The 114,049-nt window shown below is 57.4% G+C and carries 108 protein-coding genes, 1 tRNA gene and 1 riboswitch (2 of these 110 running past the window's edge); of the genes, 51 read left to right on the forward strand and 58 right to left on the reverse strand.

What is annotated here, in order from left to right; translation table 11 throughout:
• The 3 genes from preA to ACR0AU_RS04825 form a co-directional block, all read right to left on the reverse strand.
• Positions 1-1,224, reverse strand: the 5' portion of a protein-coding gene (gene preA / locus ACR0AU_RS04815; RefSeq protein ID WP_170731922.1) for an NAD-dependent dihydropyrimidine dehydrogenase subunit PreA. 81 nt of this gene lie to the left of the window's left edge; the window shows 1,224 of its 1,305 coding nt (coding positions 1-1,224); it begins with the start codon at positions 1,222-1,224; its stop codon lies off the left edge, out of view.
• A 45-nt stretch (positions 1,225-1,269) separates the two neighbouring features.
• Complete coding sequence (locus tag ACR0AU_RS04820; protein WP_480795344.1) at positions 1,270-2,604, reverse strand: NAD(P)-dependent oxidoreductase; 1,335 nt, start codon at positions 2,602-2,604, stop codon at positions 1,270-1,272.
• A gap of 159 nt (positions 2,605-2,763) precedes the next feature.
• A complete protein-coding gene (locus ACR0AU_RS04825; RefSeq protein WP_480795345.1) occupies positions 2,764-3,396 on the reverse strand; it encodes a cupin domain-containing protein in 633 nt (210 codons plus the stop codon).
• Positions 3,397-3,548: 152 nt separating this feature from the next.
• Here ACR0AU_RS04825 and ACR0AU_RS04830 point away from each other — a divergent pair, with 152 nt between their 5' ends.
• The 3 genes from ACR0AU_RS04830 to ACR0AU_RS04840 all read left to right on the forward strand — a co-directional run bounded on the left by ACR0AU_RS04830 (position 3,549) and on the right by ACR0AU_RS04840 (position 6,624).
• A complete protein-coding gene (locus ACR0AU_RS04830) occupies positions 3,549-4,544 on the forward strand; it encodes a hypothetical protein (RefSeq protein ID WP_480795346.1) in 996 nt (331 codons plus the stop codon).
• A 72-nt stretch (positions 4,545-4,616) separates the two neighbouring features.
• Complete coding sequence (locus ACR0AU_RS04835; RefSeq protein ID WP_170731916.1) at positions 4,617-5,909, forward strand: O-acetylhomoserine aminocarboxypropyltransferase/cysteine synthase family protein; 1,293 nt, start codon at positions 4,617-4,619, stop codon at positions 5,907-5,909.
• A 4-nt stretch (positions 5,910-5,913) separates the two neighbouring features.
• On the forward strand, positions 5,914-6,624 hold the full coding sequence (locus ACR0AU_RS04840; RefSeq protein ID WP_170731914.1) for a GNAT family N-acetyltransferase: 711 nt from the start codon (positions 5,914-5,916) through the stop codon (positions 6,622-6,624).
• A 1-nt stretch (position 6,625) separates the two neighbouring features.
• Here ACR0AU_RS04840 and ACR0AU_RS04845 read toward each other — a convergent pair whose 3' ends face one another.
• Positions 6,626-7,321: an SIMPL domain-containing protein gene (locus ACR0AU_RS04845; RefSeq protein ID WP_170731912.1), complete on the reverse strand. Its 696-nt coding sequence runs from the start codon at positions 7,319-7,321 to the stop codon at positions 6,626-6,628.
• Positions 7,322-7,485: 164 nt separating this feature from the next.
• Here ACR0AU_RS04845 and ACR0AU_RS04850 point away from each other — a divergent pair, with 164 nt between their 5' ends.
• The gene (locus ACR0AU_RS04850; protein ID WP_480795347.1) at positions 7,486-9,372 is read left to right on the forward strand and encodes a hypothetical protein; all 1,887 of its coding nucleotides are present in this window, start codon (positions 7,486-7,488) and stop codon (positions 9,370-9,372) included.
• Between the two features lie 56 nt (positions 9,373-9,428).
• Here ACR0AU_RS04850 and hppD read toward each other — a convergent pair whose 3' ends face one another.
• On the reverse strand, positions 9,429-10,526 hold the full coding sequence (gene hppD / locus ACR0AU_RS04855) for a 4-hydroxyphenylpyruvate dioxygenase (protein ID WP_170731908.1): 1,098 nt from the start codon (positions 10,524-10,526) through the stop codon (positions 9,429-9,431).
• Between the two features lie 147 nt (positions 10,527-10,673).
• Between hppD and ACR0AU_RS04860 the strand changes: the two genes are divergently transcribed.
• Positions 10,674-11,129, forward strand: coding sequence for an Lrp/AsnC family transcriptional regulator (locus tag ACR0AU_RS04860; protein ID WP_170405101.1), 456 nt, complete (start codon positions 10,674-10,676; stop codon positions 11,127-11,129).
• Positions 11,130-11,149: 20 nt separating this feature from the next.
• Positions 11,150-13,033 carry a monovalent cation:proton antiporter-2 (CPA2) family protein gene (locus ACR0AU_RS04865; protein WP_170393396.1) on the forward strand — a complete coding sequence of 628 codons (1,884 nt, stop codon included), beginning with the start codon at positions 11,150-11,152 and terminating at the stop codon, positions 13,031-13,033.
• Positions 13,034-13,155: 122 nt separating this feature from the next.
• Here the strand turns inward: ACR0AU_RS04865 and cobT are convergent, their stop codons facing one another.
• Positions 13,156-14,166 (reverse strand): nicotinate-nucleotide--dimethylbenzimidazole phosphoribosyltransferase, encoded by a 1,011-nt coding sequence (cobT, locus tag ACR0AU_RS04870; protein ID WP_170731907.1) that lies wholly within the window; start codon positions 14,164-14,166, stop codon positions 13,156-13,158.
• 79 nt (positions 14,167-14,245) lie between these two features.
• Here cobT and cobS point away from each other — a divergent pair, with 79 nt between their 5' ends.
• A complete protein-coding gene (gene cobS, locus ACR0AU_RS04875) occupies positions 14,246-15,010 on the forward strand; it encodes an adenosylcobinamide-GDP ribazoletransferase (protein WP_480771369.1) in 765 nt (254 codons plus the stop codon).
• Here the strand turns inward: cobS and ACR0AU_RS04880 are convergent.
• The 6 genes from ACR0AU_RS04880 to ACR0AU_RS04905 form a co-directional block, all read right to left on the reverse strand.
• Positions 15,007-15,768, reverse strand: coding sequence for an ion channel (locus tag ACR0AU_RS04880; protein ID WP_480795401.1), 762 nt, complete (start codon positions 15,766-15,768; stop codon positions 15,007-15,009). The two genes, cobS and ACR0AU_RS04880, sit on opposite strands and share 4 nt — an antisense overlap.
• A 124-nt stretch (positions 15,769-15,892) precedes the next feature.
• Entirely contained in the window at positions 15,893-16,402 is a 510-nt protein-coding gene (locus ACR0AU_RS04885; protein ID WP_010439402.1) for a CarD family transcriptional regulator, read from the reverse strand.
• A 284-nt stretch (positions 16,403-16,686) separates the two neighbouring features.
• Positions 16,687-17,025 carry a ferredoxin FdxA gene (fdxA, locus tag ACR0AU_RS04890; protein ID WP_010439399.1) on the reverse strand — a complete coding sequence of 113 codons (339 nt, stop codon included), beginning with the start codon at positions 17,023-17,025 and terminating at the stop codon, positions 16,687-16,689.
• 65 nt (positions 17,026-17,090) lie between these two features.
• A complete protein-coding gene (locus ACR0AU_RS04895; protein ID WP_170393403.1) occupies positions 17,091-17,456 on the reverse strand; it encodes an RNA-binding S4 domain-containing protein in 366 nt (121 codons plus the stop codon).
• Between the two features lie 6 nt (positions 17,457-17,462).
• Positions 17,463-20,279: a helicase-related protein gene (locus tag ACR0AU_RS04900; RefSeq protein WP_480795348.1), complete on the reverse strand. Its 2,817-nt coding sequence runs from the start codon at positions 20,277-20,279 to the stop codon at positions 17,463-17,465.
• A 23-nt stretch (positions 20,280-20,302) separates the two neighbouring features.
• Positions 20,303-20,911 (reverse strand): tetratricopeptide repeat protein, encoded by a 609-nt coding sequence (locus ACR0AU_RS04905; RefSeq protein ID WP_170405089.1) that lies wholly within the window; start codon positions 20,909-20,911, stop codon positions 20,303-20,305.
• A 30-nt stretch (positions 20,912-20,941) separates the two neighbouring features.
• Between ACR0AU_RS04905 and ACR0AU_RS04910 the strand changes: the two genes are divergently transcribed.
• The 3 genes from ACR0AU_RS04910 to ACR0AU_RS04920 all read left to right on the forward strand — a co-directional run bounded on the left by ACR0AU_RS04910 (position 20,942) and on the right by ACR0AU_RS04920 (position 24,103).
• Positions 20,942-21,232 (forward strand): SCP2 sterol-binding domain-containing protein, encoded by a 291-nt coding sequence (locus tag ACR0AU_RS04910; RefSeq protein WP_170393409.1) that lies wholly within the window; start codon positions 20,942-20,944, stop codon positions 21,230-21,232.
• Positions 21,232-22,203: an alpha/beta fold hydrolase gene (locus tag ACR0AU_RS04915; RefSeq protein WP_480795349.1), complete on the forward strand. Its 972-nt coding sequence runs from the start codon at positions 21,232-21,234 to the stop codon at positions 22,201-22,203. Before ACR0AU_RS04910 ends, ACR0AU_RS04915 begins: the two co-directional genes overlap by 1 nt.
• Before the next feature lie 79 nt (positions 22,204-22,282).
• On the forward strand, positions 22,283-24,103 hold the full coding sequence (locus ACR0AU_RS04920) for a M3 family oligoendopeptidase (RefSeq protein WP_480795350.1): 1,821 nt from the start codon (positions 22,283-22,285) through the stop codon (positions 24,101-24,103).
• Positions 24,104-24,130: 27 nt separating this feature from the next.
• Here the strand turns inward: ACR0AU_RS04920 and ACR0AU_RS04925 are convergent, their stop codons facing one another.
• Genes ACR0AU_RS04925 through ACR0AU_RS04935 form a run of 3 tightly spaced genes read right to left on the reverse strand, consistent with a single transcriptional unit; the run spans position 24,131 to position 26,340 of the window.
• Positions 24,131-25,024: a DMT family transporter gene (locus tag ACR0AU_RS04925; RefSeq protein WP_170393415.1), complete on the reverse strand. Its 894-nt coding sequence runs from the start codon at positions 25,022-25,024 to the stop codon at positions 24,131-24,133.
• 15 nt (positions 25,025-25,039) lie between these two features.
• Positions 25,040-25,309 carry a DksA/TraR family C4-type zinc finger protein gene (locus ACR0AU_RS04930; RefSeq protein ID WP_170393417.1) on the reverse strand — a complete coding sequence of 90 codons (270 nt, stop codon included), beginning with the start codon at positions 25,307-25,309 and terminating at the stop codon, positions 25,040-25,042.
• Between the two features lie 56 nt (positions 25,310-25,365).
• Positions 25,366-26,340: a Gfo/Idh/MocA family protein gene (locus ACR0AU_RS04935; protein ID WP_170731899.1), complete on the reverse strand. Its 975-nt coding sequence runs from the start codon at positions 26,338-26,340 to the stop codon at positions 25,366-25,368.
• Between the two features lie 339 nt (positions 26,341-26,679).
• On the opposite strand from ACR0AU_RS04935, the gene ACR0AU_RS04940 reads away from it, so the two are divergent.
• A complete protein-coding gene (locus ACR0AU_RS04940; RefSeq protein ID WP_480795351.1) occupies positions 26,680-27,747 on the forward strand; it encodes a fasciclin domain-containing protein in 1,068 nt (355 codons plus the stop codon).
• 47 nt (positions 27,748-27,794) lie between these two features.
• Here ACR0AU_RS04940 and rpoH read toward each other — a convergent pair whose 3' ends face one another.
• Positions 27,795-28,691, reverse strand: a complete 897-nt coding sequence (gene rpoH, locus ACR0AU_RS04945) for an RNA polymerase sigma factor RpoH (RefSeq protein ID WP_170393423.1) — start codon at positions 28,689-28,691, stop codon at positions 27,795-27,797.
• A 147-nt stretch (positions 28,692-28,838) separates the two neighbouring features.
• Positions 28,839-29,873, reverse strand: coding sequence for an RluA family pseudouridine synthase (locus tag ACR0AU_RS04950; protein WP_170801181.1), 1,035 nt, complete (start codon positions 29,871-29,873; stop codon positions 28,839-28,841).
• On the opposite strand from ACR0AU_RS04950, the gene ACR0AU_RS04955 reads away from it, so the two are divergent.
• Complete coding sequence (locus tag ACR0AU_RS04955; protein ID WP_170563212.1) at positions 29,872-30,174, forward strand: DUF6476 family protein; 303 nt, start codon at positions 29,872-29,874, stop codon at positions 30,172-30,174. The two genes, ACR0AU_RS04950 and ACR0AU_RS04955, sit on opposite strands and share 2 nt — an antisense overlap.
• A 2-nt stretch (positions 30,175-30,176) precedes the next feature.
• On the opposite strand, the gene ACR0AU_RS04960 is transcribed toward ACR0AU_RS04955, so the two are convergent.
• The 5 genes from ACR0AU_RS04960 to ACR0AU_RS04980 form a co-directional block, all read right to left on the reverse strand.
• Positions 30,177-32,177, reverse strand: coding sequence for a tetratricopeptide repeat protein (locus tag ACR0AU_RS04960; protein WP_480795352.1), 2,001 nt, complete (start codon positions 32,175-32,177; stop codon positions 30,177-30,179).
• A gap of 155 nt (positions 32,178-32,332) precedes the next feature.
• On the reverse strand, positions 32,333-33,466 hold the full coding sequence (nagA, locus tag ACR0AU_RS04965; protein WP_170510523.1) for an N-acetylglucosamine-6-phosphate deacetylase: 1,134 nt from the start codon (positions 33,464-33,466) through the stop codon (positions 32,333-32,335).
• On the reverse strand, positions 33,463-34,491 hold the full coding sequence (locus ACR0AU_RS04970; protein WP_170510526.1) for an SIS domain-containing protein: 1,029 nt from the start codon (positions 34,489-34,491) through the stop codon (positions 33,463-33,465). The genes nagA and ACR0AU_RS04970 overlap by 4 nt, the downstream gene beginning before the upstream one ends.
• 12 nt (positions 34,492-34,503) lie before the next feature.
• Positions 34,504-35,259, reverse strand: coding sequence for a GntR family transcriptional regulator (locus ACR0AU_RS04975; protein ID WP_170731895.1), 756 nt, complete (start codon positions 35,257-35,259; stop codon positions 34,504-34,506).
• Positions 35,246-36,133, reverse strand: a complete 888-nt coding sequence (locus tag ACR0AU_RS04980) for a BadF/BadG/BcrA/BcrD ATPase family protein (protein ID WP_170731894.1) — start codon at positions 36,131-36,133, stop codon at positions 35,246-35,248. Before ACR0AU_RS04980 ends, ACR0AU_RS04975 begins: the two co-directional genes overlap by 14 nt.
• A 159-nt stretch (positions 36,134-36,292) precedes the next feature.
• Here ACR0AU_RS04980 and ACR0AU_RS04985 point away from each other — a divergent pair, with 159 nt between their 5' ends.
• The 6 genes from ACR0AU_RS04985 (at position 36,293) to ACR0AU_RS05010 (ending at position 42,317) form a co-directional block, all read left to right on the forward strand.
• On the forward strand, positions 36,293-37,216 hold the full coding sequence (locus tag ACR0AU_RS04985; RefSeq protein WP_170662210.1) for an N-acetylmuramic acid 6-phosphate etherase: 924 nt from the start codon (positions 36,293-36,295) through the stop codon (positions 37,214-37,216).
• Entirely contained in the window at positions 37,213-38,463 is a 1,251-nt protein-coding gene (locus ACR0AU_RS04990; RefSeq protein WP_170393441.1) for an ABC transporter substrate-binding protein, read from the forward strand. The genes ACR0AU_RS04985 and ACR0AU_RS04990 overlap by 4 nt, the downstream gene beginning before the upstream one ends.
• 66 nt (positions 38,464-38,529) lie before the next feature.
• Complete coding sequence (locus ACR0AU_RS04995) at positions 38,530-39,444, forward strand: carbohydrate ABC transporter permease (RefSeq protein ID WP_170421115.1); 915 nt, start codon at positions 38,530-38,532, stop codon at positions 39,442-39,444.
• 10 nt (positions 39,445-39,454) lie between these two features.
• Positions 39,455-40,294, forward strand: a complete 840-nt coding sequence (locus ACR0AU_RS05000; protein ID WP_170393445.1) for a carbohydrate ABC transporter permease — start codon at positions 39,455-39,457, stop codon at positions 40,292-40,294.
• Positions 40,291-41,325: a Gfo/Idh/MocA family protein gene (locus tag ACR0AU_RS05005; protein WP_170510539.1), complete on the forward strand. Its 1,035-nt coding sequence runs from the start codon at positions 40,291-40,293 to the stop codon at positions 41,323-41,325. The genes ACR0AU_RS05000 and ACR0AU_RS05005 overlap by 4 nt, the downstream gene beginning before the upstream one ends.
• Positions 41,322-42,317, forward strand: coding sequence for an ABC transporter ATP-binding protein (locus tag ACR0AU_RS05010; protein ID WP_480795353.1), 996 nt, complete (start codon positions 41,322-41,324; stop codon positions 42,315-42,317). The genes ACR0AU_RS05005 and ACR0AU_RS05010 overlap by 4 nt, the downstream gene beginning before the upstream one ends.
• Before the next feature lie 361 nt (positions 42,318-42,678).
• On the opposite strand, the gene ACR0AU_RS05015 is transcribed toward ACR0AU_RS05010, so the two are convergent.
• Positions 42,679-43,890, reverse strand: a complete 1,212-nt coding sequence (locus tag ACR0AU_RS05015) for an adenylate/guanylate cyclase domain-containing protein (protein WP_480795354.1) — start codon at positions 43,888-43,890, stop codon at positions 42,679-42,681.
• Positions 43,891-43,902: 12 nt separating this feature from the next.
• Positions 43,903-45,063 carry an alginate lyase family protein gene (locus tag ACR0AU_RS05020; protein ID WP_480795355.1) on the reverse strand — a complete coding sequence of 387 codons (1,161 nt, stop codon included), beginning with the start codon at positions 45,061-45,063 and terminating at the stop codon, positions 43,903-43,905.
• Between the two features lie 621 nt (positions 45,064-45,684).
• On the opposite strand from ACR0AU_RS05020, the gene ACR0AU_RS05025 reads away from it, so the two are divergent.
• The 4 genes from ACR0AU_RS05025 (at position 45,685) to ACR0AU_RS05040 (ending at position 50,906) form a co-directional block, all read left to right on the forward strand.
• Positions 45,685-46,236: a recombinase family protein gene (locus tag ACR0AU_RS05025; protein WP_480795356.1), complete on the forward strand. Its 552-nt coding sequence runs from the start codon at positions 45,685-45,687 to the stop codon at positions 46,234-46,236.
• Positions 46,237-46,984: 748 nt separating this feature from the next.
• Entirely contained in the window at positions 46,985-47,764 is a 780-nt protein-coding gene (locus ACR0AU_RS05030) for a hypothetical protein (protein ID WP_480795357.1), read from the forward strand.
• A gap of 138 nt (positions 47,765-47,902) precedes the next feature.
• Positions 47,903-48,787, forward strand: a complete 885-nt coding sequence (locus tag ACR0AU_RS05035; RefSeq protein ID WP_480795358.1) for a hypothetical protein — start codon at positions 47,903-47,905, stop codon at positions 48,785-48,787.
• A 628-nt stretch (positions 48,788-49,415) separates the two neighbouring features.
• On the forward strand, positions 49,416-50,906 hold the full coding sequence (locus ACR0AU_RS05040; protein WP_480795359.1) for a reverse transcriptase domain-containing protein: 1,491 nt from the start codon (positions 49,416-49,418) through the stop codon (positions 50,904-50,906).
• Positions 50,907-51,043: 137 nt separating this feature from the next.
• On the opposite strand, the gene ACR0AU_RS05045 is transcribed toward ACR0AU_RS05040, so the two are convergent.
• Together ACR0AU_RS05045 and ACR0AU_RS05050 are read right to left on the reverse strand one after the other, a co-directional pair.
• Entirely contained in the window at positions 51,044-52,366 is a 1,323-nt protein-coding gene (locus ACR0AU_RS05045) for a tyrosine-type recombinase/integrase (RefSeq protein ID WP_480795360.1), read from the reverse strand.
• 112 nt (positions 52,367-52,478) lie between these two features.
• A tRNA-Leu gene (locus ACR0AU_RS05050) sits at positions 52,479-52,565 on the reverse strand.
• A 129-nt stretch (positions 52,566-52,694) separates the two neighbouring features.
• Between ACR0AU_RS05050 and ACR0AU_RS05055 the strand changes: the two genes are divergently transcribed.
• Positions 52,695-53,354 (forward strand): DsbA family oxidoreductase, encoded by a 660-nt coding sequence (locus ACR0AU_RS05055; protein ID WP_480795361.1) that lies wholly within the window; start codon positions 52,695-52,697, stop codon positions 53,352-53,354.
• 39 nt (positions 53,355-53,393) lie between these two features.
• Positions 53,394-54,050, forward strand: coding sequence for a lipoyl(octanoyl) transferase LipB (gene lipB / locus ACR0AU_RS05060; RefSeq protein ID WP_170595979.1), 657 nt, complete (start codon positions 53,394-53,396; stop codon positions 54,048-54,050).
• Positions 54,051-54,364: 314 nt separating this feature from the next.
• On the opposite strand, the gene ACR0AU_RS05065 is transcribed toward lipB, so the two are convergent.
• Positions 54,365-55,300 (reverse strand): cation diffusion facilitator family transporter, encoded by a 936-nt coding sequence (locus ACR0AU_RS05065; protein ID WP_170393456.1) that lies wholly within the window; start codon positions 55,298-55,300, stop codon positions 54,365-54,367.
• A 486-nt stretch (positions 55,301-55,786) separates the two neighbouring features.
• On the reverse strand, positions 55,787-56,206 hold the full coding sequence (locus ACR0AU_RS05070; protein WP_170510549.1) for an HIT family protein: 420 nt from the start codon (positions 56,204-56,206) through the stop codon (positions 55,787-55,789).
• A gap of 278 nt (positions 56,207-56,484) precedes the next feature.
• Between ACR0AU_RS05070 and ctaD the strand changes: the two genes are divergently transcribed.
• The 5 genes from ctaD to ACR0AU_RS05095 all read left to right on the forward strand — a co-directional run bounded on the left by ctaD (position 56,485) and on the right by ACR0AU_RS05095 (position 60,550).
• Complete coding sequence (gene ctaD, locus ACR0AU_RS05075; RefSeq protein ID WP_170393460.1) at positions 56,485-58,143, forward strand: cytochrome c oxidase subunit I; 1,659 nt, start codon at positions 56,485-56,487, stop codon at positions 58,141-58,143.
• 162 nt (positions 58,144-58,305) lie between these two features.
• The gene (locus ACR0AU_RS05080) at positions 58,306-59,064 is read left to right on the forward strand and encodes a bestrophin family protein (protein WP_480795362.1); all 759 of its coding nucleotides are present in this window, start codon (positions 58,306-58,308) and stop codon (positions 59,062-59,064) included.
• On the forward strand, positions 59,057-59,335 hold the full coding sequence (locus ACR0AU_RS05085; RefSeq protein ID WP_480795363.1) for a hypothetical protein: 279 nt from the start codon (positions 59,057-59,059) through the stop codon (positions 59,333-59,335). Before ACR0AU_RS05080 ends, ACR0AU_RS05085 begins: the two co-directional genes overlap by 8 nt.
• 83 nt (positions 59,336-59,418) lie before the next feature.
• The gene (locus ACR0AU_RS05090; protein WP_480795364.1) at positions 59,419-60,018 is read left to right on the forward strand and encodes a DsbA family protein; all 600 of its coding nucleotides are present in this window, start codon (positions 59,419-59,421) and stop codon (positions 60,016-60,018) included.
• Between the two features lie 46 nt (positions 60,019-60,064).
• Positions 60,065-60,550 (forward strand): DUF2244 domain-containing protein, encoded by a 486-nt coding sequence (locus tag ACR0AU_RS05095; RefSeq protein ID WP_170731889.1) that lies wholly within the window; start codon positions 60,065-60,067, stop codon positions 60,548-60,550.
• Here the strand turns inward: ACR0AU_RS05095 and ACR0AU_RS05100 are convergent, their stop codons facing one another.
• On the reverse strand, positions 60,551-61,033 hold the full coding sequence (locus ACR0AU_RS05100; protein WP_170393469.1) for a GatB/YqeY domain-containing protein: 483 nt from the start codon (positions 61,031-61,033) through the stop codon (positions 60,551-60,553).
• A 182-nt stretch (positions 61,034-61,215) separates the two neighbouring features.
• Between ACR0AU_RS05100 and carA the strand changes: the two genes are divergently transcribed.
• Both carA and ACR0AU_RS05110 read left to right on the forward strand, forming a co-directional pair.
• Positions 61,216-62,382, forward strand: a complete 1,167-nt coding sequence (gene carA / locus ACR0AU_RS05105; RefSeq protein WP_170510981.1) for a glutamine-hydrolyzing carbamoyl-phosphate synthase small subunit — start codon at positions 61,216-61,218, stop codon at positions 62,380-62,382.
• 62 nt (positions 62,383-62,444) lie between these two features.
• Entirely contained in the window at positions 62,445-64,373 is a 1,929-nt protein-coding gene (locus tag ACR0AU_RS05110; protein ID WP_480438428.1) for a glycosyltransferase family 2 protein, read from the forward strand.
• Here the strand turns inward: ACR0AU_RS05110 and ACR0AU_RS05115 are convergent.
• The gene (locus ACR0AU_RS05115; protein ID WP_170393473.1) at positions 64,330-64,977 is read right to left on the reverse strand and encodes a GntR family transcriptional regulator; all 648 of its coding nucleotides are present in this window, start codon (positions 64,975-64,977) and stop codon (positions 64,330-64,332) included. The genes ACR0AU_RS05110 and ACR0AU_RS05115 overlap by 44 nt on opposite strands.
• Before the next feature lie 100 nt (positions 64,978-65,077).
• On the opposite strand from ACR0AU_RS05115, the gene ACR0AU_RS05120 reads away from it, so the two are divergent.
• From ACR0AU_RS05120 to ACR0AU_RS05130, 3 genes are all read left to right on the forward strand, one after another.
• Positions 65,078-65,722, forward strand: a complete 645-nt coding sequence (locus ACR0AU_RS05120) for a pyrimidine 5'-nucleotidase (protein WP_170635565.1) — start codon at positions 65,078-65,080, stop codon at positions 65,720-65,722.
• Between the two features lie 87 nt (positions 65,723-65,809).
• On the forward strand, positions 65,810-66,058 hold the full coding sequence (locus ACR0AU_RS05125) for a hypothetical protein (RefSeq protein ID WP_170405023.1): 249 nt from the start codon (positions 65,810-65,812) through the stop codon (positions 66,056-66,058).
• Between the two features lie 72 nt (positions 66,059-66,130).
• On the forward strand, positions 66,131-67,327 hold the full coding sequence (locus tag ACR0AU_RS05130) for a UbiH/UbiF family hydroxylase (RefSeq protein ID WP_170595989.1): 1,197 nt from the start codon (positions 66,131-66,133) through the stop codon (positions 67,325-67,327).
• Between the two features lie 31 nt (positions 67,328-67,358).
• Here the strand turns inward: ACR0AU_RS05130 and ACR0AU_RS05135 are convergent, their stop codons facing one another.
• The gene (locus ACR0AU_RS05135; protein WP_170731887.1) at positions 67,359-68,486 is read right to left on the reverse strand and encodes an aminotransferase class V-fold PLP-dependent enzyme; all 1,128 of its coding nucleotides are present in this window, start codon (positions 68,484-68,486) and stop codon (positions 67,359-67,361) included.
• Positions 68,487-68,718: 232 nt separating this feature from the next.
• Between ACR0AU_RS05135 and ACR0AU_RS05140 the strand changes: the two genes are divergently transcribed.
• A complete protein-coding gene (locus ACR0AU_RS05140) occupies positions 68,719-69,420 on the forward strand; it encodes a GntR family transcriptional regulator (RefSeq protein WP_170393483.1) in 702 nt (233 codons plus the stop codon).
• Here the strand turns inward: ACR0AU_RS05140 and ACR0AU_RS05145 are convergent.
• The gene (locus tag ACR0AU_RS05145; protein WP_170393485.1) at positions 69,417-69,875 is read right to left on the reverse strand and encodes an Lrp/AsnC family transcriptional regulator; all 459 of its coding nucleotides are present in this window, start codon (positions 69,873-69,875) and stop codon (positions 69,417-69,419) included. The two genes, ACR0AU_RS05140 and ACR0AU_RS05145, sit on opposite strands and share 4 nt — an antisense overlap.
• Positions 69,872-70,327: an Lrp/AsnC family transcriptional regulator gene (locus ACR0AU_RS05150; RefSeq protein WP_170393487.1), complete on the reverse strand. Its 456-nt coding sequence runs from the start codon at positions 70,325-70,327 to the stop codon at positions 69,872-69,874. Before ACR0AU_RS05150 ends, ACR0AU_RS05145 begins: the two co-directional genes overlap by 4 nt.
• Positions 70,328-70,458: 131 nt before the next feature.
• On the opposite strand from ACR0AU_RS05150, the gene ilvC reads away from it, so the two are divergent.
• A complete protein-coding gene (gene ilvC / locus ACR0AU_RS05155; protein ID WP_170393489.1) occupies positions 70,459-71,481 on the forward strand; it encodes a ketol-acid reductoisomerase in 1,023 nt (340 codons plus the stop codon).
• Between the two features lie 45 nt (positions 71,482-71,526).
• On the opposite strand, the gene ACR0AU_RS05160 is transcribed toward ilvC, so the two are convergent.
• Together ACR0AU_RS05160 and ACR0AU_RS05165 are read right to left on the reverse strand one after the other, a co-directional pair.
• The gene (locus ACR0AU_RS05160) at positions 71,527-71,982 is read right to left on the reverse strand and encodes an SRPBCC family protein (RefSeq protein ID WP_480795365.1); all 456 of its coding nucleotides are present in this window, start codon (positions 71,980-71,982) and stop codon (positions 71,527-71,529) included.
• A complete protein-coding gene (locus tag ACR0AU_RS05165) occupies positions 71,979-72,287 on the reverse strand; it encodes a metalloregulator ArsR/SmtB family transcription factor (RefSeq protein WP_170731886.1) in 309 nt (102 codons plus the stop codon). Before ACR0AU_RS05165 ends, ACR0AU_RS05160 begins: the two co-directional genes overlap by 4 nt.
• A 78-nt stretch (positions 72,288-72,365) precedes the next feature.
• Here ACR0AU_RS05165 and ACR0AU_RS05170 point away from each other — a divergent pair, with 78 nt between their 5' ends.
• Positions 72,366-73,268 carry a DMT family transporter gene (locus ACR0AU_RS05170; protein ID WP_170405007.1) on the forward strand — a complete coding sequence of 301 codons (903 nt, stop codon included), beginning with the start codon at positions 72,366-72,368 and terminating at the stop codon, positions 73,266-73,268.
• Here ACR0AU_RS05170 and glmM read toward each other — a convergent pair.
• The 9 genes from glmM to ACR0AU_RS05215 form a co-directional block, all read right to left on the reverse strand.
• Positions 73,265-74,608 (reverse strand): phosphoglucosamine mutase, encoded by a 1,344-nt coding sequence (gene glmM, locus ACR0AU_RS05175; RefSeq protein WP_170393497.1) that lies wholly within the window; start codon positions 74,606-74,608, stop codon positions 73,265-73,267. The two genes, ACR0AU_RS05170 and glmM, sit on opposite strands and share 4 nt — an antisense overlap.
• Positions 74,609-74,641: 33 nt before the next feature.
• The gene (folP, locus tag ACR0AU_RS05180) at positions 74,642-75,640 is read right to left on the reverse strand and encodes a dihydropteroate synthase (RefSeq protein WP_480795366.1); all 999 of its coding nucleotides are present in this window, start codon (positions 75,638-75,640) and stop codon (positions 74,642-74,644) included.
• On the reverse strand, positions 75,637-76,557 hold the full coding sequence (locus ACR0AU_RS05185; RefSeq protein ID WP_170393501.1) for a dihydroneopterin aldolase: 921 nt from the start codon (positions 76,555-76,557) through the stop codon (positions 75,637-75,639). Before ACR0AU_RS05185 ends, folP begins: the two co-directional genes overlap by 4 nt.
• Before the next feature lie 105 nt (positions 76,558-76,662).
• Entirely contained in the window at positions 76,663-78,036 is a 1,374-nt protein-coding gene (locus ACR0AU_RS05190; protein WP_170731884.1) for a multicopper oxidase family protein, read from the reverse strand.
• A 73-nt stretch (positions 78,037-78,109) separates the two neighbouring features.
• On the reverse strand, positions 78,110-78,748 hold the full coding sequence (locus tag ACR0AU_RS05195) for a cell wall hydrolase (protein WP_480795367.1): 639 nt from the start codon (positions 78,746-78,748) through the stop codon (positions 78,110-78,112).
• Between the two features lie 186 nt (positions 78,749-78,934).
• Entirely contained in the window at positions 78,935-81,496 is a 2,562-nt protein-coding gene (locus ACR0AU_RS05200; protein ID WP_170393505.1) for a pyruvate, phosphate dikinase, read from the reverse strand.
• Positions 81,497-81,532: 36 nt separating this feature from the next.
• Positions 81,533-83,752 carry a glycine--tRNA ligase subunit beta gene (glyS, locus tag ACR0AU_RS05205; protein WP_170731881.1) on the reverse strand — a complete coding sequence of 740 codons (2,220 nt, stop codon included), beginning with the start codon at positions 83,750-83,752 and terminating at the stop codon, positions 81,533-81,535.
• 9 nt (positions 83,753-83,761) lie between these two features.
• Positions 83,762-84,970, reverse strand: a complete 1,209-nt coding sequence (gltS, locus tag ACR0AU_RS05210; protein ID WP_170732432.1) for a sodium/glutamate symporter — start codon at positions 84,968-84,970, stop codon at positions 83,762-83,764.
• A 5-nt stretch (positions 84,971-84,975) separates the two neighbouring features.
• Entirely contained in the window at positions 84,976-85,497 is a 522-nt protein-coding gene (locus ACR0AU_RS05215; RefSeq protein WP_480795368.1) for a DUF6446 family protein, read from the reverse strand.
• Positions 85,498-85,575: 78 nt separating this feature from the next.
• Between ACR0AU_RS05215 and ACR0AU_RS05220 the strand changes: the two genes are divergently transcribed.
• Positions 85,576-86,208, forward strand: coding sequence for a MarC family protein (locus tag ACR0AU_RS05220; RefSeq protein ID WP_170626061.1), 633 nt, complete (start codon positions 85,576-85,578; stop codon positions 86,206-86,208).
• A gap of 8 nt (positions 86,209-86,216) precedes the next feature.
• Here the strand turns inward: ACR0AU_RS05220 and ACR0AU_RS05225 are convergent, their stop codons facing one another.
• Entirely contained in the window at positions 86,217-87,146 is a 930-nt protein-coding gene (locus ACR0AU_RS05225) for a glycine--tRNA ligase subunit alpha (protein ID WP_170645851.1), read from the reverse strand.
• Positions 87,147-87,351: 205 nt separating this feature from the next.
• On the opposite strand from ACR0AU_RS05225, the gene ACR0AU_RS05230 reads away from it, so the two are divergent.
• Positions 87,352-89,091, forward strand: a complete 1,740-nt coding sequence (locus ACR0AU_RS05230) for a serine protease (protein WP_170817618.1) — start codon at positions 87,352-87,354, stop codon at positions 89,089-89,091.
• 56 nt (positions 89,092-89,147) lie between these two features.
• Here the strand turns inward: ACR0AU_RS05230 and ACR0AU_RS05235 are convergent, their stop codons facing one another.
• From ACR0AU_RS05235 to metZ, 5 genes are all read right to left on the reverse strand, one after another.
• A complete protein-coding gene (locus ACR0AU_RS05235) occupies positions 89,148-90,722 on the reverse strand; it encodes a thiamine pyrophosphate-binding protein (RefSeq protein ID WP_480795369.1) in 1,575 nt (524 codons plus the stop codon).
• Positions 90,722-92,170 (reverse strand): TrkH family potassium uptake protein, encoded by a 1,449-nt coding sequence (locus tag ACR0AU_RS05240; RefSeq protein ID WP_170393516.1) that lies wholly within the window; start codon positions 92,168-92,170, stop codon positions 90,722-90,724. Before ACR0AU_RS05240 ends, ACR0AU_RS05235 begins: the two co-directional genes overlap by 1 nt.
• Positions 92,171-92,221: 51 nt before the next feature.
• Positions 92,222-92,989, reverse strand: coding sequence for a hypothetical protein (locus ACR0AU_RS05245; RefSeq protein WP_170610128.1), 768 nt, complete (start codon positions 92,987-92,989; stop codon positions 92,222-92,224).
• Between the two features lie 281 nt (positions 92,990-93,270).
• A complete protein-coding gene (gene folE2 / locus ACR0AU_RS05250) occupies positions 93,271-94,374 on the reverse strand; it encodes a GTP cyclohydrolase FolE2 (protein WP_170511035.1) in 1,104 nt (367 codons plus the stop codon).
• A gap of 181 nt (positions 94,375-94,555) precedes the next feature.
• Positions 94,556-95,746: an O-succinylhomoserine sulfhydrylase gene (metZ, locus tag ACR0AU_RS05255; protein WP_480795370.1), complete on the reverse strand. Its 1,191-nt coding sequence runs from the start codon at positions 95,744-95,746 to the stop codon at positions 94,556-94,558.
• A 62-nt stretch (positions 95,747-95,808) separates the two neighbouring features.
• Positions 95,809-95,886, reverse strand: a riboswitch (SAM riboswitch).
• 130 nt (positions 95,887-96,016) lie between these two features.
• Between metZ and ACR0AU_RS05260 the strand changes: the two genes are divergently transcribed.
• The 4 genes from ACR0AU_RS05260 to ACR0AU_RS05275 all read left to right on the forward strand — a co-directional run bounded on the left by ACR0AU_RS05260 (position 96,017) and on the right by ACR0AU_RS05275 (position 98,951).
• Positions 96,017-96,706, forward strand: coding sequence for a glutathione S-transferase N-terminal domain-containing protein (locus ACR0AU_RS05260; protein WP_480795371.1), 690 nt, complete (start codon positions 96,017-96,019; stop codon positions 96,704-96,706).
• A gap of 113 nt (positions 96,707-96,819) precedes the next feature.
• Positions 96,820-97,653, forward strand: a complete 834-nt coding sequence (locus ACR0AU_RS05265) for a TPM domain-containing protein (RefSeq protein ID WP_170662179.1) — start codon at positions 96,820-96,822, stop codon at positions 97,651-97,653.
• Between the two features lie 183 nt (positions 97,654-97,836).
• The gene (locus ACR0AU_RS05270; protein WP_170404961.1) at positions 97,837-98,160 is read left to right on the forward strand and encodes a 2Fe-2S iron-sulfur cluster-binding protein; all 324 of its coding nucleotides are present in this window, start codon (positions 97,837-97,839) and stop codon (positions 98,158-98,160) included.
• On the forward strand, positions 98,160-98,951 hold the full coding sequence (locus ACR0AU_RS05275; RefSeq protein ID WP_170731872.1) for an FG-GAP repeat domain-containing protein: 792 nt from the start codon (positions 98,160-98,162) through the stop codon (positions 98,949-98,951). Before ACR0AU_RS05270 ends, ACR0AU_RS05275 begins: the two co-directional genes overlap by 1 nt.
• A gap of 94 nt (positions 98,952-99,045) precedes the next feature.
• On the opposite strand, the gene purD is transcribed toward ACR0AU_RS05275, so the two are convergent.
• Positions 99,046-100,308, reverse strand: a complete 1,263-nt coding sequence (purD, locus tag ACR0AU_RS05280; RefSeq protein ID WP_170776129.1) for a phosphoribosylamine--glycine ligase — start codon at positions 100,306-100,308, stop codon at positions 99,046-99,048.
• A gap of 74 nt (positions 100,309-100,382) precedes the next feature.
• Between purD and xseA the strand changes: the two genes are divergently transcribed.
• Positions 100,383-101,867: an exodeoxyribonuclease VII large subunit gene (gene xseA / locus ACR0AU_RS05285; protein ID WP_170731869.1), complete on the forward strand. Its 1,485-nt coding sequence runs from the start codon at positions 100,383-100,385 to the stop codon at positions 101,865-101,867.
• 3 nt (positions 101,868-101,870) lie between these two features.
• Complete coding sequence (locus tag ACR0AU_RS05290; RefSeq protein WP_480795372.1) at positions 101,871-102,389, forward strand: glutathione S-transferase family protein; 519 nt, start codon at positions 101,871-101,873, stop codon at positions 102,387-102,389.
• Between the two features lie 119 nt (positions 102,390-102,508).
• Here ACR0AU_RS05290 and ACR0AU_RS05295 read toward each other — a convergent pair whose 3' ends face one another.
• A complete protein-coding gene (locus ACR0AU_RS05295) occupies positions 102,509-102,904 on the reverse strand; it encodes a hypothetical protein (protein ID WP_170393540.1) in 396 nt (131 codons plus the stop codon).
• 141 nt (positions 102,905-103,045) lie between these two features.
• On the opposite strand from ACR0AU_RS05295, the gene ACR0AU_RS05300 reads away from it, so the two are divergent.
• The 5 genes from ACR0AU_RS05300 (at position 103,046) to ACR0AU_RS05320 (ending at position 107,273) form a co-directional block, all read left to right on the forward strand.
• Positions 103,046-103,684, forward strand: a complete 639-nt coding sequence (locus tag ACR0AU_RS05300; protein ID WP_170731866.1) for a lysoplasmalogenase — start codon at positions 103,046-103,048, stop codon at positions 103,682-103,684.
• A 58-nt stretch (positions 103,685-103,742) separates the two neighbouring features.
• Positions 103,743-104,882 (forward strand): signal recognition particle-docking protein FtsY, encoded by a 1,140-nt coding sequence (gene ftsY / locus ACR0AU_RS05305; RefSeq protein ID WP_480795373.1) that lies wholly within the window; start codon positions 103,743-103,745, stop codon positions 104,880-104,882.
• An 88-nt stretch (positions 104,883-104,970) separates the two neighbouring features.
• Complete coding sequence (locus ACR0AU_RS05310) at positions 104,971-105,873, forward strand: DMT family transporter (protein ID WP_170393546.1); 903 nt, start codon at positions 104,971-104,973, stop codon at positions 105,871-105,873.
• Between the two features lie 16 nt (positions 105,874-105,889).
• A complete protein-coding gene (locus tag ACR0AU_RS05315; protein WP_170393548.1) occupies positions 105,890-106,495 on the forward strand; it encodes an inner membrane-spanning protein YciB in 606 nt (201 codons plus the stop codon).
• 109 nt (positions 106,496-106,604) lie between these two features.
• Positions 106,605-107,273 carry a Crp/Fnr family transcriptional regulator gene (locus ACR0AU_RS05320; protein WP_170393550.1) on the forward strand — a complete coding sequence of 223 codons (669 nt, stop codon included), beginning with the start codon at positions 106,605-106,607 and terminating at the stop codon, positions 107,271-107,273.
• A gap of 229 nt (positions 107,274-107,502) precedes the next feature.
• Here ACR0AU_RS05320 and ACR0AU_RS05325 read toward each other — a convergent pair whose 3' ends face one another.
• The 6 genes from ACR0AU_RS05325 to rpiA form a co-directional block, all read right to left on the reverse strand.
• Complete coding sequence (locus tag ACR0AU_RS05325; protein ID WP_480795402.1) at positions 107,503-108,945, reverse strand: Do family serine endopeptidase; 1,443 nt, start codon at positions 108,943-108,945, stop codon at positions 107,503-107,505.
• 179 nt (positions 108,946-109,124) lie between these two features.
• On the reverse strand, positions 109,125-109,319 hold the full coding sequence (locus ACR0AU_RS05330) for a DUF2065 domain-containing protein (RefSeq protein WP_170393554.1): 195 nt from the start codon (positions 109,317-109,319) through the stop codon (positions 109,125-109,127).
• Positions 109,319-110,215 carry a protease modulator HflC gene (hflC, locus tag ACR0AU_RS05335; RefSeq protein WP_170393556.1) on the reverse strand — a complete coding sequence of 299 codons (897 nt, stop codon included), beginning with the start codon at positions 110,213-110,215 and terminating at the stop codon, positions 109,319-109,321. The genes ACR0AU_RS05330 and hflC overlap by 1 nt, the downstream gene beginning before the upstream one ends.
• Entirely contained in the window at positions 110,215-111,357 is a 1,143-nt protein-coding gene (gene hflK, locus ACR0AU_RS05340) for an FtsH protease activity modulator HflK (RefSeq protein ID WP_170393723.1), read from the reverse strand. Before hflK ends, hflC begins: the two co-directional genes overlap by 1 nt.
• A gap of 72 nt (positions 111,358-111,429) precedes the next feature.
• Positions 111,430-112,788 carry a glutathione-disulfide reductase gene (gor, locus tag ACR0AU_RS05345; RefSeq protein WP_170393558.1) on the reverse strand — a complete coding sequence of 453 codons (1,359 nt, stop codon included), beginning with the start codon at positions 112,786-112,788 and terminating at the stop codon, positions 111,430-111,432.
• A 129-nt stretch (positions 112,789-112,917) separates the two neighbouring features.
• Positions 112,918-113,703, reverse strand: a complete 786-nt coding sequence (rpiA, locus tag ACR0AU_RS05350; protein WP_480795374.1) for a ribose-5-phosphate isomerase RpiA — start codon at positions 113,701-113,703, stop codon at positions 112,918-112,920.
• A 167-nt stretch (positions 113,704-113,870) separates the two neighbouring features.
• Here rpiA and ACR0AU_RS05355 point away from each other — a divergent pair, with 167 nt between their 5' ends.
• Positions 113,871-114,049, forward strand: the 5' end (the start) of a protein-coding gene (locus tag ACR0AU_RS05355) for a glutathione S-transferase family protein (protein ID WP_480795375.1). 523 nt of this gene lie beyond the right edge of the window; 179 of the gene's 702 nt are visible here — the first part of the coding sequence; it begins with the start codon at positions 113,871-113,873; its stop codon lies off the right edge, out of view.

The following is a 114,049-nucleotide window of genomic DNA, read 5'->3' on the forward strand; positions in this document are numbered from 1 at the left end:
CGGATCAACCGCTCCGGCGGCCATCGGCTCCATGGAAATACACCCCTCTACAGGGCACACATCCACGCAAAGATTGCAGGCCACGCATTCCTCGTCGATAACTTCGAACACCCGATCCTCCGACATCGAAATCGCCTGATGGCTGGTGTCTTCACAGGCTGCAAAACAGCGACCGCATTTGATGCACTGATCCTGATCGATCTTCGCTTTGGCGATGTAGTTGAGGTTCAGATATTGCCAATCCGTCACATTGGGCACTGCGCGTCCGATCACTTCGTCGATATTGGCATAGCCTTTCTCATCCATCCATTCCGACAAGCCAGCCGTCAATTCATCGATGATTTTGAACCCGTAGGTCATCGCTGCAGTGCAGACCTGAACATTGCCGCAACCCAGCGAGATAAACTCTGCTGCATCGCGCCAAGTGGTGACGCCACCGATGCCTGAGATCGGCAGCCCATGCGTGGCTTCGGCCCGCGCAATCTCGGACACCATCGACAACGCGATTGGTTTCACCGCCGGTCCGCAGTAGCCACCATGGCTGCCTTTACCGTCAATCGAGGGTTCGGGGCTGAACGTATCCAGATTGACGCTGGTGATCGAGTTAATCGTATTGATCAGCGATACAGCATCCGCACCGCCATTCTTGGCTGCCGCTGCCGGTTTGCGGATATCCGTAATGTTCGGCGTTAGCTTCACGATAACTGGGCGGTCGTAATACTGTTTGCACCAACGGGTCACCATTTCGATGTATTCCGGCACCTGCCCGACGGCAGACCCCATACCCCGTTCACTCATCCCGTGCGGACAGCCAAAATTCAGCTCGATCCCGTCCGCACCGGTTTCAGCAACACGCGGCAGAATGGCCTTCCAAGCAGCCTCCTCACAGGGCACCATGATCGAGGCGATCAGGGCGCGATCTGGATAATCCGCCTTTACGCGGGCCATTTCCTCAAGGTTCACCTCAAGCGGCCGATCTGTGATCAGTTCGATGTTGTTGAGTCCCAACAACCGGCGGTCCGCGCCATAAATCGCGCCATAGCGTGGGCCGTTCACATTCACGACCGGAGGCCCCTCGGCCCCCAAGGTCTTCCACACTACGCCGCCCCATCCGGCCTCGAAGGCGCGGCGAACATTGTACTCCTTATCCGTCGGTGGCGCGGAGGCCAGCCAATACGGGTTCGGGCTAGATATTCCAAGAAAGTTTGATGTTAAATCAGCCATTTATCCGGCCTCCCTGATGCAGCTCTGCATCTTTGTCTTTGAGTTTCACGCGCTCAGAGCAGCGTGGATATCCATCGCGGCATCGCGACCTTCGGCTACGGCGGTCACGGTCAGGTCTTCGCCTCCTGCCGCACAGTCTCCGCCAGCCCACACACCGGTCATTGAAGTGCGTCCCGCCCCGGTCACGGCAATCTTATTGCCATCCAGCGTTAGGCCTTCCGGCGCACCGTCAAGCGTCTGACCGATGGCCTTAAGAACCTGATCGGCCGGCACACGGACAGATTCACCCGTTCCGGTCAGTCGACCATCATGGCTCGCAGTATACTCCAATTCGATCTCTGCTGCGGCACCATTTCCGTGAATGGCCACCGGCTGAACATTGCAGAGAATCCGAACACCATGCGACGCCGCCAAATCCTGTTCGTACCGGCTGGCACCCATCGCGTCGCGACCTCGGCGATAGGCGATGGTGACGTGCTCAGCGCCTAGCAGTTTCGATTTCACTGCCGCATCTACGGCAGTCATACCACCGCCAATCACAACGACATTGCGACCCACAGGTAGATCAACCAGATCGCTGGCCTGTCGCACATCCGAGATAAAGTCGACCGCCGGGCGCACCCCGTCTTTATCGACCCCATCAGCCCGCAGTGCGTTCACCCCCGCAAGTCCTATTGACAGGAAAACAGCGTCATAGTTCTCCTGCAACCCTTCCAGAGAAATCGTCTCTCCCAGAATCGAACCGGTCTCGATCGCGATCCCGCCTATTTTAAGCAGCCAATCGACCTCGGCCTGTGCAAAATCATTGGTAGATTTATACGCCGCAATCCCGTATTCGTTCAGACCGCCTGGCTTGGGCTTGCCTTCGTGGATCACCACATCGTGCCCCAGCATCGCCAGACGATGCGCACAGGCCAGACCGGCGGGCCCTGCCCCAACTACGGCAATTGTCTTGCCGGTTGATGCGGCGCGCTCGAACGGATGCGCACCCGAGGCCATCACATCATCGGTTGCATAACGCTGCAGGCGTCCGATCTCGACCGGCTTGCCTTCGGCCGTCTCACGCACGCAAGCCTCTTCACACAAAGTTTCGGTCGGACAAACCCGGGCACACATGCCGCCCAGAATGTTCTGCTCCAGAATGGTCTGCCCTGCCGCCTGCGGTTGCCCGGCCTGAATCTGGCGAATGAACAACGGAATATCGATATCCGTCGGACAGGCCGTCACACATGGCGCGTCATAGCAGAAATAGCATCGATCGGCGGCCACGGCGGCCTCGTGCGGGGCCAGTGGCGGATGCAGATCGGTGAAATTCGAGGTCAGCTCATCGCTGGAAAGCCGCCCGGAGACGATCCCGGGTGCCATCTGGCCCTGTGCCATCACTCTACTCCCTGTAGATATGTTTGTTATGGACCCCAGCTTGCCACAATCTGATTTTTTATCAATTGGTAAAATTTGCCAAATGGTCAAAAAATGAAAAATCCGGGCGGAATGGTCCGGATTCAGTCAGAAATTGCCTATTTTGTTGGCAGCGGCGGCTCAGACCATCCCACCCAGGTGGCCGGATTTGATCCAAACACGGGCTCCGCCCTCTCCTGCTACAGCAGCAAAGCGTGATCCAGGCGGCAAGCGCAACCAGTCCCAAGTGCCAAATTCTTCGCCCGCCTCGGCAAAGCCACCTTCGATAACAAAGACCTCAAACCCCTTGTCGGCGTCCAATTCAATATGTTCGCCCGCGCCCCAGGTTTGCACCTGGACATCCTCATGCGCATCCTTGAACAAATCGATATCTCCGCCCCCGTTGATCGAGCGCCGAACCTCGGTGCGGTCATCGGGGTCGAACTGATGCAGTTTGACCAGAATAGTCGCGCCTTCGCTGGCCGAAGGTGTATGGGAGGACGTCGGGGGATTGCGTACATAGCTGCCGACAGGGAAATCTCCGGTTTCATCCTGGAACACTCCGTCCAGCACCAGATATTCCTCACCCCCGTCATGAGTATGCGACGAAAACGCGCTGCCGGGGGCAAAGCGCACGATGGTTGTGGCACGCGCCACTTCCTCGCCAATGCGGTCCAGCATCTTGCGTTCGACGCCAGCAGCCGGTGACGCGACCCATTCGGTCTGATCAAAGTGAACGGCGACCCGCTGTGTGAAATCTGCATGGACCCGCATCTGCAATCCTCATGCGTTGCTATCACATTAGATGGGAGCACGAGCCGGATTTGCAAACCGGTCATGTTTGGGGTTTTGACGCCCTTCACAGCTTGTTGTACTTCCGGTTGAGGCAGCGGCCGAATACCGGCCCGATCAGAAAGCGCAACACGATGCAGGCAAGCCCGGCGACATTCAACATCCTCATCATCGGGCAAAACAACCGGCTGCAATACGAGGCATTGCTTTTCGCCGCCTCGCTGCGCCACAGCTCATCAGGGTTCAAAGGTCGGCTGTTCGTGGGGGTGCCACAGCCCGGCCCTCTTTGGCCTCAGAACCCCAGCATTCAGGATGCCGAAGTTCTTGAAGCCCTGCAGCATCTGGGTGCCGAGATTCTGCCTTTTGAATCTCATGCTTTTGGCTCGAGCTATCCCAATGGCAACAAGATCGAAGCTTTGCTGGCGATGCCAGAGGGTGAGCCCTTTGTCTTTTTCGACTCCGACACTCTGATCACCGGCGAAATTTCCGACGTCCCGTTCGATTTCGAACAGCCCGGCGCCTCACTTCGGGTCGAGGGAACATGGCCCAAACCCACGCTCTACGGCCCAGGATATGAGGGTATCTGGCGCGCACTGTATGACCGGTTCGGGCTGGATTTCGAAAGCTCTCTCGATCCCAGCCAACCCGAGGGTTATTGGCGGCGCTACCTGTATTTTAACGCCGGTTATTTCTTCTACAAATGCCCCTGCCAATTTGGTGAGCGGTTTATGGGCTATGCCCGCACCATTCGCGACGAGGAAATCCCCGAACTGACCGCGCAAGTTTTGAGCCCGTGGCTAGATCAGATCGCCTTGCCGCTGGTCATCCATTCCTTCGGTGGCGGACGGGATGCCCTGCCCGAGGGCCTGCTGGATGGGTCGGTCAGCTGCCACTATCGCCTGTTCCCGATGCTCTACGCCCGCGAAAGCGATCATGTGGTCGAGGTATTGGAAACCGTCGTGGCCCCGAACAAGATCAAAAAAGTGCTCAAAGGCTATGATCCACTGAAGAAGCTGGTGATACAGCGCAAGGGTGCGAAGATCCGGGCATTGTTCGACCGAAACAACCTGCCCGCACGCGAACAGGTCATTCGCAAAACGATCAAGTCCAAGGGGCTTTGGCTGCGGTGACGCGGACATTGTGCCGGGCGAGCCAATGTCCTAGAGATTCAGCAACACACATTCCAACAGGAGATTTCAAAGATGTCTGACGGCCCGACCTACGGTTTTGACACGCTGCAAATTCACGCCGGGGCCCGCCCTGACCCTGCCACCGGGGCGCGCCAGACGCCGATTTATCAGACCACTGCCTATGTGTTCCGCGATGCCGATCACGCCGCCGCGCTATTCAATCTGCAGGAAGTGGGCTTCATCTATTCGCGCCTGACCAACCCCACTGTTGCGGTGTTGCAGGAACGTGTCGCCACGCTGGAGGGCGGTGTTGGCGCGGTTTGCTGTTCTTCTGGCCACGCAGCACAGATCATGGCGCTGTTCCCGCTGATGGGACCGGGCTGCAACGTTATCGCATCGACCCGTCTGTACGGCGGCACGGTCACCCAATTCAGCCAGACGATCAAACGCTTTGGATGGTCGGCCAAGTTCGTCGACACCGACGATCTGGACGCCGTCAAGGACGCTATCGATGAGAACACCCGCGCGGTGTTCTGCGAATCCATCGCCAATCCGGGCGGCTATGTAACTGATATTCGCGCGCTGGCCGATGTGGCCGATGCCGCAGGAGTTCCGCTGATCGTCGATAACACCTCGGCCACGCCTTACCTCTGCCGTCCGATCGAACATGGCGCAACGCTGGTCGTGCATTCGACAACCAAGTATCTGACCGGGAACGGCACCGTCACAGGCGGATGTATCGTTGACTCGGGCAAGTTCGACTGGTCGGCAAATGATAAGTTCCCATCGCTCAGCCAACCTGAACCTGCCTATCACGGCCTGAAATTCCACGAGACCTTCGGCCCGCTCGCCTTTACATTCCACGGCATCGCGATCGGTCTACGCGATCTGGGCATGACGATGAACCCTCAGGCGGCGCACTACACGCTGATGGGGATAGAAACGCTATCGCTACGGATGGAGCGCCATGTCGAAAACGCGCAGAAAATAGCAGCGTGGCTCGAGGCAGACGACCGTGTGGATTACGTGACATATGCTGGCCTGCCATCCTCGCCCTATAGCGACAGGGTAAAAAAGCACTACCCGCGCGGCGCGGGCGCCCTGTTCACCTTTGCGGTCAAGGGCGGCTATGACGCCTGCGTAAAGCTGGTGAACGCGCTTGAGATCTTCAGCCACGTGGCCAACCTTGGCGACGCACGGTCGCTGATCATCCACTCGGCCTCGACCACACACCGTCAGTTGACGCCCGAGCAGCAGGAAGCTGCAGGCGCAGGCCCTGGAGTGGTGCGCGTGTCCATCGGGATCGAGGATGCAGACGATCTGATCGCTGATCTCGATCAGGCTCTGTCCAAAGCCAGCGCCTGATCCGATGACCGGGCACAACACAAATGAACTGGGTCAACCCATCGGCTTGCCGGTCGCGGGCGAGTTTCCTCGCCCCACCCCGCCTTACACACCGATGCAGGGCCGGTTCTGTTCCGTTGTGCCACTGGATGTAAACAGGCACGCGCCCGGCTTGTACCGGGCGTTTGCCAACGATACGGACGGCCACAATTGGACTTATCTGCCCTACGGCCCGTTCGACTCTGAGGCTGATTTCACCGCATGGGCGCAGTCAAACTGCGTGGATGCGGACCCGATGTTTCATACAGTGCTCGACGCGGATGAGGTACCCGTGGGGATGGCCTCATACCTTCGGGTTGAACCAGCAGCGGGTTCAATCGAGGTAGGCCATATCCACTTCTCTCCCCTGCTCCAGCGCAAACCGCAATCGACCGAGGTTATGTATCTGATGATGCGCCGTGTGTTCGATGAGCTTGGTTATCGCCGCTATGAATGGAAATGCGACGCCCTGAACGCGCCATCAAAACGCGCAGCTGAACGTTTGGGTTTCACGTTCGAGGGCGTCTTCCGGCAGGCGACACATTACAAAGGACGCAACCGGGATACGGCGTGGTTTTCGATTATCGACAGCGAGTGGCCGCGCATTCGCGCGGCATTCGAGAACTGGCTTGCGCCGGGGAATTTCGATGCATCGGGCCGGCAGCGCCAACCGCTGCAAGCCCGGGTTGGATCGTAGATTACTCCGCGATTTCGAACTCCATCGCGATATTGACCGAAACGGAAATCTCTCCGCCTGCGACCGGCACGCCACCGGCGTCCGACATAGCCATCTCGCGCATCTGAGCCATCGGGCGAACACCTCCGCCGTGGTCGTTGATCGATAGGACGGGACCCAGCGTAACCCCGGACGCCTGCGCTAGTTGCTGCGCCTTCTCGGTCGCATCTGCCACAGCCTTGGCCCGTGCTTCAGCCTCAAGCGGTTTGGGCTCTTGCACGCCAAAACTCAGACTGCCGAAATCATTGGCACCGTCCTTGATGACCGCATCCATGATCTGGCCCAGATTATCCAGATCCCGCACGCGTACCGAAACGCGGTTGGACGCGGTGAACCCAGTGATCTTGGGTGGCTCATTGCTGGAATTGCTGCGCCCCGACCAGACCGGTGAAAGCGAAAGATCGCGCGTCTGAACATCGCGCGCCTCCAATCCCATTTCGTCCAGTCGTTTGAGGATCTGCGTCACCGCGTCCGAGGTCGCCTGCATCGCTACCGATGCCTGCGCATCCTGATTGGTCACGCCCAGTGTTATCGTTGCCATATCAGGTGCAACCAGAGCCGTACCGGTCCCGCTGACCGAGATGCGACGTTCTTCCGCATGGGCGGGCAGCGTCGCGGTGGCAGCGGCCATGGCGGCCAAAAAAGCAAGTGTCTTCAAGATGATCCCTCCTTGATGCTTGCCCTCAAGATGGGTGGTCAGGCCCGTACACGGCAAGGGGGAAACGTGCCTTTTTCTTTCCCTCGGCGAGTTCCTGCTCTAATCTCGGCGGGCAGACATCTAAGCGTTTGCATAAAAGCCGACAATTATGGTTCATCGCGATTATGAAACCCGCCTTTGCGCTGTCATTTTCTGAAAACGGCATTTCCTTGCATCATCAGTCGGATGGAGACTGGTACTGCATTGGTACCGTTCCGTTAGATGCGTCGGATTTCGCGGACCAGATGCAGGCCCTTCGGGATCAGGGATTCGCGCTGGAAAATGACCTGAGTTGCAAGCTTGTGATTCCATCAGATCAGGTGCGCCGCTTGGTTGTCGACACCGATGGTTTGGACACCGATGCAGCGGCGAAAAAGGTCAAGGATACGTTGGCCGCAGCCACGCCCTATGAGCTATCAGAGCTGGCCTATGTCGCAGGCGACGTGGGGACTGAGACCCCGGTTGCCGCTGTGGCCCAGCAAACGCTGGACGAAGCCAGCGCATTTGCCACCGATCATGGCTTTATCCCCGAGGCATTCTGGGTCAGCGCAACCGGCAACGATGCTCTGGACGCGCCATTTCTGGAACTGCCGATCATTGTGGATGAGGACGCTGTGATTGCGGCCCCCAAACCCGTTGATACGCCGGACATACCGGTTCACGCCATCGCTGAAGATGCAGCCCCCCCTGCATTTGAGCCTGCTACCAAAGCACTGCCCTCGTCTGCCAAGACAGGAACGGATCTGAAACGCTTTGCAATTCCTGCGATCGCAGCGTCGGTTGTGGTTGGAATGTTGCTGGGTGTCTGGTCTTACAACAGCTCTGACCCCGAAATTGTCGAAGTGGCCGAGCCGTTAGAGCCCGAGCTGCAGCCAGAGCCAGAAACTGCAACTGCAGAACCGCAGGCACAACCCGAACCTCAGGAAACCGAGATCGCAAGCCTCCCACAAGAACCTGAAGTGGCAGAGGAAGAACCGGTGCTCACCCCCACGGACGAGGCCATTCTCGAAGCACTGAAGATGGAACCGGAGCCGGTCGAAGACATCGCTGATCTGCCAGAGAGCAGAACCGAGTTTCGAGAGTTTACCGGCACCGCCCCTGTTGAACCTTCAGATCTGGAGCCAGCGCCTGTGGCTGGCGTGGATAATCAATATCTCACATCGGTCGATCGCTCGGACCTGTCGACCGATTCCGTCGCACTACCCGAACTTGCCAGCCTGGACACAGATGCGTCTTTTGAGTCGATCTCTTTGCCAGGCCAAGCGGGGCAGCGGTTCAACCTGGATGAACGCGGACTTGTGACGCCAAGCGCCGAAGGCACACTGAACCCGGCCGGCGTTATGGTTTATCTGGGTCGTCCCGCATCTGTGCCCCCCGACCCCCCAACCAGGTTCGAAACAGAACCCGTTGTCGTAGAAGAGGTCGATGAGAGACTCGCGGCGTTTCGCCCACGGCCACGCCCGGAAAATCTGGTGGATCAATTCGAACGTCAGCAACTTGGCGGTCGATCCCGGCAAGAACTGGCCTCGGTCCGGCCCAAGCTGCGGCCCGAGTCTCTGCAAACCCCTCCGCAGGTCGATGAAACCCCGACTGCGCTGGCTGTTGTACGGGTACCCCGTCCAAAAATCAGGCCTGCCAGCATCACGGCGCGCGCGACACGGCAACCTAGTTCTGGGAGTGCAGCGCTGGCCTCGACCGCAAATGTGGCCAGTAATGCCGATGAAGTTGGTTCGTTCCAGCCCAGAACGGTCAATCCCAAAATCCCGTCTTCCGCTTCAGTTGCGAGACAAGCAACCATCGACAACGCGATTAACCTGCGCAAGTTGAACCTAATCGGCGTGTACGGCACCCCGGCAAACCGCCGTGCTTTGGTCCGCCTGCCCAGCGGACGCTACAAAAAGCTGAAGGTGGGCGATCGCATCGACGGAGGTAATGTCATCGCTATCGGCGACAGCGAGTTGCGCTATCAGAAGCGCGGCAAGAACATCACGCTCAAGATGCCGCGCGGGTAAAGAAAAAGCGCCATGTCGGTCAGACACGGCGCTCGGTTGATTTCATTGATTCATGTTTAGGCTGCCGAGATTTCACCCGACTCGATCTGCTCACGTTCGATCGATTCAAACAGGGCCTTGAAGTTGCCTTCACCAAACCCGTCATCCCCTTTACGCTGAATGAACTCAAAGAAGATCGGGCCAATAACTGTTTTCGAAAAGATCTGCAGCAGAATCTTGGTCTCACCGCCATCAACAACGCCTTCGCCGTCGATCAGAATGCCGTGCTTCATCATCCGATGCTTGGGCTCTTCATGGCCGGACACACGGTCGTAAGACATGTCATAATAGGCCTCGTTCGGACCGGGCATGAACTTCAGACCCTTCTCGGCAATGGCATCGGTCGAGGCGTAGATGTCGTCGCTGCCCACCGCGATATGCTGGATGCCTTCGCCGTTGTACTTCTTCAGGTAGGAGACGATCTGTCCGGTCTCTCCACGATCTTCATTGATCGGAATGCGGATGCGACCACAAGGTGAAGTCAGCGCGCGACTGTAAAGCCCGGTGAACTTACCTTGAATGTCGAAAAAGCGGATTTCACGGAAGTTGAACAGGTCGCCATAGAATTTGAACCACTTGTCCATGTTGCCCTTGAACACGTTGTGGGTCAGGTGATCGAGATAGTAGAACCCATCGCCGCGCGGTTTTGACTGCTCCAGCCATTCAAATTCCTCGTTGTAGGGCGAGGTGTCATAATACTGATCGATGAAGTAGATCAGCGAACCACCAATGCCCTTGATCGCCGGAACGTTCATGGTCTTGTCTGCGCCATCATAGGGCTCAGCCCCTTTGGCGATCGCGTGCTCATAAGCCTTCTGAGCATCAACAACGCGCCAGCCCATGGCAGGGGCGCAGGGGCCGTGCTCGGCCACGAATTTGGCTGCAAAACTATCAGGATCCGCGTTCAGGATGTAGGTTACATCACCCTGTTGCCAAAGCTCGACCTTGGGGGTGTTGCGGTGATAACCGACATAGTCGAAGCCCATTCGCGCAAACAGGTCTCGCAGCTCTTGCGGCTCGGGGTGTGCGAATTCAACAAACTCAAACCCGTCGGTACCGGCTGGGTTTTCTTCGCTGATGACAGATTTCGGGGCGTTATGCGGGAAAGGACCCATGGCGCGTCTCCTCGGAAAACAGGAATTTCTTTGCTGATTCAAAAATACGCCTTAATGAGTGCTGTTTCTGCGCATTGTTTTCGTATAAACTAAGCTTAGATGCGTACTTTCCGCATATTGATTGCAAATTTTGAGGAAACGCCGCACGTGCTGGATCGGATTGATATCGGAATACTCGCAGCTTTGCAGCGCGACGCGCATCTGACGTCGCAGCAATTGGGTGATGTGCTGAATCTATCCGCCAGTCAGGCGGGCCGTCGCCGACAGCGCCTTGAGGCCGAGGGTTATATCACTGGGTACACCGCACGACTGGACCCGCTGAGGCTGGGGCTACAGGTTCAGGGGTTCATTCAGGTGCATCTGGGCACTCATGGCCCCGAACAATCCGCAGGCTTCGCCCGCATGGTCAACACCCGCCCCGAGATCACCAGCGCCTGGACGATGACAGGTGAGGCAGATTATCTGCTTCACGTCTATTGTGACGACTTATCCGCACTCAATACCTTGCTTCACGAAGTGATCCTGCCGCATCCTGCAGTTGCACGGGTGCAAAGCCAGATCGTAATGGACCAATTGAAGCGCGACGCGCCGCTCCCGACCTGAGCGGATTTAAGAGGACAATAATGAACGAGTTCCTTTATCAGGCATCGATCTATCTGGCAGCTGCGGTGATCGCGGTGCCGCTTTCCGCCCGTCTGGGTCTGGGATCGGTGCTGGGTTATCTGGCCGCAGGCATCGCGATTGGTCCCATTTTGGGCCTTGTCGGGGCCGAGACGGAAAGCCTGCAGCATGTGGCCGAATTCGGCGTCGTGATGATGCTGTTCCTGATCGGGCTCGAGCTTGAGCCCCGTGCCTTGTGGGATATGCGGGACAAATTGTTAGGCTTGGGCGGGTTGCAGGTCGGCCTGTCGACCGCCGCAATCGCAGCTGTGGCGTTCTATGCGGGTCATCAATGGTCGGTGGCGCTGGCGGTTGGATTAACCTTGTCACTTTCTTCCACTGCAATCGTGCTGCAGACCCTGTCCGAAAAGGGCCTGATGCAAACCAACGGAGGTCGAGCGACCTTCTCGGTCCTGCTGACGCAGGACATTGCCGTAATCCCGATCCTAGCTTTCCTGCCGCTGCTTGCCCTGCCCGCAAGCATCCACATCGAAGATGACGGCTCCATCAGCCGCGGCGTAGGCATAGCCAAAGACGCGGATTATCACGCCAAACTCTCGCTGGTCGAAGGTCTGCCCGGCTGGGCCGTTACGCTTGTCACCATTGGCGCCGTCGCGTTTGTCGTATTGGCCGGCATCTACCTGACCCGCCCACTGTTCCGTTTCATCCACGCCACCCACCTGCGCGAAATGTATACGGCACTGGCGCTAATGATCGTGGTCGGCATCTCGTTCCTGATGACCCTTGTGGGCCTGTCGCCCGCTCTTGGCGCGTTTCTGGCCGGAGTGGTTCTGGCCAGTTCGGAGTTCCGACACGAAATGGAAAGCGACCTTGAGCCGTTCAAGGGGCTGTTGCTGGGCCTGTTCTTCATCACCGTGGGCGCTGGGATCGATATCGGGTATTTCTTCGCCGACCCGTTTGACCTGATCGGTTTGGCCTTGCTGGTCATACTGGCCAAGGGGATCATCCTGTTCATCGTCGGGCGCGCCTTCAAGCTGCGCGGGCGCGATCACTGGCTGTTCACGCTGGGTTTGGCCCAGGCCGGCGAATTCGGCTTTGTCTTGTTGGCGTTTTCTACGCAGCAGAACGTGATTCCGCCGGGCTTGTCGCAAAAACTGTTGATGATCATCGCGCTGACCATGTTGATCACACCGCTTCTGTTTATCGTCTACGACGTACTTTCGCGCTTTCTCGGCGAGAGCAATCCGCAGGTTGAACCCGATCAGATCGACGAAAAAGGCCCTGTCATCATCGCCGGGATCGGTCGCTTCGGGCAGATCGTCAACCGGCTGGTACAGGCAAGTGGGTTTAAAACAGTTGTTCTGGACCACGATATCGAAACGATCCAGCTGATGCGACGGTTCGGTGTCAAAGGCTTCCTTGGCGACCCCACTCGCCCCGAATTGCTGCGCGCTGCTGGAATCGAAAAGGCAGCGGTCCTTGTCGCGGCCATGGATGACTACAAACAGGTCACCCGTCTCGTCGGATATGCCCGCCGCCAGCGGCCCGATCTGCACATCATCGCCCGCGCCCGCGACCGCAACCATGTCTATGAACTGTATCAGGCCGGGGCCAACGACATTGTCCGCGAGATGTTCGACGGATCGCTACGCGCGGGCCGCTATGTTTTGGAGAATATCGGCCTCAGTGAATACGAGGCCGCACAGGCCGAGCAGACCTTCTATCACCACGACCGGGGATCGGTGCGCGAGCTTGCAGAACTGTGGATCCCCGGCATGCCGACAGCCGAAAACAAGAAATACATCGAGCGTGCGCGGCAACTGGAAAAGGATCTTGAAACCGCCCTGCTGGAATTGGCCGAAGAACATGCCAAGAAATCTGCCTGACCCGCCATTCCGACGGCTTTGCCCCGCAACAGGCAAGCAACCTCCTCCGCGTTCGTCTGTTCCAAAATATTTCGGGTAATTTTTAGCCAGCTACGAAGGGGGCAGCGCCCCCTGCCCCTGCCTTAGGCGTCCGACACACCCGCTTCAGCGAATGTCGCCATGCCGGAATGGCAAGCAACCGCGCTTTTCAGAATGTTGATCGCCAACGCCCCGCCCGAGCCCTCGCCCAAGCGCAAACCTAGGCTCAGCAACGGCTCTTTGCCCAGCTTGTCCAGCATCGCGGCATGTGCGCCCTCTGCACTTTGGTGGCCAGCGACAGTGTGATCCAGCGCTGTTTCCGAAATCTGCGCCAGACAGGCCGCAGCTGCGGTGCAGATGAATCCATCCAGAATAACCGGTATCCGCAATACGCGCGCGGCGGCTATCGCACCAGCCATAGCCGCAATCTCGCGTCCGCCGAGGCACCTTAGAATATGCAGCCCATCGCCCTGACCGTGCAGAGCGACGCCTTCCGCAACAACCCGGGTTTTGTTCGCCAGACCTGCATCATCCACACCGGTCCCGCGGCCAGTCCAGTCGGCAGCATCCCCGCCAAACAGCGCGCAAGCGATGGCTGCAGCCGGCGTGGTATTTCCGATCCCCATCTCTCCAACAACCAGCAGATCGGCCTGCGGATCAACCGCCTGCCATCCTGTGCGCAGTGCGCTTAGAAATTCCTCTTCGCTCATCGCGGGGGCTTGGGTAAAATCTGCGGTCGGACGGTCCAGCTCCAGCGCGTGCACGTCCATCTTCGCGCCCGCAGCCTTTGCCAACTGGTTGATCGCCGCGCCGCCATGTTCGAAATTCATGACCATCTGCACCGTCACTTCGGGCGGGAACGCCGAGACACCTTGAGCAGTTACGCCATGGTTGCCCGCAAACACGATGACCTGCGGCGCATCGATCTGAGGCCGCGCATCCCCGCGCCAACCTGCATACCAGATCGCCAGATCCTCAAGCCGCCCCAACGCGCCGGGCGGTTTGGTTAGTTGACCGTTGCGCTCTTCCGCGCCCTGCTTGGCAGCGGTGTCCGGACCGGGTGCGCCGGTCAGCGCATTGCGGAAACTGTTCAGGTCATTGAGTTCGGGCAGCATGGAAAGCCTCGTTGCATCAGAGTGGTTGTGTGTGTTTAACCAATGCTGGCAAAGCAACAAGACCCGGAAAGGCCTGGGAGTGACCAAAAACGACACCGCCCCGTTTTCCCTGTGGGATATCTCGCTGGCTCTGGTCCTTTTGACGCGCCTGCCCCTGCCACGCCTGCCCGATCAAGCGTTCACCCGCCAGTCGCGTGCGGCTTGGGCCTATCCCCTTGCCGGGCTTGTTGTGGGGGCGCTGGCTTGCGGCGTCGCCTGGATTGCAATCTGGGCGCAGCTGCCAACCCTTGCCACCGCCGCCCTGCTGGTCGCCACGTTGATCATCGCAACCGGAGCGATGCACGAAGACGGGCTAGCCGATACGGCCGACGGGCTTTGGGGCGGCTTCACAACCGAACGTCGACTGGAGATCATGAAGGACAGCCATATCGGCACTTACGGCGTACTGGCCCTGTTGCTGGGCCAACTGCTTCGAATTGCTGCTGTCATGGCACTGATCGGTGCGGGTCTGTTGACGGGCATATTGGCCGCCTGCCTGTTCTCACGCGCCATGATGCCCGTGCTGATGCGCGCGCTACCCAACGCTCGCAAATCGGGGCTGAGCCATTCGGTTGGTGCGCCCCCCTTGTCTGCGGTGCTGGCCAGTATCGTGTTGGCTATCGTCCTGTCGCTATTGCTGCTGGGTGGATCAGCCATCACGCCGATGCTCTGCGCCCTACTTGCAGCGGCTTTTGTCGCTCGCATCGCCAAGACCAAGATCGGTGGCCAAACCGGTGATATTCTGGGGGCCACGCAGCAGGTCTCGGAAATCATCTTCCTCCTGGCGCTAACAGCCTCAATCTAAGACGCCCCACCGGTTTCAATGCGCAGCGTCGCGCCACAGTGTTTGCAATGCACAGCATCCGGATCGTGCCGGAACAGGCCGCAGCTTGGGCATTTGTAGCGCACTTTCTGCGGCATGAAGATCGCCTGCGCCAGACGGACAAACAACGCCACGCCAACAACCATGATGAAAACGGAAAACAGCTTTCCCGCTGGTGTGCCCAGCGTGATATCTCCGAACCCCGTTGTCGTCAGGGTCGCCATAGTGAAATAAAGCGCGTCGATATAGGGGGTCTGCGCATCTTCGGGGACGAAAAAGACCAGTACTGCAGTCGAGGTTGCAAAAACAAAGACCATCAGATTGATCGCCGCAATCACCGCGTCCTCGTGGGTTCGGAAGAAAGGACTATCTCGGCGCAAATCCCGCAGCAGATGATAGGAATGGATCAGCCGCAACGCGCGCAATATCCGAAGAAACGCGAGATTGCCGGTCAGGAACGGGTCAAGCAGCAGCGACACGATCACAACGATGTCTGCCATCGTGTAAACCTGGCGCAGCAGTTTCCAGCGGTCTTTGGAAATCCACATCCGCGCGCAGAAATCCATTAGGATGATCAGCCCGACACCCAAACTTGCCGCCGTCAGCCCAGGCCCATGCGGGATATTCGCCGTGGAGACAAAAAAGATGATCGAGGCGATATCGAACAGGATCAGCCCATAGCGAAACCAGACCGAGACCGGCTCGTGGCTGATGTAGAGAAACTTGACAGTTTGCTTCATCATGTCCCCGTATCTTCCTGCAGTTACAGAAAAATACCCGACACACACCACAAGACCAAGCGCCTAGTCACGAAAAAGGGCCGCCCCGGATATCGGGACGACCCTTAAATTTTCTCGAACGCGATCAGGCTGCGCGTGAGGTCAGAACCTCATCGACCTGTTTGGCAGCCGAAATCTCATCGGCGCCAGAAACCGCGGCCACTTCGCGTGTCAGACGTTCCAGGGCGGCTTCGTAAAGCTGACGCTCGGAATAACTCTGCTCGCGCTGGTCGTCGGTGCGGTGCAGGTCGCGGACCACTTCGGCGATCGAGATCAAGTCGCCCGAGTTGATCTTTTGCTCGTATTCCTGCGCCCGGCGCGACCACATGGCGCGTTTGACCTTGGCCTTGCCTTTAAGCGTCTTCATTGCCTGGCTGATAACATCCGGCGAGCTAAGCGACCGCAGACCGGATTCGGTAACCTTGTTGGTTGGTACCCGCAGGGTCATCTTGTCTTTTTCAAAAGAAATCACGAACAGCTCAAGCGAGAAGCCTGCAACTTCCTGCTCTTCGATTGATACGATCTGACCTACGCCATGAGCCGGGTAGACGACATAATCGTTCGGGCGGAACTCAAGCTTTTTCGATTTCGACATTCATATTCATCCTTCATTTCTGATCGGGATATGAGACGACAAAAGCACCACAGCCGAGGCCCTGCATGGCCCCGTCAGGCGGCTTATTTGTCATAAATTCAGAACTCCAAAGCGAGCATACTTACGGAGCACATCCCAATCACAGTCATCATTCGGTCCCTAGTGTATCACAAATTTGCGACACTCAAAAGACCGCGCCAAGGTAAATGGGAAATTCCCTTTCTAACTCAACTAATTAATGCACAGATTGATGCCAAATGAACGGTAACCGGCTGCCGAATCGGTCAACCGCCCTCGCCGGGGGCTTCCGAGAAATATTTCTCCATCTTGCCTTCTTCGCCGTCGCGTTCCTCGGCCTCGGGCAAGGGGTCTTTTTTGGTCACGATCACCGGCCACATTTCCGAGTATTTCCGGTTGAACTCGACCCACTGCTCCATCCCCGGCTCGGTGTCCGGGCGGATGGCGTCGGCGGGGCATTCGGGTTCGCAGACACCGCAGTCAATGCATTCGTCGGGGTGAATGACCAATGTGTTTTCACCTTCGTAGAAACAATCCACCGGACAAACCTCGACACAGTCGGTGTATTTGCAGCCAATGCAGTTTTCGGTGACAACGTAGGTCATGTTGGATTTCCCGTTTGCGCTTTGGCGACTAGCTAATCCAGTCTGACCGCCGCTTCAAGGTCAGATCACCCCTTTGGGATGCGAGAAAGATCAAGCGCGCGTCTTTCTTTCTTGGTTGGACGACCTTTTCCCTCAAACGCAGGATTCTTGGGCGATACGTCCTGCTTTTCGGTCATATCAAAGTACAAAGCTTGCGCCTCGGGGGCCGGGCCGCGACGCACGCCAAGCGCTTCGATACGTACAACCCGAACAATACGCCCCTGCGGAAAGGTCAGGACATCTCCGGGTGCCACGGCTTGCGCCGGTTTCAGCACCCGATTTCCGTTCAGACGCACATGGCCGCCGCTGACCTGTTTGGCGGCCAGGCTACGGGTCTTGAAGAACCGCGCCTGCCACAACCATTTGTCGATCCGCAGCTTGGCCTCGGCCATCGCGGATCAGTTGCCGTCCTTCAGACCCATCAACGCTGCCGCAAATGGGTTATCGGGATCGATTGCCTTTTCCTTTTTGGGTGGCCGTGACGAGAAGGTCTTGGCGCCCTGAGGCTTGCCCCCCTTCTTGCTATGCGGCTTGCCCTGAGGTTTACCACGCGGCTTGCCCTTGCCCTGCCCCTGCTCGCGACGCGGACCACGGTTTTGCTGACGTTGGCGCCCCCAAGTGAAGGTGTAGAACACCTCAATTTCGGGCTCATCCGATTTGGACTCTGCTGATTTCTCAGTGGCCGGAGCCTCGGTTGCCGCCTCGGTGCTTTCGGAGGCTTCGGCTGCCGTCTCGGCGGTTATACCGACGTCATCCGCTTCGGCATTTGCGGTCGGTGTCTCATCGACGACGGGTTGTTCCTCAGCTTCCGCCACAGGCTGCTCCGTGGGGACCGGTTTGGCCTTCTCACGTTCGCCGCGTTCGGCCTTGTAACCCAGTCCCTGCATCAGGTCTGCAAACTGTTCCAAGGTCATGCCGGTAATTGACAACATGTCGGGTTTGGCTTCGAACCCACCGCGGCTATCCTCGGACCGCAGCATGTCGGCCAACCGTTCCAGCATATCGATCCGGATCGAGCGTTCGCCCGCATCGCGGTAGCCGCACATGGTGTCATAGCCCTGCGGCGCGTCCTTGGCGACCGGAACGGTAACCAGACCCGGAGGTGGTGCTTCGGGGAACTCCTGCAAGCCACCGGACAATGCCCAAAGTACCAGACGCAGGCGCGTTGGCGCGGGTTTCAGCAGCAGCGGCATGAAGATGGTGAATTGACCGAACCGGATGCCATGTTTACGCAGTGCACCACGGGCATCCTGATCCAGATCCTTGACCTCTTGCGCGACCTGCGCGCGCGGCAGAACGCCCAGCGCCTCGACCATGCGGAAGGCAAAACCTTTGGCCAGACCGCTCAGCTCCTCATCCCGCGACAGGTTCAGCAGCGGCTCGAACAGGGCTGCCACTTTGCGGTCGATGAAATGCTGCAGGCGGCGCTGAACCTTCTGTTCCACGTCCGGCCCGGCGGCCTCATCGACAAAAACCTCGACCACAGGCTTGAGAGGCTCGGCACCGGCAACAAGTTTGCCCACGGCATACTCGCCCCACATCAGGCCACCCTGATCGGTGAAATCAATTTCGGTATCGGGCGCATTGTAGAAGCGATCGGCACGCAGATGGAATTGCGGCGCGAGTGCTTGCAGAGAGGCTGACTTCAAGGCTTTCGCTTCAGTCCCCTGCGCGCTTTTGTCCGGGGTAAACCGGAACCCTTCCAGACGACCGACGAATTCGCCTTCGACGGTCACTTCACCCTTGTCATTTACTTCGGCCAAAAGGGCCTCCTTCTGTTTGAGCCGGCGCAGCAACACTGACGTGCGCCGGTCCACAAATCGCTGAGTCAAACGGTCGTGAAGAGCGTCCGACAGCCTGTCTTCTACAGTGCGCGTTTCCTCGCGCCAATGGGATTCGTCACGCACCCAACCGTTTCGTTGCGCAACATATGTCCAAGTGCGAATATATGCCAACCTTTTGGACAATGCATCAATGTCGCCATGGGTTTGGTCGATACGGCGGATTTGCCGCGCCATGAAATCATCGGGGATACTTCCGCGCTCATGCAGATGGCCATAGATCACCTCAAGCAGGCTGGCATGTTCGGCATGGCTGATGCCGCGAAAATCGGGGATTCTGCACACATCCCATAGCAAACGGATCGACGGTCCATCGCTGGCACGGGCAACGACTTCGGTGACTTGGGACAGAGATTTCAGGACGTTCAGATCGTCAGCTGGCCGCGCTTTGATCAGGTGCTCATTGTCTGGGCTGACCTCAAGCGAGTCGATTAGTGCGTCGATTGAGCCGAACCGCAAAGCGGCATTCCGCCAATTCAACTTTTTCATAGGCGTGAACCGGCTGTCCATAATGGCTTGGGCTACGCCCTCATCCAGCGGCGGAGCCTCGCCCGTCACACCAAACGTGCCATCCGACATTCCGCGCCCGGCCCGTCCTGCGATCTGGGCCAACTCGTTGGGGGCCAGAGGCCGCATTCGGCGGCCATCAAACTTGGTCAGAGATGAGAACGCCACATGGTTCACATCCAGGTTCAACCCCATACCGATGGCATCCGTAGCCACCAGATAATCAACCTCACCGTTTTGATAGAGGTCAACCTGCGCATTCCGCGTGCGAGGGCTGAGCGCCCCCATGACGACCGCCGCCCCGCCCTTTTGGCGACGAAGCAGCTCGGCGATCGCATAGACGTTATCGACCGAGAATCCGACGATCGCACTGCGCGCAGGCATTCGGCTGATCTTTTTCGAACCGGAATAGACCAGCTGAGACATCCGTTCACGCCGGATGAACTGCGCTTCGGGCACAAGGGCCGCGATGGGGCCGCGCATGGTGTCAGAGCCGAGGAATAGCGTTTCATTGGTGCCGCGCGACCGCAACAGGCGGTCAGTAAAGACATGGCCGCGTTCGGGGTCCACGCAAAGCTGAATTTCGTCAATCGCCACAAAATCAGTGCCCATGCCTTCTGGCATCGCCTCAACTGTACAGACCCAGTATTGGGTGCGCGGCGGTACGATCCGTTCCTCGCCTGTCACCAGCGCCACCACAGACGGACCGCGAATAGCGACAATCTTGTCATAGACCTCGCGCGCGAGCAGCCGCAGCGGCAGACCGATGACACCGGTCCGGTACCCCAGCATACGTTCAATCGCGTAGTGAGTTTTACCTGTGTTCGTCGGGCCAAGTACGGCCACTACCCGGGATGACCCGCTCACCTTTGCCCCCTGCGCCCTGAGACTTACAGCGCCTTGCCTTCAACCTGAGGCTTCAGCCGATTCACGGCATTGGTTACTTCTTCATGATGGGGATGTATAGCCAGCGCACGTGAATAGGCCTCAAGTGCTTGTTCTGGCTTACCCACGATCTCAAAGATGAGGCCAAGGCCGTAGATAGCGTCGTAGTTGTTCGGATTCAGGGTCAATGCCTGTTCAAGATCCGCCGCAGCCATGCCAAACCTGTCAATGCCGAAGAAAACCGAAGCGCGCACATGCCAACCCTCGGCAAATTCGGGTGCGTGATCGGTAAGCGCCGTCAAATGATCAAGCGCGGCCTCGACATCCCCGTCATCCAGCGCTTCGCGTCCGCGTTCCAACAGCAAATCCGCCGAAGCCGAACCTGATTGTGACCACAGCGCCTGCAATTGCCGATCCAATCCGATGGCCTGTTCGGGCGTCGATTGCGCCAGTTGCTGCAACAGTGATGCCTCGTCCCGCGAATCCGCCTGCTGCGCGATGCAACTGGTGGAAAACGTGACTATGACGGCAAGTGCCGCGACGGTACGTTTGAGATTGGTGATTGCAATACCCATAACAATGGTCAGTGTAGCGTAGCGACCGGGGATGTCCATTCACGGCGCATGAACAATATGAGGAAGACCATGAGCGATATTCTGGAAAAAGCCGCGGCGGCATTGAATGAGAAACTGTCGGGCGGCGATTTCGATGCGTCAGCCAAATTTGCCATTGCCGATCTGGGTTCTATCATTCTGGATGCAAGCGGTGCGCGGGTAAGCGACGAAGATGCTGATGTGACCCTCAGCGCCGATGCGGACACCTTTGAACAGATCCTCAGCGGTGACCTGAACCCAACCGGTGCGTTCATGTCCGGCAAGCTGAGCGTTGACGGAGACATGGGTATTGCCATGAAACTCGCCTCGGTGCTGGCCTGATGGAGTTTTCGCCGGCCCCCTTATTCGAAGACGTGGCCGGCGGCCCTGCCGATGGTGCGGCGCATTGGCTGATCACCGAAGATGGCAAACGTATCCGCGTGGCACATTGGCTGCCCGACGGCGATGCGCACGGCACGGTGATGCTGTTCCCCGGTCGCACGGAATACATCGAAAAATATGGTGATACCGCCAAGGAATTTGTGAACCGGGGCTTTGCAAGTCTCGCGGTCGATTGGCGCGGGCAAGGGCTTGCAGATCGCCTGCTGGATGATCCGCGGATCGGTCATGTCGAACAATTTACCGATTACCAGCACGACGTTCGCTCAATACTGAAACTGGCCGAAAAACTGGAGTTGCCCAAGCCTTGGTACGTCATAGGCCATTCCATGGGCGGGGCTATCGGGCTTCGCGCCGTTCTGGAGGGGGCTGATTTTGCGGCCTGCGCCTTTACGGGCCCGATGTGGGGGATTTTCTTTACACCAATCATGAAGCCGCTCAGCCAGCTAACTGCCTATTGGGGGCCACGCTTGGGCTTGGGCGAGAAAACACCGCCCACCACCACGCTGGAGAGCTATGTGGCCTCACAGCCCTTCGAAGGAAACGTGCTGACACGCGATCCGGCGATGTACCGAATGATGCAGGATCAGTTGGCCGCACACCCTGAACTTGCTTTGGGTGCACCGTCCACCATCTGGCTGCGTGAGGCGCTGGATGAATGCACCTGGCTGATGGTACAGACCGCGCCCGAGATCCCTGCCCTGACCTTCTTGGGCAGCCACGAACAGATCGTGGACCGCAAGGCCATTCGGGCACGTATGGCCAACTGGCCTAGCGGTACTCTGGTCGAGATTCCCAACGGCGAACACGAAGTTCTGATGGAGGCACCCGAGGTGCGCGGGCCGGTCTTTGATCAACTTGCTGCACATTTCGCGGCAGCCGCGGCGAAACCAAAACCCGAGCCCTGTCATTAAGGTTTGACCAGACAGCTTGCTTGTGATCCGGACACGCCGCGCCTAAATGTTTGCCAACGCAGTTTATTCGAGGTGTTCCATGCGCGACCTTCCCTTTCCCGTCCGTGACGCAAATGCAGGCGGCGGTGCCGATGATCTGGGCAATTTGCCGGAATGGGATCTGACGGACCTCTATGCCTCGGAAGATGCACCCGAACTGGCCCGCGATCTGGACTGGTTGGAGGGCGAATGTGCGTCCTTTGCCGCAGATTATGAGGGTAAGCTGGCCGAATTGGACGCAGCTGGACTACTGACCTGCGTGCTGCGCAACGAAAAGATCAACGCCATCGCCGGGCGGATCATGTCCTTTGCCGGATTACGCTATTACCAACTGACCACCGACGCGGATCGCGCCAAGTTCCTGTCTGACATGCAGGAGAAGATCACCGTCTTCACCACGCCTCTGGTGTTCTTCACGCTGGAACTGAATCGCATCGACGATGACGCGCTGGCTGCTCATTTTGCCGCCAATGCCGATCTGGCGCGATACGAGCCCGTGTTCCGTCGCATTCGCGCGATGAAACCCTATCAACTGTCTGATGAGTTGGAAAAATTCCTGCACGACCTCGGCGTTGTCGGCGACGCGTGGGAACGCCTATTCGACGAAACAATCGCGGGCCTGACCTTCACCGTCGATGGTGAAGAGCTGAATATCGAAGGTACGCTGAACCTGCTGACCGAGCAGGATCGCGCCAAGCGTGAAGCCGCAGCGCGCGAACTCGCCACCGTTTTCCAAAGCAATATCAAAACCTTCGCGCGCGTTCATAACACGCAAGCCAAAGAAAAAGAGATCGTTGATCGCTGGCGCAAAATGCCATCTGCCCAGACCGGTCGTCACCTGTCGAACGATGTCGAGCCCGAAGTGGTCGAAGCCCTGCGCGAGGCCGTTGTGGCCGCCTACCCCAAGCTGAGCCATCGTTACTACGAACTGAAACGCAAATGGCTTGGTCTGGACGTGATGCAAGTGTGGGACCGTAATGCTCCGTTGCCGATGGAGGACACCCGCATCGTCGATTGGTCCGAGGCCGAGAAGACGGTGATGGACGCCTATAACGCGTTTGATCCTCGGATGGGTGAGATCGCAGCTCCCTTCTTCTCGAAGGGTTGGATCGATGCGGCCGTGAAGCCCGGCAAAGCGCCTGGCGCCTTTGCGCATCCCACCGTGACCGAAGTTCATCCCTACGTGATGCTCAACTATCTGGGCAAACCGCGCGATGTGATGACCTTGGCGCATGAATTGGGCCACGGCGTGCATCAGGTATTGGCCGCCGATCAGGGCGAGATGCTTTCATCGACCCCGCTGACCTTGGCCGAAACTGCTTCGGTCTTTGGTGAAATGCTGACCTTCCGCAAAATGCTGGATCAGGCCGAGACAGCGGAACAGCGCAAGGTGCTTCTGGCCGGTAAGGTCGAGGACATGATCAACACAGTCGTTCGCCAGATCGCCTTCTACGACTTCGAATGCAAACTGCACGCCGCCCGTCGTGAGGGCGAGCTGACACCAGACGACATCAACGCCCTTTGGATGAGCGTTCAGGCTGAAAGCCTTGGCCCCGCATTCGAATTCATGGACGGGTACGAGACCTTCTGGGCCTATATCCCGCACTTCGTCCACTCACCGTTCTACGTCTATGCCTATGCGTTTGGCGACGGCTTGGTGAACGCGCTCTATTCGGTTTACGAAAGCGGTGCGGACGGGTTCGAGGACAAGTATTTCGAAATGCTGCGTGCCGGTGGCTCCAAGCACCATAAAGAGCTTCTGGCCCCGTTCGGACTGGATGCCAGTGATCCCGAGTTCTGGGACAAAGGCCTGTCGATGATCTCGGGATTTATTGACGAACTGGAAGCGATGGAAAGCTAAAGTTGAAAGGCAGCCTGTATGGCTGCCTCATTTCTCTTTGGCTGATTTCATCGTCGTCACGAAAATGGCCGTGACAATCAATACCGCGCCAACAATCGAAAGCGGTGTGATCGTTGCGCCCAGAAACAGTGCCGAGTTGACAAAGGTAAACACAACCGAGGCGGCGAATAGCAACGTCGCCGTCAAAGTCGACACGCGGGCGGCGGCCTCGTACCAAAGATAATAGGCAAGCGCGGTCGGCAAAACGCCCAGAAGGATCAAGAAGATCACGTCGTTTGCGGTCGGCATCTGAATAGAAAAAGCCGCCAGTGGCACCAGCAAAACGCCCGAACACAAAAAGATGCCAAACAGGAAGTTCAACCTTTCGGCAGTGGTCTCCGATGACTGCATCGCGCGGCTGCTGGAAATCAGGAACACCGCCCAGCTAAGTCCCGCCCCGATTTCCATCAGATCGCCCAGCAGGGGTTCTCCCCCGCCTTGAAAATCCCGATAGACGGTTAGAAACACACCGAGGATCGCCAGCAGGGTTGCCAATACATCAGTCCGGCCAACGGTGGTATCCGCGAAGAAATACAGAAATATCAACACGAAGAACGGCGCGGTATTCTCAAGCACCATCGCATTAGCAGCACCTGTATGTTCCAAACCTATGTGGAACAGGATATAGTTCACCACCGTCGACAACACCGCCAGCCGGAAGTTCCAATCCCTGTACTGGATTGAAACCCGTGCGCCCATCACCCGCAACATGCAGTAAATCGCAAAAGCAGCAATGAACAGGCGAGACACGGCAATCTGTAACCCGCCGAGATCACTAGTCAAATATCGCACGATAACGCTGTGCGTGCCCCATAGAAACGCGGCTAGGAACCCAAGAACCAACCCGTTTTGCAGTACTGATCTCTGCGGCTGATCCTTCACCGGGTGCTCCTCGCGTTATTTCAACTGACTGTCTTTCGAACCCCGCCGATTGATCCCGCCGCGAGATTTGAAGCTGCTGTCACGCTCTTGCTGGCAATCCAGGCAGAGCTTTACGCCGGGCAGAGCAAGGCGGCGTTTTTCGGGGATCGGTTCTTCGCATTCGGCACAATGGGTCAGGCTTTCGCCCACAGGTCGCTTTTGCGCCTGCATCCGCGCCAGTTCATCTGAAATCGACGCTTCGATCTGTTCACTCACCGCGCCATCGCGCGCCCAGCCGCCTGCCATTTAGCCCTCCTGATCCGGTCGGGACAGGATACGCGAGACACCACAGGCGTGGCAAGCTAGAGCGAAACGGCGGCGTCAAAGACCTGATCGATAACCTCTTGTGTACCCCTCACGAATTCCAACGAACAGGGATATTCAACCCCTTCGCGAACCGATCGGCAGAACGCTTCGACCTGCAATTGATAGTGGTTGTCCGCTGGAAACCGGGGCACCAGAACTTCAAGGCCCGGTCGGTGCAGTTCAACCCGCGCCTCGCCGAACACACGGGCATTGAACGGAGCGGTTAGACGGATCATGCCACCTTCTCCGTGAAACACCATTTCCTGATGTGGATGCATGCGTGTAGAGACGTAGGCGGAATAGGTAAATTCGGGAAACTGCGCGCGTATCTCGGTGAAGACATCCACGTCATTTTCCCACCGGATCGCACCGTTGACCGAGACCGGCTCTTGCCCAGTCGCAAACCGAGCGCTGCCGATAACATACACCCCGATGTCACGCAGCCCGCCCCCACCGGTTTCCGCACGGTTGCGGATGTTGCCCGTGTCCGCCCGGTTGTCATAGCTGAACGCCCCGGTGACATGGACCAGCCGGCCGATCACTCCGTCCGCGATCAGTTTACGGGTCAGATGCCACTGAGGGTGATGCACGATCATATATGCTTCGGCAGCCAGCAAACCCGTCTGGTCCCTCTTTGCGATCAGCGCGTCAAACTCATCGGCCCGCATGGTCATCGGCTTTTCGCACAGCACATGCTTGCCCGCATCCAGCGCCTTCAGGCTCCATTCGACGTGAAGATGGTTGGGCAGCGGGATGTACACCGCCTCAATCTCAGGATCGGCTAGCAATGCCTCATAGCTGTTGTAGACATTCAAATCAGGGCAATATCTGGCAAAGGGCTCGGCCTTGGCCGTATCCGAGGTCGCCAACCCCGCCAGCCGCGCGCCCTCTGCCGCATGGATGGCGGGCGCCATGTGTTGTCGTGCGAATCTGGCTGCACCCAGAACACCCCAATTGACCGGTTTATGCATGCGCGCCCCCTAAAAATTGATGTAACCCGCTCACGGCGAGCTCAATGTAATTCAGTTCCTGATCTGTCTATCAACCACCTGCCAATAAGTCAGTCCCTTCTCTATCTATTTGAAAATCATACGCCTCGGTAAATTTTTTGATGAGATTAAAAAAACCCGATAACCTTATACTTTATATCGATAATCTAAAATCGATTTGCGTCAAACCTGCCCTCGCAAATCAGTTTTGTTGATCCAGTCTGATACTGCCGCCGTAGCTCAAACATCGACTGAATCATGCTCGGATGGTGCTCTGGCAACATCCGGAGCAACGGCAAACAGGGTGGGAGGCTTAATGAAATGCCAGCAACACATACGATTACAGGAACAGTGCTAAAAAGCGGTGATCCCGGAACGTTTGACAGCGACAATCAGGATTTCGACATTCTCCGCGAAGCGGTGATTGCAGCCGGGCTGGCGGAAACGCTGGACAATCCTGAGGCAGAACTGACCGTCTTTGCCCCAAATGACGCCGCCTTTATTACTCTGGCACAAACACTTGGGTATAAAGGGGATGACGAGGCTGGAGCATTGGGCCACATCATCAAGGCGCTCACCCTGCTTGGCGGCGGAGACCCTATCCCTATGCTAACCAACATTTTGAAGTATCACGTGGTCGATGGTGAGTTCGACAGCACCACAGTGGTCGGTCTAGGCGACGGGGCTGAAATCCAAACTCTGCTTGGGTCGTCAGTCGAACTGAACCTTGAAAGCGATCCTCCCAGCCTGGGCGATGCCGATCCGGGCATCGACGATCCCGGCTTGATCGCGTTCGACGTGGATGCGTCAAACGGTATCATTCACGTACTTGACGGCGTACTTCTACCCGTCTCGGTGTCGGGCATTCTGGGCAAAAAGAACACGGACTTTATCCTGGGTGACAGCAGCGATGAATTCATCTTTACCGGACGCGGCAAAGACTTTGTTCACGGTGATGGTGGCAATGACGTGATCAACACCGGCTCGGGCAATGATGTGGCGCTTGGCGGTGCCGGGAACGACATAATCTTCGGGGGGCGCGGAAAGGATATTCTGCGTGGCGATGAAGGCCATGACAAAATCTTCGGAGGTCGTGGGAAAGACATCATCGACGGCGGCGAAGGCAATGACAAACTCTTTGGTGGGCGCGGTAAGGATACGTTTGTATTCGATGAAGGCGACGGTCACGACTGGATTGTCGATTTCCGCGTCGGCAAGGACAAGATCGACCTGTCCGAATACGATGGCATCAACAGCTTTGAGGACATCGAAGACGATATCGACGGTAAGTTCTTCGGGACCAAGATCGAGTTGGACGACGGAGACAGCATCTATCTGTCAGGCGTCTGGGCAAGCCACCTGTCCGAGTCCGATTTCATTTTCGCATAACAAAAACAATCAGCCCGCTCATATGGCGGGCTGATATCAGTCTGGAGTTAGTTTGAACCCAGCATACCTTTTTCGCGCGCAAGCTCTCGCATCTTCTTTTGCAGCTTCTCGAACGCGCGCACTTCGATCTGACGAATACGTTCACGGCTGACATTGTACTGCGTGCTCAGCTCTTCCAGCGTAACAGCCTGGTCCATCAGACGGCGCTGAGTCAGGATGTCTTTCTCGCGATCATTCAGAACATCCAGCGCAGCGGCGAGCAATTCGCGCCGGGCTTCCAATTCATCGCGCGCTTCGTAGTCGCCAGCCTGATCGGCATCTTCATCTTCCAGCCAATCCTGCCACTGCATGGTGCCTTCGCCTTCGGACCCCACGGTCGCGTTCAGCGAAGCATCGCCACCGGACATCCGACGGTTCATGCTGATCACTTCTTCCTCGGTCACTCCGAGGTCTTCTGCAATCTTGGCCACGTTTTCAGGACGCAGATCACCTTCTTCCAGCGCGCCAATGCGTGCCTTTGCTTTACGCAGGTTGAAGAACAGCTTTTTCTGCGCCGATGTTGTACCCAGTTTCACCATCGACCACGACCGAAGGACGTATTCCTGGATCGAAGCGCGGATCCACCACATGGCATAGGTCGCCAACCGGAAGCCTTTTTCGGGGTCAAATTTCTTGACCGCCTGCATCAGGCCCACATTGGCTTCGGAAATCACCTCGGCCTGCGGCAAGCCATAGCCGCGATATCCCATGGCGATCTTGGCCGCCAAGCGCAGATGAGACGTGACCATTTTATGCGCGGCCTCGGTATCCTGTTCCTCGACCCAGCGCTTGGCCAGCATATATTCTTCCTCCGGCTCCAGCAGAGGAAACTTGCGAATCTCCTGCATATAGCGGTTCAGCCCACCCTCGGGTGTCGGCGCTGGAAGATTTGAGTAATTTGCCATTTATTTCTGCCCCTTGGACAAATGTTTAAGCCCTTAACATGGGATATGGGTACCAGACCCAATACATTCAAGAGGATCTGTTAACAGTCTGAGATTAACCCTATGTAAAGGAAAGCTGAAAAGGCCTTTTTCACAAGCCTTTGCAGTTTATTTCAGTGGTTTTCTGAGATTTTCCAGCAGGTCCGCCATATCCTGCGGCAGCGGGGCTTCAAAACGTAATGCCTGGCCCGAAACCGGGTGTTCGAAGCCTAACACTGCTGCGTGCAGAGCTTGGCGGGGGAAAGCCTGCACCGCCTCGGCGGTTTCGGGCGTGAATGCCCGCGCGGCCAGTTTGCGCTTTCCGCCGTAAACCGGGTCTCCGACAAGCCCGTGGCCGGCATGGGCCATATGGACACGGATTTGATGCGTTCGGCCCGTCTCAAGCCAGCATTCGATCAAGGACAGACCGCCGGGCGTTCCAAAAACTTCGACAATCCGCGCCCGTGTCACTGCGTGGCGGCCTCCGTGAAACAGCACGGCCTGCTTTTGCCGATCCGTCTTGTGCCGCGCCAGTTGAGTTGTTAGGCGCATGATGTTGCCGGGCTCAAAACTGACACCCTTGATCCCACGCAACCGAGGGTCATTGGCATCCGGCACACCATAGCAGATCGCGCGATAATAGCGCTCGACGCTATGCGCCTCGAACTGGGCAGCCAGCCCGTGATGCGCCGCATCCGATTTCGCCACAACCAGCAACCCGCTGGTTTCCTTGTCGATCCGGTGCACGATGCCCGGGCGCTTGACGCCCCCAACACCCGAGAGATCATCCCCGCAATGATGCAGCAGCGCATTGACTAGCGTACCGTTCGGCGAGCCCGGCGCCGGATGCACGACCATCCCTGCTGGTTTGTTGATCACGATCAGATCGTCATCCTCATAGACGACTTCAAGTGGGATATCCTCAGCGCCGATATGACTATCTTCGGCCTCGGCCACGGTGATCCCAATCTGCGCGCCTTCGGTTATCTTAGCTTTGGGGTCTTCAACGGCGACGCCATCAACGGTGACGGCACCCTCATTGATCAGTCGGGCCAGCCGGGTGCGCGACAGGTTCTCTTCCGCTGGCACATCCCGCGCAAGCGCCTTATCAAGGCGGGGCGGCGGAGCGGCCGCGATATGAAACTCTATCAGGCGGGTGCCCATGACTGTCCCTTCCGAACCTCAGGAACCGCAGGAAACACCGCAGCTTCGACTGCTGCGGCGTATGGTCATGCTGTTGACCGCGGTAATGATTGGCGGGGTTCTAGTGACATTCGCCCTGATTGTCATCCGCCTATCGGACCGCACTCCGAAGCTGCCCGACCAGATCGAACTTCCGGACGGCGCAAAAGCGCAAGCGTTGACCATCGGCAACAACTGGTATGCGGTCGTGACCGAGGACAATCGGATTCTGATCTTCGACAAGACAACCGGAAAACTACGGCAAGAGGTCGCGCTGGATTAGCGTCAGGCCTGACCCGAAAGCCGGTTCAGCTGATTGGTAAAGCGCTTGTGAGGCGGATAGAGATCGCGCGCTTTCTCAAGATAGGGACGTGCCTTGTTCTTGTTCCCGCGCCGCATGTGTATCTGGCCCGCCATGCCCTGAATAACGACGGTCACGTCATCAAGATCGGCAGCTTTCAGAATAAGCTTCTCGCCCTGCCCGATCTTGCCCGTCCGCTCAAGCAAGTGACCCATGGCGAACATGAGAAACGGGCTTTCCGGGTCACAAGCCAGCGCCTCAGCCATCGTTCGATGCGCAGCTTCGGTATCGCCTTCTGCTTCGTAAAGTTCGGCCAGCCGCTTTTGGTACAAGGCACTTTCCGGCACACCAGCTACGATCTGGCGGGTTTTATCGATCGCCTGAGCTCCGGATATTTCCCCTAGATGCCTCTGTAGTATCACCCTCGCGCCCAACAATCGCGGGTCGTCTGCTGGTACGTCGTGAACCTCATAGAGTGAGGTAGAAAGCGCTTCCAATCTTTGTTGGTGATCAAAGATACGACTTGCGCGTTGATCCAGCGCCAACTCGGCCCAATCCAAGAGTATGAAATCGAAGTTGCAAGGACGCCTGACAACAACATTGCGCTGAACCAGATACAGGTTATTGAACGGTGGAAATCGGCGTTGCCGAACGACCTTCTGCAACGACCAATCCACAGGCGGCATTAGCCTAAGCGCAAGTTGGGCGCGGTAGAGCATTCTGGACCCCAGCACCACAACATCCGGCCGTAAGGGTTTGGACCAGAACGCTTTAGCAAAGTGCAGCGTCGCCGCACCGCGCTTGCCCTGCATGCCAAGAACAGCGCCGCGCAACGCGCACAAAACAGTATAGTCTTCGGGCCAGAGATGCGGGTTCTGCAATCCCTCTTTGGCATGTGCCTCGCTTTCCTGCCACTTCGACAGGTAAAAACAGTTCAGGGATTGCAGAAGTGGCATAAAGGCGTTGTCGGCCCCGGCGTCCAGAATAGGTTTCGCATTATCATACGCCTCTTCGCAGCGATCCTGCGCTGACAGATGTTGCACCGCCTTTGAATAGATATGCGCCGCCTCTGAGGGATTCAGAAAGGCCGATGGCCCCTTCGCAACCCGTTCGATGAACCGCGCATTGGCCGCCTGCATCTCATCCTTGGACAATACATCGCGGAACACTTTACGCTGCTGCCCCGAAATCCGGGCTGCAGCCATTGAAAAGCCAGATATGTGTGGCGCGATCACCTGATCCGCCCGTGACATCGCAAAAAGCTCCAGAAAGTCCCGCTGCGCCCGGGTCAGAGCCGACAGATCAGCGATATCCGACATCTGCATGAGCTCCGGAAACCGTTGCTTGAAACGGTCTATCACCTCTGGCTGATCCGAAAACATGATCGCCGTCTGGCCCTTGGATTTCTCCAGATGGGCCTCGTAAAACTCGTCAGGTTCGATCTTGGCGGGCCAGATCGAATGCTTCCATGGTAATCCGTTCAGGATTTCTCCGCGCCGAATGTGGTAAGCCGAAACCCCCTGCCCCGAGAGCTTCTGATCCGCGCGATCCATGATCTGACGAACCTCATCCACAAATCCAACGCTATTTATGAAATCGCGATAGCGGGGACGGATGGTTTCGATATCTTCCCACGGGAAGCCAAATATCTCGCTCGCTTCTTCGACCAGAACCGAACGGCCAGAAGCCAAATGGTCGATCAGCCGCTCGGGCGATGGATCGTGTTGGAAGGCCCAAATTGGCAGAGCGGTCGCGCTTATCGCGTCGAACTCTGCCTGATCAAGGAAATGCGCATCCATCCAGTCTTTGGTGAATAACTCCTCAGGATGATCCAACTCCGGCGCATCGGCGCCTTGCGAGAACCAGTTCACCCGGTAGTCTGTCCCAAAGTCTTCGGCCAGACGGATACAGGTCAGGATCATCAGCAGGCGCGCGCCCAAACAATCCGTACGCTGACCAATGAAAACGCCACGCGTTTGGATCATTGCGCGATCCGGGTGGTCAATGCCCTGCCAACTATTCCAATTATCTGATACATACAGACATTCCCAAACCACGTTCGCCTAAGGTCTTACACAACCGCTACAGTTGAGGCGAGATGCGAAAAACGCGGTGTTTCGCAATTTGTTGCAATGCGAGGTTAAGCAACCGCCGGACGGGCCTGCGACAAGTCCGGAGAAATGCGAATGGCCTGCGAGATCAAGTTCAGGCGCGCGATTGAGCGCTGGGAAATGATATCCGCCGGAATGCGTGTGGCCGCTGCCAAGGCGTCCGTCAGTGAAACGCCGACATCCGTTGTCAACACGCGCAGCGCGGTGGTCAGGTTCAGATCGGCCCCGGCCAGGGTTCCATCCGGTAAGGTCAGCCTGCTGTTTTCACGTTGGATGACACGCCCTTCCAGCTTGAATTCCCGCAGATCCGTTCCAGCAACGGCCATCGCGTCGCTCACCAGAAACAGATGCCCCGGCCCCTGTTTAGCTGCAAAGGCGGCGCGCATCGTCTGCGGGTGAACATGGATTGCATCCGCTATCAACCCGGCAGACATCGCACCGCTGGACAAGACTGCGCCAACCAGCCCCGGTTCGCGGTTGCCCAACTGACTCATCGCGTTAAACAAATGGGTGGCGCAGTGCGCGCCCGCCTGTGCGTAAGCCACGCAGGTTTGAAACTCGGCATCACTGTGCCCCAACGACACGATGACCCCTGCCTTGCTGAGCGTTTCGACCTGAGCAATCGTGACACTTTCAGGCGCAAGCGTAACCATCAATGCAGGCAACGCCCCTGCCGCTTCTATCAGCTGTGCAAGATCAGCGTCCTGCATCCGGCGGATCAGCCCGCCGTCATGCGCGCCCTTGCGTCGCACCGAGAGATGCGGCCCCTCAAGATGCAAGCCGACAATCCCCTGAACTCCGCGCTGAATGGCCTGAGAAGCAGCAGAAATGGCAGCCGTTGTCTTTTCGGGCGTGTCCGTGATCAGCGTCGGAAGGATCGACGTCGCGCCAAGCTTGCGATGAGCCGCCGCAATACGCTGTACTGTCTCGACCGATGGATCGTCGTTGAACATGACGCCTCCGCCGCCATTCACCTGCAAATCTACATAGCCGGGGCTTAAAATATCGCCCGACAGATCCTGAACCATCTCATCCGAAGGCAACTCGGCTTCGGGCAAAATACTGTCGAGCAGCCCGCCGACGAAACGGGCGGCGTGGCCGTCCTTCAGGGTTTTACCATCAAAGATAGGCCCACCCGCGAAGGTGATCGTCGCATCGGTCATACCGTCTCCGTCACTTTCCGCAAGTGACGCGGCGCATCGGGATTGATGCCCCGGCGCGTGGCCACAGTTTCGACCATACCGTAGAACGAAGCGATTGAGGCTACCGGATCTGTCATCCAGTGCGTGGTGCGGACATGTGGTAGCCTCACGGCATCAGACACCTGATTGGTCGTTGCGAAGACTTTTGCGCCCTTAGCTGCGAGCGCATCGGCGACTTCGGCGATGTTGGCCTCAGCCGCGTCTCCGGACGAGAACGCAATCACCGGAAAGCCCTGATCCACGATCGAAACCGGGCCATGCAGAACTTCGGCCGAGGAATAGCTTTCCGCATGAATCTGGCAGGTTTCCTTGAATTTCAGCGCCGCCTCATTCGAAATTGCCCAGGACATCCCACGTCCCAACGTGAACAGGGATTGTCCATCGACTGCCTCGACCACCGCGCTCCAATCGCAGGTGATCGCCCGCGATAAATCTTCCGGCAATTTGTGAATTGCAGCCAGCAAAGTGTCATCACCCTTTACCTCGGCCAACAGCCAAAGCCCGGCGACCAGAGAGGTGACGAAAGTCTTGGTGGCAGCCACGCTAAGCTCGGGGCCTGCAAGGATGGGCAGAGCCGAGGTGGCGTTCTGGGCCAGTGCAGACGTGGTATCGTTCGTGATCGCCACCGAACATGCGCCGCCTTCTGTCAGGGACTTCGTCAGCTGTACGATGTCGGGGCTTTGACCCGATTGAGATACCGAAATACACAGCGCACCCGGGCATCGCATATCGACCCCGTAGATCGATTTCACGCTCGGCCCAACCGAGGCCATGGGCAGGCCCAGCAGCAGTTCCGAAGCGTATTTCAGATAGCTGCAGGCATGGTCCGACGAACCTCGCGCAACCGAAATCAGGAAGCCGGGATCGTGCGCGCGGATCGCGCTGGCCGTCTTTGTAATCGCCGTGGCACCATCAGTGAGAAGCCGATCAACGGCAAAAGGTATCTCATTGATTTCCTGCCGCATTTGAGTTGTATCGCTGGACATGAGCCCCGCCTTTCAGGTTGACAGACGCAGCTCTGCCACGAAATCGTAAGCATCGCCGTGATAGATGGATCGGGTCAGTTCAGCAACGCGCCCGCTTTCTAGATACGAGGTCCGCTGAATGCGCAGCCCCGCCGTACCTTCTGCAACATCAAGCAATCCAGCCTCGGTTGCTTCGAGATTGATGGCCGAGATTTTCTGGATGGCGCGCACCGGACGATTGCCTGAGTGTTCGAGAAAGGCATAGAGAGATCCGGTAACCTCAGTCGGGTTGGGCAATATATCCAGCGGCAACGCCGCGCGTTCCAGCGCCATCGGTCGCCCGCCAGCCGCGCGCAGACGATGAATGCGGGCGACCTGATCACTCGCCGATAGGCCCAGCGCCAGCATCTCATCAGGTGACGGCAGGAATATTCCGCGCTCCAACCAGGTTGAATTCGTTTCAAAACCGCGCCTCTCCATGTCTTCGGTAAACGAGGTCAAATGCGACAGCGACTGCTCAACCCGCGCAACCGCTTGACGCACGAATGATCCCGAGCCTTGCCGCTGTTCAATCGCGCCTTTGCGCACAAGTTCCTGAATCGCCTTGCGGACCGTCACCCGCGACAGGTCTGTCAGTTCGGCAATCTCGCGCTCGGGCGGGAGTGAACTGTTCGGGGCCAGAATACCCTCTTCGATCCCCTGCTCCAGCCGCTGCCGCAACTGCACGTAACGCGGACCGGCAGTCTGACCCAGCCAACCCTCGGGCCGCAAGAAGTCAGCAACGCTCATGTCGGGTCTCCTTTTGAAAGGCGTGGGCCAACGCGGTGGCACCGGTCAACGGATCGCCCAGCGGTTCGGCCAATTCCTGTTGCATTGGCGCAGGCAGAAATTCCGCATATTGCGGGCCGATGCCGCCGGTCAGGCAGATCGAAAGGCCGGGCATCCAGCCCATCGCCAACATCTGATCCGCCAAATACTGCGCACTATCCTCCATGATCGACAGCGCAAGCGCATCCCCTTGCTTTGCGTGTTGCGTGACAACAGGCGCCAGCGCTCCGAACTCGGTAGGCGACATCTTGGAGGCGGTCCTGACAATCCCAGCAGCGCCATCAAAACGCGACAACAGGCTGTCCGCCAATTCAGACGCAGGCTTCAGAGCGTCCACACAGTCAAGCGTAAAGGCCAAAGCCCGCCGCCCAACCCATTGCGCCGAGGCCTGATCCCCGAGAACAGGTCCCCAGCCCCCGGCAAATGACCTGCGATCCCCATTCTGGACCGCCAGAAAAGAACCCGTTCCGCAATGCGCTACGAAACCGTCTTTCGAACCCAACGCACCACGTAATGCGGCGGGCCTGTCATCTTCAATCAGAACATGGTCAAATGGCAGCTTTTCTGCCAGCCGATCAGCCAGCGCGCGCCCCGTGATACCGGCCAGCCCCAAGTAGGCTGGCGCACGAGCGATTTGAGTTGCCTCTAGTCCGGCACGTCGGGCCAAAGCAGCAATTCCGTGCATCAACTCAGCGCAGGCTGCGTCAAAATCGGTTGATACATTTGCCGCACCAACCTCGACACACTGAACCGCAGAGCCGTCTGAAACAGCAAGACGGCAGCGTGTTCCACCGCCATCAGCGGCCAGCACAATGGTATCAGAAGGGCGACTCATGGAGATACCTTTATAATACCTATTTCTAATTTTGAAGACCAAATTCCACAATAATGCAGTAATAATTGTCTAAATCTTGAAAATAGTGGGTATAAAAATAAAATGGTAGACTAATGGTATCTAAAAGGTATGATATTCAAAATCTCGGGGGAGAATCACGTGACCAAGCCAGTTACCGAACAGCTACATCAAGACGCGATCGGACTTGACGCCCGACCGCTGACTGAGGTAGCCGAGCTGCTGGCCCGCTCGCAAGCCGACGCTGCCGCTGCCCCGCTTTCCTCGCTGCCCACCCTCTGCGCAGGCGCAAAAGCTATGGCGCAATCCATCCGATCGGGCGGGGTTTTGCGCTATTTGGCGGCAGGCTCTTCCGGCTTGATGGCCGCCTCGGATGCGCTGGAACTGGGGGGAACTTTTTCGATACCAGCCCGCCAGATTCGCATCCACATGGCAGGTGGATTGCCCTCAGGGGTAGAGATGCCGGGAGATGTCGAAGATGCCACCGACGGCCTTGCCCGTGAACTGGCCGATCTTTCTGCCAAAGACACCTTGATCACCGTCTCGGCCAGCGGAACCACACCGTACACAACCGCAGCAGCGCGGATCGCGCGGGACAGAGGCGCCACGGTTATCGGCATTGCCAATAACGGGGGCACCGAACTGTTGCAGCTTTCTGACCATCCAATCCTGCTTTCGACACCACCTGAACTGATCTCGGGCTCTACCCGCATGGGCGCTGGTACAGCGCAGAAAATCGCACTGAACATGCTTTCGACGCTGATGGCGATGGAGCTGGGGCATATTCAGGACGGCATGATGATCAATTTGCGTGCTGACAATGACAAGCTACGCGCCCGAGCCAACGGGATCGTCTGTCAGTTGACCGGCGTTTCCTCCGCTCAGGCTACAAAGGCGTTGACTGCGGCAGAGGGCAACCTCAAATGCGCGGCCCTTTTGGCTGTAGGCGCAGGGTCCCTGGACGCGGCGCAAGCAATGCTAAGCAACACCGACGATCACCTCCGCCCTGCGCTGGAGCGGATGAAACAAAACCAAGAAACCATCAACCTGGGAGATATCAAATGACACGCAAAGTTCTGAGCCTTGCCTTGATGAGCACGGCGCTGGTCACAAGCGCCTATGCGCAAGAGGCCACTTTGACCATCGAAAGTTGGCGAAACGACGATCTGGCATTGTGGCAGGAAAAGATCATTCCGGCGTTCGAGGCCGAGAATCCCGGCATCAAAGTAATATTCTCGCCCTCTGCACCGGCAGAATACAACGCTGTCTTAAACTCAAAGCTCGAGGCCGGTTCGGCTGGCGATCTGATTACCTGCCGTCCGTTTGATGCCTCGCTTGCGCTATACGAGTCGGGGCACCTGACCGATCTGTCTGATCTTGAGGCCATGGGAAATTTCTCGGACGTGGCCAAATCTGCGTGGCAAACCGATGACGGTTCGGCCAGTTTCTGCGTCCCGATGGCGTCAGTGATTCACGGCTTCATCTACAACAAAGATGCGTTCAATGAGTTGGGCATCGAAGTTCCAACTACCGAAGCTGAGTTCTTTGCCGCCCTCGATAAGATCAAGGAAGACGGTACCTATATCCCGATGGCGATGGGCACCAATGACCAGTGGGAAGCCGCAACGATGGGCTATAACAATATCGGCCCGAACTACTGGAAGGGTGAAGAAGGTCGTCAGGCGCTGATCAAAGGCGAGCAGAAGCTGACCGACCCCCAGTGGGTCGCCCCGTATGCGACACTGGCCAAGTGGGCGGACTACCTCGGCGACGGGTATGAGGCACAGACCTATCCCGACAGCCAGAACCTGTTCACCCTGGGTCGTGCAGCGGTCTATCCAGCAGGCAGCTGGGAAATCTCGGGCTTCAACACGCAGGCCGATTTCGAAATGGGCGCCTTTAAGCCACCGGTCCAGAACGCGGGCGATACCTGCTATATTTCGGACCACACCGATATCGGCATAGGCATGAACGCGGCGAGCGAAAACCAAGAAGCTGCACGCACCTTCCTGGCTTGGGTCGCAAGCCCGGAATTCGCCAGCATCTTCGGTAACGCCCTACCTGGTTTCTTCCCGCTGTCCAGCACTCCGGTCGAGCTGGAAGATCCACTGGCCAAAGAAATCGTCGGTTGGCGGGATGAGTGCGAAAGCACAATCCGCTCGACCTACCAAATCCTGTCGCGCGGCACACCGAACCTCGAAAACGAGACTTGGGGTGCATCCGTTGCAGCCATCAAGGGTGCCGAGACACCCGAGGCACTGGGTCAGCAACTGCAAGACGGTCTGGCCAGCTGGTACGCACCGCATCAGTAACACCTAGGCCACTCACACCGGACGCGGCCACCGCGTCGCGTCCGGACCTTTCCCCCGGAGATTCCCATGCAGACCCGCCGCATACGCTGGCACATTGCCGTTTTCCTCGCCCCTGCGGTGCTGGTCTACACGGCAGTGATGATCTTCCCCTTGTTCAACACACTGCGCCTCGCACTGTTCACCGAGGTTGATCAGACACGTATCTACGTGGGCTTGCAGAATTTCCGCACCCTGTTCTTCGATCCGATCTGGTCCGAGCAGTTCTGGAACGCTTTGGGCAACAACTTCTGGTTCTTCCTGATCCACATGCTGGTTCAGAACCCCATCGGCATAGCTTTGGCCGCGCTTCTGTCGCATCCACGCTTGCGGTTTGCCGCGCTCTATCGGTCCGCGATCTTCATTCCGACCATTCTGAGCTTTGTGATCGTCGGTTTCGCGTGGAAGCTGATATTGTCCCCGCTTTGGGGCATCGCACCTTCAATGCTGGACGCCATTGGTCTGAAGTCGCTGTTTGCACCATGGCTGGGCAAGGAAGAATACGCGCTGACAACACTGGCACTTGTCTCGGTCTGGCAATTCGTCGGCATCCCGATGATGTTGATCTACGCCGCCCTGCTGTCGATCCCTGAAGAGATCCTTGAAGCCGGAGAAATAGACGGCATCACCGGCGCTTCGGCGTTCTGGAAGATCAAGCTGCCGTTGATCATTCCCTCGATTGGCATCATCTCGATCCTGACATTCGTCGGCAATTTCAACGCGTTCGACCTGATCTACGTCTCGCAAGGTGCGCTGGCAGGGCCGGATTTCTCAACCGATATCCTAGGCACATTCATGTACCGCACCTTCTTTGGCTTCCAACTGCAACTGGGCGACCCGCATATGGGCTCCGCCATCGCTGGCGCCATGTTCGCGATCATCCTTGTGGGTGTCTGCATCTACCTCTTCGGCATCCAGACCCGGATGCGCCGGTATCAGCTGTGAGGGTGAACGCATGAACAAAGCACGCCATAACCCGCTGAACACGGCCGCCATGCACGGGGCGCTGATCCTCTACACGTTGATTGCCCTCTTCCCGGTCTTCGTGATCATCATCAACAGCTTCAAAACCCGACGCTCGATTTTCCGCGAGCCACTCGCCCTGCCCGATGCCGAAAGCTTCTCGCTGATCGGTTACCAGACGGTGATGAAACAAGGGGATTTCTTCCTTTATTTCCAGAACTCGCTGATCGTGACCGTGGTGTCGCTGGCCTTCGTTCTGCTATTTGGCGCCATGGCTGCCTTTGCCCTGAGCGAGTACAAGTTCAAAGGCAACACCCTGATGGGCCTCTATCTGGCCCTTGGGATCATGATCCCGATCCGCATCGGCACTGTTGCGATACTTGAGATGATGGTTGCCACCGGTTTGGTGAACACCCTCTGGGCGCTGATCCTTGTCTATACTGCACAAGGGCTGCCGCTAGCCGTGTTCATACTGTCCGAATTCATGCGACAGGTCTCAGACGACCTGAAGAACGCAGGCCGCGTCGATGGGCTGTCCGAATACACCATCTTCTTCCGGTTGGTTCTGCCGCTGGTCCGCCCCGCCATGGCAACGGTCGCCGTTTTCAACATGATCCCCATCTGGAACGACCTCTGGTTCCCGCTGATCCTCGCGCCCGCTGAGGAGACTAAAACCCTGACACTGGGCAGCCAGGTCTTCATCGGCCAGTTCGTCACTGACTGGAACGCAGTTCTGTCGGCACTCAGCATGGCAATCCTGCCGGTACTAGTGCTCTACGTCATCTTCTCGCGCCAGCTGATCCGCGGCATTACTTCAGGAGCAGTCAAATGACCAAAGTTCTGATCGCTGGCCTCGGCAATATGGGGCTGAGCCACGCTTTGGCCCACCACAACCACCTGGACGCGCAGATTGTTGGGTTGGTGAACCGATCCGGTCGCGTCGACCATCCTGACCTGTCAGGCTATCCGGCTTATTCAGATTTTCAGGCAGCTCTGACTGAAACCAACCCGGATCTGGTGGTTGTGGCGACCTACTCCGACAGCCACGCCGATTTCGCCTGCGCGGCGATGGAGGCCGGGGCGCATGTCTTCGTTGAAAAGCCGCTAGCGACCACTGTGGCAGATGCCAATCGCGTTGTCGAAAAGGCCATTGAGACCAACCGCAAACTGGTGATCGGTTACATCCTGCGACACCATCCTTCGTGGATGCGCCTGATTTCCGAGGCGCGCGACCTCGGCGGGCCGTATGTGTTCCGCCTGAACCTCAACCAGCAAAGCAGCGGGGCTGAGTGGGAAACACACAAAGCTCTGATGCAGACCACCTCGCCCATCGTCGATTGCGGTGTGCATTATGTCGACGTGATGTGTCAGATCACTGACTCCGACCCCGTGCGAGTCCACGGCATGGGCCTGCGCCTAAGCGATGAGATCGCCGAAGACATGTACAACTACGGCCAGTTTCAGGTGGTCTTCGAGGATGGCTCGGTCGGCTGGTATGAGGCCGGTTGGGGCCCGATGATGTCCGAAACCGCGTTCTTCGTGAAAGACATCGTGTCGCCCAACGGCTCGGTCTCGATCACCGATGGAAACAAGGGCGCATCCGCCGATATCGACGGACACACCAAGGTTGGCGGCCTTCTGGTCCATCGCCCCGATGGCGACCAGACAATCGACATGCCCGATGAGCCCGGCCATCAGCAGCTCTGCGATGCCGAACAAGCCTATATGCTGCGCGCCATCGCCGAGGACATCGACCTGACCCGCCATATGAACGACGCCGTGCAATCGCTGGCCATCTGTCTAGCTGCCGATGAAAGCATCCGCACTGGCCAACCCATTTCGCTGAAAGAGGCACGCACATGACCGCCCTGACGCTGACAAACGTGAACAAGTCCTTCGGCACTGTCGAGGTACTGAAAGATATTAACATCGAAGTCGAAGACGGAGAATTCGTCGTCTTCGTCGGCCCCTCCGGCTGCGGCAAGTCCACCCTGCTACGCGTGATCGCGGGGCTGGAGGACGTGACCTCGGGCGAAGTGCGCATTGGCGGAGAGGTGATGAACCTTACGCCGCCCTCGAAACGCGGCATCGCGATGGTGTTCCAAAGCTATGCACTCTATCCCCACCTGAATGTGCGCAAGAACATGTCGCTGGCACTGAAACAGGAAGGCCAGAGTAAGCAGGTCATCGAAGAACGCGTCGCCAAGGCCAGCAAGATGCTGAACCTTGAGCCCTATATCGACCGTTACCCCTCAGAACTGTCAGGCGGCCAGCGCCAACGTGTCGCCATCGGGCGTGCCATTGTGCGTGAACCCAAACTGTTTCTGTTTGACGAACCTTTATCCAATCTGGACGCCGCCCTGCGTATGAATACGCGACTGGAAATCGCCAACCTGCATCAGCAGCTCGATGCATCGATGATCTACGTCACCCACGACCAGACCGAGGCGATGACACTCGCCGACAAGATCGTCGTCCTGCGCGACGGGCGCGTTGAACAGGTTGGCAGCCCGATGGAGCTATATAATAACCCCGCCAACCAGTTCGTCGCGGGTTTCCTTGGCGCTCCGTCGATGAATTTCTTCCCCGCCAGCGTAATCGGCGACAGCGCGGACACAACATTGGGCATCCGCCCAGAGGACTTGTACTTATCCGACGAAGGCCCCCTGACCGCAAACGTGACCCATGTTGAGCATCTGGGTGGAGACACAAACGTGATCGCGATGATGCAAGACCACCAGATAACCGCGCGCCTGTTCGGCCAGCATCAGGTCAACACTGGTGAATCCGTCCATTTCGGTTACGCCCATGATCGAACCTACCGCTTCAACCAACAGGGCGCCCGTCTCACCTGACAATTTCGGGTAAAGATCTCAGGATGTTGGTGCGGTCGAGAAGCATCTAGAACAATCGAACTAGCCTTCATGACCCCTTATTTATATGGGCGATATGCCTCAGGGCAGACTTCAGGTTTTCCCAAATGTGTGCTGTCGGCAGGATTACTGTGTGCTGCCTGCGTGTGTCAATCCTCCGACCATTCATCTTGTTGCGTGAAGCATTGTTGGCACCGAGAAACGAGCACTAAAGTGAAGCTCCCTCAACGACACGTAAGCAGAGACTACGCGATCCCGACTTTCCGGGCGCGCAGCTTCAAGGTAGTGGCAATTCAAGAACTAGCATTTCGTTAAATTGCGCGACAAAACGAACTACGGGCCATCAATCAGCCGAGATAACTTCGCCCGGATTATCCATGTCCACTTCCATTACGTAGCCGAAAGCGGTGCTTTCACCGTTATGATCGTCCCAAAACGGTGACGGTTGAGAAATGGCATTGAAGTACCTTACGACGTGCGCTTTGTTCGCAAAATTGTTCGGCTGACCATTGGCAAAATTGGTGTACGTCGCTGGTTCTCCGCTTACCAGAACCCAGCCGCCATCTGGTTCCTTAGCGCCGGGCTCTTGATACATCCCAATCCAAGGGCCTCGTATCCCACCATCCTCAAAAACTTTCCATAAACGTTCATCATTCTTTATCAAGCTGTACACAAAATCGTTTTCTTCTTCGGAAGTAATCGAAACGAGGTAGCCACCACGATACTGGGCGTCTCTCAGTGAACTCTGCCAATCACTACCCCAAGTAAGAATGACGTAATAAGCGTGTCCGTTCCAAGTACCCGATGCCACAACGTCAGACATTTCAGGAAGGGGCGGAGCAATTGCAGGTTTGTTTTCATACCAAGGAACTACACCGGCAGACACATTGCTTATCTTCTCTTGGAAAAAATAATAACTCACCCCGAGCACCGAACAAAGAACTAAGACAAAGCCTAGAGCAGCAATCGTTGCTCTTTTTGAGATACGTGCACGCCTTCCTTCAGCGGCTTCTGACACAGTGTAAGTGCGAACTCTTCTCTCGATATTCTTGAGACGTTTGGACCCCAGGGGGCTAAAGTCAAGTGAGAGCACGCCAATGACTTGGTCGTGTACCTCACCGGACAAGCAAATTCCGCCCGGTTTTGCCAGCCCCTCCAAACGAGCGGCGATGTTTACTCCGTCCCCCAAAAGATCATCGCCCTGACGGATTACGTCTCCAACGTTAATTCCAATTCGAAAATTGATTTGACGGTCAGGTGGGATGCCGAGATTGAGGGTTCTAACACCCTCTTGAATATCTAGTGCGCAACGCACGGCCTCCACAGAGCTTCCAAACTCAGCAATGATGCTGTCACCGGCAGTGTTGGCTATTCTACCACCGTAACTTTCGATAAGTTGGTCAGTTAGCTGCCGTCTATCCGACAGCATCAAGGCAGTTCCTTCTTCGTCGACGCCTGCGAGGCGGCTATAACCCGCTACATCAGCCGCAAGAATGGCTGCGAGTGTTCGTTGAATAGCAGGCTTCTGTTCAGTTTCAGTCTCTTCTTCGGTCAAGAGGTTCACCCACTAGCGCGATGAGTAGTAACATGGGGCCCAAACCCCCGAGATTTTCGGATATGACTCGAGGTTTTTTTTACGTTCGTATCCCGCACTTCTTGGCAACCGAACACCGTACTCTCGTTGTGCAATTGCGTAGAGGTTTAGTGCCATTCGATGAACATGGGTTCGGGCATCGTTGGGATTGTTGCTATAAGAGCGCCCTCGGTTTCCGACTGAACGGAACTGAGGATGATCTGTGATACCAAGTGAAGTTAGCTTAACAGCAGAGAACAAGCGCGGACCAAGCTTTGAGTCCCTGAAATAGTCCACACCCCAAGACCTCGCGACAAGCGCATACGAAAGTGCAGCATCAAGACCGTAAGTATGGTACCAAAAACCACGCACACCCCGGTAGGAGTTCTCGTCGATATATCCTGATTTTTCAATGTACTTCAGGAAGACGCGTTTGCGCATTGACAATTCACGCCTTGCAAGATTTTTGTCGTTTGTGAGCGAAGCGTAAGCCAGAACCGCTAAGCCCATGTTGCCAAAATCGTAAATTCCGCTCTGATCAGACTTGGCCTCTGGCGATACAAAGTTCTTGTACCCCGTTTTGAACCAAGGGATCAAAACGTCTTTGTCCTCTGTTGTCAGGTATGGCTTCAAAACAGCGGCAGAGATCATCAAGTTGGCATACATACGCGCAACCATACGGGGCTGATGACGTGAACAACGACTATTTGGCCCTGCATTGTAACAAGAACTCTTCGCCTGACGTACAGTCAGGAGCCTAGGCTCGTTTTGGTAGCGGCGTCCCAAGGCCAAATTTTTCATACCATCAATTATCGTTCGAGCAAGCGGTGCATCATTGGCTGCAGCAGCGGCGTAGCTGTTGAATAGAATAACTTCCCACGGGTCTTCGAACCCACCTTTGCTGATGCTTAACGCTGTCGATTGTAGCAACGCGTCAATGTATCGTTGGTTATTCGCGTAAAGCGCGTTGAGGGCTTGTCGTGCTTTGGCTTGGCTGCGGCCCGAGCCCTTGGCGTTTTTTAAGCAGGCTGGGCCTAGCTGGTTTGCGACAAAAAATTTAGGCCCCAGTGAAGACTGTGCCGCTGCTTCTTGCGACCCGACAAACGAGAATATTGTCGCAACTATCAGAAATACTTTGAGTTTACCTGCACCCATTGAACAGAACCCCACCGAAATATAGCAGAATGAAACGCCAGACAGGGTAGCCTTGTTTCTGTTTTTTGGCAATGAAACCAAACTTCAGCGATGTGCCGACAGGCCGGACCTTTCATGTTTGATGCGATGCTGCTCATCAGAACGCAGACTGACGCCGCTAAAACCGAATGCATTAAACGCAGCTTCAGGTAGTGGGATTTCGCAATAATGGCGGGCTAAGTGCCACTAAACGCCGCTCCAATGCGAAAAACATGATCGTAAGCAACGCGAAGCAACTTTGTCGATTTTGGCAAAAAAATTTGTGGGTTCAAGATATACGCGGCTGCGCCGAGTTCCCCCCCTCGGATGTCTCAAAGAAGACAACTCTGAACGTCGGAAAGGGTTCTCGTCTGAATTCGACTGCATCGGAACCGTCAACCCATTGGCTTTAATCGATTGACATACAATACTTTTGCGAACCACTGATTGGCGGCTCAACGCGCACGGGTCTCATTTGACCGGAGTGTAACAAGACAGGTTCCAACCCCTCAGGCAGTGTCTCATTTAAGTGGGGTTGACATTTAAAACACACGTTCTTATTTAGCTTTAAGAGGTAAATGATACACATTCGGAGACAGGCAGATGCTCATCGGATACGCCCGAACATCTACAGCAGACCAGATCGCTGGCTTTGAGGCGCAGCGGCGTGAGTTGAAAGACCATGGTTGTGAGAAGGTGTTTGCTGAGCAGGTCAGCAGTGTGAAGCAGAGAGACCAACTTGAGGCAGCCATAGACTTTGCCCGTGAAGGGGACACTCTGGTTGTAACTAAGCTGGACCGTCTGGCTCGCTCGGTCCCTGACCTCATCGACATCCGCAAGCGGCTTTCGGGCAAAGGCGTAAAACTGCACATCATGAACATGCCCATGATGAACGACAGCGCCACCGCACAGATGCTTGAGACCATCCTTGGGGCTGTTGCTCAGTTTGAACGTGAGGTGATGCTTGAACGGCAGCGAGAAGGGATTGCGAAGGCCAAGGCAGAGGGGAAGTTCAAAGGACGCCCTGCCATGGACGAGACCAAGGCAGGAGCCATTCGTGAGGCGTTTCAAAACGGTGAGAAGCCAACCCAGATCGCAAGGGACTATGGGGTCAGTAGAGCGACGGTTTACAGACTGGCCAAAGAAGCGGCTTAAACGGCTGAAATCAATTAACCCCCATACAGGCAGAAAGAAAGCAGTCGCTGAGCAACAGTCATCGCTCAAACAAGCAGAAACTAATTTACCCACATCATAGCCATACTGAACACTCGTCGGCGGGTCGGAGTTAACCCTCATGCAAGCCGTGAGCAATTCACCCACCCCATAGCACTATACTGCGATAGGCATTGCCTCACTGCATTCCTGACGACTGCATTCGTGGGAAAGTTATGCACTTGCTATGGCACTACAAAGACGTTCGATGGATAGTTGTCGCCCAAAATAGCCTGAAGCAATCGACCAATTACCCGGGGGTTATCACCCCTAATAGCACTTAGTAGACGACCATTGGCTTAATTCACCCACATACAAGCCTAAACCAATTCGCCCCCACTATTGCAGCAACACGCCTGCCGCTTAACCAATTGACCCAAACTATGGCCCACACAAACGGTCAAAGGTGAACTGAAGATGCCGCAGCGTAGTAGGCCTTCAGCTACATGTTTGTGGGTACATCTATCTTACATGGTCCGGAATTCTTGGGTCTGGTGGACCGCCTAGTGATTGGGCGCGCCCGTGCGATGGGGTGTATCAGTTAAAACCCTGAGGTCCGTATTCATAATATTGCGGTCCCGAAGCCGATTTGCCCCATCCAGTGCAAAACGAGAATACCCACCCCAAAACAACCCACCCTTACCCTTATAGTTATAATTATCTCCCTCCCCCAACATCAACGGACATCAACATGCGTACCGATGCTATCGGCAGACCATTGTTCGACGAAAGGTCGTTCAATCATGCCATTCTCTTCTTCAACGATCTTCTGATCGACAACCATCCAATCAACGTCATCACGTCAGGCGGTAGAAAATGGTTGTATGCACCCGATGCACTGTCTGCCGCTGGTGTGCCCGAGGCCAAGTCAGGCGGGTACAGTAAGGCCATTGGCCGTATTCATGATATGGACAAAGTTAAGATCGCTGAAACACCGTTTTCATTCGATGACAAGCGAAAGGACAGAGGGTCTCTCATCTCACCTCGTTGCATCGCAGACTTGCTGCATAAGACCAGCAGGGGAAGAAACAGCATCGCCACTGTCGGCTTTGTAGAATGGATGAACGAACATGTACTGGAGGGGCAATCGGCAGAGCATTGGTCCCCCGCAAAACCACGCAGCCTTGAGCCGGTATTCCGCGAATCCAAACAACCTCAACCACCTCAAGGCAATCCTAAACGCGACCCTCAAGCACCTATCGGTCTATACAGATGGACGAATGATAATCGGCCTTTAGGTGCTGATGAGGTGCAGTTCTGTCTTTGCACTAAAGCATGCCGCTGCCGCCTCATGGAACTTAAGCCGTACATCCACAAGGGTGATGAAGTGGTGGACGTTTATGACGACTTTGAACCAGCTACAGCATGGCCACAGGTCTGGGCTGAGGTGTCCCGTGATGGGGCCCGACCAGACTATTTCAATGTGACCCCCATGGGACCTTTTGGTCACCATCGAGAACGGACAATCTGACTTCCGGTGCATTGCCGATTGCTGCATAAAGCTGCATTGTCAACAGCAGTGAAACTAGCTGGCAATGGCTCGCCAGAGACCTAAGACCGGGTCGAGGGAGAAGTTATGCGCTTTGCCAACTCTAGATGGGGTTTATCAATGCTCGCTGAACTTTTGGCATTCTACGAAAAGTACCCCTCAATCCTGTTTTACCTGAAAGGCAAATCACGCTCTGAGTTCAACCCTGATCTGCTTGAAGAATTAGATTTCCATGGGAAACGGCAGCGAGAAATCCTCGATGCCGCGCAGGTGTATCAAATTGACGAACCGGCAGAACTCATGCTCAGAAACTTGTCGGCCCAGATGCAAAGCGACGGTCTCGACAGCATGTTCAGCGGCGTTCGGCTGCCCTTCCCGGCAATGCTGTTGACTGTTCCAGAGCCTGCAGAGGGAACCTGGCCTTTCGCGCTAATCACACAAGACCAAGACGCCCTCTATACTCAAGTGTTCCATGCCAACAGAGACGGCATATTGCCAAACCTCTTGGTCTTTAAGTCCCAAGGGACGTCAGTTGATGTCATTCATTCACCCACACTGAAACTTGCGCGAGCAATTCAGGATGGGATCACCGAAGAGGATGCATTGGAACAAGAGAAGAACTTATGTTTTGACTTCCTGAGCATAGCTGTAGGGATGTCAATATTGTTTGAGCACAAGGCCATGTTGGAGAGAGAGGAAGTTCCGGCCTATCCTCGCGCTGAAAGACGAAGGGCACAGAAATCTGGCCGGACCCTGCCAAACAAGATGATAGTCAAAGTCAAACTTGGCGAATTGGGACAACGTCAAGTTCAAGCAAGCCCGCAAGAGACCTCAGGTGATGACGATGGCAAGACAAAACGCCGCGCGCATTGGGTTCAAGGACACTTCATGCGTAATCGTGCAGGAGGAATAAGTTGGAGGAACCCCCACGTACGGGGTGCTGGTCCTGTCATTGAACAAGAACGGCATGTCTCATTCGATGGCGAGCAACGTGGCGAGATTTGATTGTTAAGGGTCCACTGATGGTGCAACTGAAATATTCAGATGCGCAATCAGATGCTAACCTTAAGGCGCAGACTTACCTGTTCTTGCGAACATGGTGATGAAGTATCATCCTGAAGTGATGGCAAGCTATCATCAATCTTCAATGGGTCTTTCGGAGCGAACCCGTTAGTCTTCACGGTGCTATCGCTGCATGGGGTCGTGCTTTGCGATCTTTTGGTAACTATTGTCTGGGCATAAAACTCCTACCTCTACGGCAACCAGTACCTGTTGATGCAAAAATGCCACAAAGACTCACAACCGCGCCCAATTAAACAGAAATCTTCAGTGCGCAGCTTGAAGTGTTCCTAGTCCGTTCCCAAGTCAATCTCATCGGCGTCAATAGGGCGTCGCAGTCGATCGTTTAAACTGTCAAGTCCTGTTGCCAGGTACATGCAGATTTCGAGTACCATTTGTTGGGCTCCTGTATTTATCCCGGCGACGCGGCTGCGGCTTCCGGTAATTCGGTTTGCCAGTTGTATGACAATATAAGCGACCACGTCGAACGATGGGCACCACGCAGAACAGTCGGGGCCGGAACGAATAAGGGCAAGTGTCCTGCCTAATGTTTCGGCCCCTCTCGCGTAGGAATATGGAACCAAGCTTTTCGCCCAAAGACCTTAAACACTACCCTCATTTTGACCGCAGACTTTCCATCAAAGAGGCCGAAGAAATTGTTTCTGACCCCGCGCGGGTCGCCACAAATAAATTCTATCCCTTCTTTCTGTATGAAGAGACTTGGCAGCCATTTAGGACAGCTGAAAAGGAGCGACCTGAGTCAAAGTCACGGCCCATCCGATATGCTGCTCGTCGGGACGCCTATATCCTTACACATTACAGAAGAATCCTCGCCGAGAGATATGAAGAACGCCTTTCCAATTTGGGCATAGAACACTGCCCGATAGCATACCGGAAAATTCCCAAGGGCGGCGGCGGAGGCAAGTGCAACATTGACTTTGCGAAGGATGCCTTTGACGAGATTGAGAAACAGAGCGACTGCGTCGCCATCGCACTCGACATCAAAGGCTACTTCGAGAACTTGGATCACGAACGTATCAAAGAGGTCTGGTGTGACCTCCTAGCCGTTGACAGACTACCTCCCGATCACTTCACCGTCTTTAAGAATGTCACCCGGTATCACGTTGTAGACCAAAAAGATGTCTACCGCCGTCTTGGATACATTGAGACGGTCAGCGTTAATGGCTATCCCCGCGAGCGCTACACTGTTCCTTTCAAGAAGATGCCGACCCAGCTCTGTTCCCCTGCTGATTTCCGCGCCAAGATTTGCGGCGGCGACCCCACACTTCCAAGTTTGGTACGGCCCAACGCAGACGACGAAGGAAACCTCCTCAACCATGGAGTTCCGCAAGGCGCACCGATTTCCGATCTGATAGCAAACTTCTATCTTCTCGGTTTCGATGTAGCGATGAACCAGTATGCGGAGTCCCGGGGCGGTCGTTATATGAGGTATTCAGACGACATTCTTTTGATAGTTCCGGGCGGTGAAACCGAGGCGGATGAAGCAGAGGCATTCGCTGTGTGCGAAATACGCAAAAACGGTGAGAAGCTTCAGATCAAAGAAGCCAAGACTTGCATTGTTCGCTTCCTGCGCGAGGACGATGCCCTAGCCTTTCAGCATATACGCGGACCTCAAGGAAAGAACGGCTTTGAATATCTCGGCTTCCGCTTCGATGGCCGTCAGGTCTATGTCCGCGACAGCACCATATCCCGGCTGTACCGCAAGGTGGCGCTATCCGCAAAGGGTGTGGCGCGTGGCTTTGCAAAAGCTCATCCCAAAATGAACGCATCGGAGATATTGGCTACTTTCAACTACTCCGACTTCAGCCAGAGATTTAGCCGTGTTCATCCGGAAGAACTTTCGCCAGACGACTACGGCACATGGACGTTCTACAGCTACCTAAAGCGCGCATCTGAAACATTCGGAGCGCGCGGTGCACCGATCTTGCCGCAGGCGCGTAACTTCAAAGCGATTATGAAAAAGCGTATTGCCGAGGCGATGGTCAGGGCAGTGGTCCAAAGGGACAAGGCCGCAGTAGCGGCAACCGAAGCGGAAGCTGAATAGTTACTTTTTTGTTGCCAACAAAAACAAAGGGTTACGCCGAAAGAGCGCATGGACATTAGCGAAGATATGAAAAAGCGCATCCAAACTCAGATGTGTCAGCGCATCGATCAGGTGGAAGGTCTGTTGTGCCGCAAGGTTTAAAGCCCCGCCTTCACTCCCCACCTAGCGAACTCTCTAAGCCGCGCCTCACGCCCACCATAAGTATTCTCAGCGACCGACTGAGCAGAGTGCCCGAGATACCCATGACGCACCTCTACAGGCGCCCCTGCGTCCCTCAGCTTATCGCTTGCTCTATGGCGCAGCCCGTGGACTTTCATGCGCTTGTCGTCAGTGTTTTTTCTGACCGCCTTCATTAAAGCCGCAGAGGCAGCCGTAGGACCTCCGTCACGGCCATAAGAAGGGAACAGTGGCTCGTTAGCCCTACGCCCCTCTACACGCGCCCTGAGGGATTCCCTGAGGCTGTCTGAGGCTATCGGAACATACCTGTCACTGTTGCTGTTCTTGATGCCGTTGATTTCGTTCGGGGTGATCAGGATGGACGGGGTTTCCCCGGTAAGGTCAACGTCGCTAATACGCAGACCACAGGCTTCACCTAGTCGCATTCCAGTGCCTTTCAGCACCCGCCACATATCAGGAAGGTCATTGCTCCTGCCACCCTCTAGGGTCGTCTGTACCGCATCGGCAACGCCGTCTGGTAGCGGGACGTTCTTATCAAGTGAGCTAACCTGTTCTTTAGGCCACGGGAGGCGTTCGAAATGGTTGCGATCAGACGGTATTTCCAACTCCCTGACGGCATGGTTGTAAGCCGCAGCGACAATAATGACTTCACGCTGACACGACTTTAGCGCGAGTGGTTGACCGTTGGCTTTCTTGAGGCGCAATAAGTGGTCCATGAAGCAACGTGCTGTTTGGCGGTCGATGCTTTCAATGGTCACGTCTTCCAGAGGCTTCTTCATGGCATCCTTAAGACGGCCAAACGTTCGGTCTATTCTCACCATGGCCTTCCGGTCATCAGCAAGTCCCTTGTCCTGAGCGTAGGTGTCCCGCATATCAGCCAGAGTTGGCTTTGGGGGTTCCGCGTTTGGATTCAATACCGCAGCCACTACCTCGGGCGCTTCCCCTTGCTTCACTAGACCTTCGGCGACGATACCTCGCGTCAAGCTGTCATCTTCGAGACCTTGAATGCCAGTCATGTAGTGTTCTGCCAAGCGTTGCGCGTCGATGAATTTCTGCGTTGGTGACCGAGTATCAACCAGTGGGTTCCGCCTAAGGGTATCTTCGACAATGGTGTCAAAGTTTCTCAGATGGAATTGGTACTCGCGCTGAAAAGCGGCCCCTTCACGCGCTTGTATGTGCTTTTGGTAAGCATCTTCGCCGCGAATTTCACGCACCCGCTTCGGCCACCGTCTACGAAAACGCCATTGGCTATCACTAATGCAGTCGATGTATTTGATCGTCATTCTAAGGGCCATTGTGTGCTGTCCGTGTGTGTTGTTTGCGTTACGCGACACACTCGGAAAATGCTGATTGCCCTTGTTTTTAAGGCCCAAAACCAGATCGTCAAGATGGTTCTGGTGCGGTCGAGAAGACTCGAACTTCCACGGGTGTTACCCCACAGCGACCTCAACGCTGCGCGTCTACCAATTCCGCCACGACCGCACTGCCAATGACTTGGTAGAGGGGCGTATAGACGCTGAACCGCGCGATGTGAAGAGGCAAAAACACAGCCGATTGAAATCACGTGCTTTAGCCATATCTAACCGCGATACAATGCAATCTGGAGCAGCCATGCCCTCGCCCGATCCCCGCCCTACCGTGCAGATTGATGTCGTCTCGGATGTGGTCTGTCCGTGGTGTATCGTAGGTTTTCGTCAACTCGATGCCGCGCTGAAGCAAGAGAATGTGCCGGCCAGATTGCGTTGGCATCCGTTCGAACTGAACCCCAACATGGGGCCAGAGGGGCAGAATCTGAGGGAGCATATTGCCGAGAAATATGGCTCGACGCCCGAGCAAAGCCAGCAGGCGCGCGAGCGGTTGACTGCGTTGGGTACTGAACTTGGGTTCACCTTCAATTTCACTGATGACAGCAGAATCGTGAACACCTTTGCCGCGCATCAACTGCTTGACTGGGCGGAAAAACAGGGGCGTCAGCATCCGCTGAAACTGACCCTGTTCGAAACCTATTTCACCAAGCAACAGGATGTCTCTGACGTCGAGGTGTTGATGGGCGCGGTCGAGACGGCCGGGCTCGACCCGGAGGCGGCGCGAACCGCACTTGAATCAGGTGTGCATGCCCAACCGGTGCGTGAAAAACAAGATTTCTGGACCAGCCGAGGCATCTCGGGCGTGCCTTCGATGGTGTTTGGAGGGAAATATCTGCTGACCGGCGCACAGGGCACGGACACTTATGCGCAGGTCCTGCAACGCTGCCTGGCCGAGGCCGCCTGACCCCTTCCCCCTGCCCCGCAGACGGTCTAAGGAACGAGCATGGAATGGAAGACTACCGACGGGCTGATCGACTACGACGAGGCCACTGCCTTCATGGAGGCGCGCGTTGCTGCGATTGCAGCGGGTGAGGCGGACGAATGCATTTGGCTGTTGGAACACCCTCCGCTTTATACCGCTGGGACTTCTGCCAAGCGAGAAGATCTGACCGATCCGGATCGCTTTCCGGTCTATGAAAGCAAGCGCGGTGGACAGTACACCTATCACGGCCCCGGTCAGCGCGTTGTTTACGTCATGCTTGATGTGGGCAAACGCGGTCATGATGTGCGCCGCTTTGTACAGCAGCTTGAGGCATGGGTGATTGCGGCTCTGGCCGAGTTCAATGTCACCGGTGAGATCCGCGACGGCCGCGTGGGCGTCTGGGTGCAACGGCAAGACAAGCCGCTGACGATCACCGGCCAGCCAGCCGAGGACAAGATCGCGGCCATCGGCATTCGCCTGCGGAAATGGATCAGCTTTCACGGTATCTCAATCAATGTCGAGCCGAACCTGTCCCATTTCACCGGTATCGTGCCCTGCGGAATTCAGGAACACGGGGTGACCTCACTGGTCGATCTTGGGTTGCCGGTGACCATGGATGACGTCGATGTTGCGCTAAAAAAGACCTTTGATGAGGTCTTCGCCACCGAAGGCGCCTAGTTTATAGGTGATTCCACGTATTCGGACAGATCTGGCCAGAATACGCAAAAGACAATGCTAGAATTTGGGGCACTCTGTTTCGAAAATCATTCAGAAAATTCCTTTGAATGGTCTCAATTCGCCTCAAATTCAGGGATTCTTCACATCCTCTCCTTACAAACGCCATCTGACCACATAGTATGTAATGACCGTTCATGAGTGAGTGGTGTGTTAACCGGTGATCTCAGGGCTGCCCTGCGAAATCCGTGAAAGTGTTTGGTTACGAGTCTGCCGTTCCGACCCCATATCGGAACGGCAATTCTCGTTTTAGGCCCCTAAATCTGTTGATGCCCAAATCGGGTTGATCCGACGCAAGCGTGCCCGCTGGCTTCGATTTCAAGCGTAACATGACCAAGCCCAAACTTGTTCTGCAGAACCTGCTTGACCATCACCCGGATATCCTCGGCACTATCTTGTGCGTCGGGTTTGATGACCAGATGCGCCGACAGCGCGGGCTCACGCTCCTGCATGCTCCACAGATGGATGTGGTGAACTCCTGCCACGCCCGATACGCCTTCAATGGCTGTGGCGACCTCTTCCGGATCCAATTCTGTTGGCGCGCCCAACATCAGAACGCGTATGGTTTCACCGATCTCGGATTTGACGTGCCAAAGGATGTAAAGTGAGATCATGATGGTGACCGCTGGGTCGACCCAAGTCCAGTTGAAGACAATTACAGCGGTACCTGCGACAATCACGGCGACGGACCCCAATGCATCGGCCACATTGTGCAGGAATGCCGCACGAATATTCATGCTGTCCTTGGACATGGAATAGGTCAGCATAGCGGTGACAAGGTCGACGACCAATGCGATCCCAGCGATCCAGACAACGATCCAGCCATTAACCGGCTCGGGCTCGACAAACCGCATTACGCCTTCGTACAGCAGATAGACCGACAGAACGATCAGTGTTGTGTAGTTAACCAGCGCCGCTACAACCTCGGCCCGGCCATACCCGAAACTCATACGCGCGTTCGCGGGTCGACGAGCGATCTTGCGAGCAAAGAATGCGATGACCAGAGCAATCGCATCTGACAGGTTGTGCAAGGCGTCCGCAATCAAGGCGAGCGAACCTGAAATAACCCCGCCCACAATCTGTGCCAGCGTCAAGAACATATTGACCGCGATGGCCCAGGCAACGCGCGCATCTCCGGCCTGCGGATCAACATGCGCGTGGCTGTGCCCTTTGTGGGAATGCTGATGAGCCATTTTAGTGTGTCCTATTTACTGGATCACCATGCTACATAATTCCTCTAGTGACTAGAGGTTCAAGGGGGTGTTTTCGAAAATGAATGCAATCGGGGCTCCCTCATTTCGCACTGGATTCAAAGCACCTACGATCCGGTTCTGGACTTCTACCGCCGTTCGAACCTACTGCAGGTAATCGGCGCCGCTATGACGAAACCGCGCTGCGGCGGTTGCAATGCGTACGCCATGGCCAAGATCTGGCCAGCCGCTGGCCCAATTAGAGGCCTTGCTCACGCTCGAAGGTGCAAATGGAAAAACTTGAACCGGGCTAATGAAATCGCCGAACAGCAGCCTGATGATTTACGAGTCCGGATCGCACGCCTGAAAAGAATGGAACAAGACTGATCCGTATTCCTCAGGTCTGCGACGGGCAGCGCGATTACGCAAGTGTCGTGCTCCATGCGTTTGGTGATCACGACGCCTGCGACAGCTCGCTTCGAAGGTGGATCAGGTCAGTGCCGCGCGGATCTTGTCGGCGTGTTGAGCAATCAGGTCAAAATCGCCCATTTTACCGGGCGGGCGTATCGAGACGCCCTCGTGGCGCGGCAATACATGCACATGCAGGTGAAATACCTCTTGCCCGCCTGCGGCCTCATTGAATTGCTGAACGGTGACGCCATCTGCACCAAACGCTTCTTTCACAGCGTGAGCCATCTTCTGTACCGTCGCCATCACCGCTGCCAGTTGCTCGGGCGTTGCATCCAGCATGTTGCGACAGGGGGTTTTGGGGATCACCAACAAGTGCCCGTCCGCCCGGGGCATGATATCCATCAGCGCGACGGTGTCGTCGTCTTCATACACACGGTTTGACGGGATTTCTCCGCGCAGGATCTTGGCAAAGACATTTTCGGGATCATAAGCGGTCATTACAGGCCTCCGGTGTTGGACTTACCCGTTGTTCTGAGCCGCCGCTTGATGCGGGTCAAGCGGGTTTCCCCGTCACCACTTGTAATCGCAGACTGAATCCCCAAATCCCTCGCATCCGAGGTCAGATTATCGCGCAGCACAGACTGCCCGCGACAATTAATCTTGATCCAGATCAAACTCGACCATTGAAGGTCGCCCCTTCGCAATCTAAAACCAGCAGGAATCCCGCGCGTTGGAGAGGTCCGACTGCGCGGTACAGTTGCAACAGGAGGCACCTAATGGCAGACGCAGCCATTCATGGTCACGAGCATGAAGATCAGCGCGGCTTTTTCACCCGCTGGTTCATGTCGACCAACCACAAGGACATCGGGATTCTCTACCTGGTCTTTTCGGCCCTTGCCGGTCTGATCTCGGTTCTGATGACTGTCTATATGCGGCTCGAACTGATGCACCCCGGTGTTCAGTATATGTGCCTCGAAGGTTTCATGGCCGATCCATGTACCCCCAACGGTCACCTCTGGAACGTGATGATCACCTATCACGGTGTTCTGATGATGTTCTTCGTGGTCATCCCCGCCCTGTTCGGCGGATTTGGCAACTATTTCATGCCGTTGCAGATCGGCGCGCCGGACATGGCGTTCCCGCGGATGAACAACTTGTCCTTCTGGCTGTATGTCGCTGGCACCTCGCTGGGCGTCGCCTCGCTGCTCAGCCCCGGTGGTAACGACCAGCTTGGTTCAGGTGTAGGCTGGGTTCTGTATCCACCGCTGTCGACGACCGAAGGCGGCATGTCCATGGACCTTGCGATCTTCGCCGTGCACGTATCGGGCGCCTCCTCGATCCTCGGCGCAATCAACATGATCACCACCTTCCTGAATATGCGTGCCCCGGGAATGACACTGTTCAAGGTGCCTCTGTTCAGCTGGTCGATCTTCGTCACTTCGTGGCTGATTCTGCTGTCGCTGCCGGTTCTGGCAGGCGCAATCACCATGCTGCTGATGGACCGCAACTTTGGCTTTACCTTCTTTGATCCGGCTGGTGGCGGTGATCCGATCCTGTATCAGCACATCCTTTGGTTCTTTGGCCACCCGGAAGTGTACATTGTGATCCTGCCCGGCTTTGGCATCATCAGCCACGTGATCGCGACCTTCGCGCGTAAACCAATCTTCGGCTACCTGCCGATGGTCTGGGCGATCATCGCGATCGGTGTGCTGGGCTTCGTCGTATGGGCGCATCACATGTACACAGTTGGCATGTCGCTGCGCCAGCAGGCCTACTTCATGCTGGCCACGATGGTCATCGCGGTTCCGACCGGCGTTAAGGTCTTCTCGTGGATCGCGACCATGTGGGGCGGCTCGATCGAGTTCAAAACCCCGATGCTGTTCGCCTTCGGCTTCCTGTTCCTGTTCACCGTTGGTGGTGTGACCGGCGTTGTGCTGTCGCAGGCCGGCGTGGACCGTGCCTATCACGACACCTACTACGTCGTTGCGCACTTCCACTACGTGATGAGCTTGGGTGCCGTCTTCGCGATCTTCGCTGGCGTGTACTTCTACTTCTCGAAGATGACGGGCCGTCAGTATTCCGAGTTCTGGGGCAAGGTTCACTTCTGGCTGTTCTTCATCGGCGCCAACCTGACCTTCTTCCCGCAGCACTTCCTGGGCCGTCAGGGCATGCCACGCCGCTATATCGACTACCCTGAAGCGTTTGCTCAGTGGAACTTCGTTTCGTCGATTGGTGCGTTCATCTCGTTCGCCTCGTTCCTGCTGTTCTTCGGCATCGTGATCTACGCCCTGCTGCGTGGTGCGAAAGAGACACGCCCGAACCCGTGGAACGAATACGCGGATACGTTGGAATGGACCCTGCCCACGCCGCCGCCTGAACACACGTTCGAGCAGCTGCCCAAGCAGGAAGACTGGGACAAGGGCCACGCGCACTAATCCCGCCATCCAAACCAAATTCAGCAAAGCCCCGCCCCGTGCGGGGCTTTGTGTTTTTTATGCCCCCAGTCCGCAACTTGCTGCACCCAACACGTAGACGCACCAAAGATCAGGCCGCTAGTATTTGCGAAAACAGCATAATCTAAGACGGGTGCGCGCCACATGATTCTCCATCACGGCATCACACTTCGGCAACTGGTCAAAGGCTCTGCCGGGTTCATTTGCATCGTCATGGCCTGGATACTCCTGCTTGAACTAGTGGATGAAGTTACTCCGCTTGAGTTGATCTCGAACTCCAGCCCACCGGTCACGATGCTGGGTTTGGCAGTGGCATTTTTTCTGGGTTTCAAGAACACCTCGGCCTATGGCCGCTGGGTTGAGGCCCGCAAGATCTGGGGGGACATCGTCAACGCCAGTCGCGATTGGGGCAACACGATCAGCAATCTGGTTCAGGCTGACGGCACGCCGCTTGCGCCCGAGATACGGCGTGAATTGCTGGAACGTCATATCGCTTGGCTCAACATGCTGGCATTTCAGCTGCGCCAGCCCGCTACGCATGGACGTGCCCGCCGCCCGTGGATGTTCGGGCACAAACCGGTCGTGGACAAAATCGCGCTGCATCAGGAACCCGAATGCTGGCGCGATACCCAACTGGCGGCTGATATGCCTCTGCTCGAAGGGAAATCCAACCGTGCCGCGTACCTGTTGTTTCTTCAGGGTGAGCGGCTTTCATCACTGGCGCAATCCGGCAAGATCGACCCCTATTGGCATGTGGCGCTGATGAACCGGCTAGCACGGTTTGCAGACGCGCAAGGCCAAAGCGAACGTATCAAGAATACCCCCTTCCCCGCGGCAGGTCGCCGAGGTCGGGCGCATCTTCAGCTATATTTTTATCTTCATGTTACCGCTGGCGTTGAATGACCAACGCTCGATCACCGCTGGCATGGGCTACTCGGTAACAAAATCCGTTCTGCTTGACTGGGCAGTCTTTGCTCCGATCGGGGCGTTGGTTTGCTGGATTTTCTTCGTGACTGAACGGGTCAGCGCCTCGATGGAGGACCCGTTCGAAGGCGACGTAACCGATGTTCCGATCTCGTCCATCTGCCGTATGATCGAAATCGACCTGCGCCAGATGACTTCCTGCGGCACTGCCCCTCAGCCGACAGAACCCATCGATAAAGCGCTACTTTGACCACTTAAATTGGGCAAAGATCGAAAAAACCTCCGTTTTGCGGTATTCTGGTTGGCAAAGCCCCTTTTGACAGGAGCCTTGCTATGCCCGAGATCGACTTTTGGTATTCAATCGGCAGCACTTACAGTTTTCTGACCATCACGCGCCTGGATGGCTGGTGCGAAGAAAACGATGCGACAGTAACCTGGCGCCCCTTCAACGTGCGCACGGTGATGTCGGAACAGCAAAATATTCCCTTCGCTGGCAAACCGGTGAAGTCGGCCTATATGTGGCGCGATATTGAGCGGCGCGCTGCGAAATATCACATCCACGCCAAACTTCCCGCCCCCTATCCAATTTCTAACCTGGCGCTGGCAAATCAGGTGGCTTTGCTGGGCATGCAGGACGGCTGGGGCGCCGGGTTCACGCAAAATCTTTATCGGATCTGGTTCGAGGACGGGATTGAAGCCGGTAGCGAAAGCGCCATTTCCGAAGCCCTGCTTCGGTGCCAACAAGATCCACGCCTGATGCTTGCCCGTGCCCGCAGCCCGGACGCTGTTGCAGCCTTGGAGGACGAGACAAACAAGGCCATCAAACTGGGGGTTTTCGGCGCACCCAGCTTTGTTGTCCGCGACGAAGTGTTCTGGGGTGATGACCGGCTTGACGATGCCCTGTCGTGGGTCCGCGTCGGCCACGTTGTCTGACTGATTTTTGCTTCGACATTGCGCCGGTCTGAGCTAGGTTCTCGCCATGCCTTATCAATGGACAGAAAACTCGGACGCTGAACAGGAACTGCGGCTTTGGCCGCACAACTCCTTGCCACCACGTGGTGCAATGACCGTCATCTTGTCGGTGTTCCTGCTCGGACTGATCCCGCTGCTGGCGATGTTGGGTTCGATCGTCCTGTGGGGTCTGCTGCCGTTCCTGCTGCTGACGGTTCTGGGCCTCTGGTTGGCAATCCAGACAAACTATCGCGCGCGCAGCGTGTTCGAGGTTCTGACCTTAGGCCAGACGCAAGCCCACCTTGTGCACCACCACCCAGACAAGGGCGATCAGGAATGGACCTGCAACCGCTATTGGGCCCGTCCCGAAATGCACACCAGCGGTGGTCCGGTACCCCACTACGTAACGCTGATCGGCGATGGGCGCGAAGTTGAGATCGGCGCGTTCCTGTCCGAGGACGAGCGGATCGCGCTGTTTGATGATCTGAGTCAGAAACTGCGCAAATCGACGTGATTAAGCGCCGTTGGAGTTAGCGCAAAGATGATCTTTGACCATCGGTCCTACTTTGCCGAAATCCATCTGACCGGTATAGCGCGACTTCAACTCGCCCATCACCTTGCCCATATCGCGGATTGAGCCCGCCCCAGTAGACGTGATGGCGGTCTGAATGGCCTTGCTAACTTCGTCGTCGTCCAGCTGTTTGGGCAGGAATTCCTCAATCACCTCAACCTCGCGCAGTTCCCGCTCGGCCAAATCAAGGCGTCCGCCCTCTTCATAGGCGCGTGCGCTTTCCTTGCGCTGCTTGGTCATTTTACCCAGAATTTCAAGCACTTCAGCATCGCCGCAGCCCTTGGTCTCTTCATTGTCAGAGGCGCGCGAAGCAATATCACGATCCTTGATCGCCGCATTGATCAGGCGCAGTGTCGAAAGACGCTCGGCGGCTTTGTCTTTCATAGCTTGCTTCAGGGCAGAGTTCACCCGTGATCGCATATCCATATGGTCTGTCCATCCCCATGGCAAAGGAACCCTGACCATATCGAAACAAAAAGGTTGGTACAACAGTGGACATTAATTGTAACTCATTGATTTTTAACAATAGCCCAAAATTTGAACAGACTTGACCCTAGCGTATAACCCACTTAGTTATGCGCCCGTTTACCTTGCAGGAGAGTCGCGCCATGGCCCAGAACGCCCCGTCCAAGCCCACCGCATGTCTGGCGTTGGCCGATGGAACCCTGTTTTACGGTGTGGGCTTCGGCGCAACCGGTCAAACCGAGGCCGAGTTGTGTTTCAACACCGCCATGACGGGCTATCAAGAGATCATGACCGATCCTTCTTATGCGGGCCAGATCGTGACCTTCACTTTCCCGCATATCGGCAATGTCGGAGTGAATCCCGAAGATGACGAAACCGGCGACCCGGTGGCAGCCGGGATGGTGGTCAAATGGGACCCGACCGAGCCGTCGAATTGGCGCGCGACAGAAGAGCTAAAAAGCTGGTTAGCCCGCCGTGGTCGCATCGCAATCGGCGGCGTCGATACCCGCCGCCTGACCCGCGCGATCCGCCAGCAAGGCGCACCGCACGTGGCGCTAGCTCATGATCCCGAGGGAAACTTCGATATCGAAGCCCTGATTGCTGCAGCGCGTAGTTTTGCGGGTCTCGAAGGGATGGATCTGGCCAAAGAAGTCACCTGCGCCCAAAGCTATCGCTGGGATGAGATGCGTTGGGCTTGGCCCGATGGCTACCAGCGTCAGGAAGCTCCGATGCACAAGGTGGTCGCGATCGACTATGGTGCCAAGCGCAACATCTTGCGCTGCCTCGCCTCGGCGGGTTGCGACGTAACCGTATTGCCCGCCACCGCAACGGCTGCGGAGGTGCTGGCACACAAGCCGGACGGAGTGTTCCTGTCAAACGGACCCGGCGATCCGGCGGCTACCGGCGAATATGCTGTTCCGATGATAAAGGAAGTGCTGGATACAACAAATCTGCCCGTCTTTGGCATTTGCCTAGGCCATCAGATGCTGGCACTGGCGCTTGGCGGGCAGACGATCAAGATGAACCACGGCCACCATGGTGCCAATCATCCGGTCAAGGATATGGAAACCGGCAAGGTCGAGATCACCTCGATGAACCACGGCTTCGCCGTGGACGCGGAAACACTGCCCGATGGCGTAGTCGAAACGCATCGCTCTCTGTTTGACGGCTCGAACTGCGGCATCCGCATGACGGGTCGCCCGGTTTATTCGGTGCAGCATCATCCAGAAGCGTCACCCGGCCCGCAGGACAGTTTCTACCTGTTCGAACGCTTTGCCGCGGCGATGGCGGATCAAAAAGCACAAGCTTAAAGGCGAATTCAACAGCGTTAACCGTGTGTTAACTCTGACTAAGCAACCCTGCCGGATGTTACATGCGGCAGGGTTTCGTTATGGTCGAATTGAATCTCCAGCGTCAGACACTGGCGCAGCCTGTGCCCGGGCCGCATTCGCGCAAACCGCTCGGCACATGTCTCGTCGAACAAGGCATCATCACACCCGACCAGTTGGCGCGCGCCCTGCGGATGCAAGTATTCCAGAACGCGCCATTGGGGGAAATACTGGTCAGTGAAGGATGGGCCAGCCGTGCGCAGGTTCTCTCGGCGCTGTCTGACCAAACCGGCCTTCAGATCGCCGATCTTGCGCAGGTACCACCTGCCGCAGACCTCTGTTTGCTCGAACCGGTCGAGTTTTGGTTGGAGCACAATGTACTGCCCTGGATGCGTGTGGGGCCAATCCTGCTGATCGCTACAGCCAGGCCAGATACATTCGACGCAGTGGCAGACGCATTGAAACGCCACCGTTACACAATCATCCCGGTTCTGGCAGGACCCGAGCAGATCGATGCCGCCATCGCCCGTCAATATGCTCAACCGCTGGCACAAGCTGCAGAAACTCGCGTTGAGGCGCGGCAAAGCTGCAGGAATTGGTCGGCCCAGACGCGCCGTGGGCCGATCATTGGATTTATCCTGTTCGCGGCACTCTGTGTTTGTTTCCCGATAGTTGGCCTCGGCCTTCTTTTGGGCTTTGCACTGCTGACCCTAGGACTGTTCTTGTCTCTCAGGCTCTCGGGGCTCATTGCTTATCTGTGGCGAGAAAAATCTGAGCCAACAACAAAGACCTCTGAGTCACTTCGCCTACCCCGCGTCTCGATCCTTGTGCCGCTATATAAGGAACGCGAGATTGCCGATGACCTGATCGCCCGGCTGCGCCGCCTGACCTATCCCAAAGCGTTGCTGGATGTCATTTTGGTGCTGGAAGAGCGGGATGACGTAACCAATGAGGCGCTCAGGCAAATAGAACTGCCAACCTGGATGCGCGCCATTGTTGTGCCGGATCGGGGTGACCTGACCACCAAGCCCCGTGCGATGAACTATGCGCTGGATTTCTGCCGTGGAGAGATTTTGGGCGTTTGGGATGCCGAAGACGCGCCGCAATCCGATCAGATTGAAACCGTTGTCCGCCATTTCGCGAACGCCCCAAAGGAAGTGGTGTGCCTGCAAGGTATTCTAGACTACTATAATCCGCGCACCAATTGGCGGTCGCGCTGTTTTAGCATCGAATACAGCGGCTGGTTTCGCGTCGTCCTGAAAGGCATCGCGCGAATTGGTCTGGTCGTTCCGCTGGGCGGCACAACCTTCTTTTTTCGCCGCGACAAGCTGGTCGAACTGGGCGGTTGGGATGCCCATAATGTCACCGAAGATGCCGATCTGGGTGTCCGCCTAAGCCGTGCCGGATATCGGACCGAGATCGTCAGCACCACGACCTATGAAGAGGCGAACTTTCGCGCCTGGCCATGGGTCAAGCAGCGTTCGCGTTGGCTGAAAGGGTTCATGGTCACCTATCTGGTGCATATGCGCGCACCACGCCAATTGCTGCGCGATCTGGGGTTGCTGCGCTTTTTGGGCTTACAGGCCTTTTTTCTGGGAACACTGGGCCAATTCCTTCTGGCCCCGCTTTTGTGGGCGTTCTGGCCCATCTTTTTCGGGCTGCCCCACCTGTATCAACCAATCCTGACACCCGGTTTATTGACTGCCTGCGTGGTTCTGTTTCTCGTCGCCGAAGCCGCCAACCTATTGGTGGGTATCTTCGGTGTCATCGCAGGCAAACGCAGGTTCCTGCTACCCTGGGTGCCGACCATGGTGCTTTACTATCCGCTGGGCGTGTTGGCGGCCTACAAAGGCCTGTGGGAACTGGCGGTCAATCCGTTCTTCTGGGACAAGACCCAGCACGGCCATGCGGTCGAGGAACGTGAGGCCGTTATTTCTCGCGCCGGATCGCATCCTGTTTCAGCCGCGTCATGAAGGCGACCGAAATGTGATCCTGCAACGCCTTGGCCGCCGCGTCCTCGTCTCGCGCCGCAATCGCGTCCACGATGCCTTTGTGCTCGCTCTGCGCAATCTCGCCACGCCCTTCTGCGGCCAGCGATGTGGTCGCCATCAAGGCCATGGTCCGATGCACCAGATCAAGCTGCTGCACCAGATAGCGGTTATGCGAAGCCAGGTGAATCTGTTCGTGAAATCTCCGGTTGGCCCGCGACAGCGCAACAGGATCTCCGATCAACTCATTATCGGCCACCACCATGTCCCGAAGGACCCGAATTTCCTCTTCGGTTGCGTGTTTTGCGGCCAGTCGTGCGGCCAGCCCTTCCAATTCACGCCGGACAACATAAAGCTCGGCCATCTGGTTGTGGTCCAATGAGGCCACGATCAACGACCGCCCGTCCCGTTCCAGCAACGACTGCGTTTCAAGCCGCTGCAGCGCCTCGCGGATCGGAGTACGCGAAACGCCAAACCGCTCGGCCAGTTCGCTTTCCACCAGCCGATCACCAGGCTTGTAGACACCGACGTCTATCGCTTCGAGAATAAGGCTATAGGCGTCCGTATTGGACTGTTTGGATTGGGGCATCGGCTGAATTGTCTCCTCGTTCGGACCTGTCTAGCCGCCACACGCCCCCCCGATCAAGTGCGGCATTGAAAACCGCAGCCCATCGCCCTAAACCCAAACCATGGTCAAACCTGCCTTTTCCCATGTCACCCAATGGGTGTTCGATCTAGACAATACGCTTTACCCGCCGCATATGCGCCTGTTCGATCAGATCGAAGTGCTGATGACGGATTACGTCGTGCAAGCTATCGGCGTCGACCGCCCCGAGGCCGACCGGTTGCGTTCACATTACTGGCGCGAGTACGGCACGACACTCGCGGGCCTGATGGCAGAGCACGATCTGGACCCCGATCCCTATCTGTACGCCGTGCATCAGGTGGACATGAGCCATATGGAACCCGATGTTGCGCTGGCGGAACATATCCGCGCTTTGCCCGGGCGACGCATTGTCTATACCAATGGATCTGCACCTTATGCTGAGCGCGTTCTGGCGGCACGCGGTCTGAATGGGCTGTTCGACGCGATCTATGGCGTAGAACACGCAGGCTATCGCCCCAAGCCGCAAAAAGCCGCGTTCGAGGCGATCTTTGCGCAGGATGGAATCGATACCGCGAAAGCCGCCATGTTCGAAGATGATCCACGCAATCTGGCCGCCCCGCACGAGATGGGAATGCGCACCGTGCACGTCGCGCCTGACCCGCACGAGGCTGACCATATTCACCATCACACCGATGATCTGACCGGGTTTCTGGGTCGCCTGCGATAGGCTGTCACACTGCGACGATCTGTTCGTTTCGCAGTTGCAGAATTGACCCCATATGCAGCTCAGCGACGAACAGAATCGGAGACCCCAATGACCGCGCTTGAGATGCCACAGCGCCTGCCTCTTTGGCAGCGCCTTTTGTTCGCAATTCCCGTGTTTGGCTGGATGGCCCGGGACGCGGCCAATGCCGAAGCTGAAGACCTTTATTATACAGCCGCGGCGCTGGTCAGCATGTGGGGCTGTTCCATCCTTCTGTTCGGCCTGCCGGGTCTTTATATTCCTGCCCTGATGCTGGTGCCGACGATGTTCCTTGTCCTGATTTTGATCTCTCGGGGATAAAGCACGAGACAGGATGTCACTTGGCGCCCACCGCGCAACAGCACTAGTGTCTGCGGCAACGGAGACATACTCATGACTGACAGCTGTGACATCCTGATTTCCGGCGGCGGAATCGCCGGATTGACCGCCGCCGCCGCCTTTGGCGCTGCCGGGTTCGACGTAGTCTGCGTCGATCCCACCCCTCCGATCACCGAGCGGGATGTGGACGGATCGGATCTGCGTACCACCGCTTTTTTGCAGCCTGCCCACGGTCTGTTGGAACAATGCGGGCTTTGGGCCAAACTGGATGCCCACGCAGCGCCCCTGCAGATCATGCGCATCGTGGATGCGGGTGGCGATGTGCCCGAACCGCGCGTCGTGCGTGATTTCAACGCCGCCGATATCTCGGACCAGCCATTCGGATGGAACCTGCCCAACTGGCTGCTGCGCCGCGAGATGGTGGCGCGACTGGCCGAACTGCCGAATGTCGATTTCCGCCCGGGCACCGGCACGGTCAGCCTGTTCACCCGCACCAATGAAGCGCGGGTCGGCCTGAGCGACGGAACCCGCATCCGCTGCAAATTGGTAATCGCCGCTGACGGGCGCAGTTCACCAATGCGCGAAGCTGCCGGGATCAATGTTCATACCACGCGCTACGGCCAAAAGGCCCTCGCCTTCGCCGTCACACATCCTATCCCGCACGACAATGTCTCGACCGAGATTCACCGCTCGGGCGGGCCGTTCACATTGGTCCCCCTGCCCGATTGGCAAGGCCAACCGTCCTCGGCGATTGTCTGGATGGAGCGTGGGCCACGTGCCGTTGAACTGCTAAACCTTGAATCCGACGCGTTCGAAGCCGCCATGACCGAACGCTCTTGCGGGCTGTTTGGACCGCTGAAATTGGCCTCACGCCGGACGATCTGGCCGATCATCAGCCAGTCGGCGGAACGGTTGTCGGGTGAACGCATCGCGCTGATGGCCGAGGCCGCGCATGTGGTGCCACCTATTGGTGCGCAGGGGCTGAACATGTCGTTGGGCGATCTGCGCTGCTTGCTGGAATTGACGCAAGCCCGGCCCGAGGGCTTAGGCGATGCGCAGATGCTGGATTCCTATCACAAGGCCCGCCATACCGAGATCGAACTGCGCGTCAAGGGCATCGACCTGCTGAACCGCGCCTCGATGATCGAAGCGCGTCCGCTGCGCGACGCACGAGCGATGGGGCTGAATGCGCTCTATTCCCTACCACCCGTGCGAAAGACGCTCATGCAAATGGGCCTCGGCGTCCGCTGAACCGCAGGGCGGGCTTCTACCCGCCACGCTATTACAGCACCTGATCCAGAACCCGTTTCAGGCGCGCAATCGTGTCGTCAACATCATACAGCTTGTCCAAGCCAAACAGGCCGAGACGGAAGGTGCTGAACCCTTCGGGTTCGTCACATTGCAGCGGCACACCCGCTGCGATCTGCATGCCCAGGGCCGCGAACTTCTTGCCGTTCTGCACTTCGGGGTCTGCTGTATAGCTGACCACCACACCCGGCGCGCCGAACCCTTCGGCGGCAACCGACATGACGCCCTTGTCCCTAAGATAGGCCCGGACGCCATCACCCAGCGCCCATTGCGCCGTGCGCAGCTTTTCGAAGCCGTACGCGCGCGTCTCGGCCATTGTGTCGCGGAAGGAAAGCAGAGAATCCGTCGGCATGGTGGCGTGATAGGCATGGCCTCCATTCTCGTAGGCCTGCATGATCTGGCGCCATTTCTTCAAATCTATCGCAAAGCTATCGGATGAGGTTTCTGCCAGCCGCGCCTCGGCGCGTTCGGATAGCATGACAATACCGGCGCATGGCGTTGCGCTCCACCCCTTCTGCGGAGCCGAGATCAGCACATCCACTCCGGTGGCCTTCATATTGACCCAGGCACAGCCCGAGGCGATGCAGTCCAGCACCATCAACGCCCCCACCTCATGCGCAGCAGCGGCCATCGCTGTCACAAAATCATCAGGCAGAATCACTCCGGCCGAGGTCTCAACATGCGGCGCGAAGACAATACCCGGTCGTTTCTCATGGATTGTTGCCACAACTTCATCAATCGGGGCCGGAGCAAAAGGTGACGGGCTGGAATTGCCGGTTTCGCGCGCTTTGAGAACGGTGGTCGACGATGTCAGATCACCTGACTCGATGATCTGGCTCCACCGATATGAAAACCACCCATTGCGTACGACAAGCACATCAGCACCCCGCGCAAACTGTCGCGCGACTGCTTCCATCCCATAGGTGCCTCCGCCAGGAATGACCGCAACGCCCTCAGCATTGTAAACTTCACGCAGCATTGCCGAAATATCGCGCATGACTTGCTGAAAACTTGCAGACATATGGTTCAGAGAACGGTCGGTAAAAACCACCGAGAACTCCTCCAGCCCGCCCGGGTCAACAGTATTCAGTAGTGCCGGCATGACGCATCCTTTCTATTGGGTCCTTTTTGTTCTGCCTTGTCTTGCGCGCTCGGTAAAGCGTCAAACGCGGCCTGAAGTTGACCCAAAGTAACCCACAGCCAAAAATTTCATTTTGAGTTTTTACATGCCACAATTAGCAGAAATGACGCCAACCAGAGTCAGGTCCCCTTTACACCCTAGCGTGTTTCTGAACAGATACACACACTTTGAACAAGAACGGATAATTTTACTCGTGACTGCGCAAAAGCGGATTAGTTTTCAAGTCGTTCGAGACGAGGTAAAGCGGCGGATTGAATCCCGCATATGGCCTCAGGGCTCGCTTTTACCCACCGAAACCCAATTAGCGGAAGAGTTCAATTGTGCCCGCGCCACAGTGAACCGGGCGCTGAGGGAGCTCGCCGAACAGGGCTTTGTCGAGCGCAAGCGCAAAAGCGGAACGCGGGTCAAGAAAGAACCACGCAAACAAGCCAAGCTTGAAATTTCACTTGCGAGACAAGCGGTTGAGAACCAAAACTCAGCCTATCGCTATGCTCTGGTGGAACGGAACGTGGTCTACAGCCCCGGCTGGCTGACCTCGCAACTGAATGTCGAACCGGACGCGCGCGTTCTGCACGTGATCTGCATGCACTATGCAGACAACCGCCCCTTCCAGCTTGAAGAACGCTGGATCAATATAGAAGCCGTACCCGAGGTCGAGCAAGCCGACCTCAACAAAAGTGGCCCACACGAATGGTTGTTGAATGCTGCCCCGTTCACCGAAGCTGAAATCGCCTTTTGCGCGATCTCGGCGGACAATCGTCTAGCTGATTTCATGGGCACAACCACTGGCACTTCGATGATTCAGCTGGAACGGACCACGTGGAAGGACGGGCAACCGATGACTTTCGCCCGCATGACCCATCATCCGGGGTTCCGCATCCGCACTAAATACTAACCGATCGGCCCGGGCAGGCGTTCCTCGCTCAGCAGTACATTGGCTTCGACCTCTCCGGCCCCTGGTAAGGTCATCACCCTTCGGCGCAGAACCCGTTCGAAGTCTGCCAGATCCCGCGCCACGACGCGCAAGCGATAATCATAAAGACCCAGCACATGCTCAACCGTCTGCACCTCGGGAATGGCGCTGACGGCACGTTCAAAATCTTCAAGGCTGACCTGCCCTTTTCGCGCAAGTTTCACGCCGAGAAAGACGGTCACTCCAAAACCCAGGGCCTCGGCATTCAGACGCAGCCGCCGCCCCTTGATCACGCCTGCTTCTTCCAGTCGACGAATACGCCGCCAGGTCGCAGGCTGCGATAAGCCAAAGCGGCGCCCCAGAGCCCCCGCGCTTTGGGTCGCGTCCTGCACCAGCGCGCGCAGAATTCTGCGGTCGATCTCATCCAGTTCGATCATACCGGCAGCACCTCGTCCCGCTTGACCCGTGCGATATGCATAAGGGCTTCGATATCGGCAATATGCGGGAGAGTCAGAATGCGATCGCGATAGACCTGTTGATAATGCGCCATATCTCGCGCCAACACCGATAGGCGCACATCTACCCGACCAAGGAAGGTCTGGATCTCGATCACCTCGGCCACGTTCCGCGCCGCCGCCGTGAATTCGTCGAACGCCCGTGCCTGCGTCTTGTCCAGCGTGATCCGCAAAGAGACCTCGACCGCATAGCCCAAGGCGGCCCAGTCGATAACGGCTTCCTGCCCCTCGATCACTCCTGCCGCCTGCATCTTTTCGATCCGGCGCCAGCAGACGCCCGAAGTGATGCGGCATCGCTCAGCCAATTCTGCCGTTGTCAGGCTTGGCTCGGCCTGGAAGTGGCGCAGTATACGTCGATCAACATCATCAAGCATGATTTTTTCACATTTCGTTCAATAGAAGAATTATTCTTCATCTATTTGTCAAATACCCAATCCAAACCCTATCGCCAATAGCAATCACGCAAGATAGAAGCACATCAATCGAAACTGAAAGGACCGGCGAAATGCGCGTCTATTACGATCGCGATTGCGACATCAACCTGATCAAAGACAAAAAAGTGGCCATTCTGGGCTATGGCAGCCAGGGCCACGCCCACGCGCTGAACCTGCGCGACTCGGGCGCCAAGAACCTGGTCATCGCCCTGCGCGAAGGCTCCCCCTCGGCCAAGAAAGCCGAAGCAGAAGGCCTGCAGGTGATGGGCATCGCCGAAGCCGCAGCCTGGTGCGACGTCATCATGTTCACCATGCCTGACGAACTGCAGGCTGAGACGTACAAGAAATACGTGCACGACAACATCAAGCCAGGTGCGGCCATCGCGTTCGCCCACGGCCTGAACGTCCATTTTGGCCTGATCGAGCCGAAAGAAGGCGTCGACGTGATCATGATGGCCCCCAAAGGCCCCGGCCACACCGTGCGCGGCGAATACACCAAAGGCGGCGGCGTTCCTTGCCTCGTCGCGGTCGACAACGACGCGACCGGCAAAGCGCTGGAAATCGGTCTGTCTTACTGTTCGGCCATCGGTGGCGGCCGTTCGGGCATCATCGAAACCAACTTCCGCGAGGAATGCGAAACCGACCTGTTCGGTGAGCAGGCTGTTCTGTGCGGCGGTCTGGTTGAACTGATCCGCTGCGGCTTTGAAACGCTGGTTGAGGCCGGCTACGCGCCCGAGATGGCATATTTCGAGTGTCTGCACGAAGTGAAGCTGATCGTTGACCTGATCTATGAAGGCGGCATCGCCAACATGGATTATTCGATCTCGAACACGGCTGAATATGGCCAGTACGTCACCGGCCCGCGTATTTTGAAATACGACGAGACCAAAGCGCGTATGAAAGAGGTTCTGAACGACATCCAGCAGGGTAAATTCGTCCGTGACTTCATGCTGGAGAACGCTGTAGGCCAACCGACCATCAAAGCGTCGCGCCGTGCGAACGATGAGCACATGATCGAGGAAACCGGTGCAAAACTGCGCGCCATGATGCCCTGGATCTCGGCTGGCAAAATGGTCGACAAAGAAAAGAACTAAGTCTGACAATTGTCAGCGAAAGGGCGGCCCCGGTGGCCGCCCTTTTCATTTGGTGACAGCATTTGCGTAGCATTCGCCCATAACATAATCCCAGCCACTGTCGTAACCGGTGCGTTTGTCCGACGCCTCAGATGTCCAGACTTCCCAGCCCGAATGGGTCAGAGTGACCATGGTCTGCCCGGCTCCGTGGGCTGCGAACCGGACCTCAACCCGCGTGGGGCGGTCGGTGTTGGTGCCGGGGTGCCAGCTGAAGGCCAGGCGAGCCCCCTGTTCGAAGATCAACACTTTGCCCCAATCAGCGCGGGTGCCATCGAACATGGTTTCATAAACCGCACCGCCGACATGAGGTTCGATCACAACTGCCAGCGCAGGCTTGCCTTGCGCCGCTGAGACAGCGTGCCCATCCAATGGCCACCATTTGGCAATGCGATTTACAAAAACATCAAAGGCGTGCTCGGGCGCTGCGTTCACAACAATGGTCTTGATGATTGGTTCGATCATGCATCTCGTCCTTCGTTTACCTCGGCGGCGAAACTCTCCAACACGTCCGACCAGTATTGCTCGAGCCAGGCGCGCAGTTCTGCCAGCCCCTCGGGTCGGGCGGCATAGATGCGGCGCGTTCCCTCAGCCCTGCAAACGACAAGTCCGGCATCGGACAAGACCTTTAAATGTTGCGAGACCGCCGGGCGGCTTACGGGCAAATCCGCAGCCAGATCACCAACCGCCCTGGGGCGCTCCGCCACCTCCTCAAATACCTTGCGACGGGTCGAATCCCCTAAAGCCGAAAGCACTTCTTTGTAAGCCATAGCTTACGGTAAGTAATGACTTACCTAATGTCAATATCAGCGCGTGACACCGTCAGATTCGCGGGATAAGTGGATGGAATGGTTCAACAACCGACAAAACAGGATTGGAGCGGTGTTTTCACGCTGGGCCTCATCTGGGGCGGGACGTTCATGGTGGTTGCCATGGCGCTGGAAGGCTATGGACCGGTCACCGTGGCGACGTCGCGCACCACATTGGGTGCCGTTATGCTGCTGGTGCTGATGCGCCTTACCGGACGGCGTATTCCGAGTTTGACACCAGCCCTTTTGAGTTCGATTTTCTTCATCGGCATTCTGTCGACGGCGGTTCCCTTCATGCTGTTAAGCTGGGGGCAACAATTTGTCCCTTCGGCCTTTGCGGGTCTGTCCATGGCGGCGATTCCGCTGATGGTTCTGCCGCTGGCACATTTCTTTTCGGATGAGCCTATGAACCTACGGCGTCTGGTCGGCGTTTGCCTTGGCTTCTCTGGCGCGCTTGTGTTGATCGGGCCCGGTCTGGCGCAATTGGGTCAGGGTACGCAGCCACTGGCGCAAATGGCCTGCGTCACGGCAGCCTTGTGCTACGCCAGTTCGTCGATCCTGACCCGCCGCTGCCCTCCGATTGAACCGATGGCTCTGGCAGCCCTGACGCTGCTGGTTGGCGCAGTACTATTGATACCTATCATGCTGCTAACCGAGGGGCTTCCCTCGTGGCAGGGAACGCGCCCCAGTCTGGCCCTGATCGTTCTGGGCCTTGTCCCCACGGCCTTCGCCACCCTGCTGCGAGTATCCATCACCCGCAGCGCCGGGTCCGTCTTTCTGACGCTGGTGAACTATCAGGTGCCCGTTTGGTCGATGGTGTTCGGGGCCTGGATTCTATCCGAAGCCCTGCCGCTGCGGTTCTATATCGCGCTTGCCATGATCCTAACCGGGCTGGCAATCAGCCAGTGGTTCACTCTGCAGAAAATGCTACTGGGGCGTTAACCTGTCGCCGCCTCAACCTCGGATACGATCCCATCGACCACTTGGGTCAGCAGTGCGGCATCCTCGCATTCCGCCATCACCCGGATCAGAGGTTCCGTGCCCGATTTGCGGATCAGCAAACGCCCCTGCCCATTCAGACGCGCCTCGGCCTCGGAAATCGCGCTTTTGACGCTGGCCGCTTCCAGCGGGGCCTGCCCCGCGCTAAAGCGCACATTCTTCAGCAATTGCGGCACCGTCTCAAACTGGCGCGATAGGTCCGAGGCTTTCTTGCCGGATTGCACCATCTCTGCCAGAAAATGCAGCCCCGCCATCAGACCGTCGCCGGTTGTGGCATAATCGCTCATCACGATGTGACCTGATTGTTCTCCACCAAGATTGAAACCACCCTCGCGCATCCGTTCAACCACATAGCGGTCGCCAACGGCGGTCCGCTCCAGACGCAGCCCCTGCCCGGCCAGGTGCCGCTCCAACCCGAGGTTCGACATCACAGTGGCCACCAAGGCGCCGCCTTTCAACTGATCCGCGCGGGACCACGCGGTCGCCAACAGAGCCATCAACTGATCCCCATCGGCGACAGCGCCAGTTTCGTCGATCACAACGACGCGGTCGGCATCCCCATCCAGACAGATACCTACATCGGCGCCATGTGAAACCACGGTTTCGGCCGCAACACGAGGCTGGGTTGAGCCACATCCGAGGTTGATGTTCTTGCCGTTCGGCGCGATGCCGACCGGGATCACATCTGCTCCCAACTCCCAAAGAACTTCCGGCGCAGTACGGTGCGCGGCACCGTTGGCGCAGTCGATCACAACCTTCAGCCCATCCAAGCGCAGATTGCGCGGCAGCGATGATTTCACACGCTCGCCATAACGGAACCGCGCATCGTCGACCCGACGCGCACGACCAATATTCTGCGCCTGTGCGGGGCTTACGCCTTCTTCGATCAGCCGCTCGATCTCAATCTCGGCCTGATCGGACAGCTTGAACCCGTCCGGCCCAAAGAATTTAATTCCATTGTCGATCGCCGGATTGTGGCTAGCCGAGATCATCACGCCCAGATCCGCGCGCATCGAGCGCGTCATCAACCCTACCGCAGGAGTCGGCACCGGCCCCAGCAGAAGCACGTTCATACCGGTCGAGGTCAAACCTGCCGTCAGCGCATTTTCCAGCATATAGCCCGACAGCCGCGTATCCTTGCCAATGACAACGCGATGTACGCCTGAGGCATCGCGGCGGAAATACCGCCCCACAGCCGCGCCAATCCGCAAAGCCATTTCCGCCGTCATAGGGTGCGTGTTGGCGGTGCCCCGCACCCCGTCGGTTCCAAACAGCTTGCGCATAAGTCGGTCTCCTGAAAATTCCTTTTGCCCGGATTACCGGACGGCGGCCCATAGACGCAAGGCCTGAGCCGTCTCGGCCACGTCATGTACCCGTACAATCTGCACGCCCTGTGATATTCCCGCCAGAGCAACCGCGATTGACCCCGGCGCGCGGGCATCCTTGCGCGGCTCTTTGCCGATCTGACCAATAAATCCCTTGCGCGAAACGCCCAGAAGGATTGGACAGCCCAGCCCGTGAAACAGGCTGAGATTGCGCAGAAGGGTCAGGTTGTGGTCCAGATTCTTGCCAAACCCGATGCCCGGATCGATGACAATCAAATCGCGGCTGAGCCCCAGTCCTTCAAGATGGGCGATTTGCCCCTCAAGGAAATCGTAAACATCCAGCAGAACATTGTCATAGTGCGGGTCATCCTGCATCGTGGTCGGATCACCCTGCATATGCATCACACAAACCGGAGCCTCAATCTGCGCGCAAAATGGTGCAAGTTTGGGATCGAAGGTAAATCCCGACACATCGTTGATCAGTCCCGCACCTGCCAGATGAGCCGCCTTGGCAACACCGGCCTTGCGAGTATCGATCGAGATCAACACATCTGTCTCGCCCCGAATTGCCTCAATCAAAGGGCGTGTGCGGGCAATCTCTTCGTCTTCAGGCACAAAATCAGCGCCCGGGCGCGTGGATTCGCCGCCAATGTCCAGAATACTTGCACCATACGCTACCATGCCGGCGGCAGCGGTCCGAGCGGCCTCGACCGAGTTATACAGCCCCCCATCCGAGAAGCTATCCGGCGTGGCATTCAGAATGCCCATGATCTGCGTTCGTGCCATATCAAGCCCGGCAATCGTTGGGCGCGCGCAGGTCAGACGATCCAGCTGTTCCTTTGGGATTTCAACGGCATCGACGATCTGGGTGCTTTGCCCGCGCTCAATCCGCTCGGCCTGTGAGAACCACAGCACCTGCCCTGCAAGTGGCACCGCCCCGTCGACGCGCGTGCTCCCATGCTGGACCAATGGGCGGTAATAGACGGTCACAGTTGCGCCTGCTCCACCGGAACTGCGCGCAATGGCGTTTTGGGGGCTTCGGGCAGGTCTCCGCCAATAACCAGCATCTCGCTGGCTTCAAAGGTTGCTGCGAACCAAGCAGCCAGCGCCACCGCGTCAGACGGCGCGGCTGAGGGGCCATCGACCGCATCCAGAACAATTTTGGAGGGTGCCCAAACACAAATCTGGCCGTTTTTCATCGCCCAATCCAACTCGGTCCGCGTTGAAACGACCACGCAACGGTGATCGCGCGCAGCTAGAACCCAGGCGTTCTGTTCAATTGCCAACAGATCTATCCGGCGTTGGGTCATTGCGTGACCCGTCTGCGGCACATCCAGATCAGACGCCCCAACACACAGGATCAGCGGGCGCTGGCGATTCTCAAGCTGGTCGATCCAGCCGGTGAGATTACCTGATGAAATCGCTGCATTCGACAGAAAGACCAACCGTGGATGTGGCCGCTCTTCTTCGGTCACATCATGATGTACCGCATCCTTGCCGCGCACGATCTCGACGCCAAGCGCGCCGGGTCCACGATCCAGTTTTTCAATGCGGACAAAAGCTCTTACAGCCTGAGGCTCAAGCAGAATGCGCTCCGCCACGCGATCTGCCAGTGTCTCGAGCAAATTTAGTCGCTCAGCAGCCAGCTCGAACGCAATCGCTTCGGTTACACGGTCGTAAGACAGAATACGATCCACGTCATCATCGATGGGGTCTGTCAGCGGGCGCACCTCGACCACGATGTTAAAGCAGATCCGTTGCGTGGTACCGCGTTCGGCCTGAAACGCCCCGATCTCGACCTCAACGATGTGATCGCGCAGCGAAATGCGGTCCAGCGCACCGCGCGCGGCGGTAGCCTCGGACCGTTCGGACGGGTGCGCAAAGGCAAGACGGATTTCAGAGCTCATGCGGCGGACCTTTTCGGGCTCGGTGGACTGATGATCAGCCCACTTTAGGCGTTTCGCGGGCGTATAGCATCGCAGCAAACGCCTTTCCAGCTACGGAATGCGGCGTTACGTGACCCGGAACCAGCTCATCATACCCGATGCCGCATGGCCTAGCATGTGACAATGCAACAGCCAGTTGCCCGGATTGTCAGCTACCAACGCTACTTGCCGCACCTGCCCTCGTTCGACTAGAACAGTGTCGCGCCACGGCCCCAGTGTACCGTCCTGCAGGATAATGCGAAAATGGTGTCCATGCAGATGCATCGCATGTGGAAACGCCGTTTCATTTGCGAATTCAATCCGATGAACTGATCCCAATCGCGCATCCAGAAACGGATCATCTGGCCGCTCTGCATATCCGTTCAAAGCCCAGAATCGTCCAAGCTGAGCCAACTCGCGCCCCGACAGCTCGGAATCGCCCAATTTGGCGCTCTCCAGCCAGCGCATTGCCCCCCCCTGCATCGTCATACGATGCAGAGGTGTATTCTGCAGTTCAATTTCGGGCATTCGGTTTGCTGGCAACGGTCTAACTTTTGCATCAGCAATACGCGATGCTACTCCGAACACATCAAATTTGACGAGTCCGTAAGCGCCATCCCGTTCTACACTCACAATACTTGCCGTCTGGCCGGATTCCGCTGAGACATCAACGATCAAATCAACCCGCTGCGCAGGCGCTAAAGGAAAACTGCTCTCAACTCGCAATGGAACCTCAAGCGGCATACCGTCAAGCGCAACAATCCAGCCAGCAAGCCCGTCGAGCGCTACGTCGAATACCCGGGCATTCGCGGCATTGATCACCCGCAATCGCAATCGTTCAGACGCTTGCACTGGATAAGAAGGGTCAAACTCTCCGTTCACCGTTACAATGTTGCCCAGCCGACCCGCATGGCTCAGATCATGAGCATTGTCGAAATCGCTGGATATCTTTGCGCTCTCGGTGTCAAGGCGCCAATCGTCCAGCATTAAGGTCAGGTCCTGATCAACATCGGGTCCGCTGGCTTCTTCGACGATCAAAGGGCCATAAAGCCCACGCGCGACCTGCTCCATCGATTGGTTGTGCGCATGATACCAATAGGTTCCCGCATCCGGCACCACGAAATCATATTCAAAGTTGGAATCTGGCTGCACAACTTCCTGCGTCAGGCCGGGCACTCCATCCATCGCATTGTCGATCCGGATGCCATGCCAGTGAACGGTCGTTGGTTGCGGCAGCATGTTTACAAGCTTGCGGCGTACCCGAGCCCCCTGCGGAACACGGATTTCCGCGCCCGGAACACCGCCGCCATAACTCCAGACCGGAGTTTCCGGATATCCCTGGGGCGCGATCTGCTGGAGGGAAGTCTGTGCCACCAGTTCGGTGGCAGATGCCATCGCCACGCGTGGTATCATCGACAAGGCCAGGGTCGATTGCAGAAACTGTCGGCGTGTTATGGTCATTGCGAGCCTCCTGGCTCGCAACATAGTTGGTAAAACGCCTGTTGCCAGCACCGTTCCAGCGCTGGTGCGTCAATCAGTTGCTGGCCGTGCGATAATTGTGCTTGTAGAAGATATGCACGCCAATACGCGCCGTTTCTTTATAGACGCGGGACCAGGACGGGCGCACTGCCTTGGTGTGGTAGTGCGTGGCACCTGCAGTCATCTCTTCAGCTACACCATCAATTGCGGCACGGGCGACTTTCGAAACGCGATCATAAGCGCGTTTTTCGTTGATCACCTCTTTCTGACCATCGCAGGTGTAGGTGAACTGGCACTGATATTTCTTGCCCGTTCCTTGCTTTATCACACCGCACAGTGAATCCGGAAAGCGACCGCTTTCAACACGGTTCAGGATAACCTCGGCCACTGCAAATTGACCGCGTACGCTTTCACCGCGAGCCTCGAAATACAGCGCTTCGGCAAGACAACGGAAATTTTCATCTCCGGTCGCCTTTGGCTGCTGGTCCAGCCAGGCTTTGGTGTAGGAGATTTCGACTTTTTCCGGCGCCTTACGCGGCTTAAACAGTTTCAGGTAATCGCGGAAGCTTTGTGCTGGCAACTCGTTACGTGTGACCAACTCAACAGATTTTGTATCGCCTTGCCTATCGGCAAAGGACAAACTCGGTAGCAAGGCTGCGGCCCCCACGGCAACAGCCACTATGTAGCGTCTCATCAGATAACCTCGCACAGGCACAAACGCGCCATACCCTCCCCCGGCGGGCGCGACGAGGCTAATACCCCAGACGAAGCGAGACGTCCAGTTCTGAAAAAAATGCAAGAGAAAAACCGCTCACGCCGCCAATTATTATCGACAGCGGAACGTTTCTTACGCCACTATTTCTAGGTAGGAGACAGTTAGTCAACCCCCAAGTTTGGACGAAATCGCCAGTTGAGCGGCAGACAGCCGAGCGACAGGAACCCGGAAAGGGGAACAGGACACATAGTCGAATCCAAGTGACCGGCAGATTGCGATTGATTCGGGGTTACCACCATGTTCGCCACAGACAGAAAGCGTAACGTCTGGTTGGGCTTGACGCCCGCGCTCGGCCCCCAGCTTCAGCAATTCACCTACCCCATCTGCATCCAGAACGTGAAATGGATCTTCGCCAAACACGCCTTGGCGGACATATGCCGACATGAAGCGCCCAGCGTCATCGCGCGACAATCCGTAGGTCATCTGGGTCAGGTCGTTTGTTCCAAAGCTTAGGAAAGCGGAATGTGGCGCAATCTCATTCGCGCGCAGACAGGCCCGAGGCGTTTCCACCATCACTCCCAATCGATAGTCGAACTCCTGCCCCTGCTCCGAGGCAACCTCGGCCGCTACAGTATCGATGCGTGTTTTGACCAGTTCAACCTCGCGCTTGGCCGAGACCAGCGGGATCATGACCTCGGGTACGACAGGGGCACCTTCTTTGCTGGCCTCAACCGTCGCCTCGAAGATCGCGCGTGCCTGCATGTCGTAGATTTCCGGCACGGTGACACCCAGACGAACCCCGCGCAATCCCAGCATCGGGTTGTATTCGCTCATCGCCTCGACCCGACGTTCGACATCCGAGATTGGCAAATCCAGCGCCTCAGCCAGCTCGCGCTGACCAGTGCGCGTAGTGGGCAGAAACTCGTGCAAGGGCGGATCGAACAGGCGGATGCAGACCGGCTGCCCCTCCATAATCCGGAACAACTGCACAAAATCCTGCCGTTGCATCGGCAGCAACCGTTCCAACACAGCAGCGCGTCCAGATGGGGTCTGCGCAAAGATCATTTCGCGCATTACGGTCAAACGACCGGGATCGAAGAACATGTGTTCCGTTCGGCACAACCCGATCCCTTCTGCTTTGAAGTTTCGTGCAGTTTGCGCGTCAGCGGGTGTATCGGCGTTGGCGCGGATAGCGATGTCCCTCTCGGCATCGGCCCAGCTCATCAGGGTCTGAAAGCAATCATCCAGCGCCGCTTCAAGCATCTCGGGTTGTCCGGCCAATACCTGACCCGAAGTCCCATCGATGGTCAGAATATCGCCTGTCTTGAACACACGCCCATCCGGTGCACTTAGCAGCTTTTTCTTGGTCTGGAATCGCATCTCGGACGCGCCGACGATACACGGCAAACCCAGACCACGGCCAATCACCGCCGCATGGCTGGTGATCCCGCCCTTTTCGGTCAAAACAGCTACTGCGGCATGCATTCCGCGCACATCTTCGGGCGAGGTTTCTCGGCGCACAAGAATACAGGGCTCCCCCCGCGCTGCGCTGGCCTGCGCTTCGGCAGCCGTAAAGACAATTCGACCGGTCGCTGCACCGGGGCTGGCCGCGATGGCTGTGGTCAGCACATCACGCTCGGCCTCAGGATGGACCTGCCGGTGCAGAAGTTCATTCAGCGAATGCGGGTCGATCCGCATCACGGCCTCTTGCGGCGGAATGATCCCGTCTTCGGCCAAGCGCACCGCGATCCGCATCCCGGCCCGCGACCCGCGCGGAACCCGCACGCCGTCCAGAATATGCACCTTGCCGTTCTGCACCACGAATTCGACCTGCATCTCTTCGCGCAGCTTCTCGCGCATTAACGCAGCGTGGGCCTTGAGATCGGCAAAAGCCTCGGGCGCCACATCCTCCAGCGATTGGCCGCGTTCATCCTTTTCCAGATACAGCGCAGCGACACCTTCCCCCAGCGCATCGCGCCCCTGGCTCTGGCTCAGATACCGGCCCGTGATCTGGGGCATGCCTGTCGCAGGGTCAATCAGTTGCAATACGCCCGAGCCACATTCGCCCTGCCCGACGCCCGGGATCATCTCTTGAATCACCAGCCCCAAACCGGCATCCGCAGGTGCGCCCTTGGCCTGCCGCAGCAGCCGGGCCGACGTGCCATCCCAGGCACGCGCCATCGAACGCAGAACACCAATCAGTTGCTCTCCTCGATCTTGCGGGAAGGCCTCGTCGGTTTCATCTTCATACGCCCGTAGGGACAAGCTCAGCCCTTCGCGCCCATCCGCATCGATGGTATCGAATACGTCAGGGTCCAGACGCGCAATATGGAGCGCATAGCTCTGCACAAACCGCAGATATAGCGCCGCCGCTGCATCCGCCCCCATTTCCGCAGACCGATCCAGATATCGGGCATCGTTCATGCCGATATTCAGCACCGCCCCCGGTCCACCCCAGTCAGGATCTTCCGAACTGGGCCGTACACACAGCAATGACTCGGCGTCGAACTGTTCCAGAATGGCCGCGATGTCCGGAATGTCGCCCTGGGCAATTCGCTGCACCGCGTCAAAAGAAAGGGCCACGGTCCGCGGCACCGGCATGTCCAGCCGGACCAGTCGTTGCAGGCACTTTGCCCGGCCACCATGGGTATTGGCGGCAACGGGTGCTTTTGGAGTGATAAGCGTGGTATGCGGATTATTCTGCACTGCGGCACCTTTTGGTTTCACCGCAGCATAAGCCCCTGCGCCCTTGGCGCAAGGGCGTTATCCCTCGATACGCGTCAGATCAGCAACGCTAGAGCAGACCTTACGGATCTGGCTCAGCAGGTTCAGACGGTTGCGGCGCAGAATGTCATTATCGGTATTGACCTGCACGTCCTCAAAGAACGCATCCACCGGCCCGCGCAGTTCGGCCATTGCCGCCATCGCTGTCGGGAAATCCTCGGCCTTCAGCGCGGGATCGATCTTGGCCTCTGCCGCGTCAAGCGCTGCAAACAGTGCCTTTTCGCTGTCAGTTTCAGCAAACTTCACATCCGCGCCGTAAGAGTATTCGACTCCATCCTTCTCTTCCGCCTGAGACAGGATGTTGTTCGCACGCTTGAACCCCTGCACGAGGTTCTCTCCATCCTCGGTCGCAATCACCGCATTCAGAGCGCGGGCGCGTTTGACCAGCAGGTTGAGGTCGTCATTCCCCTCCATCGCGATACAAGCGTCGATGACATCATGGCGGATGCCTTCGTCTCGGAGGAAGACTTTGAGGCGGTCGTGGAAGAAAGAGAGAAGATCGTCAGACGCGTCAGGAACCTTTTTCTCAAGCTCAAGAAATGCTGCTGCGGGCGATCCTTCAAGCTTTTCTTTGACAGTCTGGAATGAAGCACCAAAGACACCATGTTTTGCGATTTCTTCCAGGAGATCGCGGACATTCGCTTCGGGCAAAGCCTCATTGATAGCGCGTTCTGATCGAACCAGTTGACTATCGAAAAAACGGTCCAACCGAAGACGCAGATCATTATTCACGATTAGTCGAATTACCCCTAACGCCGCGCGACGCAGAGCAAACGGGTCCTTCGACCCGGTTGGTTTCTCATCAATCGCCCAAAATCCTGTCAGCGTATCTAGCTTGTCGGCCAGCGCTACGGTCACCGACAGCGGTGCGGTCGGCACGTCATCCGACGGCCCCAGCGGCGAGTAATGCTCCTGCGCCACAGCCGCGACGGCAGCGTCTTCGCCAGCCGCTTCGATATAATACCGCCCCATAAGCCCTTGAAGTTCAGGAAATTCATAGACCATTTCGGAGTTCAGATCAGCCTTGGCCAAACGCGCGGCTTTCTCGGCCTGATCCGCATCCGCCCCGACCACCGGGGCCAGTTCTCGGGCCAGCGCGGCAATGCGGTCGATGCGTTCCGCCTGAGTGCCCAGCTTGTTGTGGAAAGTCACATTCTCCAACGCGCGGGTCCATTGGGCGATGTCCGACTTGGCAACGCGCAGGTCGTTCTCCCAGAAGAATTTCGCATCGGCCAGACGGGCCGACAAAACCTTCTGGTTCCCCGCCAAAATGGTCGCGCCGTTATCGGCGGTCTCGCGATTGGCGACGGTAATGAAGCGCTCGATCCGCCCCGTCTTGGGGTTCTTCACAGAAAAGAACTTCTGATGCTCTTTCATCGAGGTCTGCAGTACCTCGGGCGGCAGCTCAAGAAACTCCTCGTCGATCTGCCCCATCAGCACAACGGGCCATTCGATCAGACCGGCAACTTCTGCCAGCAGACCCTTGTCGTCGACGACTTCCAGACCTGCGGCGAAGGCCATGTTCTGGGCATCGTTCCAGATATGTTCGGCGCGCTCTTCGGGCGACAGCACCACGAAGGCGCGTTTCAGCTTGGCGGCATAATCCTCGAACGAGGTCACCGTAAACCGGTTCGGGGCCATGAAACGATGGCCCTCAGTCGTATCACCGGACGTGATCCCTTCGATCGCAAGCGGCACGACCTGCGCGCCTGCTTCATCGGTCAGGATGCAAAGGATCGAGTGCAAGGGCCGTACCCACCGCATCGATCCAGCCCCCCAGCGCATGGATTTGGGCCAGGGGAAGTTTCGAATGGTAGCTTCTAAGACCTCGGCGATGATTTCAGCTGCTGGACGACCCGCCTTTTCAATGGTGGCGAAATACACTGCGCCTTTGGGCGTGTCGCGCTCTTCCAGCTGGTCTCGGGTCAGTCCCGCGCCGCGTAGAAAGCCTTCGATGGCTTTGTCAGGCGCGCCGACCTTTGGGCCTTTGCGTTCTTCGCGGATTGTCGGGCTTTCCGCCAGCAGGCCTTCAACCGCCAGCGTCAGGCGACGCGGCGTCGTCAGTGCAGCGGCAGAGCCATAGGTCAGACCGCCTTCGACCAGACCATCGGTGATCCGCTTTTTCAGGTCTTCACCGGCGCGGGTCTGCATGCGCGCGGGGATTTCCTCGGAAAACAGTTCGATCAGCAGGTCGGGCATTTTCGGTCCTTAGAAATTGACAATCGTCTGGATGACGATGGCATTGGCGATGTCCACAAAGAATGCGGATACAAGGGGCAGTACGATAAAGGCAATAGGCGACGGGCCATATCGCTTGGTTACGGCGGTCATATTTGCGATAGCTGTGGGGGTAGCACCCAGAGCGAACCCTCCGAACCCGGCGGCCAGAACGGCGGCGCGGTAATTCGATCCCATCAACGGAAACAGAACCCAGATCACGAACACCACGGCAAACAGGGTCTGGGCGGTCATGATCACCGCAATCGCAAGGCCCAGTTCGGCGATGGTCCACAGTTGCAGGCTCATCAGCGACATCGCCAGAAATGCACCAAGCGCGAATTCCGAGATCAGCGCCAGCGAGGGTGTGCGTGAGACCGGCTTGGCATTCGGCGCGAACATGGCGCGGAGATTGGCAATCACGATCCCCATGATAAGGCAGGGCACAAACAACGGCAGTTTCAGCCCTGCGGCGCTGATTGCTTCGCTCAGGATCGCGCCTGAAATGATCGCGAGGTTGAGATACAGCAGCACCCGCATGATTGTCAGATGATCAATCTCGGATTTCTGGTCGACCTCATTGGGCAAACCCACCGTATGCTCTTCCCCGGGGCGTTCGGGGCTGAGATTGCGCCCCTCGATCAGCAGCCGCGCAATCGGCCCCCCGACCAGAGCGGCCAGCACGAGACCCAATGTGGCCACGGCCACCCCCAACTCGGTTGCGCCACTCAAACCGGTGGCGCCCGCAACTTCGGGGGCCCAGGCGATCGCGGTTCCGTGCCCCCCGATCAGCGCAGCAGACCCGAACAGCACCCCGGCTTGCGCCGGATAACCGAACATCGCGGCCCCCACTGCGCCGATCACGTTTTGCGCAAAGATGGTCAGAAGCGTCAAAATCAGAAGCAAAAGCAAAGGCTTGCCACCCGCGATCAAATCGGACAGACGGGCATTTAGACCAATCCCGGCAAAGAACAGAACCAATAGAAAGTCTCGTGCGGTCAAGCCAAAGGATAGCTCAATGCCGAAACCAAGATACAGCGCCAATACCACGAGCGAGGCCAGAAGGCCCCCGGTTACCGGCTCGGGGATGTTGAAGCTGCGCAATTGTGCGACACGGGCGTTGATCTCTGCCCCCAGCAGATAGACCGCAAAGCCCAGCGTTGCTGTCAGGAACTCCGGTATCTCAACGACCATCCCCATCTGCATCAGCCCTCGGGCCTGGGTGGGCACTCCTCGCCCACAACCGTGCCGTCATAGGCTTTTTCACCGCAATTGTTCAGCGCATGCCAGACGTAGCCTTTACCATCCTGTGTAATGGCAACGATCCGGTCGACACCATAATGGAAGTTCTTGGTGCCCAAGAAAGCCTGTGCTTGACCCGATTTCAATACGTCGGCCAGCGCAACTGCGTCGTAGCAGTCAAACCATCCCGGTGCGGTCAATGGCTCGGGGTTCTCGACAGGGGTAAAATCCACCATCTGATCCGGCCTTAACTCGGTTTCGAAACAGGCCCGATACCGGATCGGAGAACTGTCGGCGTCAATGGCCTTAAACCCAGTATAGGCGATGGCTTCGGGCGCTTCCGCCCCTTGCGCCAGCAGGACCACATCCTGGCCCGGGCGCGGTTCTACCTCATAATAGAACCCATAAACCTGCAGGTAATACATCCCAGCACCGGCCAGAAAGCCAGAAATCAGAAGGATTAGCGCAACCAATTTTCCAGTCATCGTTTACGCCACCTCTTTCAAGTTCATAGAAAATAAGACAGGTTCCCAAGCAGTACGGTCAGAAACGAGGCTACTCGCATGGAAACCACTCTTGCCGTCGGATTCTTTGGCGCGCTTTTTGCAATCATGAATCCGATTACCAACTTGCCTGTGTTCCTGAGTGTTACGCAAGACCTGCCCATTTCGGATCAACGCAAAGTGGCTGTGAAGACTGCGCTTTATTGCACGATCCTCGGTGGCGCCTTCGCTGCGATCGGCAGTCACGCGCTTGGGCTCTTTGGCATCAGCGTCGATGACCTGCGCGTCGCCGGTGGCCTTGTTGTACTGATGATCGGACTGAACATGCTGAACGGGAACCAGAGCAGCTCGCATCACGGAACCGACGGAGAAAAGAAATCCTATCCCGCGCCCGAGACCGTTGCGTTCTATCCCTTGGCTTTTCCCATTCTGGTCGGCCCCGGAACAATCACAACACTGATCCTTTATGCGCACCACATCAAAACCCCGGTCGAAGCCGTTGTCTATGCAGGTGTATTTCTGTTCGTGGTGGCCTTGCTTTTGATCACGTTCTGGAACGCATCGGCGTTGGCTAAGCGGCTGTCGGACAATGCCCGAGTGATAATGAGCCGCTTCATGGGCATGATCCTTGCGGCTATCGCAATCAGCATGATCGCAGACGGCCTGAAGGCGTTGTTGCCCGGACTGGCCTAGGCGCTGCATCAAGCTTCGAACCCGGCAGCCTCGGTCTGCACGAACGCATCTGCGCATTGCTTGGCCAATGCGCGAACGCGGCCGATATAGGCCTGTCTTTCGGTAACCGAAATCACCCCGCGGGCGTCCAGCAAGTTGAAGATGTGGCTGGCCTTGATGCACTGATCATATGCGGGATGCGCCATGATGATGCGCTTGCCCGTCTTCGGGTCGTCATGTTCCTGCGCCAGAATGGTCGCGCATTCGGTTTCAGCCTCTTCGAAATGACGCAGCAGGACCTCGGTATTGGCAATATCGAAGTTCCAGCGGGCGTATTCCTCTTCGGTCTGCTTGAAGATGTCGCCATAGGTCAGCGGGCTGGGCGACTGAGGATCGTTGAAGGGCATGTCCATCACATGGTCGATGCCCAGTACATACATGGACAGACGTTCCAGACCATAGGTCAGCTCACCCGAAACCGGCGCACAGTCATGGCCGCCGACCTGCTGGAAATAGGTGAACTGGCTGACTTCCATGCCGTCACACCAGACCTCCCAGCCCAGCCCCCAAGCACCCAGGGTGGGGCTTTCCCAGTCATCCTCGACAAAGCGGATGTCGTGCAGATCCATGTCGATGCCGATGGCCTCAAGGCTGCCCAGATACAGCTCTTGCAGATCCGGCGGGCTGGGTTTGATCAGCACCTGGTATTGATAGTAATGCTGCAACCGGTTCGGGTTTTCGCCATAACGTCCGTCTGTCGGGCGACGCGAGGGCTGAACGTAGGCCGCTGACCAAGCCTTGGACCCCAAAGCGCGCAACGTGGTTGCTGGATGGAACGTACCTGCGCCGACCTCCATGTCATAGGGCTGTAGGATCGCACAACCTTTCGACGCCCAATAGGACTGAAGCCTTAGGATAATCTCTTGAAATGAACGTGGTGCGCTATTGGGTTCGGTCATGACAATTCCCTTGGACGCCCAAGCGCCCGGTTCCGGTGGGTTCGGCCCTTCCTATGCAAGGCATCCAAGGGCGTCAACGGGCCAATCGGCCACTCTGTCGCTGAGCGGCCACACACAGAATTCCCCGTATTCCGGGCATGGCAATCGGACCGCGATTCCGCGTAATCTGCGCCAAAGTGAAAACACTGCAGAACACGGGCAGACAATGACACGCGTATTTACGGTTATTACATTCTTTATCCTCTTCGGCCTGCGCGCCGCTTTTGCCCAGCAAGATGCGGGCGTCTTTGTTCAGATCGAGGCGCAGCCGTCGCTGCGCGAGGCGCAGGAACGGGCGCAGGTCTATGCGAACGCACTGCCCGATGTGAACGGGTTTCGGCTGAATTCCGGCTGGTATGCCATTGTTATCGGGCCCTATTTACGCGACGACGCCGAACAGGTGCTGCGCGTTTACCGGGCCGAGCGTCAGATCCCATCGGACAGTTTCATCGCATTCTCCAGCGCGCTGGGGCAACAGTTCTGGCCCATCGGTGCCAACATCCTGAACCGCGGCGTCGTCACCGCCCCGATCCAGCCCGAGCCGCAGCTAGAGCAGCCCTTGGCCGGTCTTACCCTGCAGGACGCAGATGAAACCCGTTCGCAGGCTCTGCAGGGCGAACGCCTTTTGACCGCGCAAGAGCGCAGAGACCTGCAAACCGCGTTGCAGGCAGCCGGGTTCTACAATTCAACAATTGACGGAGCCTTTGGTCAGGGCACCCGCCGCTCGATGGGCGATTGGCAACGTTCCAACGGGTTCGACGCGACTGGCGTTCTGACCACGCTGCAGCGCAAAACCCTGATGGATGACTACAACGCTCCACTGATCAGCGTCGGGATGGCACGCTATTCCGACCCGCAAGCCGGGATCGAACTGGACATGCCAATAGGCGTCTTGGGCTTTGACCGTTACGAGGCACCCTTTGCCCATTTCAACCCCACTTCTGATCTGGACGCCAAGGCGCTGCTGATCTCGCAGGAAGGCTCTGCCGCAACCCTGCGGGCGCTCTATCAAGTGATGCAGTCGCTTGAAATCGTTCCTCTGGACGGTGAGCGCAGCCTGCGCGGCAACAGCTTCACGATTGAAGGACGCGGAAATGGCATGGCCTCGTTCACGCAAGCAGCTCTGAAAGACGGCAAGATCAAAGGTTTCACGCTGGTCTGGCCTGCCGGGGATGAGGCTCGCCGTGCCCGAGTTCTGGCCGCGATGCGCGCAAGCTTTGCCACGACCGATGCCGTACTGGATGCCGGTGCCGGAGCGGATGCCGACCAGCGCATCGATTTGATGTCTGGACTGCAAATCCGCAAACCGCGGCTATCGCGATCGGGCTTCTTCGCCGACGCTGGTGGTACGGTTCTGACGGTCACCGAGGCCGCTGAAAGCTGCACCCGCATCACGCTGGACGGTGACCAAGAGGTTCAGCTGGCTTGGCAGGATGCCGATCTTGGTGTCGCTGTGCTGCGTCCTAGCAAGACCCTAGCCCCGATCAGTGTTGCCGAGTTCCGCGCGGGCGTTCCGCGTATTCAGTCTCAGGTCGCTGTTTCGGGCTTTTCTTACGAAGGCGCATTGGGTGCCCCTACTCTGACCTTTGGCGAAATCGCTGATATCCGCGGCCTGAATGGAGAAGATGGCGTCAAACGCCTTGCACTGTCCGCCCAGCCCGGCGACGCGGGAGGACCTGTCTTTGACGATAGCGGCAGCGTTGTTGGCATGTTGCTACCTGCCCCTTCCGATGGGCGTACCCTGCCCGACTCGGTCAGCCTTGCGGCGAATGTGGCACGTCTGACCGAAGTTCTGACCAAGGCGGGCATCTCAGGTCAGCCCGCGCAAGGCTCAGCCCAGATTTCACCCAACGAACTGAGCCGCAGAGCCAACGGAATGACCGTTCTGGTGCACTGCTGGGACTGAACAATCAGGTTCAGGGAAAAGGCGCTGCACGAAGGTGCACGCCTTTTTTCATAGGTTTACAGGATATCCGGTGTGACCCGTATCAATGTGGGAACCTCGGCCTGAAAGGCGGCGCGCACTGCGGCCTGCATCTCATCCAGCGTCTTCGGTGCAGCTGACAGCGCCCCGAACGCCTCGGCCAGTTTGCAGAAATCCGGGTTTCGCGCGATCACCGCATTAGGCGCGATCTGTCCGCGCACCATGCTCTCTTCAATCTCTTTGAGTTTACCATTGTCCCACAGAATGATGGGTAGCGGCAGGCCGAGTTCGACAGCAACCCCAAGCTCTTGCATTGTGTAGTGAAAACCATAGTCACCCGCGATGACCGCTGTGGGTTTGCCCCGCCGTGCTACTGCACCACCGATCCCGGCTGGCAGGGCGTAACCCAGCGTGCCAAATCCAGTCGGGTGGTGCCAATGATAAGGAAAGCCCATGTCCCAGACTTCTTTCGCGACATACGCGAATTGGGTCATGTCCGAATAAATCATCGTATCCAAGGGCATGGCCGCCCTGAGTGCATCGACCACAGGGACAATGCCCGGGCGCTCGGCATCTACCTCGGCCCGCCAGCGCGCGCGCGCCTCGCGCACCTCGTCCGCGGACCAACCAGCGGCTGGTTTTACCTGATCGGACACTGCCCACAGCGCATGCGCAAAACTCTCACCATCTGCCTGCAGTTTGACAGCCGCACGATGGTGGTCTGACAGCACTTGCGGGTCCAGATCAACACGCACCATAGTTGCGTTGTGGCCCAGATCATGGCGCCACAGATCAACCTCGCCCAGTTCAGCACCGACAACAACGACAAGATCAGCCGAGGCAATTACTTTGGCGCTGCCCGGTCGTGGCAGCATCGATCCGAAATCCAGCGGATAATCGGCTCCGGCCAGCCCGCGGCCGGCATATGTCGAGAAGCACGCCGCCCCCAACTGGGTAAGGATCTGTCGCCAAAGGTTAGACCGGCACCCGCCGCCTAATATGAACAAAGGCCGCTGCGCGATATTCAGCAGCGACAGAACCGGTGCCACATCCGGTGGAACAGTCTGGTTGCGCAAGGCAGGCTGGTTTGGAAAAGGTGCAGGCGCTGCCTCGGCCTCCAATTGCGCGATGGGTACCTGAATGTGTTTCGGTCGCGGGCGCGACAGCTCAAACTCTTCGAAGGCGCGCTCGATCAGACCATAGGCAGCCTGGGCATTGTTCGCCTGACAGGACCAGTCTGTAACTGTCTCGGCCGCAGCGCGCTGATCCTTCATCTGATGCAATTGGCCACGCAGCGCTTGTGTCTCTTCAAGGCAAGAAGACAACACCAGCATCGGCACTGAATCCGAATAAGCCTGCCCCATCGGCGTCATGATGTTGCACAGGCCCGGTCCGGTGATCACATAGGCCACCCCTGGCTTGCCAGACGCGCGGGCATATCCATCGGCCATGAAACCGGCCCCCTGCTCGTGCCGGGCCAGAACATGCGTGATCCCGGCCTCTTCGATACCGCGATACATCTCCTGATTATGCACGCCCGGTATGCCAAAGATCACGTCAACGCCACGATCCTTAAGCATGTGCGAGATCTGCGCCCCAAGGGGTCGTTTCATTAGCCTCTCCAGAATTGAACGGTAAAGATTGCGTAGACAGCCAGCAGTTCAAGGCGTCCGACCAGCATCCCAATCGTCAGCAGCCACTTGGCACCGTCATTCAGCCCCGCAAAGTTGCCTGCTGGCCCGATCTGTTCCCCCAGTCCCGGCCCCACATTAGCCAGTGCCGTCGCGGCCCCCGATACCGAGGTGATAAAGTCCAACCCAGTCAGGGCCAGCGCCCACGACAGAACCCCCATCGATAGTGCAAAGAACATGAAGAAACTCATGACCGAGGTCAGCACGTCGCGACTGATCGGTCGTCCATCATAGCGCGGCACGAACACACCATGCGGCGAACGAATTCGGCTGAGCTGGGTTTTAATCGACGCAAACAGCAATTGATAGCGGAACACCTTGATCGAACACGCGGTGGACCCCGCGCAACCGCCAATCAATCCGATCAGGAAGAACAACATGACCGGGAAACTGCCCCAGCCCATATAGTCGACACTCGCGTACCCGGTGCCCGAAATGATCGATGTGATGTTGAACAGCGACTCGCGGAATGCCTGCTCCCAATGGTGCGGAAAGACCGAAGTCAGGAAGATCGACATGATCACAACCAGAACCACGATGGTTGCCAGAAACGCCCGAATCTGGCTGTCTTTCCACAACGAGCTTGTGTGACCATTGGCCAATTGCACATACCGCACAAATGGCAGCGCCGCGAGGATCATGAAGATGGCAGCGGCATATTCCAGAGGTCCCGAAAACCGGGCGAAAGAGCTGTCATAGTTTGAAAACCCGCCCGTCGCGATTGTGGTCATGGCATGTACGACGGCGTCAAAAAAGCTCATGCCGAAACCGGCATAGACCAATGCGCAGACCACCGTCAGAAATACGTAGATCAAGGAAATCTGCCCGGCGATCTCTTGCGCACGGGGCAGAATTTTTCCCATGGTTTCAAACCCTTCCGAGCGGAAGATCTGCATCCCGCCAACGCGCAGCTCGGGTAGGAACACCATCGCCACGACGATGATTCCGATGCCCCCCAACCATTGCAAAACGCCCCGCCAGAGCAACAAGCCCTGTGGCAATTCGTCGAGCCCCGAGATCACAGTTGAACCTGTGGTGGTCAGCCCCGACATCGCCTCAAAATAGGCATCGACGAAACGCAGTTCAGTTTCGCCGAACAGAAAAGGAATTGCGCCAAAAACCGGCAACGCCACCCAGACACCCGAGGTCAGCAAAAAGGTCTGACGGATGGTCAGACCTTCGCCCACCCCGTTGGAACAACTCATCGCAAGAACACTGCCGGTCAGCAGTGTGATGACCGCGCTTTCAAAGAAAACATGCCACTCGCCCCGCCCCTCGATCATGTCGACAAGCATGGGCAGCAGCATGGTCGCCCCTAGAATGGCGACCAGCAGGCCAATCACATATCCGACCGGGCGAAGATCCATCATGACGGGCAGCGTTGGCGCGCCAGCCCGACGGTGTCAAGCAGATGATCCGTGTTAACTGTCGGATTTTATCTCAACGCCCGGCATCGCGGGTGGCTTCGACGGGGCGCGTGCACGACGCGGTGCTGGTTTGGCCTGCTCAGCCGACGCAGCTGCGGGTTTCTTCGTCGCAGGTTTTGCAGCGGCAGGTTTCGAAGCCGCTTTGGCCTGAGGCGCAGCTTTTGCCGGAGCGGGCTTGGCTGGAGCGGGCTTAGCTGCCGCAGGTGCCTTGGGCGCCGCTTTTGCCGTGTTTGCTGATGCTTTCGGCGCTGCGGCTGCCGGTTGTGCCTTGGCTTGTGCTGAAGATTTGAACTCCGCAACCGGCTTGGCCGCCGTTGATACTGGCTTGGCCGCTTTCGAGGCGGATTTCGCAGATACGTTGGCCTTCGCCGGTGCTGCTTTCACAGCCGTTTTGGCGTCCGGGGCCGCCTTGGGTGCAGCGGCCGCAACCTTAGGAGCCGCCGTTTTCGGCGCAGGTGCCGCCGCAGGCTTAGCCGCCGCCTTTGGCTTTGGTGCTGCTTTGGGTTTCGGCGCGGCTTTAGGCTTTGCTGCAACCTTGGCTTTTGCAGCCGGTCTTGCTGGCTTTCGCGTTGCTAGGGTCGCCGCTTTGCGGGCAACCGGTGCGGGTGCCTCGGCTGTCTTCAGTCCGTGCAGAGGTACCATCGGCAGATCAAAGGCCGCGCGCGTCATGATCTGCATGATCTCCATCTGACTGGCCATTGCGTAACCGGCCATCCGGATGGCCGCTGCCTGAAACTCAAGCGGTTGAGTAATCGGATTCATTGCATGTCTCTCCTGATAAAACCGAGGCAGCGGGTAGATGAGTAAAGGACCCCGCCCGCCCCAATCGTCCGGGCGGATTTGCAGGTTGGCGGTCCAAGGCGTTGCACGTCCCGGTTTCCTTTCGGGCTGCGCGTCCCGGTTTTTACGGATGCGCAGCAGCTGCACTCGGGGACAATCTAGCGCAATTCAAGGTGCAGATGCAGCATTTCTTGCTGCAATGCGGCAAAAAAGCGCCCATGCAGGATTTTTGACTGTTTTTCCAGCAGCTTCCGCAGGGTCAATCAGCCCACATGAAACAGCGTCGTGAACAAACGCGGGTCCAGGCTCGCGGATTCGAAGGTTGGACCTTCGGTCAGAATCGAGACCGCATCATGGCTGTGCAGGCTTTCCTGATGGCTGGCGATCACACGGAAATCGCCGACATGATGATCGGCCTGCAGCTCGGCGCAGAACAGACGCGCGGCATCTTCCACGAATATGGGATTGGCAGCGTTCAGTTCGGCAAAGGCCTGTTCATCTTCGCGCTTGACCATCACCTGAGTTTCGGTTGGCACCGCGCGGCGGCACAGCGCGATCAGATCTTCGAACCACAGACAATCGGCGTTGCAATCGATAACCACCGAAATCCGCGCCACCGAGCGCTGGGAATGCGGCGTCGCCAACTGCCCGCGGGTTGCGCGCGCGTGTTCGCTCAGTTCCAATGAACAGGGGCATGTGGACGAATAGACATAGTCCAGATGCATAATCTTCAGACGTTCTCCGCCTTGATCAACCAGTTCCAGCGCGATGTCGTAATACTGGTATCCGGACAAGCCCGAACGCAGGCTCTCAATCCGATCGGGATAGGAAAACCGCATCTGTATGCGCGCATCCAAACTATCCAGATCAGTCAGATAGTCGTTCAGCGCTGCCTCCATCACCTCAAAACTAAAGGTGCGCTCGGCGTGCTTGTAGAAGGACCGCATGATCCGAGACATGTTGATGCCCTTCTTCTCGGCCTCAAGGCTGACAGACCCGGTGACCGAGGTCTCAAGTGTCAGCTCGGCACCACTTTTGCGATGGAACCGGATCGGCAGACGGAAATTCGAGATGCCGACATGCTGGATCTGCTGCATCGAACCCCGGATCAGGCTGGACGGACCGTTTTGCAGATCCGGCAATGTGGCCTTGTAGGCTGCATCCGCCTCGAACCCTTGGGGATATTCGCGCGACAGGGCTGGATAGTTTGACGGCAACAGCCCCGGGACAAGCTGCGCAATGGCCGGGTCCAGTTGACTGATCTCGGCCGCCGAGGCTGATTTCGCCCATTCGCGCAGCACCTTGAGCGCTGCTGCGGCCTGATCGTGATCGGGTGTCTCGTTGATGTCGCGCGGATGAATGTTCATTGGCACGGATCCCTTGCTAGGCCGACGGTTATATACCACCGAGGTTTAATTACCAGTCCTGAACGATACGCGCGGAATAGCAGTCCGGATCGAAATTCGAGGCAAGAAATCGTCATTTTACAACCAAATGCGCCGGATCAGGCGGATCACATCCGCCTGATGATGCATTCCCGGCGCAACACTAGCCCTGAGATACGTCTAGCGCGCGCTGGATATCCGCAAGCAAATCATCGGCATCTTCCAGCCCCACCGAAAGGCGGATCAGGCCCGGCGTGATACCCAACTCATCGCGTTGTTCGTCGCTCAGACGCTGGTGCGTTGTGGTGGCCGGGTGGGTTGCGATCGACTTGGCATCGCCTAAATTATTCGAGATCACAGGGATCGTCAGCGCATTCAGGAAAGCAAACGCCGCCGCTTTGCCGCCCTTGATGTCCAGCGATAGAACCGTGCCGCCCTTGCCGCCCAGCTGCTCTTGCACCAACGCGTTTTGCGCATGGGTTCTCAGCCCGGGATACAGTGTCCGCTCCAGTGCAGAATGCCCTTCTAAAGCTTCTGCAATCTTCTGCGCGCTGTCGGCTTGGGCGTTTACGCGCAGGGCCATGGTTTCAAGACCTTTGACCATGATCCAAGCGCTGAACGGGCTAAGCGCACCGCCGGTGTGCTTCATGTAAGGCTCGACCGTGCCACGAATAAATTCCTTGGTGCCGATGATCACGCCGCCCAGCGCCCGGCCCTGCCCGTCGATATGCTTGGTCGCCGAATAGACCACCACGTCGGCTCCCTGTTCGATCGCGCGCGAGAACACGGGTGTCGAGAACACGTTGTCCACGATTACAACCGCACCCACCGCATGGGCCAGCCTCGACACGGACGTGATGTCGATCACTTCAAGCGTCGGGTTCGACATGGATTCAAAAAACACTGCCTTGGTGTCAGGCCGGATCGCGGCCTCCCACGCGTCCAGATCGGTGCCGTCTACAAAGGTCACCTCAACGCCATAACGCGTCAGGATGTTTTCAAGGATATACAGACAGGACCCAAAAAGCGCCTTGGCTGAAACCACATGGTCGCCCGCCTGCAGCATCGAAGTCAGCGCACCGTTCACAGCGGCCATACCTGAAGCGGTGGCAAACGCATCCTCGCCGCCTTCCAAAGCTGCGATACGCTGCTCGAACATCGACACGGTGGGGTTGCCGTAGCGGGCATAGATGAACTCATCCGGGCCGCTTTCAATAAACCGGGCCTCGGCCTGCTCGGCGTTATCGTAGACAAACCCCTGCGTCAGAAAGATCGACTCAGAAACCTCATTGTACTGACTGCGACGGATGCCGCCATGGACGGCTTGGGTGCGTTTGTTCCAGCTCTCGCTCATCTCATTCCTTTCAGCCCCGCATTGGAGGCAAACAAAAAACCCCAGACGCGGCCAAGCGAAAGGGGTCTTTCATCCTGACCTTTTAGCGGTGTTGTTTAACGTGGCCCGCAATCCGGTAACAAATCGCCACATGAATGAAGATGCGTTTACGCCCCGCCCCGGAACACGTCAAGCCCGACTGATCACCGGTCACGCTTTCGTAACACGGCCAGGCGCGCTCTTGCCGTTTGTGCAGAAAGCTTCATGATCGCCCAAACTCAAGGAGGCCCCATGATTGAACTCTATTTCTGGCCCACGCCCAACGGCTGGAAAGTGTCCATCGCTCTGGAAGAGATGGAGCTGCCCTACAAAACCCACCTGATCAACATCGGCAAGGGCGACCAGTTCGATCCCGAGTTTCTAAAGATCTCGCCTAACAACCGTATGCCCGCCATCGTCGACCCGGACGGCCCTGACGGCGCGCCTGTTTCGGTGTTCGAAAGCGGCGCGATCCTGATGTACCTCGCCCGCAAGACCGGGCGATTCTACGGCAATACCGAACGTGACAGGATCGCAGTCGAGGAATGGCTGATGTGGCAAATGGGCGGCGTAGGCCCGATGGCCGGCCAAGCGCATCACTTCCTTAAATACGCTCCACATCTAGACCCGCCACAAGACCATTCCTATCCGAAAGACCGCTATCGCAGTGAGGTCGGGCGTCTCTACGGCGTGCTCGACCGCAGGCTGGCCGAAAACGAATACGTCGCCGGCGATTTCTACTCCATCGCCGACATGTCGATCTGGGGCTGGGCCAGCCTATGGGAAGGCCAGCAACAGGTGCTTGAGGACAAACCGCATTTCACCCGCTGGCTGGACATGATGAGCGCCCGACCCAGCGTGCAGGCAGGCCGAGCCTTACATGCAGAACTGCGCGGGGATCATCGGGACCGGCAGTCGCAGGGGGTATTGTTCAGGCGGTAATTGTTACCGAAAACCATCTTCGGCATTTGACACACAACCTTCCAGGGTCGGGCCATATCCCGGTTGCTATTGTGTCGCTCGGTGATACGCTTCCGAAAAACACGCGGGCAGCCATGAGAATTGTTTTCGTCTTATTAATGATTTGGGCCAATACTGCATTTGGGCAAACTTATCCCGACTATCGAAGCACGACCGTCAACGACTTTGCCAATTTGCTCAGCCCGTTGGACGAGGAGGCACTTGCTGAGCAACTAGATGAGCTCAAACGCGAGACAGGGGTCGAAATGACCATCCTGACACTGCGCACTCAAGGCGACTATGCCGACGGTCTGACGCTCGAACAGTTTGCCACCGGGCTTTTTGACCACTGGGGGATCGGCGACGCTTCTCGAAACGATGGTGTGCTTGTGATGGTCTTACGGGATGACCGGGCTATGCGAATCGAGCTTGGCGCCGCCTATGGGCGCGACTGGGATCACGCCGCGGAACGCATTGTTGACACGCAATTCCTCCCGGCCTTCAAAGCAAACAATTATGCAATCGGGATCAAGGCCGGCACTACGGCTATCATAGATCAGATCATACAGCCTTTTCGCACTGGCGAGGCCGCGCCCGCCAAGAAAACAAATGATGATCTAGGTCTCTGGATATTTGGCCTCTTTGCCATGATGATTATGATGCTCAAAGGCCGCAATTTCATAAGTGATGGTCTGGTACGACTTCGAACCTGCCCAAAATGTGGGAACCGCAGTCTGCGCCAGAGGCGACGCATCACGCTCTCCGCAAGTACAACGAGGGCCGGTTCGGGTATTCGCCGGATCGAATGCCTAAAATGCGATTACGCTGAAGAAACCAGCTACTATATCCCTCAGGTTTCCCAAAGCTCTGGCGGGGGCGGTTTCGGCGGCGGTCGATCTGGTGGCGGGGGCGCGTCCGGGCGCTGGTAGCACTCATCAGGCAAATTCGTTTTCTCAGTGTTTCCCTACAATCGCGTCGCCAGGCACGCAAACTTAGCCTTACCAAAGCCGCAAAACTCCAAACACGGCATCCAGAGTCGCAATTGCCACTGGAATCACCTAATTCCCTTCACTAAGAAAGCTCTCGAACATCGCAAAAGGAAGACGCAAGCAATGGCAAAGATCACCTATGTCGAGCACAGCGGTACCGAACATACAGTCGACGTCGCCAACGGGCTGACGGTCATGGAAGGGGCCCGCGACAACAACATCCCCGGCATCGAGGCCGATTGCGGCGGCGCCTGCGCCTGCTCGACCTGCCACGTCTATATTCATCCTGACTGGGTCGAGAGAATCCCCGCCAAGGACGACATGGAAGAAGACATGCTGGACTTCGCCTATGAACCCGACCCGACCCGCTCGCGCCTGACCTGTCAGATCAAGGTCACCGACGCGCTGGATGGTCTGGTTGTGCAGATGCCCGAAAAGCAGATCTGATGCACCCTGATGCGCCGCGCCAGCCCAACCGCCTTTGGCACCGTCGGGCGCGCGGCGCTGTTCTGATGGTTTGCATTTGGCTAACGGGGAATATGCCCGCAGCCAGCGGCGAAACCAAAGTATCTGCTCGCTTCACGGAACCAACAACACGCTACGCCCATGGGGTGCTTGGCGACGCCATCGAATACGGTGCTTTGGAAATCGGCGTCGGTACAAGTCTTTCCTCGGCGGCGCGGCGAAAAGTCGATAGCTCCAAACGCTCGACCGTTACAATACGTCTGCCTGAAGACCGCGTATTCGAAGATCTTGCCCCACGCCTGGCCGATATCGATCAGGACGGGTTGCCCGAAGTCATCGTTGTAGAGACCCAGCAGCATACGGGTGCTCAACTGGCGATCTATGACGTCAATGGTCAAAAAATCGCCGCCACCCCCCATATCGGCACGCGCAACCGCTGGCTCGCCCCCATCGGTGCCGCCGATCTGGATGGTGATGGACATGTCGAGATCGCCTATGTCGACCGCCCACACCTTGCGAAAACTCTGCGCATCTGGCGTTACAAAGACGGTGAACTCATTGAAATCGCGACAATCCCTGGCCTTACCAATCACAGGATCGGAGAAGATTTTATTTCAGGCGGCCTGCGCCAATGCGAAACGCACCCTGAGCTGATCCTCGCCAGCGCCGACTGGTCGCGGATCATAGGCGTCTCGTACAGCAAAGGCTGGCGACAAAAAGACCTCGGACCACTCAACAGTCTCAAAGATCTGGCCAACGCACTAAAGTGCTGATCCGATCTTCATCTGGCCATAAATACCTCGGGGAGCGCGAGGGGCTGGCCCCTCGCCCCGAAATCATCAAGCCGGGCGCAGCCCGACTACTGAGTTAAAGCGCGCGCCAGCCGATGTCGCGACGGAAGAACCCTTCAGGCCAATCAACACCTTCAACCATGTCATACGCCCGGTCGCGTGCGTCTTTCAGCGTTTCCCCACGCGCAGTCACATTCAGAACGCGGCCACCCGCGGCCTGAACCTTGCCTTCAGCCGCTTTTGTCCCCGCGTGGAATACCATGTTGCTACTATCCTCGGCCAGATCGCCCAGGCCGTTGATCACAGTGCCTTTTTCATAAGAACCAGGATACCCCTTTGCCGCCATCACGACCGTGATGGCGTGATCGTCGGCCCAGTTCACCCGCGTCTCAGCCAAGCGACCCTCGGCCGCCGCGTGCATCAGGTCCATGGCCTGAGCGCCAAGGCGCATCATCAGTACCTGACATTCGGGATCTCCGAACCGCACGTTGTACTCCACCAACCTGGGCTGACCATCCTTGATCATCAAACCGGCGTAGAGCACACCCTGAAACGGTGTCCCGCGCCGCTTCATCTCGGCCACCGTCGGGCGCACGATCTGATCCATCGCAAGGGCCTCGATCTCGGCGCTCAGCACCGGGGCCGGAGAATAGGCGCCCATCCCCCCAGTGTTCAGCCCGGTATCGCCCTCGCCGACGCGCTTGTGATCCTGCGCTGTGCCGATCGACAGGATATCCTCTCCGTCACAGAGCACGAACAGAGACGCCTCCTCGCCCTCCATGAAATCCTCGATCACCACTTCGGCCCCCGCGCCACCAAAGGCTCCGCCGAACATGTCGTCAATCGCGTCCAGGGCGGTTTGCTCGTCCATCGCAACGATCACGCCCTTGCCGGCAGCCAGCCCATCGGCCTTGACCACAATCGGGGCCCCCTGCGCACGGATGTATTCCTTGGCGGGCTCAGCCTCGGTGAACCGGGCATAAGCCGCCGTCGGCGCGCCGGATGCGTCACAGATTTCCTTGGTGAAGCTTTTTGAGGCCTCCAGCCGCGCCGCTTCTGCCGAGGGCCCGAAAACCAGCACACCCGCTTCGCGCAGCCGGTCAGCGACCCCTGCGGCCAAAGGCGCTTCGGGGCCAACGATCACGAAATCAATCGCGTTTTCCTCGGCAAAGTTGACCACAGCACCGCCATTCTCAATGTCCACCGCCGCGCACTCTGCGATCTGGGCGATCCCAGCATTCCCCGGCGCCACAATCAGGCGATCACATTTGGGGTTTTGCATCACCGCCCAAGCCAGACTGTGCTCGCGTCCACCGCTGCCGAGAATGAGGATATTCATGAAACGCTCCGATCTGCTTGGCCTTGCCTGCGCGGCGTTCTAAGCTGCGCAGAGATTTGACACAAGGCGCTGAAATGTCCGACCTGCTAGATGACCCGATTCCGGGTCAGAACACCCCCGAATACACTGTCTCGGACATCTCAGGCGAGGTGAAGCGCACGCTCGAGGGCACCTTTGGCCGAATCCGTGTGCGTGGAGAAGTGGGCCGCGTGTTCAAGGCCCGTTCGGGTCATCTGTATTACGACATAAAGGACGACCGGAACGTGCTGGCCTGCACAACTTGGAAAGGGCAGATTTCTGGTCTTTCAGTTGTTCCCGAAGAAGGCCTCGAGGTTGTCGTCACCGGGCGCCTGACAGCTTTTGGAGCCCAGTCGAAATACAACCTGAATGTCGATGAAGTCGCCGTCGCCGGGCAAGGCGCGCTGATGGCATTGCTGGAAAAGCGCAAAAAGCAGCTCGAATCCGAAGGCTTGTTTGCGGCTGAACGCAAGAAACCCCTGCCCTACTTGCCGCAGATCATCGGCGTTGTCACTTCGCCCTCCGGTGCGGTGATCCGAGACATCTTGCATCGGCTGCGTGATCGGTTCCCGCGCAAAGTACTGATCTGGCCCGTCGCGGTTCAGGGGGCAAACTGTGCCCCCGAAGTGACCCGCGCCATCGAAGGCTTCAATCAACTCACACCGGGCGGGGCCCTCCCGCGACCCGACCTGATTATCATCGCGCGCGGCGGTGGGTCCATAGAAGACCTCTGGGGCTTCAACGAAGAAAGCGTCGCGCGCGCGACTGCAGCCTCAGAAATCCCGCTGATCTCGGCCGTCGGGCACGAGACGGACACCACCCTGATCGACTATGTCTCGGACCGCCGCGCGCCTACGCCAACCGCCGCTGCCGAACTTGCCGTACCGGTCCGCATGGAACTGCTGGCTTGGACCAACGAACAAGGGGCCCGCCTGTCGCGCGCCTCCACGGATGCCGTGCAACGCCGCAGCCAGCGTCTGCGCGACCTGTCCCGAGCCCTGCCCCGCCCCGATACACTGCTGGAAAGCCCGCGCCAAAGGCTCGACCAAATCTCGGAACGCCTGCCCAACGCGCTGATCCGGGGTGTTCAGAACCGCCGCGTCAAACTGCTGGACAGTGCGGCCCGCCTGCGCCCCTCGACCCTGCGCAGCTTTGTCGAAACCCGCCGCGATCGCTGGCGCAACCTGTCCTCACGCCTGTCACTGCGCCCGATCCAGCGCGAGCTGGAAACACAGCGCGACGCTCTGAATCGCCTATCCGAACGCCTGAACACCGGGCAATCCACGCGATTGGACCGCCTGCGCCAGCAGATGGACGCCACCGACCGCCTACGTGAAACGCTGAGCTACAAGGCGACGCTCGGGCGTGGCTACGCCGTCGTGCGCGCCGAAGGAGAGGTCATCACAACCAAAGCTCAAGCCTCCGGTCACGCTGTTCTTGAGATCGAATTCGCTGACGGTCGCCTCAGCACCGGGGCTGCGGGCAAGGCGCCACCCAAGAAATCCAAACAGGCACCTCCTGATCAGGGATCGTTGTTCTGACCGATGTTGACGATCTGGGGCCGTAAAACATCCTCGAACGTTCAGGCCCTAATGTGGTGCGTGGGTGAGCTTGGCCTAGAATACCAGCGTCACGATCTTGGCCATCGCTTCGGCGGGCTGGACACTGCAGCGTTTCGGGCACTGAACCCAAACAAAACCATCCCCGTCCTGCAAGATGGCGACAACCCACCGCTTTGGGAAACCGGCGCCATCCTGCGATATCTGGCCACCCAATATGGCGAACAGGCATTCTGGCCTTCAGATCCTGCCCGGCGCGCCACGATCGACAAATGGGCCGAATGGGCGAAACTCAACGTGGCGATGGCGTTTACCGTTCCGGTGTTCTGGCAAATTGTGCGAACACCCATTGAACAGCAGGACCAAACAGCGATCCATCGGGCCGTCAGCGATTTGGAAATCAAACTGGCAATCGCAGACAAGGAGCTGGACCAAAACACGTTCCTTGCGGGTGAGCATTTTACACTGGCGGATATACAGTTCGGCCACGTCCTTTACCGCTAATACGATATCGACATCGTCCGCGCACCGTTACCGCATTTGCGTCGATACTATGAACGGCTAACCGAAAGGCCCGCGTTTCAACATCACGTCATGCTGGACTATGAAGACCTGCGACCATTTCAGACCCCGACATCCGGTCCGTAGCACAACATCTCTTCGCCAATATCCTCGGCCTCGTACAACTCGGTCGCTGTCGGATCGCCCTCGAATTGTGCGATCAAACCGCCCCCGGATTGCCAGAAAACCCAGCATTGCGGCGCCAGTTGATCCTCATAGATGAAACAGATCTGATCTTCCTGCTCGTACCAAACTCCGTTCATGCAATTGCCATCCAGAAATGACCAGATGACTCGGCGGTCTGGCAGATACCGTTCGACTCCGTAGGCCTGCCCATCGAACCCGTAATACAAGGTTTTTCCACGCGTATACGCATCGAATTCAGACCCCGTCAGAGGCGACTGCGCCGCAACGGGCTGTGAGGCAAGGGTCAGCAGAATCAAGCAAATTCGGATCATGACCACACTGTGTCAGAAGCAGCCCACAAGTGCCATTCAACCTTTCCACATTGCGACGATCGGCAAGATAACTCCACGTCACGCCTTGATGCACCGCCGAGATCATGGCGATGATTGACTCAAAAACATCGGGGACGCACCATGACGACACTTCTTTTCTGGATTGCGGCGGCCTGCGCGCTGGCCTACCTGCTACTTACCGCGCGCCCGGCTGGCACCCTGCGTAGCATGCTGAAAACAGCATCGGTCGTGCTGCTGGCAGGCGTCGCCATACTGGCAAGCGCGCCATGGCTCCTGATCCTCGCCCTCACCTTCTGCGCGATAGGTGATGCCCTTCTGTCACGCGAAACCGACAGCACATTCATGGCAGGCATCGGTGCATTTGCTGCGGGGCATTTGGCCTATATCGCCTTGTTTATGACGAGCCCCAGCAGCAGCCCTGAACAGATCTTCGACCACCCCGCGATCTTCTGGTCCCTGATCATCCTGGGCATCGTTATGGCCACGCTGCTCACCCCCCGCGCCGGAGACCTCAAAATCCCCGTCCTCGCCTATATTCCAATCATCCTGGGCATGGGCATCACCGTTCTTGCCCTTCCCGAAACTGGAGCACTACGCTGGGCCCTTCCCGCCGCGATGGCCTTCATCGCCTCGGATCTGGCGCTTGCGACTGAAAAGTTCCTGCTACCTGCCAATCACCCGACCCTGAAGCTTACGCCCTATCTGGTCTGGCCGCTTTACTGGGCTGCCCAAGCCGGGTTTCTGATCGCCTTCACCTGACCCTTTGCAACTGCCTTCAATCCACATTAGGTGAGGGGAACACCTGCGGAGATCAAAAATGGCGTTTTTCTCAAAGCTCAAGGACAAGCTGTTCAAATCCTCATCGCGCCTCGAAGAGGGGCTGGATGCAATTGTCGAGGATGGCGGCGAGGAAACCCCAAATCCTGATCCGGTGATCCCCGAACCTGAGCCCGAACCGCAACCGGTTCCCGAAGTGCCGGAACCCACGCCCGCGCCCCAACCGGTCGAGCCTCCCGCTCCGATCCCGGCTGATCCCACACCGGCGCCTCCACCCCCAGAGGTTCCAGAATCCAAGGGTTTGATGGGTCGCCTGTTCGGCCGAAATGAATCCAAGACCGTTGTCCGCCGCACGCTGGATGACGACATGCTGGAGCAACTCGAAGAGCTTCTGATCGCCTCGGACATGGGCGTCGACACCGCCTTGCGCGTTACGTCCAACATGGCCGAGGGCCGCTTTGGTCGCAAACTCTCGACCCAGGAAATCAAACAGCTGCTGGCGCAGGAGGTTGCCCGCGTGATGGAACCCGTGGCCAAACCAATGCCGATCTACCCCAAACGCCCGCAAGTGGTGCTGGTTGTTGGCGTCAACGGTTCGGGCAAAACTACGACAATCGGTAAGCTTGCCAGCCAGTTCAAAGCCGCCGGCAAGAAAGTCGTCATCGCCGCCGGAGACACATTCCGCGCCGCCGCCGTCGAGCAGCTGCAGGTCTGGGGTGGCCGCGCAGGCGTTCCAGTGCTCACCGCCCCCGAAGGCTCCGACCCTGCTTCGCTGGCCTTTGATGCGCTGACCAAAGCGCAGAACGAAGGTGCCGACCTGCTGATGATCGACACAGCAGGCCGCCTGCAAAACCGCGCCGACCTGATGGAAGAGCTGTCCAAAATCGTCCGCGTCATCCGCAAGGTTGACGACACCGCACCGCACAACACTCTGCTGGTGCTGGACGCCACCACCGGGCAAAACGCCCTCAGTCAGGTCGAAACCTTCCGCAAACTGGCCGATGTCTCGGGCCTCGTGATGACCAAACTGGACGGCACAGCCAAAGGCGGCGTGCTGGTCGCCCTCGCCGACAAGTTCGGCCTTCCGATCCACGCCATTGGTGTCGGTGAGCAAATCGACGACCTCGCCCCGTTTGATCCCGAAGAATTCGCCGCCGCCCTGACGGGCTTACAATCCTGATCCGCCCCTTCATCTGGCCGAAAATACCTTCGGGGGGCGTGGGGGGCAGACAGCCCCCCACTCTCTCCGCCCAAGCGAAAGCCCCGATTTGAGCGACTGGCTGATCTCCCTCGAAGGCACCGAAGCAGGCCACCAACTCGCCCTCGCGCTCGCGCTGATGGCGGCCTTCCTGCATGCGGTTTTCGGTGCACTGCAAAAAGGCCGCCACGACCCGTGGATGTCGCGCGGGGCGATCGATGCCTGCTACTGCCTTATGGCGATGCCATTCGCCTTCTTTATCGTGCCATGGCCCGAACCTTACATGTGGCCGATCTTTGGCGTCGTCTGGCTGATCCATATCGGCTATAAAGTGCTGCAGGCGATGGCCTACACCAAAGGCTCCTATACCGTTGTCTATCCGGTCGTGCGCGGTACTGGCCCGCTCTTCACCGTGATCGGAGCCTATCTTTTGTTCGGTGAAACCTTCTCGGCCATCCAATGGCTTGGAGTCGCGACGCTTCTTGCGGGTATCTTCGGCCTTGCCGCCTATAACCTGCGCTACCTTGAGACTAATCGAGATACGCTGCAAATCGCGCTGGTGCTAGCGGTCGTCACGGGCCTCTTCGTGGCGCTCTATACGACCTATGATGCCTACGGTATCCGCGCTACGGCCGACCCGTTCACCTTCCTTGCGTGGTTCTTCATGATCGACGGGGCCGCGATGCCGATCTATGCTGCGCTCAGATACCGCGCAATGATCCACCGCCCTGCGCTTGGACCTCTGATGCTTCGCGGGTTCGCGGGCGGCATCATCGCGCCGATGTCCTTCGGTGCCATCATGCTCGCCACGCGACTGGACAAGGTCGGAGAGGCGGCGGTCCTGCGCGAAACCTCCACCGTTTTCGCAGCACTCATCGGCTGGCTGGTGCTGAAAGAAACTGTCGGCCCCAGACGCATTGCGTTGATGGCATTGATTGCACTCGGCGCAGTAATAGTTGAAATGGGCGGGTAAGCAGCAGGTTGGAATCATGGCAGAGAAAAAAGACATCAACCCATTCCTCAAACAGGTACTGGAACTTGGCCCCCCACTGGCTTTCTTCTTCATCTACCTGCGCCTGCGTGATGACAATTTCGTGATCGGCGGCACCGAGTATTCTGGGTTCATCGTCGCCACCATCCTGTTCGTTCCGCTGATGTTGGCCGCCATGGGCATCCTCTGGTACCTGACGGGCAAACTCAGCCGGATGCAGATTTTCACCGCATTCATGGTGATTTTCTTCGGCGGCCTCACCGCGTGGTTTAATGACGAGCGGTTTTTCAAGATGAAAACAACGCTGGTCTATGGCTTCTTTTCCGCCATCCTCGGGATCGGGCTTTTGCAGGGGAAATCCTACCTGGCATATGTTCTGGACGAGATGCTACCCATGCAGCACGAGGGCTGGATGATCCTCACCCGGCGTCTGTGTGCCTGTTTCGCAGTACTGGCCGCAGCCAATGAATTGGTCTGGCGCACGATGTCAACGGACCTATGGGTCAAGATCGAAACCTTCGGCTTTCCCATTGCCTTGATGGCGTTTCTGATGATGCAGTTCAACCTGCTGCAAAGCTATATGGATGATCCCGACAAGCAATAACTGTTCTTGCCCAAGCGTAACAAGCTAACAAAATTTCTTGGCTTAAGCTTGAAGCTGTGAAAAGTTGGGTCACCACCCGCACCACTCAACCCCGGAGATCAGCGCCCGAATGATGGCATTTCCCAACAGTGGATTCCTGTCCGAAGCCTCTGAAGAGCTGCGCACCATGCTGGCAGCCCAGGCCACCGAAGTCACATTGGATCGGGGCGATGTCCTGTTCGAGCAGGACGATGAAGGCGATGCGCTCTATGCCATTCTTTCCGGTGCGCTCGAAGTGTCATTTCTTGCGTCGAGCGGGCGCAAGCTTTCTCTCAGCATGATGCGCCCAGGTGAGGTGTTCGGGGAAATCGCGTTGTTCGATAGCGGTCCCCGCACCGCAACCGTAACAGCAGCTGAGCCCTCCAAAGTCCTGCGCGTTCGCCAGAAAGACATGATGGCGCAGATCCGGGAACATCCTGACCTTGCGGTGGATCTGATCCGCTTGGCCGGTCTTCGCATGCGTTATATGGGCGCTCAATTGAACGAGCAGGTATTCCTGCCGATGCCGATCCGACTGGCGCGCAAGCTTTTGCACCTGGCAGGACAACAGGACAGCCCAACGGCACGTATCACGCTTTCGCAAAGCGAATTGGCCGAATTTGTCGGTGCGACGCGTGAGGCAGTGTCAAAGACCATTTCGACATGGAAACGCGACAATGTCGTCGAAGCTTCGCGCGGCGGGCTGCAGATCCACGACTTTGACGCGCTGCGGCAACTGGCCGAATCCGATTTAATCTAAATTTTCGGCACAGATGTGATCCGCTTCACATACGCAGCTTTAAGATTGCCCTAAGGTCAATCCCGTTACCGTAGGAGGTCGGTTTTATCATCCCCGATATCTGTCCACCGACCTCTCCCTGTACAGAGCCATATGCCTTCCCCGGCATATGGCTTTTTTCTTAACGAAGTATGAAAAAGGCCGGGAAAATATCCCGACCTTCTAATTTCGGATCTGTTCGCTGAGTTTATTATTCTAGGCTCAGCGCTACGAACCGGGGTTCCCCGCCCCGCCGCACCAGCAGCAACAGAGATTTGCGTCCTGCTTCACGCGCCTCATCCATCCGCGTCTCCAGATCAGTGGTCGAAGTCACCTTCTGCTGCCCTGCCTCAGTGATAAGATCACCGGCGCGCAGACCCTTTTCAAAGGCTTCCGAGGATTCATCAACATTGGTCACCAACAATCCTTCGGCATCGGCATCCAGACCCAATTCCTCGCGCTGGCTATCCCCCAGCGGAGCGATGGTCAGGCCAAGAATATCCTTGTCATCCTCCGTCGGCGTTTCGGCTTCCGGCTCTTCACCGTTCTCGGCACGTTCGGCGTCTTCGCGGCGGCCCAGCGTCACCAGCACGGTCTGGGTGCCTCCATCACGGTGCACGACCACACGCACAGATTTGCCAACGGTGGTCTCTCCCACCTGCCGCACAAGGCCGCGTGTATCCTCGACCTCGACGCCATCAAAGCTGATGATCACGTCTCCGGCCAGCAGGCCCGCTTCTTTTGCCGGGCCGTCCGGTACATCGCTGATCAACGCACCTCCGGGTTTGTCCAGCCCCATCGCCTCGGCCATATCCTCGGTCACGTCCTGAATGCGCACGCCCAGCCAACCGCGGCGGGTCTCCCCGAACTCACGCAGTTGATCAACGACCTTGATCACCACGTTCGAAGCCATCGAGAAACCAATCCCGATCGAGCCACCATTGGGCGACAGGATCGCAGTATTTACGCCGATCACCTCGCCATTCATGTTAAACAGCGGCCCACCCGAGTTGCCCCGGTTGATCGCAGCATCGGTCTGGATGTAGTCATCATATGACCCGCTCAGTGCCCGATTCCGGGCCGAGATAATCCCTGCTGACACCGAAAAGCCTTGCCCCAGCGGGTTCCCCATCGCGATCACCCAATCGCCCACGCGGGCAATGTCGCTGTCACCGAACTGCACGTATTTCAGCGGCCCTTCCGCCTCGACTTTCAGCAGCGCGATGTCGGTCTTTTCGTCCCGGCCGATTACCTTGGCAACCAAATCTTTCGCGGGCTGGCCATCACCGGGAAAAAACTCGACCAATATCTCATCGGCTTCGGCAATCACGTGATTGTTGGTGACGATATAGCCGTCTTCCGAGATCACGAAGCCCGAGCCCAGCGCATTGCTGCGACGTGGACGATTTTCATTGTCCCCGCCATTGCGATCCTGAAACTCTCGGAAAAAGTCTTCGAATGGTGAGCCCTCAGGCACGATCCCTTGCGGGCCAGTCTGGCCTTCGATCAGTGTCGACGTGGTGATATTGACCACCGCAGGGCTAATCTGTTCAGCCAGCGGTGCCAGGCTATCACCCCGTGCCTGCGCGGACACAGATTGAGCCAAAACCAGCAGCACCCCCACTAAGGTCAGCCACATCAGCCGCATCTTCATAACAAAATCGTCCCGTCGGACGGACACACTGCGCGCCTTAGCCTGCACTTGGGGTCTCCTTGTTGACTAATTCTCTGTTGGCATCACCTGGATGCCCTTCTTTGCAACCAATGTAGTCAGTTTGTCCCGGCCCGCAACTCGGGATCGCGGGGAAATCACCGGTGCGTGAAACCATCGCATCAAAAACCGACCTGATATGCGCCCCACAGCAGCACCAGCCCACTGACCACACAAAGCAGCCCGACCAGCCGCCGCGCCTGTTCCGGCAACGCGCGCAGCGCCTCAAGCATGCGTTCAATAAGCGAAGGGGCCAGCGCATAGGCCAGCCCCTCGACAATCAGTACCAGCCCGAAGGCCAGAAGGATCATGCCCATCACTCAGCGGCCGCAGCTGCCGGTGCCCGACGCCCGGTCGGAGAAGCAAGGTAGTTGAAAAACTCCGAGTCCGGGCTCAGGATCAACGAGCTGTTGCTGCCTTGCAGAGCGTTCTCGTAAGCAGTGAGCGACCGGTAGAATTCAAAGAATTCCGGATCGGCGCCGTAGGCTTCGGCAAAGATCGCGTTGCGTTCGGCATCCGCCTCACCGCGAATGATCTCGGCCTCACGGTTGGCGTCGGAAACCAGTTCAACCACGGTCCGGTCGGCCTGCGCGCGCACACGCTGCGCGGCTTCGTTACCGCGGGCGCGTTCGTCGGTCGCTTCACGTTCACGTTCTGCCTTCATCCGGTCAAACGTCGCCTCAAGGTTGGCCTGCGGCAGATCGGTCGCCTTCAGACGCACGTCGATTACGTTCACGCCCAGCGCACGTGCCTGTGCAATCGCGCTGTTGCGGATACGCAGCATCAGTGCGGCACGATCCGAGCTGAGGATGTCACGGGACGAAACCGAACCCAGTACTTCGCGGGTTTCGGCGCGCAGAATGCGGTCCAGACGATCCTCGGCAACCGGGATACCGCCGACACCAACGGCCTGACGGAACTGTTCCAGATCAGAAATCCGGTAGCGTGCGAAGGCATCGACCACCAGACGACGATCGTCCAGAGGCGTCACTTCCAGCGGCTGAACGTCAATCGACAGGATACGGTCGTCATACCGCACCACTTCCTGAATCAGCGGGATTTTGAATGCCAGCCCCGGATCTTCCTTAACCGCAACAACGCGACCAAATTGCAGAACCAGAGCGCGCTCACGCTCGTCCACGATGAAGATCGAGGACAGAACACCGACTATCGCAAGAAAGATGATCGGCAGAATAAACGTTGTCTTACGCATCAGTTGCTCTCCCCTGCAGGGTTACGGCGCAACTCGTTGAGCGGCAGATAAGGCACGACGCCCTGCCCCGATCCTGTCGAGTTTTCATCCAGAATGATCTTGTCCACGTCACCCAGCACCTGCTCCATGCGTTCCAGATACAGACGTTTGCGGGTCACATCAGGTGCTTTGGAATACTCCTCCAAAACCGCGCTAAAGCGGCTGGCTTCACCCTGTGCACCGTTGATCTGCTGAGCACGATAGGCTTCGGCCTCTTCCAGCACCTGCGCCGCTTCACCACGCGCTTCGGCCAAAACGCGGTTGGCATAGGCGTCAGCGACGTTCTGCAACCGGTCACGCTCCTGCGCGGCGGCCTGAACGTCGCGGAACGCGGCAATCACGTCCTGCGGTGGGTCGGCCTTGTCAAAGTTCACACGAACGATGTTCACACCCGAATCGTAGCTGTCCATTGTCTCCTGAATCAGCTCCTGAAGGCGATCAGCAATGATACCACGATCCCGGTTCAGGATCGGCGCAAGCTCGCTTTGGGCAATAATCTCACGCATCGCCGATTCAGACACGGCGCGGATCGTCTGGCGCGGATCACGCAGGTTGAACAGGAATTTCGCCGGGTCATTGATGTTCCAGACAACCTGATAGTCGATATCGACCACATTCTCGTCGCCGGTCAGCATCAGACCATCGTCGCTGCCACGGGCACCGCCCATGTCTTCGTTCTGTTCGCGGGTGACCGGAATGACCTCGGCGGTCACAAACGGCCAAGGCGCAAAGTTCAGACCCGGATTTCCGACAGCCGAGAACTCACCCAGAAACAGTTCGACAGATTGTTCTTCGGGTTTGACTGTATAAAAGCTTGCTAGCCCCCACAGACCTGCCGCAACCAACAGACCGATCGCTACGGTTCCCTTGGTAAACGCGGGGCCACCGCCGCCGCCCGAACCATTTGTACCACGGCCACCGCCGCCGCGACCGCCCATCAGGACGCGCAGCTGTTCCTGGCCCTTTTTCATCAGCTCATCGATCTCGGGGATCTGCGGGCCGTCACCTTCGGGGGGCTTGCGCCCATCCCCGTTGTTACCCCGATTTCCTCCGCCTCCGGATGAGCCTCCGCCCCCCCAGGGGCCGCCGCTGTTGCCCGCCATATGTATCTTTTCCCTTGTGTTGGACCGTGTGATCACGGGTTCCCTTGTAACGTGTGTGCGCGCGCTTGCAAATCAAGCCGTGCGCACAGGTTGCCGCATTGTCACCAGTTCTTCGGCCATCACCGGATGAACTGCAACCGTACGGTCGAAATCTTCTTTGGTGGCACCCATCTTTACGGCAATTCCGGCAAGTTGGATCATCTCACCCGCGCCCGGCGCAACGATGTGACAGCCGAGGATTTTCCGCGTCTCTTGCGACACGATCAGCTTCATCAGCACGCGCTGTGTGCCTCCGGCAAACGCCTTCTGCATGGGCTTGAATGAGGTCGCATAAACCTCGATCGGTTCCTGTTCCGCAGCCGCTTCCTCGCTGAGGCCCACAGTACCCATTTCCGGCTGGGTAAAGATGGCGGTCGGGATCAGTTCGTGATCAACGGGCGTTGGGTTGCCTTTGAAGACGGTTTCGACAAAGGCCATGCCTTCGCGGATCGCCACAGGTGTCAGGTTCACCCGATCCGTTACATCGCCAATGGCAAAGATCGAGGGCACGCCTGTCTGGCTGTACTCATCCACGATGATCTCACCCTTGCGACCGCGCGCAACGCCCAAAGCCTCTAGCCCCAGATCATCCGCATTCGGCGCGCGACCAGTGGCATACATCACAACGTCGAACAGCTGCTCGGAGCCATTTGTGGCCTTCACCCAGATTTTGTCGCCTTGCTTTTTCATCTCAAGCACGTTGGTGCCCAGATGCAGGTCGATGCCGTTCTGGCACATCTCTTCACTGATCAGCCCGCGCGCCTCATCATCAAAGCCCCGCAGAATCTGCGCCCCGCGATAGAACTGAGTCGTTTTGACCCCCATCCCATTCATGATCCCGGCAAATTCACAGGCGATATATCCACCGCCAACGATCAGCATGGATTCGGGCAGTTCCTCCAGGTGGAAAATCTCATTCGAGGTGATCGCAAGATCAGATCCGGGGAACTCGGGTACAACCGGACGACCGCCCGTTGCGACAAGAATATGCTTGGCTGTCTTGCGGGTACCATCAGCCAGTTCCACCGTATGCGGATCAACGACATGGGCGCGCTGGTCGAAACTCTCGACACCATTGTTCTTCAGGATATTGCGGTAGATACCTTCCAACCGATCGAGCTCTGCGTGCAGCTTAACTTTGAAAGTGTTCCAGTTGAACGCACCCGGCTGCATGTCCCAGCCATAAGCCTGCGCGTCCCCGACCGTATCCGCGAACTCGCTAGCGAAAACCATCAGCTTCTTGGGTACACAGCCACGGATCACGCAGGTTCCGCCGTAACGATCCTCTTCCGCCAGAGCCACCTTGGCGCCGTTTTCACCCGCCGCCACCCGTGCCGCGCGAACTCCGCCCGAGCCGCCTCCGATGACGAACAGATCATAGTCAAAGCTCATGTACGAGTTCCTTTTATTCCGCGTGGCCAAAATTCACTGGATATCTGGGCGCAAATCCTGAACTGCCAACCCCTGGCGCGGGAAATAGTGATTTTTCTTCTGCAGTTTATCGCGCTACTTGCCTGATCTTTAGTCCGCCAGATCGGAAAACAGGTTGTCCCCACCGTCACCCAGCATATCGGTCAGGACTGTACCCTCATTGATATCACGCAATTCGACCCGGCCATCGCCATAACCAATGACAACCTTGTCGCAAATATCAATGAACAGCCCATTTTCGACCACACCCGGGATCTGATTCATTACCAGTGCCAATTGGCGGGTATTGCCGATCCGCTTGAGATGCAGGTCCAGAATGTGATTGCCCTCATCTGTAACCTTGGGCGCCTCACCGTTCATGCGCAAAGTGACCGAGGTGCCCAGCACATCCATTGTGTCCAGCGCTTCTTCAATCAGGGTGCGGGTGGTCTGCCAGCCGAACGGGATCACCTCAACCGGCAGAGGGAATGCGCCCAGCGTCTCAACCTCTTTGCCTGCATCCGCGATCACCACCATCTGATCGCTGGCTGTGGCCACAATCTTTTCCTGCAACAGCGCAGCACCACCGCCCTTGATCAGGTTGAACTCGCCATCAAACTCATCCGCGCCGTCGATTGTCAGGTCCAACCAGCCGGCCTGATCCAGCGAGACGACCTCGATCCCTTCTTCCCGCGCCAATTGCGCCGTCGCGGTCGATGTCGGAACGCCCTTGATTTTCAACCCTCCATCGCGCACCCGTTCACCCAGGCGGCGCACCAACCATGCGGCGGTCGAGCCTGTCCCCAATCCCACACGCATCCCGTCCTGAACAAGATCGGCGGCGCGACAGGCAGCAACGTATTTCGCTTTGTCGATGGGCGACAAGTCTCTGGTCATGGCAGCTTCCCCCAAGAATACTGCCAGACTTATACGGAATGCCCCGCGCAACTGCGAGAGGCAAAACACGCCATACCTGTGCTAACATGTCGCTGAAATACGCGTTTCCGATAGGAAACGTCGCAATCAGCCTCTATTGTGATCGCCAGACCCCCTAGATAGTCGCCATGGAATCGCCATACCGCCTGCACTACGCCCCCGACAACGCCTCGCTGGTGATCCGACTGGCGCTGGAAGAGATGGGCCTACCCTATGAGACCATACTGGTCGATCGCGCCCGTGATGCACAGAATAGTGCGGCGTATCGGGCGTTGAATCCGAACGGGCTGATCCCGGTGCTGGAGAC

Source organism: Ruegeria sp. CG1 (assembly GCF_056537265.1).

What these genes read in the sequence shown, in the direction of transcription:
- ACR0AU_RS04910 (WP_170393409.1), top strand. Translation starts at nt 20,942, where the DNA reads ATGAGCGATATTCTGGAAAAAGCCGCGGCGGCATTGAATGAGAAACTG.
- purD (WP_170776129.1), bottom strand. Translation starts at nt 100,308, where the DNA reads ATGAATATCCTCATTCTCGGCAGCGGTGGACGCGAGCACAGTCTGGCT.
- nagA (WP_170510523.1), bottom strand. Translation starts at nt 33,466, where the DNA reads ATGACCGATGCGACGATCACCTTCGCGGGTGGGCCTATCTTTGATGGT.
- ACR0AU_RS05240 (WP_170393516.1), bottom strand. Translation starts at nt 92,170, where the DNA reads ATGATGGATCTTCGCCCGGTCGGATATGTGATTGGCCTGCTGGTCGCC.
- ACR0AU_RS05120 (WP_170635565.1), top strand. Translation starts at nt 65,078, where the DNA reads ATGGTCAAACCTGCCTTTTCCCATGTCACCCAATGGGTGTTCGATCTA.
- ACR0AU_RS04885 (WP_010439402.1), bottom strand. Translation starts at nt 16,402, where the DNA reads ATGTCGAAATCGAAAAAGCTTGAGTTCCGCCCGAACGATTATGTCGTC.
- ACR0AU_RS05170 (WP_170405007.1), top strand. Translation starts at nt 72,366, where the DNA reads ATGGTTCAACAACCGACAAAACAGGATTGGAGCGGTGTTTTCACGCTG.
- ACR0AU_RS05040 (WP_480795359.1), top strand. Translation starts at nt 49,416, where the DNA reads ATGGAACCAAGCTTTTCGCCCAAAGACCTTAAACACTACCCTCATTTT.
- glyS (WP_170731881.1), bottom strand. Translation starts at nt 83,752, where the DNA reads ATGCCCGACCTGCTGATCGAACTGTTTTCCGAGGAAATCCCCGCGCGC.
- gltS (WP_170732432.1), bottom strand. Translation starts at nt 84,970, where the DNA reads ATGGGGATGGTCGTTGAGATACCGGAGTTCCTGACAGCAACGCTGGGC.
- ACR0AU_RS04830 (WP_480795346.1), top strand. Translation starts at nt 3,549, where the DNA reads ATGCAGGCAAGCCCGGCGACATTCAACATCCTCATCATCGGGCAAAAC.
- ACR0AU_RS05150 (WP_170393487.1), bottom strand. Translation starts at nt 70,327, where the DNA reads ATGCTTGATGATGTTGATCGACGTATACTGCGCCACTTCCAGGCCGAG.
- ACR0AU_RS05165 (WP_170731886.1), bottom strand. Translation starts at nt 72,287, where the DNA reads ATGGCTTACAAAGAAGTGCTTTCGGCTTTAGGGGATTCGACCCGTCGC.
- ACR0AU_RS05330 (WP_170393554.1), bottom strand. Translation starts at nt 109,319, where the DNA reads ATGGGCATGATCCTTCTGGCCTTCGGGCTGGTACTGATTGTCGAGGGG.
- ACR0AU_RS05300 (WP_170731866.1), top strand. Translation starts at nt 103,046, where the DNA reads ATGACGACACTTCTTTTCTGGATTGCGGCGGCCTGCGCGCTGGCCTAC.
- ACR0AU_RS05260 (WP_480795371.1), top strand. Translation starts at nt 96,017, where the DNA reads ATGATTGAACTCTATTTCTGGCCCACGCCCAACGGCTGGAAAGTGTCC.
- ACR0AU_RS05135 (WP_170731887.1), bottom strand. Translation starts at nt 68,486, where the DNA reads ATGCCGGCACTACTGAATACTGTTGACCCGGGCGGGCTGGAGGAGTTC.
- ACR0AU_RS04825 (WP_480795345.1), bottom strand. Translation starts at nt 3,396, where the DNA reads ATGCGGGTCCATGCAGATTTCACACAGCGGGTCGCCGTTCACTTTGAT.
- xseA (WP_170731869.1), top strand. Translation starts at nt 100,383, where the DNA reads ATGTCCGACCTGCTAGATGACCCGATTCCGGGTCAGAACACCCCCGAA.
- ACR0AU_RS05115 (WP_170393473.1), bottom strand. Translation starts at nt 64,977, where the DNA reads ATGCCCCAATCCAAACAGTCCAATACGGACGCCTATAGCCTTATTCTC.
- ACR0AU_RS04940 (WP_480795351.1), top strand. Translation starts at nt 26,680, where the DNA reads ATGCCAGCAACACATACGATTACAGGAACAGTGCTAAAAAGCGGTGAT.
- ACR0AU_RS04975 (WP_170731895.1), bottom strand. Translation starts at nt 35,259, where the DNA reads ATGAGCGTTGCTGACTTCTTGCGGCCCGAGGGTTGGCTGGGTCAGACT.
- ACR0AU_RS05245 (WP_170610128.1), bottom strand. Translation starts at nt 92,989, where the DNA reads ATGAATCCGATTACTCAACCGCTTGAGTTTCAGGCAGCGGCCATCCGG.
- ACR0AU_RS04820 (WP_480795344.1), bottom strand. Translation starts at nt 2,604, where the DNA reads ATGGCACAGGGCCAGATGGCACCCGGGATCGTCTCCGGGCGGCTTTCC.
- ilvC (WP_170393489.1), top strand. Translation starts at nt 70,459, where the DNA reads ATGCGCGTCTATTACGATCGCGATTGCGACATCAACCTGATCAAAGAC.
- ACR0AU_RS05185 (WP_170393501.1), bottom strand. Translation starts at nt 76,557, where the DNA reads ATGAGCTCTGAAATCCGTCTTGCCTTTGCGCACCCGTCCGAACGGTCC.
- ACR0AU_RS04970 (WP_170510526.1), bottom strand. Translation starts at nt 34,491, where the DNA reads ATGTCCAGCGATACAACTCAAATGCGGCAGGAAATCAATGAGATACCT.
- ACR0AU_RS04850 (WP_480795347.1), top strand. Translation starts at nt 7,486, where the DNA reads ATGAAACCCGCCTTTGCGCTGTCATTTTCTGAAAACGGCATTTCCTTG.
- ACR0AU_RS05065 (WP_170393456.1), bottom strand. Translation starts at nt 55,300, where the DNA reads ATGGCTCATCAGCATTCCCACAAAGGGCACAGCCACGCGCATGTTGAT.
- ACR0AU_RS05010 (WP_480795353.1), top strand. Translation starts at nt 41,322, where the DNA reads ATGACCGCCCTGACGCTGACAAACGTGAACAAGTCCTTCGGCACTGTC.
- ACR0AU_RS04880 (WP_480795401.1), bottom strand. Translation starts at nt 15,768, where the DNA reads ATGAAGCAAACTGTCAAGTTTCTCTACATCAGCCACGAGCCGGTCTCG.
- ACR0AU_RS05005 (WP_170510539.1), top strand. Translation starts at nt 40,291, where the DNA reads ATGACCAAAGTTCTGATCGCTGGCCTCGGCAATATGGGGCTGAGCCAC.
- folE2 (WP_170511035.1), bottom strand. Translation starts at nt 94,374, where the DNA reads ATGAACATTCATCCGCGCGACATCAACGAGACACCCGATCACGATCAG.
- ACR0AU_RS05145 (WP_170393485.1), bottom strand. Translation starts at nt 69,875, where the DNA reads ATGATCGAACTGGATGAGATCGACCGCAGAATTCTGCGCGCGCTGGTG.
- ACR0AU_RS05320 (WP_170393550.1), top strand. Translation starts at nt 106,605, where the DNA reads ATGATGGCATTTCCCAACAGTGGATTCCTGTCCGAAGCCTCTGAAGAG.
- fdxA (WP_010439399.1), bottom strand. Translation starts at nt 17,025, where the DNA reads ATGACCTACGTTGTCACCGAAAACTGCATTGGCTGCAAATACACCGAC.
- ACR0AU_RS05130 (WP_170595989.1), top strand. Translation starts at nt 66,131, where the DNA reads ATGACTGACAGCTGTGACATCCTGATTTCCGGCGGCGGAATCGCCGGA.
- lipB (WP_170595979.1), top strand. Translation starts at nt 53,394, where the DNA reads ATGGAATGGAAGACTACCGACGGGCTGATCGACTACGACGAGGCCACT.
- ACR0AU_RS05055 (WP_480795361.1), top strand. Translation starts at nt 52,695, where the DNA reads ATGCCCTCGCCCGATCCCCGCCCTACCGTGCAGATTGATGTCGTCTCG.
- ACR0AU_RS04905 (WP_170405089.1), bottom strand. Translation starts at nt 20,911, where the DNA reads ATGGACATCCCCGGTCGCTACGCTACACTGACCATTGTTATGGGTATT.
- ACR0AU_RS05035 (WP_480795358.1), top strand. Translation starts at nt 47,903, where the DNA reads ATGCTCGCTGAACTTTTGGCATTCTACGAAAAGTACCCCTCAATCCTG.
- hflC (WP_170393556.1), bottom strand. Translation starts at nt 110,215, where the DNA reads ATGCGTAAGACAACGTTTATTCTGCCGATCATCTTTCTTGCGATAGTC.
- ACR0AU_RS05095 (WP_170731889.1), top strand. Translation starts at nt 60,065, where the DNA reads ATGCCTTATCAATGGACAGAAAACTCGGACGCTGAACAGGAACTGCGG.
- ACR0AU_RS05225 (WP_170645851.1), bottom strand. Translation starts at nt 87,146, where the DNA reads ATGACCGAACCCAATAGCGCACCACGTTCATTTCAAGAGATTATCCTA.
- ACR0AU_RS05275 (WP_170731872.1), top strand. Translation starts at nt 98,160, where the DNA reads ATGCACCCTGATGCGCCGCGCCAGCCCAACCGCCTTTGGCACCGTCGG.
- ACR0AU_RS05295 (WP_170393540.1), bottom strand. Translation starts at nt 102,904, where the DNA reads ATGATCCGAATTTGCTTGATTCTGCTGACCCTTGCCTCACAGCCCGTT.
- ACR0AU_RS05235 (WP_480795369.1), bottom strand. Translation starts at nt 90,722, where the DNA reads ATGAAACGACCCCTTGGGGCGCAGATCTCGCACATGCTTAAGGATCGT.
- metZ (WP_480795370.1), bottom strand. Translation starts at nt 95,746, where the DNA reads ATGAGCGAGAGCTGGAACAAACGCACCCAAGCCGTCCATGGCGGCATC.
- ctaD (WP_170393460.1), top strand. Translation starts at nt 56,485, where the DNA reads ATGGCAGACGCAGCCATTCATGGTCACGAGCATGAAGATCAGCGCGGC.
- glmM (WP_170393497.1), bottom strand. Translation starts at nt 74,608, where the DNA reads ATGCGCAAGCTGTTTGGAACCGACGGGGTGCGGGGCACCGCCAACACG.
- ACR0AU_RS04895 (WP_170393403.1), bottom strand. Translation starts at nt 17,456, where the DNA reads ATGGCCGAGGCCAAGCTGCGGATCGACAAATGGTTGTGGCAGGCGCGG.
- hppD (WP_170731908.1), bottom strand. Translation starts at nt 10,526, where the DNA reads ATGGGTCCTTTCCCGCATAACGCCCCGAAATCTGTCATCAGCGAAGAA.
- ACR0AU_RS04950 (WP_170801181.1), bottom strand. Translation starts at nt 29,873, where the DNA reads ATGGGCACCCGCCTGATAGAGTTTCATATCGCGGCCGCTCCGCCGCCC.
- ACR0AU_RS05160 (WP_480795365.1), bottom strand. Translation starts at nt 71,982, where the DNA reads ATGATCGAACCAATCATCAAGACCATTGTTGTGAACGCAGCGCCCGAG.
- ACR0AU_RS04840 (WP_170731914.1), top strand. Translation starts at nt 5,914, where the DNA reads ATGACCGGGCACAACACAAATGAACTGGGTCAACCCATCGGCTTGCCG.
- ACR0AU_RS05030 (WP_480795357.1), top strand. Translation starts at nt 46,985, where the DNA reads ATGCGTACCGATGCTATCGGCAGACCATTGTTCGACGAAAGGTCGTTC.
- rpoH (WP_170393423.1), bottom strand. Translation starts at nt 28,691, where the DNA reads ATGGCAAATTACTCAAATCTTCCAGCGCCGACACCCGAGGGTGGGCTG.
- ACR0AU_RS05045 (WP_480795360.1), bottom strand. Translation starts at nt 52,366, where the DNA reads ATGACGATCAAATACATCGACTGCATTAGTGATAGCCAATGGCGTTTT.
- ACR0AU_RS05215 (WP_480795368.1), bottom strand. Translation starts at nt 85,497, where the DNA reads ATGACTGGAAAATTGGTTGCGCTAATCCTTCTGATTTCTGGCTTTCTG.
- ACR0AU_RS04955 (WP_170563212.1), top strand. Translation starts at nt 29,872, where the DNA reads ATGACTGTCCCTTCCGAACCTCAGGAACCGCAGGAAACACCGCAGCTT.
- ACR0AU_RS04935 (WP_170731899.1), bottom strand. Translation starts at nt 26,340, where the DNA reads ATGCATAAACCGGTCAATTGGGGTGTTCTGGGTGCAGCCAGATTCGCA.
- ACR0AU_RS04995 (WP_170421115.1), top strand. Translation starts at nt 38,530, where the DNA reads ATGCAGACCCGCCGCATACGCTGGCACATTGCCGTTTTCCTCGCCCCT.
- ACR0AU_RS05025 (WP_480795356.1), top strand. Translation starts at nt 45,685, where the DNA reads ATGCTCATCGGATACGCCCGAACATCTACAGCAGACCAGATCGCTGGC.
- ACR0AU_RS05110 (WP_480438428.1), top strand. Translation starts at nt 62,445, where the DNA reads ATGCGGCAGGGTTTCGTTATGGTCGAATTGAATCTCCAGCGTCAGACA.
- ACR0AU_RS05325 (WP_480795402.1), bottom strand. Translation starts at nt 108,945, where the DNA reads ATGAAGATGCGGCTGATGTGGCTGACCTTAGTGGGGGTGCTGCTGGTT.
- ACR0AU_RS05230 (WP_170817618.1), top strand. Translation starts at nt 87,352, where the DNA reads ATGACACGCGTATTTACGGTTATTACATTCTTTATCCTCTTCGGCCTG.
- ACR0AU_RS04960 (WP_480795352.1), bottom strand. Translation starts at nt 32,177, where the DNA reads ATGATCCAAACGCGTGGCGTTTTCATTGGTCAGCGTACGGATTGTTTG.
- ACR0AU_RS04915 (WP_480795349.1), top strand. Translation starts at nt 21,232, where the DNA reads ATGGAGTTTTCGCCGGCCCCCTTATTCGAAGACGTGGCCGGCGGCCCT.
- hflK (WP_170393723.1), bottom strand. Translation starts at nt 111,357, where the DNA reads ATGGCGGGCAACAGCGGCGGCCCCTGGGGGGGCGGAGGCTCATCCGGA.
- ACR0AU_RS05265 (WP_170662179.1), top strand. Translation starts at nt 96,820, where the DNA reads ATGAGAATTGTTTTCGTCTTATTAATGATTTGGGCCAATACTGCATTT.
- ACR0AU_RS05090 (WP_480795364.1), top strand. Translation starts at nt 59,419, where the DNA reads ATGCCCGAGATCGACTTTTGGTATTCAATCGGCAGCACTTACAGTTTT.
- ACR0AU_RS05270 (WP_170404961.1), top strand. Translation starts at nt 97,837, where the DNA reads ATGGCAAAGATCACCTATGTCGAGCACAGCGGTACCGAACATACAGTC.
- rpiA (WP_480795374.1), bottom strand. Translation starts at nt 113,703, where the DNA reads ATGACCAGAGACTTGTCGCCCATCGACAAAGCGAAATACGTTGCTGCC.
- ACR0AU_RS04865 (WP_170393396.1), top strand. Translation starts at nt 11,150, where the DNA reads ATGAACGAGTTCCTTTATCAGGCATCGATCTATCTGGCAGCTGCGGTG.
- ACR0AU_RS04920 (WP_480795350.1), top strand. Translation starts at nt 22,283, where the DNA reads ATGCGCGACCTTCCCTTTCCCGTCCGTGACGCAAATGCAGGCGGCGGT.
- ACR0AU_RS05020 (WP_480795355.1), bottom strand. Translation starts at nt 45,063, where the DNA reads ATGGGTGCAGGTAAACTCAAAGTATTTCTGATAGTTGCGACAATATTC.
- ACR0AU_RS04930 (WP_170393417.1), bottom strand. Translation starts at nt 25,309, where the DNA reads ATGGCAGGCGGCTGGGCGCGCGATGGCGCGGTGAGTGAACAGATCGAA.
- ftsY (WP_480795373.1), top strand. Translation starts at nt 103,743, where the DNA reads ATGGCGTTTTTCTCAAAGCTCAAGGACAAGCTGTTCAAATCCTCATCG.
- ACR0AU_RS04990 (WP_170393441.1), top strand. Translation starts at nt 37,213, where the DNA reads ATGACACGCAAAGTTCTGAGCCTTGCCTTGATGAGCACGGCGCTGGTC.
- ACR0AU_RS04980 (WP_170731894.1), bottom strand. Translation starts at nt 36,133, where the DNA reads ATGAGTCGCCCTTCTGATACCATTGTGCTGGCCGCTGATGGCGGTGGA.
- ACR0AU_RS05315 (WP_170393548.1), top strand. Translation starts at nt 105,890, where the DNA reads ATGGCAGAGAAAAAAGACATCAACCCATTCCTCAAACAGGTACTGGAA.
- ACR0AU_RS05070 (WP_170510549.1), bottom strand. Translation starts at nt 56,206, where the DNA reads ATGACCGCTTATGATCCCGAAAATGTCTTTGCCAAGATCCTGCGCGGA.
- ACR0AU_RS05080 (WP_480795362.1), top strand. Translation starts at nt 58,306, where the DNA reads ATGATTCTCCATCACGGCATCACACTTCGGCAACTGGTCAAAGGCTCT.
- ACR0AU_RS05190 (WP_170731884.1), bottom strand. Translation starts at nt 78,036, where the DNA reads ATGACCATAACACGCCGACAGTTTCTGCAATCGACCCTGGCCTTGTCG.
- carA (WP_170510981.1), top strand. Translation starts at nt 61,216, where the DNA reads ATGGCCCAGAACGCCCCGTCCAAGCCCACCGCATGTCTGGCGTTGGCC.
- ACR0AU_RS04835 (WP_170731916.1), top strand. Translation starts at nt 4,617, where the DNA reads ATGTCTGACGGCCCGACCTACGGTTTTGACACGCTGCAAATTCACGCC.
- ACR0AU_RS05000 (WP_170393445.1), top strand. Translation starts at nt 39,455, where the DNA reads ATGAACAAAGCACGCCATAACCCGCTGAACACGGCCGCCATGCACGGG.
- ACR0AU_RS05100 (WP_170393469.1), bottom strand. Translation starts at nt 61,033, where the DNA reads ATGGATATGCGATCACGGGTGAACTCTGCCCTGAAGCAAGCTATGAAA.
- ACR0AU_RS05195 (WP_480795367.1), bottom strand. Translation starts at nt 78,748, where the DNA reads ATGAGACGCTACATAGTGGCTGTTGCCGTGGGGGCCGCAGCCTTGCTA.
- gor (WP_170393558.1), bottom strand. Translation starts at nt 112,788, where the DNA reads ATGAGCTTTGACTATGATCTGTTCGTCATCGGAGGCGGCTCGGGCGGA.
- ACR0AU_RS05290 (WP_480795372.1), top strand. Translation starts at nt 101,871, where the DNA reads ATGTTGACGATCTGGGGCCGTAAAACATCCTCGAACGTTCAGGCCCTA.
- ACR0AU_RS05125 (WP_170405023.1), top strand. Translation starts at nt 65,810, where the DNA reads ATGACCGCGCTTGAGATGCCACAGCGCCTGCCTCTTTGGCAGCGCCTT.
- cobT (WP_170731907.1), bottom strand. Translation starts at nt 14,166, where the DNA reads ATGCTGCCCGAACTCAATGACCTGAACAGTTTCCGCAATGCGCTGACC.
- ACR0AU_RS05220 (WP_170626061.1), top strand. Translation starts at nt 85,576, where the DNA reads ATGGAAACCACTCTTGCCGTCGGATTCTTTGGCGCGCTTTTTGCAATC.